Source organism: Halorubrum sodomense (assembly GCF_900111935.1).
Lineage (GTDB): Archaea > Halobacteriota > Halobacteria > Halobacteriales > Haloferacaceae > Halorubrum > Halorubrum sodomense.
The window spans coordinates 164,522-275,981 of sequence record NZ_FOYN01000003.1 but is presented as its reverse complement, the minus strand read 5'-3'; the positions used below and the strand labels follow the sequence as shown (position 1 = coordinate 275,981).

Below are 111,460 nucleotides of genomic sequence, written 5' to 3'. Positions count from 1 at the left end.
GCGGAGCGCGGTCCGGTTTCTCCATACGAACGGTTCGACGCCCGCAGGGAAGTATGGTCGGGGGTCAGCGGGCGCCGCTCGCCGCCCGTCAGGCGTAACCCGCCGCCGCCCGTACGGCGCGTGTGAACACCGACGACGGCGGCCACCACGACGCGGCGGTCGACGCGCTGGCGGTCCGGGAGTACGGGCGCGCGGGGAACCGCTACACCCGCGGCGGGCGACGCGTCCTCGCGGATCCCCGTCCGGACCGCGACCCCTTCGAACCGGACGAGAAGGGGTGGGTCGGCCAGGGGGTTCAGCAACTGCTCGCGGCGGCGGTCGCCTATCGCGTCGCCGGCGCCGAGGAACGCGCGACCCGACGCGCGGCCGAGGGGATCGCCGCAGCGCGCGACTTCGAGACCGTCCTCACCGACCCGGGACAGGGCGCCTGCCTCGCGGAGTTCGTGGCCGACTTCCGGGTCGCGGGCGGGCTCGGCGGCGCCGACGAGGCGTACGACGAAGCGGCCGAGCGGTACGCGGCCGCCGGCGCCGAGGTCGACTCCCCGCAGGCGCTCGCGACGACGCCGCTCTTCGAGGCCGCGGCCGCGACGATCAAGCAGGTCGCGCGGGGGCAGGCGGACGGCGAGATCGCGATCAAATGGGAGGACATCCACGGGGACGACCCGAGCCGCCCGGGCGAGTTCCTCGCGGGCCGCGCTCGGTTCAAGAGACAGCGCTTCGCCGGGCTCGTCGAGCGCGCGGTCGACGACGGTCACCTCGCGGCGCCCCGTGGGACGACCGAGTACGACAACGACAACCACCGGTGTCCGAACTGCGGGTCGAACCACGTGAACTGGGCCGGAACCGGGATCCTCTGCCTGCGGTGTTCGCGGCCGACCGAGCGCGTCTGACGGTCGTCAGAGCCGCCCACGGCGACGCGGCGGACGGTCCACTCCGGGATACCGGTTAGCTCAGCAGGCTCTCGCCGTCGAACTCGGTCTCGACCTCGACGTCCATCAGGTCGAGGACGGTCGGGGTCACGTCGAAGAGGTTCGCGTCGGACAGGTCGAGGTCGGGGTCGGTCGCGTACAGGAGCGAGTTCTCGAACTTGTGCATCCCGTTGCGCGGGCCCTCGGTGAAGACGGCCTCCTTCCCGCCGAAGCCGGACTTGAGGTCGAAGCCGTCCGCGGGGATGACGACCAGGTCGGGCGCGATGTCGTCGTGGTCGCCGTCGAAGACGGTCTCGCCTTTCACGATCCGCTTACACACCTGTCGGCCGTCGGGGCCGGTGAGCGATTCGAGGTCGTCGATGAGTTCCTCGCGCGTCGCCTCGTACTCGGACTCCGGGACGACGCCGTCCGGCTCTCGCCCCTCGAGGTTGAGGTAGAATCGCCCGGGAATGAGCGAGTACGCGCGCGTCTCGTCGTCGATGTCCGTCAGCGAGTCGTGGTCGTCGTCCTCGTAGGAGAGCCACCCCTCGTCGGCGAGGAACTGGTTGCAGTTCGCCTCCCAGTTCAGTTCGGTGAACCCGTGGTCGGAGGCGACGATCAGGGTAGTGTCGTCGTCGAGCGAGTCGCGGATGTCGCCGATGTACCCGTCGAGCTTCCGGTAGAACTCGAGGAACTCCGCGGCGTACTCGCCGTCGTTTACGTAGTCACCGAACAGGAAGTGGTTCACGCGGTCGGTACTCATGAAGACGCCGAAGAAGAGGTCCCAGTCGTCTTCCGCCAGGTAGTGGGAGAAGGCCTCGTACCGGGCGTCGAGGGTCGCGTGGGCGTTCTCGACGAACTCGGTCTTGTCGTCGTCGTGGCCGAGCTTGGCGTTGACATCGATCCGGTAGTCGAAGCCGTCGAGCGTCTCCCGGACCGACTCGTCGCTCGCGGCCGACTCCAGGTCGGGCGAGAGGAAGCCGGAGGCCATCCGCTGGATCCGCGTCGACGGCGGGAACGTAACGGGGACGTTGAGGACGGTCGCGTCGCGGCCGGCGTCGGTGACGCGGTCCCACAGCCGTGTCGCCTTCACGTGGCGCCCGAGCGGGACGTACGTCTCGTAAGAGTCGCGCTCCCGGTCCTGAAACCCGTATACGCCCGTCGCGCCGGGGTTCACGCCGGTCGTGAGGCTCGGCCAGCAGGCGCTCGACTCCGGCGGCACGATGCTCTCCAGTCGCCCCCCGGAGCCCGCCGCCGCGATGTCGGTCAGGTTCTCGAAGACGTCAGGGTGGTCCTCGACGAGGTCGAGCGGTACGCCGTCGATGCCGAGGAAGACGACGCGCCCGTCGTCCTCGCCGCGGAGCCGGTCGAACAGACCCATGTCCGGTGCTTCCGCGGCGCCCGGCATATCCCTTGTGTTCCGCGGGACGGCGGCGACCGCCCCGGTCGGCGCTCCCTCCGGGCGACCGCGATTCAGAAAGCCTATTCGTCTCGGCGGCGACGGCTACGCCGTATGAGCGACGACTTCCCGGCGAGCGTCGACGTCGATTACACCGACGGCGAGGGGGAGACCCCCGACGACTACCCGTCGATCCAGCACAAGATCGAGAAGGCGGTCGAGGTCACCCGCCGCGGCCTCGAACAGTACGACAACCCGGCGGTGATGTGGACCGGCGGGAAAGACTCCACGCTGACGCTGTACTTCATCAACCAGGTCGCCGAGGAGTACGGCTACGAGAAGCCGACCGCGGTGTTCATCGACCACTTCCAGCACTTCGACGACATCACCGACTTCGTCGAGCACTGGGCCGACGAGTGGGAGATCGACCTCGTCTACGCCCGCAACGAGGACGTGGGCGCCTACGTCGACGAGCACGGCCTGGAGCCGGGCGACGACATTCCCGTCGACGCGCTCTCGGAGCACAATCAGCACCACATCCGAGAGATCCTGGAATTCGAGGAGGACTCGTTTCCGTTCCTGCTCGACACGTACGTCGGGAACCACCTGCTGAAGACGGTCGCGCTCAACGACGCCCTCGAGGAACACGACATCGACGGCGTCATCTCCGGCGTCCGCTGGGACGAACAGGAGGCCCGCGCCGACGAGACGTTCTTCTCGCCGCGCCACGACCCCGACCTGTTCCCGCCGCACGACCGCATCCAGCCCATCCTCCAGTTCGCCGAGGCGGACGTGTGGGAGGCCTTCTGGAACTTCGTCGTGCCGGACACCGTCGAGGCGTTCCCCGACGAGGGGTACATCCCGCAGGCCGACGACGACCTCCCCGAGGGCGTCAGTCGGGAGGACGTCCCGATCTCGCCGAAGTACTTCGCCGGGTTCCGCTCGCTCGGCAGCGAGGTCAGTACGGAAAAAACGACCGAGGAGCCCGCGTGGCTCCAGAACCTCGAGGACACGACTGAGCGCGCCGGCCGCGCCCAGGACAAGGAGGACCTGATGGAGCGCCTGCGCGACCTCGGCTACATGTGATCGACGGCGGGAACTAACTCGCCGTCCGCCGTTTCCGCGACCGACCCTTCTGAGCGACTCGTTACCGGTCGTCGTCGGCGTCGACCGAACCGACCGACGCGGTGAAACCCACCTCCCGGAGTCGCTCCGCGAGCGGGAGGCCGATCCCCGACGCCGGCGTCAACACGCCGCCGTCGAACGGGGAGTCGACCTCGTCGCGCGCCAGGCAGACGGCCGACTCGCCGAGCATCCGCGCGGTCGCGCCGTACCCCGGATCGCGGTCGGCGCCGAACTCGGCCTCGACGGTGAACGGGCCGTCGGGACCCGTCCCGCGGCCGCGGAGGCCGATCCGGAAGTGGCCGGCCTCCGCCTCCTCCCGCGTCGGCCCCTCGCCCGGGTCCGGGAAGACGTGGCGGCGGAGCGCCGACCGAATCGGGCCGACGGACATCGCGGCGGTGAACAGGCCGAGGCCGCCGGCGACGAGCCCCGCGGTCGCGGCGCCGACCGGCCCGTCGCCGGTCGGGACCACCTCGCTACACCGGAACTCCCGACCCCACGGGTAGCCGAGGAGCGCGTTGCTCCGGCGCACCACGCGCTCGTTCACCGGGGCCATCGGCGAGGGGGCGCTCCACCCGCCTCGAAGCGCGTCTCGCTGCGGCCACCGCTGTTCGCCGGGGTCGACGCCGCGCCGCTCGCCCCGCGGCGCCAGCGAGTAGGGGTTCCGGAGCGCCTCCCGCGCGAGCGGGTCGGTCGCGGCCGCCGCGAACAGCTCGCCGGCGCTCGCGAGCGTCCCGCCGCTGACGCTCCCGCTGCCGCCGTCGAGGTAGATCCGGACCGTCTCGCAGGGCGCGCCGTGCGTCTCCCCCGCGAACGACTGGACGAGTAGGGTACCGAGGTCGGCCGGGACGGAGTCGAACCCGCAGCTGTGGACGATCCGAGCGCCCACGTCGACCGCGGGCTCGTGGAACCGGTCAATCGACTCGCGCACCCAGTTCACCTCGCCCGTGAGGTCGCAGTAGTCGGTGCCGGTCTCGACGCACGCCTCGACCAGCGGCGTCCCGAGTCGGGTGTACGGGCCGACCGTCGTACACACCACCCGAGCGCCCTCGGCGACGGCTCGCAGGCTCTCGGGGTCGGTCGCGTCGCCGACGACGACCGGAACCTCGTCCCGCGCGTCGCCGCGACGGGCGAGGTCGGCGGCGAGCGCGTCGAGCTGCTCCCGGTCTCGCCCCCCGATCGCCAGCGCGAGCTCGTCCGGGCCGTACCGCTCGGCCAGGTACTCGGCCGCGAACCGTCCCGCCACTCCGGTCGCGCCCCACACCACGACGTCGTGCGTCCGGTCTGCGTCGCTCATTCTCGTCTCCACTACGCGGCGAGGGCGGTAAACGGGCGGGTTCGCTCCGCGAGCGACGGCGCCCAGCCGCGCGGTACCTCTTTACCTCGGGAGCCGTAACCGAACACATGGCCGTTGGCACCAGTTTATCGTTGCGGCTCGCCGACTTCGGCACCCGTTCGCTCGTCACGCACAGCCTCATGGTAGTGGGATTCGTCGGGGCGGTGTACGCGGGGCTGTTCGTCGAGGGGCAGATCGGGACCGTCTCGATGGCGGCGTTCATCAACTTCACCGCCGGACTGTGGATCTCGCAGTCGATCCACTCGCTCGGCAACGCCGCCACCGACGACGAGTATCAGGGCGTCCTCAAGGAGATTCTGAACCGTGTCTAGCGAGCCCGGGATCGACGCGGCGCGATTCGGGCGGATACTCGCGCTCATCGGCTTCGTCACGACCGTCTTCCTGTTCCTCACGGCGCAGCGACTGTCGGGTAACGCCCTGCGTATCGGCGTCGTCGCGATCGGGATGGTCGGGCTGATCACCGCGATCATCGGCTTCCTCGTCGCCGCCGGCAGCGCCGTCGAGGCGTCCTGACGCCGATCGGTCGGTGGGAGCGCCCCGCAGTTGGATACGTCCGGAGCAGGTGGACGTGTCGTCCCGAGCACGTTTCCGTAGAGTGGCGCACGGTCTAGGCGACGTCTTCGGCGAGGCGTTATGTCGATTCACGAAGGAAAACTACTACTGGCGTGACTATCCCCGTGGTTTCGACGCCGAACGTACTCGGCGGGAAACCCAGGGCGGAGGGGACGCGCGTCGGCGTCCACCAGGTAGGGTCGCTGGTCCACGAGCACGGCCGGTCGAGGGCGGCCGTCACCGAGGAGTTCGGCCTGACGGCCGATGAGGTCGACGCCGCTATCGAGTACTACGAGTCGAATCCCGACGAGACAGAAGCGATCGCAGCGGAGGCGAACGCGACTCGCGACCGACTGACAGACGTGAGCCGCGCACCGTAGTGATGCGGCTCCTCTGCGACCAGAACGTCGCACGTCGGTATATCGACGCCCGTATCGAAGCGCCAGACCTTCGAGCAGTCACTGTCCGTGATGCGCTCGATCCTCGTGCGACCGATCCCGACATCGCGGCGTACGCTCGCGAAAACGAATACGTCGTGTTGACCGCAGACGAGGACTTCTTCGAGTTGTCGGAACGGTGTGGCTGTCTGTATTTCCACTAACTCGATCAGCCGCCTGTCGGCGATGTGCTAACTGCTATCCGGCTGATCGATGACGCGCACGACGACCATACCGGGATCGCCGAGGTCGTCCCGGACGGGTGGGCCTGAGCTACTTGTACGATTCGCACACCATCTCGACGCCCTCTTCGAAGGAGATCTCGGGCTCCCAGCCGGTCGCCTCGTGGAACGTCGAGTAGTCGGCCATCGTGTCGTGGACGTAGCCGTCGAACGGGCACTCGATGTAGACGGGGTCGACGTCCGTGCCGAGCGCGTCGTTGATCAGGTCGACCATCTCGTTGAACGAGTACGCCTCCTGGGTGCCGACGTTGTAGACGCCCGTGAGCTCGTGGTCGGCCGCGAGCTCGCAGGCGCGGGCCACGTCCGAGACGTGCGTGAAGTCGCGCGTCTGGGTGCCGTCGCCGAACAGCTCGGGTGCTTCGCCGTTCGCGATCTTGTCCGCGAACTGCGCGACCGTGTTCGCGTACTCGCCCTTGTGCTCCTCGTTGCCGCCGAAGCCCTGATACACCGAAAAGAAGCGGAGGCCGGCCATCGCCATGTCGTGGTGGTTGGCGTAGTACTCGGCGTAGCGCTCGCGCGCGAGCTTCGAGGCCTCGTAGGCGGTGTGGGCCTCCACGTCCATGTCGACGGGGGAGGGCTCGGTACGGCTCCCGTAGATCGAGGAGGTCGAGGCGTACACCACGGTGTCACAGCCCGCTTTCCGGGCGCGCTCGACGGTGTTGACGAACCCCTCGACGTTGACGCGACAGCCGCGCTGGGGGTCGCTCTCGTGCATGTTCCGCGAGGAGAGCGCGGCGAGGTGGAAGACGACGTCGACGTCGACCGGGAAGTCGTCGTCGACGACGGAGGCCTCGACGAACTCGACGTCGTCGTCGAGGTTCTCGGGCGTCCCGAGGTAGGTGTCGTCGACGGCGATCACGTCGTTGTCGCCTGCGAGGCGGTTCGCGAGGTTCGAGCCGATGAACCCGGCCCCGCCCGTGACGAGGACGCGTTTGTCCTGCATATCTCGTTCTCGTCGGGGCGTCGGGATTATCGTGTCGGTTCGGCGTCGGCAGGGGGTCCGAGAGCTATCACCGGCGGAACTCACACTGGACTCGTGAAGCGTATCGAAGTCACCGACGAGGAGTACCGACGGCTCGATCGCGAGAGGGCCGATCGGAGTTTCAGCGAGGCGATCGCAGACGCGCTGGACAGCGGTGGGAGCCTCGCAGGCGTGACCGGGCGGCAGCCACTCGACCCGGAATCGGCTGTTCCGTTTGAGGTCGACACAGAGCGACCCGGCGACGGTCGCTCCGATTCGGAGGAGACCTGACCGAAACCGCAGCGGTCGCGACGGGTGGCCGACTGCTATCCCGAATCGTCTTTGCGGAGGCCGGCAATGAGCAGGTATGTTCGGAACCAGCGGCGTTCGCGGGCCGGTCGGCGAGACGGTGACCGCGGACCTCGCGCTCGACGTGGGGCGCGCGCTCGCGACGGACGGCGCGGCGACGGTCGTGGTGGGGCGCGACGCTCGCGACAGCGGGCGGATGCTCGCTCGGGCGCTCCTCGCCGGGCTCACCGAGTGCGGGGCCGACGTCGTCGACGTCGGCGTCGAGGCGACGCCCACGGTGGCGCGGGCGGTCGTCCGCGAGGGCGCCGACGCCGGCGTCGTCGTCACCGCCTCGCACAACCCGGCGCCCGACAACGGGATCAAGCTCTGGGCGGCCGACGGGCGCGCGTTCGACGAGGAACGCAACGACCGGATTACCGAAATCGTCGAGACGGAGTCGTTCGACTTCGCGGGCCACGACGCGATCGGCACGGTCGAGCGGCGCGACGCGGTCGCGGGCGGCGACGCCCGACGCCTTCACGAGCGTGCGCTCCGCGAGACCGTCCCGCTCCCGGACGACCTCTCGGTCGTCGTCGACCTCGGCAACGGGGTCGGCCGCGTCACCGCCGACGCGCTCCACGCCGCCGGCTGCGACGTCGAGACGCTCAACGGCCAGCGCGACGGCCGGTTCCCCGGCCGCCCGAGCGAGCCGACCGCGGCGAACTGCGAGACCGCCTGCGAGGTCGTGGCGGCGACCGACGCCGACCTGGGACTCGTCCACGACGGCGACGCCGACCGCATGATGGCGATCGACGAGCGCGGGCGGTTCGTCTCCGGCGACGCGCTGCTCGCGCTGTTCGCGCGGCGCGAGGCCGGTCCGGGCGACCGCGTGGCGGTCCCGGTCGACACGAGCCTCCTCGTCGCGGACGCGCTCGCGGCGGTCAACGCAGACGTGACCTACACGCCCGTCGGTGACGCGTTCGTCGCCGCGGAGGCGTCGAAGCCGGGCGTCGCCTTCGGCGGCGAGCCGAGCGGCGCGTGGATCTGGCCCGAGCGGACGCTCTGTCCCGACGGCCCGCTCGCGGCCTGCGTGTTGACCGCGCTCGTTGACGCGGAGGGGTCGCTCGCGGCGCTCGTCGACGACCTCCCCGACTACCCGATCCGGCGCGACTCGGTGCGGACCGAGGCGAAGCGAGCGATCGTCGAGCGCGTCGGCGAGGTCGCGGTCGCGGAGTACGACGACGTCTCGACGCTCGACGGGATCCGCGTGGAGACGGAGGCTGGCTGGTTCCTCGTGCGCGCCAGCGGGACGGAGCCGCTCGTCCGGATCACGGCCGAAGCGCGCGAGGCGGACGACACCGACGCGCTCTTCGAGACCGCGCGAGACCTCGTCGAGCGGGCCGCTGCGGACGCGTCTTAGGCGGGGCGGTCCGACTCGTCGTGGCGTCGTTCCACGCGCTCGGCGACCCAGTCGAGAACCGAAAACAGGACGTCGAGGTGGTGGTCGCCGAGCGGTGACGGTTCGACGCCGTTCGCGTCCGGCGGCGGGTGGAAGTGGTTCCTCGTCGCGTCGGTCTTCGGGTGGCGGTCCCAACGGCACTGGAACCGAGACGGGCTCCGTTCTTCGACGTAATGAAAGTAGTAGTCGCCCGTCACGAACCAGTGGACGTCGATCCGGGCGGCGTCGACGGCGGACGGATACGCGGTCGCGTCCAGCGTGAGCACCAGCGATCGGGGAGCGATCCGATCCGGCTCGAACCGCCAGGACTCGACTAGCGGGTGTGTCTCCGCCCGGGGCCCGATGGTTTCCATCGTCGTCCGGTCGAGCCGACCGCTGTCTGCCGCGGTCTCGGCGTCGTCGTCATCGTCCGACATGTGGCTCGGGACGCCTCAGGCCGACGCGCCGAGATCGGTCTCGTCGCGGCCGCGCGCCTGGGCCCGCGAGACGGCTCGCTGGAGGAGTTCGATGTCGTGCCGCACCGTGCGCCACCGCGACAGCGACTCGAGCCGGTCGTGGACCGCCGCGTGGTCGCCGCCTTCGACCGGCGCGACCGAGACGGCGTCCGGGTCCGGAACGCCGAACGACTCCTGAAGGTCGGCGTCCTCCGCGAGGAGGTCGTCTAAGCGCTCGCGGAGCGCCGCGGCGGTGTGGTCGTCGGCCAGCGTCTCGACGCGCTTCCACTCGAAGTACGACTCGTTGCGGCGGTACTCGGCGGGACGACTCCCGCGCCGGTCGACGATGCCCAGCTCGGCCAGCTGAGTGAGCGCGTTTCGCGCGCCGTCGGGCGAACACGCCGCGCGATCGGCGACCTCGCTCGCCGACGCGGGTTCGGTCACGCCGGTCATCACGTCGTACACCCGCTGAAACGTGGTCCGGTCGTCTTTCCATCGACGCCGGGCCTCGCGGTCTCCGTGCGACGACGAGTCGGCGGCGGTGTCGTTCGACATACCATCTAGTCGCGGTGTAAGAGACATATATCTTTGGTAGCAGAGATATAACAACTATTACTATGTATTCGGCCCCGGCGACCGCACCGACCGCAGCGGCTAAACCCCGCCCCGCCGTCGGCCCGTCCATGTACGGAGTCGTGCTCGCGGCCGGCCGCGGGACCCGGATGCGACCGCTGACGGACCGACGCCCGAAACCGCTCCTCCCGGTCGGAGATCGGTCGCTGCTGGAACGGGTGTTCGACACGGCCCGAGAGGTGGTCGACGAGTTCGTCGTCGTGACCGGATACCGCGGCGAGGAAATCCGCGAGGCGATCGGCGAGACGTACCGCGACCGGCCGGTCCACTTCGTCGAGCAGGCGGAGGCGCTGGGCACCGCCCACGCCGTGGCGCAGGCGGAACCCGTCGTCGACGACGACTTCCTCGTGCTCAACGGCGACGTGGTCGTGGACGCGTCGCTCCCGCGGGCGCTCGCGGAGGTGGGCGGGACGGCCGTCGCCGCCACCGAGGTTCCGGACCCGCGGGCGTACGGCGTGCTCTCGACCGCGGCCGACGGGTCGCTCGCGGGGATCGTCGAGAAGCCCGACGACCCGCCGACGAACCTCGCGAACGTCGGCTGTTACGCGTTCGAGCCGGAGGTGTTCGAGTACATCGACCGCACGCCCGAGAGCGAGCGCGGCGAGTACGAGATCACGACGACGATCGACCTCCTGCTCGGCGACGGCCGGCGGATCGACGTGGCGCGGTACGACGGCACCTGGCTCGACGTGGGCCGACCGTGGGAACTCCTCGAAGCGAACGAGCTGGCGCTCGACGAACTCGACGACGAGCGTGAGCTCGCCGGGACCGTCGAGGAGGACGTTCACCTTCACGGGCCGGTCATCGTCGAGGAGGGAGCGCGGGTCCGCTCGGGCGCCTACGTCGAGGGGCCGGCGCTGATCCGCGAGGGCGCAGACGTGGGGCCGAACGCCTATATTCGCGGCCCGACCGTCGTGGGCCCCGACGCCCACGTCGGCCACTCGGTCGAGGTGAAGAACTCGGTGCTGATGGCCGACGCCTCGGTCGGCCACCTCTCGTACGTCGGCGACTCCGTGCTCGGTCGGGGGGTGAACTTCGGCGCGGGGACGAACGTCGCGAACCTCCGGCACGACGGCGAGAACGTCCGACTGACCGTGAAGGGCGACCGCGTCGACACCGGTCGCCGGAAGCTCGGCGCGATCGTCGGCGACGGCGCGAAGACCGGGATTAACACCTCGCTGAACGCCGGTGTCGTGCTGGGCGCCGACGAGACGACCGGTCCCGGCGAGGCGCTGACGCGCGACCGGCTCTCGGAGTAGCGTGCGGGCGACGCCGGAGTGGGCTCAGTCCCCTCGCCGCGCGTACCGGTCGAAGACGTCGGCGACCGCGTCGGCCGACTCCTTGAGCCGCTCCGTGTACGCCGGTCGATCCCACGTCGGCGGGACGAACTCGAGAGATCGTAGGGCGCCGTCCGACCCGCCCGGGACCGCGTGGGCGAGGTTCGTCGCGGCGTCGAGCGGTCGCGCCGTCCCGCCGTCGGCCGTCCCGTCGGCGGGGACGTACGAGGCCGCGGCGACGTCGATCGACTCGAACGTCTCGTAGGCGTCGAGCCCCTCCGTCCAGAAGTCGCCGAGCCGGCGCCGGCGGCTCGGGTCGGCGACGTTGAGCAGCGCCCACGGGAGGCGGACCTCGATCGCGTCGTTCGACGGCGAGACGTGGACGTCGGCGAGCGAGTCGTAGTCCGGCGACTCGGGGTTGCCGTTCCCGTATCTGAGCCGCCCCGTCTCCACCGACTCGAACGGGACGTACTCGTCCGTCACCGGCACGGTGTAGCCGCGGTTGATCACCAGCCGCAGCGGCGCGAACTCGCCGGGCTCCGGGTCCCGGTAGCGGTCGAGGTCGAGGCCCGCCCCGGCGCCGTACTCGTACGCGAAGGCGTCGTAGCGCGGGTGGACGGTCACCCGGGAGCGGTCCGGGCCGCCGAGGCGGACGACGAAGTCGGCGGGCGCCGCCGCGCCGGCCTCGTACGGGAGCGGCCGCGCGCCGGAGTCGGTCGTCCCGAGCGCGAGGAGGTAGTTGGTCGCGTCCCAGTCCGGCCCACCGTCGAGGTCCGCGAGTTCGAGCCGGACGTTGAGGTACGCCGCATCGCTCGCGACGCGGACCGCCGTCAGTTCGTGCGCCGCGTCCGCACCGTCTCCGAGCCGGAGCGGGTCGCGATCGGGCGTCGCGGCGGTCGCGTCCGCCCACGCCCCCGGGGATCCGTCGAGCGGCACCGCGTCGGCCGGGTCGAAGGCGAGCAGCCCGAACCGCTGTTCCGGGGTCTGGACGTTCGACCAGAACGGGCGGCGGTTCGGGTCCGAGAAGGGGGCGAGGTTCCACGTCCGCTTGAACCACTCGTCGTGCCAGCTGAAGACGACGCCCCCCGCCGTGTCAGCCTCCCGGATGTCCTCGTACATCGCGGCGAGTATCTCGCCCTGCTCGGCCTCGGTGTGTCGCCCCTGATCGCGGCCGTGAACGTCTCGCTGGGCTATCCCGCGGGAGGACGGAACACCGAACTCCGCGACGAGCAGCGGGTGGTCCGTCGCGTCGACGAGGTCGTTCAGGTAGCCCGCGTAGCTGTTCGGCTCGCCGCGGTGGTCGACGTAGTTCACGTACTCGGGGGTCTCGTTCAACAGCGGCGGGTAGTACGGGTAGACGTGGTACGCCGCGAACGTCCCAGCGTCGTACGCGTCGGTCGCGACGACGGCGTCGGGGTCGACGGAGACCGCGTCCTCGTTGACGAACGGCTCGTACGGGTGCTCCAGCGGGTCGGTAGTCACCCAGTTGGTGAACGCCGCCGGGCGCCGGGCGTCGTACTCGCTCGCCTCGTACGCGACGGCGGCGTCGAGGCGGGCGGCGAGCCACGCCTCGAACGGGGGCGCGTCCGGCGCGGCGAGGAACTCCCCGTCGTAGCCGGTCGCGTCGTTCGTCCGGTTCGTCTCTCGGACGACCGCCGGCGGCCACTCGATGCCGACGACGTACCCGAGGACGGCGTCGCTGACGTCCGCGTCGTAGGTGCCGCTCGCGTACCCGGGCTCGGGTTCGATCGTCGTCGCGCCGTGGACGGCGTCGACGACCTGTCGCATCGAGCGGTCGAACTCGGCCGACAGCGAGGACGCGTCGCCGGCTTCCCGGAGCGTCTCCTCGCCGATCCAGTTGCCGTGGAGGACGTAGATCGGCTCGGCGTGCGACCGATTGTACGCCGCGAGCGCCCGGTAAAACGCGGGCGGATGGACGGTGTACACCCGGACGACGTTGACGCGCAACTCGCCCATCATCCCGAGCCAGCGGTCGTACTCCGCGCGGGTGATCGCCGCCTCGCCGGGAAACCGGCCGGGCTTGGCCATCCCGAGGTTCACGCCGCGGACCGAGACGGGAACGAACTCGCCGTCGTCGACCGCGACCTCGAAGCCGTCGTCGCCGACGCGGAACCGGCGGTCCGGCCCCTCGCCCGCGCCGGGACCGTCGCCTCCGGACCCGTCGGCGTCGCCGCGGAGGCCGCAGCCGGCGGTCCCGACCGCTCCCGCCACCCCAACCCGACCCAGAAACCGGCGTCTGCGCACAACGTCGCGTACGGGGGGAGACGGTTAAGCCTATTTCTCGGACGGAGCGACCGTGCGAACCAAACTCACGCTTTTATCAGATGGCCGCCCCTACCGCCGGTAACGGCCTGATTATTCACCATGTCACGCGACACGGTCCGTTCGGACCCCTTCAAGAGCCTGTTACAGCTGACCTCGAGCGACCTCGACACCGACGAGCGGCTCCGTAAGGCGATCGACGTCGGTCGGGAGTACCTCGGCGTCGACAACGGCGTGCTCTCGTACACCGGCGACGGCCGGTACGAGGTGGTCGAGACGAACATCGAAAGCGGCCCGTATGCGCAGGGCGGCGTCGTCGATCTCGACGGGACGTGGTGTCGCCACGTCGTCGAGAGCGGCGAGCCGCTCGGCTTCGCGGAGGCGGCCGACAGCGAGTACCGCGACGACGTCGCCCTGGAGACGACCGGGCTCCACTGCTACGTCGGCGCCGCCGTCGACATCGACGGCGAGATGTACGGGACGCTGTGTTTCTCCGACGCTGAGCCGCGCGACGACCCGATCACGGACGCGGAGCGCGGCCTCGTCTCGATACTCGCGGAGTGGGTGGGCAGCGAGCTGGAGCGGCAGAAACACTACGCCGAGCTTCGCGAGCAGAACGAGCGGCTCGACGAGTTCGCCGGCATCGTGGCTCACGACCTCCGGAACCCCCTGTCGGGGGCGATCGGGTTCACCGAGCTCGCACAGGACCACGTCAGCGGGCAGGTGTCGGAGTTCCTCGACCGCGTCCAGGGCGCGCTCGGCCGCATGGAGTCGATGATCGCCGAGTGCCTGATGCTGGCGAAGGAAGGGACGGACGTGGGCGAGCGCACGCAGGTGGACCTCGAAAGAGTCGTCCGCGACGCGTGGGACACGGTCCGGACCCGGAACGCGACCCTGTCGGTCGAGGTCGAAGCTGGGACGACCGTCCTCGCCGACGAGATGCGGCTCCAACGGCTCTTCGAGAACCTGTTCCGCAACTGCGTCGAACACGGCGGGCCGGACGTCGCGGTGACGGTGACCGGCGACTCGCACGGCTTCGCCGTCAGCGACGACGGGCCGGGACTCCCCGCGGACGTCGAACACGCGCTCACCGCGGCCGACGCGGACAACATCAAATCGTTCGGACTCGGTCTGTTGGTCGTCCAGCGCGTGATCTCGGGGCACGGTTGGGACCTCGCCGTCGACAGCGACGCGGACGGAACCCGCTTCGTCGTGAGCGACGTCAACGCCGCCGAACCGGTCCACGAGGCGCTGGCCGCGGACTGATCGCCCCCGGGCTAATCGGTCGGGTCGGCCGCGTCGGTCGGGTCGGCCGCGTCGGTCGGGTCGGCCGCGTCGGTCGGGTCGGCCGCGTCGGTCGGGTCGACCGCGTCGACCACCCAGACGAACCCCTCGTCCCCGGCGCCGACCGCGGCGTCGCGGGTCCACACGAAGCCGCCGTCGCCCGCGCCGAGCGTCGGGTCGGTCGTCCAGACGAAGCCTCCGTCGCCGACGCCCCGGGAGAAGTCCATCGTCGCGGCGAACCGCACGCTCCCGTCGTCGTCGGCCGCGAGGACGAAGCCGCCGTCGCCCGCGCCGAGCGTCGGGTCGGTCACCCAGACGAATCCCCCGTCACCGTCGCCCGCGGAGAAGTCGGTCGTCCAGACGAACCCCCCGTCGCCAACGCCGACGGCCAGGTCCGCGACCGACGCGAACGCGCCGGGCTGCCCGTCGCTCGCGATGCGGTCGAGCCACCGGAGCCCGTCGGTGCCGGGCTCGTCGACGAGCCGGTCTACCCAGACGAAGCCGCCGTCGCCCGCGTCCTCGCGGTCGTCCGTGGCCACGCCGGCTGCGGCCGCCGGGCCGGCGCCGCCGCCGGCCGCCGCGGCTTCGGTCGCTGCGTCGCCGAACCCCCGCCGCTCCATGACGCCCCACGACTGCTCGCCGCGGAGGAACTCGATCAGGCCGTGCCAGGCGACGACCGTCTTCCACTGGCGGTAGCCGAAGTTCTCTAAGACGCCGTACCAGAGCAGCCTGACGGCGTCCCACGGCGACTCGTAGCGGTTGTAGCTCCACACCTCGCTGAACACGCCGAACCACGAGAGGAACACGCCGGCCCCGACGGTGAGAAGCAGGAACGTCAGGAAGAACTCGACGTTGAGGATGCCGAGGTACCAGCCGATCGGGAGCAACACGTAGCCGAACCCCTCGATGAGTGGCCCGAGCGCCTCCGCCGCGGTGAAGAACGGGAGCACGACCGTCCCGACGCGACCGTAGCGCCGGCGGAAGAAGAGGCCGCGACTCGCGATCACCGTCTCCAACATCCCGCGGTACCAGCGGCGCCGCTGGCGGCCCAGCGACCGCAGCGTCTCCGGTACCTCCGTCCACGCGACGGGCTCGGGGACGAACTCGATCCGGTAGTCGACATCGTTGTCCGAGAGGTGTTCGTGGAGGCGGACGACCACGTCGAAGTCCTCGGTGATCGTGTCGTGGCGGTAGCCGCCGATCTCGCGGACGCGGTCGGTCCGGAACACGCCGAACGCGCCGGAGATGAGGATCAGCCCCTTGAGCCGGGCGAGCCCGAGCCTCCCCGAGTAGAACGCGCGCAGGTACTCCATCACCTGGACCCCCGCGAGGCCGGTCTTCGGGAGGTTGACCTCCTTGACCTGCCCGTCCTGAACGACGCAGTTGTTGGCTACCCGGATGGTCCCGCCGCTGGCGACTGTCCGAGAGGGCTCCTCGAGGAACGGCGCGACGACGTCGAGGAGCGCGTCGCGGTCGATCACGGTGTCGGCGTCGACCGCGCAGAACAGCTCCTTGTCGGTGAGCCAGACGCCGGCGTTGAGCGCGTCGCTTTTGCCGCCGTTCTCCTTGTCGACGACCAGCAGGTTCTCGTGGGTCGCCGAGCGGTACACCCCGCGGATCGGCTCCGAGGGCACGTCGTAGGGGACCTCGGCGTCGACTGGCCGCAGCCCGAACGCGTCTTCGAGCCGCTCGAGGGTGGCGTCCGACGAGCCGTCGTTGACGACGACGATCTCCTGGTCCGGATAGTTGAGTGCCAGCATCGAGCGCACGCTCTCGACGATGTTGGCCGCCTCGTTGTACGCCGGCACGACCATCGCGACGCCCGGGTAGAACGGGCTGTCGAACGCGCGGAACGACGGGTTCCACGCCGACTCGCGGACGTTGTCGCGGAGCTGGAACAGCGCGAGCACGTGGATCAGCAGGTAGCCGACGTTGATCAGCAAGTAGTAGGTGACGATGAACACGCCCGACCCGACGACGAGCGTCGTCCCGACGCTCTCCAGCGTCGTCATCCGCGCACCTCGTCGTACAGCCGCTCGCGGTCCCGGGAAATGTCGCGAGCCAGCCGGTCGAAGCGGGCGTGTTCGGCCGCCCAGTCCCACGCGACACCGAAGGGAGGCCACTCCGTAGCGGGCACCCCCCCGTCACCGGGGCGAACCGGGGCGTCGGCCGTCCGGTCGGTAGCCCGTGGCGGATCGATCGCCGCGGGCGCGGCGTCCGGGCCGCGCTGGGCGACCAGCGTCTCGGCCGCGGCGACCTGCGCGCGTGGGTCCGGGTCAATCGTCCCGGCGGCTTCGAGCGCCCCGAGCGCCGCCGCATCGCCCCACGCGCCGAGGGCCCGATAGGCGTCGGCGCGGACCGCCGGCGCCGGCTCGGCCTGAATCGCGTCGAGGTCGACCGCGTCGCGGAGCCGTCGGTTCCACCCGTACGCGCCCAGCGCCCGCCACGCGGCCGCCCGCACGCTCGGATCCGGGTTCGACAGCGCCGCGACGACCCACGAGAGGTCGGCGCCGCCGACAACGGTGGTGAGGTGGCGGACGACGAGCAGCGCCTGTCGCTGGAGCGCCGGCGGCCACGCCGCGAAGTCGGTTGCCGCCCGCTCGAAGAACGGGTTCGGGTCGCGCTCGGCGACGCGGTACAGCGTGTCGACGCCGAACACCGAGAACGGCTCGGGATCGTCGCGGAGCAGGAGGTCGACGCCGGTCGTCGCGCAGTCGTCCGTTCCGGCCGCGTACAGTACCCGGGCGGCCGCGGCGCGCTCGCGCGGCGTCTCGGTACAGCGCGTCCTGAGTAGGTCGCGGTCGGGGGCGTCGCGCAGCAGCGCGAGCCAGACGAGGGCGTGGCTGCGGTCCCAGTAGCCGCCGTCCGCGACGTGGCGGCGCGACCGCTCGCCGATGCCGAGCGCGCGGCCGAGCCCGGCCAGTTGCTCGGCGTCGCGGCCGTCGAGCTCGCGGAGATACACGTCGAGGACGGATTCGAGCTCGTCGCGCTCGGCCGCCGAGAGGCCGGCGACCCACGCGTCCCACGCGGGCTCGTCGCGCCCGTAGAGCCGGTCGAGCAGCTCGCCGCGGAGCGCGGCGCGCATCGGGTCCCGGCGCCGACGCCGGCGGGCCGCGAGGATCGAGTAACCGACGGTCACGAGCCCCGTCGCAAGCAGCAGCGATCCCAACACGACGACGGCGAACGCGAGCACCTGCGATTGGGGGCCCGTAACCGGGCCGTAAGCCGATGCTACCGTGAGCGGGGCCGCGAGCGGCACGGTCACCTCCCGACCAGTCGGTCGATGCGGGTCAGCAGCTCGTTCGGACTGAACGGCTTCGTGAGGTACTCGTCGGCGCCGGAGTCGAGCCCCGCTAACACGTCCGCCTCCTGACCGCGCGAGGTGAGCATCACGACGGGGACGTCGGGGGCGACGGCGAGGTCGCCCCGCCGGATCGTCCGCAGCACCTGGGTTCCCTTCATCCGCGGCATCATCACGTCGAGGACGACCACGTCGGGGGCCGCGGCGGTCCCGTTCAGCGCCTGCCGGCACTCCTCGCCGTCGTGACACACCGTCAGCTCGTAGCCCGCGTTCGACAGTTTGTACTGGAGGATCGACCGGATCGTCTCGTCGTCGTCCGCGATGACGGCCGATTTCGACACACGGGAGATAGACATCTTACTCTACTTTACTCTTCGCCAACGACCCGGCCTCGCGCGAGCGATTTAACACCCGGGCGGGCGACGGGGACTGTATGACAACCGACTCCGTGACCGCGGTGATCCTCGCCGCGGGCGAGGGCCGGCGGTTGGCGCCGCTGACGAACCGGCGGCCGAAGCCGATGGTCCCCGTGGCGAACCGTCCCCTACTCGAACACGTCGTCGAGGCCGTCACGGAGACGGCGATCGACCGAATCGTTCTCGTCGTCGGCTACGAGCAGGAGCGCATCCGGAACCACTTCGGCGACGGCGACGACTGGGGCGTCACGATCGAGTACGTCGAACAGGCCACCCAGCTCGGCACCGGCCACGCCGTCCTCCAGGCCGAGCCGGTCGTCGACGGCCCGTTCGTCGTGCTCAACGGTGACCGGATCGTGGACTCGTCGATCGTCTCGGGGCTGCGCGACCGGGCGCGCGACGGCGATGCCCCCGCGATGGCGGTCACGTCCGCGGCGACCCCCCGCGAGTACGGGGTCGTCACCCTCGACGGCGACCGCGTGACGGCGATCGACGAGAAGCCGGAGGGCCCGGTCGAGACCAACCAGATCAACGCCGGCGTGTACGCCTTCTCGCCAGCCGTCTTCGACGCGATCCGCGAGACGCACGCGACCGGCGAGCTGACGATCACGGCGACGCTCGACGACCTCGCCGGGAGCGAGCCGCTGTCGGCAGTCCGGTACGACGGGCGCTGGCTCGACGTGTCGAACCTCTGGGACCTGCTGACCGTCAACGCGGGGCTCGTCGACGAGGCCACCGCCCCCCAGACGGCGGGCGCGAGCCTCGGTGAGTCGGTGACCGTCGCCGACGACGTGGCGCTCGCGGGCAACGTCCGCGTCGGGCCGAACGTCACGCTCGGCGGCAGCACCGCGCTCGGAAGCAACGCGACCGTCGAGGCGGGCGCGGTCGTCGAGAACGCCGTGATCTTCCCCGACGCCGTGATCGGCGCGGGCGCCGTGGTCCGGGACGCGATCGTCGCCGGCAACGCGCGGGTCGGCCCCAACGCGACGATCGCCGGCGGGCCGGCGACGGTCGTCGTCGGCGACGCGGTCCACCGCGGCGTCGAGCTCGCCGGCGTGGTCGGGGACAACGCGTCGGTGGGAGCGGGCGCGACGCTCACCGACGGCGCGGTCGTCGGCGACGACGTGACGGCCGACGCGGGGGTCGTGATCGACGGTCGCGTCGAGTCGGGCGCGGTCGTCCGGAGGGGGTAACCATGTGCGGCATCACCGGATACATCGGCGAGGGGATCGCGCTGGACGGCGACGCCGACGGCACGGGGGGCAGCGACGGCGCCGCGGGCGACGGCGGGGTCGCCGGCGTCGGCGACATCGTCCACGAGGGACTTCGCAACTTGGAGTACCGCGGCTACGACTCCGCCGGGGTTGCGCTCGTCGGCGCGTCGAGCGGCCTCACCGTCGCGAAGCGGTCGGGCGAGGTCGATAACCTCACCGTTCCGGACGTGCCGGACGCGGCGCTCGGCGTCGGCCACACGCGCTGGAGCACGCACGGCCCGCCGACCGACGCCAACGCTCACCCGCACACGGACTGCGCCGGCGATGTCGCGGTCGTCCACAACGGGATCGTCGAGAACCACGAGGCGCTCAAGGCCGAGCTGGCCGACCACGAGTTCACGAGCGACACCGACACCGAGGTCATCCCGCACCTGATCGAGGAGGAGCTCGCCGCCGATTCCGAGGCGGACCTGCTCGACGCGGTCCGGGGCGTCGAGGACCGGCTCGAGGGGAGCTACGCGATCTGCGCCGTCCGCGAGGACGACGATCGGATCGTCGTCGCGCGCCGCGGGAGCCCGCTCGTGTTGGGGCGCGACGCGGACGCGACGTTCGTCGCGAGCGACGTGACGGCCTTCCTCGAACACACCCGGGAGGTGACCTACCTGGAGGACGGCGACGTGGCGGCGCTGTCGGCCGACGGCGTCGACATCTACGCCGACGGCGAGCGCGTCGAGCGCGGCGTCGAGACGGTGACGTGGGAGGCCGACGCCGCCGAGAAGGGCGGCTACGAACACTACATGCGAAAGGAGATCCACGAGCAGCCCGAAGCGCTGCGGCAGACCATCGCGGGGCGGCTCGACGTCGACGGGGGGGGCGTCGACCTCGACGTCGCGTTCCCGCCGGGGTTCCTTGCCGACTTAGAGGAGATCCAGATCGTCGCGTGCGGCACCTCCAACTACGCCGGGCGGTACGCCGCGCAGCTGTTCGAGGAGCTCTCGGGGGTGCGCGCGACCGTCGAAATCGCCAGCGAGTACGAGTTCGGCGCGGGCCGGAGTTCCGACCGCACCCTCGTCGTCGCCGTGACCCAGAGCGGCGAGACCGCCGACACGCTCGGGGCGGTCCGTCGGGCGAACGCCGCCGGCGCGCGGACATTCGCAGTGACGAACACCCTCGGTAGCACCGTGACCCGCGAGGTGGACGACACCGCGTTCATCCGTGCCGGCCCCGAGATCGGCGTCGCGGCGACGAAGACGTTCGCCTCGCAGGTGGCGACGCTGACGATGCTCGCGGTGGCGATCGGGCGCGAGCGCGGCGCGCTGGCCGCCGCCGACGCGCGCCCCGTGTTGAAGGGGCTCCGCGACCTCCCCGGCGCGGTCCAGCAGGTGCTCGACAACGAGGACGCGGTTCGCGAGGCCGCGAGCGAGTACGGCGACAGCGAAGCATTCTTTTTCGTCGGCCGGGAGCTCGGCGTCCCGGTGGCGCTGGAGGGCGCGTTGAAGCTCAAGGAGATCTCCTACGACCACGCCGAGGGGTTCGCCGCCGGCGAGCTGAAACACGGGCCGCTGGCCCTCGTAACGCCCGACACGCCCGTGTTGGCCGTCCTGACCGACGGCGCGCGCGCCGACGAGACGATGAACAACGTCACCGAGGCGCAGACGCGCGGCGCGCCCGCCATCGGCTGCGCGTCCGCGGGCGAGGAGTACGGCACGCTCGACGTGTCGCTCCCGGTCCCGGACGTGGGACTCGTCGAGCCGCTGGTCGCGAACGTCTACCTCCAGCTGTTCGCGTACCACGTGGCCAACGACAAGGGACGATCGATCGACAAGCCGCGGAACCTCGCGAAGAGCGTGACGGTAGAGTAACCGCGGCGTTCCCTTCTCCTACCAAGTCAGCCCTTCGTACGTGATCCCCTCGCGGCGCTCGATGATGCGGCGCCCATCGACGACGATCGGGGTCGCCATCGCGTCGAACTCCTCGTCGAGCGCGTCGAACTCGTCCCAGTCGGTGACGACGACCGCCGCGTCGGCGCCGTCGAGCGCCGCGGCGGCCGACTCCGCGTACGTCACGTCGTCGACGTAGTCCGGGGCGTTGTCGGCCGCGACCGGGTCGTAGGCGGTGACCGTCGCCCCCCGTTCTTGGAGGTCGTCGATCACCGGAATCGCGCGGGAGTTCCGCATGTCGTCGGTGCCGGGTTTGAACGCGAGGCCGAGGACGGCGATCTCGGCGCCGTCGATCCCGCGATCACGGTGGTCGTCGAGGTGGTCGGCCAGCAGCTCGACCAGCCGCGCCGGCTGGCGGTCGTTGACCTCGACCGCGGCGTTGAGCACCGCCGGCTCGTAGCCGGTCTCCTCCGCGGCGGCGATAATTGCGCGCGTATCTTTCGGAAAACAAGAGCCTCCCCACCCCACGCCGCTCTGGAGGAACCGCTCGCTGATCCGGTCGTCGAGCCCGATCGCGTCCGCGACCTCGTAGGCGTCGACGCCGAGCTCCTTACAGATGTTTCCGAGGTCGTTGATGAGGCTGACCTTCGCCGCGAGGAAGCCGTTGTTGGCGTACTTGATCATCTCGGCGGTTCGCGTGTCGGTCTCGACGACCGGCGCGTCGGCCGCCTCGACGAGCGGCGCGAACACCGCGCGCATGTCCTCGAGCGCGCGGTCGTCGTCCGCGCCGAGGACGACCTTGTCCGGATTGAGGAAGTCGTGGACGGCCGTCCCCTCGCGGAGGAACTCGGGGTTCATGCCGACGCCGAACGCCTCGCCGGCAGTCTTGCCGCTCTCGCTTTCGAGGATCGGCGTGATCGTGTCCGCCGTCGAGCCGGGCACGACCGTGCTCTTGACGACGACCGTGTGCCAGTCGGGTTTGTCGGCGAGCGTCTCGCCGAGCTGGCTCGCGCCGGCCTCCATGATCGACAGGTCGATGCTGCCGTCGTCGTTCTGCGGCGTGGGGAGACAGAGGAAGGTCACGTCGGTGTCGCGGACGGCCGCGTAGTCGGTGGTCGCTCGGAGGCGGCCGGTGCCGTTCGGCCCGGCATGTTCGGCGATGAGATCTGAGAGGCCCTCTTCGTGAATCGGGGCGTCGCCGGCGTTAATCGCGTCGACGACCGACTCGTCGATGTCGACGTTCACCACGTCGTGGCCCAAATCGGCGAAGCAGGCGGCGACCGTCGTGCCGACGTAGCCGCTGCCGACGATAGAGAGGTCCATTCTACGTAGCGGTTCGACAATCACCGACAAGAATTATTTGGTCGGTATTTCTCGGAATTCTGTGTTCCGTGTCGGAGTTCGGTTCGATGCTGCCGTCCCGCTGCGAGTCTTCTCAGGAGACGGTCTCACACCCAGTAAGTGACAGCCAGTACGCGCCACAGATCTCCGCGAGATCGCTTTAACGGTCGGGTTACTCGTCGTCCGGCTCCTCGTCGCGGCCCTCAGAGAGTCGCTCCCAGATCTCCGTACAGCCCGCGCCGTCCGGGACGTCGGCGAGGTGGGCGTCGTCAGCGGCATCGGAGTTACTCATGATCTGAGTAACCGTATAGGCGCCCACGTAATAACTGTTCCGGCAGCACCAGTACGTACTTACGGAGCGAACGAGGATGACCGCCCATGGCCGATTCCGGCGAGGACCTCTTCTCGTTGCTCGATCTCACCGAGTACGAAGCCGACGCCTTGGAGGAACTGCTGCTGTTGGGGCGAACGACGGCGCCGGATCTCGCCGAGGCGACCGGAATCCCGAAGGCGCGGATTTACGGCGTGCTCGACGCGCTCTCGGAGGCGGGATACGTGAAGGTGATCCCGGGCCGTCCGAAGCGGTACGAGCCCCACGAGCCGGCGGCGATCGCCGAGCGGGCGGTCGAGAACCGGCGACACGCCTACGAGCGGTTCCGTGAGGACGTCGAAGCCGTCGAGGAGGCGTTCGTCGACGAGTACGCGCCGGTCCGCGACCGCGGCGTCGACGAGCTCAGCCCGACGGAGGACCTGTTTCACGTGGTCGACGTGGGCGAGCCGAGCGAGCGCGAGACGCGGCGGCTGTTCCGCGAGGCGGAGGAGGCGGTGTACGTCCTCTCGAAGAGCTTCGGCTACATCGACGCCGTCCGGCCCGCGATCCGAGACGCGGTCGACCGCGGCGTCGACGTCGACGTCCTGTTGTTACACCCCGACACGCTGTCGCCGGAAAACCGCCGGCGACAGGCGGAAATCCGAACGCTGCTTGCCGGGGAATTCCCGTCGGTCTCCGTGCGCGTCAGCGACCGCCTGCTGCCCTGGCGCGGGACGTTCGTCGACCCGAGCCTGTCGTACGAGTCGGGCCAGGGGCTGCTCATGGTCGAACAGGAGGAGGTACCGAACCACCACCGACAGGCCGCAGTCACGGAGAACCCGTCGTTCGTGGCGGGGATGTGGCAGTACTTCGACCTGCTGTGGCGCCACGAGAGCATCCCCGCCGACCCCGATCCCCACCCCGATCAAGATGCGGCCACGGACGGAGACGCCGTCGAGTAACGCGAGCGCGTCGCTCCGGCACGGACCGTTATCACCGCGGCGAACCCAACCGCAAAGCCTTTACTCGTAGTTACTCGATGACCGAGTAACGATGACCGTCCTACTCACCGGTGCCGACGGCTACCTCGGGTGGCCGACCGCGCTGCGGCTGGCCGACCGCCTCGACGAGCGCATCGTCTGTGTCGACGACTTCTCGCGGCGTGACTGGGTCTCCGAGTCGGGGAGCGTTTCGGCAACGCGAATCGAGGACCCAGAAGCGCGGTTCGAGCGGGTCGAGAATCTCAGCCTGGTCGAGGGCGACCTCGCGGACCGCGACTTCGTCCTCCAGCTGTTGGCCACCCACGAGCCCGATACGGTGCTTCACGCGGCCGCCCAGCCCAGCGCGCCCTACTCGTCGATCAACGGCGAGCGCGCGCTGTACACCCAGCGCAACAACGTCTCGATGACGCTGAACCTCCTCCACGGGCTCCACGAGACGGGCCTGTCGGACACCCATTTCATCGAGACGACGACGACCGGTATCTACGGGGCACCGCACTTCCCGATTCCGGAGGGTGGCCTCGAGGTCGACCGGAAGGGCGGCTCAGACGAAGTTCCGTTCCCGGCGATGGGCGGCAGCTGGTACCACCAGACGAAGTCGTTCGACGCCGCGAACATGCGGCTCGCCGAGTCGCAGTTCGACTTCCCGATGAGCGAGGTGCGGACCGCCATCGTCTACGGCACGGAAACCGAGGAGACGCGCGAACACGAAAGCCCGACGCGGTTCGACTTCGACTACTACTTCGGCACCGTCGTCAACCGGTTCTGCGCGCAGGCCGTGGCGGGCTACCCGATCACGGTGTACGGGAAGGGCGAGCAGCGCAAGCCGATGGTGAGCCTCGAAGACGCCGTCGAGAGCCTCGTCCGGTTGGTCGAGCAGGGCCACTCCGGCGACGACGGGATCGACGTGTACAATCAGGTCACCCGGCCGATCGCAATCGTCGAACTGGCCGAGACGATCGCCGAGGTCGGCGCGGAGTTCGACCTCGACGCCGAGGTGAAACACTACGAGAACCCGCGCGAGGAGGACGAGGAACACAAAATGGAGATGGAAAACGAGCGGTTCCTCGAACTCGTGGGCGGCCAGCGTCAGGAACTCGAGTCCGGGATCCGCGACGTGCTCGGCACGCTCGTCGAGGAGCGCGAGCGGATCGCGGCCCACGAGGACCGGTTCCTGCCGGGCGTCCTGACTGATGAGTGAGTCGGGCGTCGACGCGAGTGGGCACGAGGCCGCCGCTCGCGATGACGGCCGGTGCGTCCTCGTCACCGGCGGCTGCGGGTACATCGGGAGCGCGCTCGTCCCGCGGCTGCTCGACGACGCGCGCGTGAGCGAGGTCGTCGTCCTCGACTCGTTGGCGGCGGGCTCGCCCGCGCACCTCGCCGGCTGCGTCGGCGACCGACTCGACTTCCGCCGGGGTGACGTCCGCGACTACGGCGCCGTCGAGAGCGCGACCCGCGGCGTCGACGCCGTGATCCACCTCGCGGCGATCACCGGCGCCGCGTCGACGCACGACCGGCGCGAGGAGACGTTCGCGGTCAACCGCGACGGCACCGAGAACGTGCTCACGGCCGCGGGGAAGTTCGACGTCGACAGCGTCGTCGTCGCCTCCTCGTGTAACAACTACGGCCGCGCGGCGAGCCGCGACATCGACGAGACGACCGAGCAGAACCCCCTGAATCCGTACGCCGAGTCGAAGGTGGCCTGCGAGCGCCTGCTGGACGAGGCGCTCGAGGCGTACGACTTCGAGGGGACGGCGCTGCGGATGAGCACGAACTACGGCTGGTCGCCGGGCGTCCGGTTCAACCTCGTGGTGAACCACTTCGTCTTTCGCGGGCTCACCGACCGCCCGCTGACGGTGTACGGTGACGGGTCCAACTGGCGGCCGTTCATCCACGTGCGCGACGCGGCGCGGGCGTATCTCAACGCTGCGTTGGATCCTGAGGCGTGGCCCCGGCGCGTGTACAACGTCGGCTCGAACGAGGGGAACTACCGGATCGCGGAGATCGCGGAGATCGTCCGCGAGGAGCTTGATCGGGATCTGGACGTGACGTACCTGGAGGACGAACAGCCCGGCCCCTCGTATCACGTGAACTTCGACCGCTTGGCCGAGACGGGCTTCGAGACGGAGTGGACGCTGCGCGAGGGGATCCGCGACATCGCGAGCGAACTGACCGGCACGGAGGCGACCCAAGCATGACCGAGACGACAGACACCGAGATAGACGAAGAGAGCAACGGCAAAGCGATTGAGACGCCGACGATCGCGGTCACGGGCGCGGCCGGCTACATCGGCAGTCGCGTGGTCGTGGAGTTCCAGGAGGCGTATCCCGACTGGGAGCTCATCGCGATCGACAACCAGTACCGCGGGCAGGTGGATTCGATCGGCGACGTCGACATCAAGCACGTCGACATCCGAAACCGCGACCGGCTGGAAGACGCGCTTACGGGCGCGGACGTGGTGTGTCACCTCGCGGCGATAAGCGGCGTCGACGACTGCGACGAGAATCCGGACCTCGCGTACGAGGTGAACGTCACCGGGACGAACAACGTGGCGTGGTTCTGTCGGAAGACGGGTGCCGCGCTCGCGTTCCCGTTCAGCATGGCTGTGTTGGGCGATCCAGAGGAGTTCCCGATCACAGCCGACCAGCCGCGGGATCCGCTCAACTGGTACGGACGGACGAAGCTGCTCGGCGAGCGGTCGATCGAGGCGTTCGCGGACGGCGCGTTCCCGGCGCATCTCTTCCTGAAGTCGAATCTTTACGGTGAGCACGTCGTCGACGGGACGGAGGTGGGGAAGCCGACCGTGATCAACTTCTTCGTGAACCGGGCGCTTGCTGGCGAGACGCTGACGGTGTACGAGCCCGGAACGCAGGCGCGCAACTTCGTCCACGTGAAAGACGTGGCGCGGGCGTACGTGCGGAGCGCAGAGCGGTTGGTGGCGCAGTTGGAGCGGGGAGAGACTGGGACGGAGACGTACGAGATTGCGAGTGACGAGGATATGAGCGTGATGGAGGTTGCAGACTCTGTACGGGAAGTGGCGTCAAAGGAGCGTGGCATCAACGTTGATGTAGAGTTGGTAGAGAATCCGCGGGGTGGTGAGACGATGGTCGAAAAGTTTGAGGTTGATATTTCTACGGCGTCAAATCGATTAAACTGGGTTCCACAGGAGAATATAGATAAGTCAGTTCAGCAATTGCTAATCCACAGCATCAAGTAGTCAAAGTCATTAAGCTCATAAGTTGGATAGTGTTAGAATGAGTAGATCTGTAGTTTCGCCTTTCTAGCGTTGCCTTTCCGGAAACACCGATCGTAGTGAGTGGAATTATATGTTGACGGATTCCAGATAATCACACAACGCCCACTACATCTATCCCAGGTATGAGAATCGGACAAACCTCTATTATTGTTTTCGTATCGAAGTTGCTGAGTTCAGCACTCGGGTTCATCGCGACGTTGTATTTTGCACGTGAACTTGGGGCAGAGGTCATCGGGTACTTTGCAACTACAATTGCTCTTGTTTCCTGGCTCAAACTCACTGGCGATCTCGGCGTCTCTAGCGCGGTCAGAAAACGGATTAGCGAAGGTGAAGATATCTCAGAATACGCCACCGCGGGAACGATTACAATAATCCTGTTTGCTGTGGTGATTTCAGTAGCAGTGCTTCTCCTTGATGGGTTCGTAGAATCATACGTTGGACGCCCAGTTACAGTCTTCGTCGTTCTACTTTTGTGTGCTAAGCTCCTGAATTCATTGATCATATCTCTGCTTGAAGGTAACCAAATGGTTCATATCTCCGGTATTCTTGAGCCATTTCAAGCCGGATCCCGGGCTGCTGTCCAAATTGGACTAGTAATTGTCGGTTTCGAACTGTCAGGCATGTTTATCGGCCAAGCAGCCGGTTGGATATTAGCCAGTATCGTAGGGGTATTGTATATTTCCACTTCACCCACTCTGCCGAACCGCTCCCATTTCGAACGCCTCTATGACTACGCAAAGTACTCTTGGCTTGGGGCACTGGAATCTCGATCCTTTCGTAATGTAGACATATTACTCCTCGGGGTGTTTTCCCCTCCCACGCTGGTTGGAATTTATTCAGTCGTTTGGAGTTTAGCAACATTTCTCACAATCTTTGGTGGTGCTGTTCGATCAGCCTTATTTCCAGAGATTAGCCGATCAGATGCGAAGGGAGATCGGCAGCAAGTTACAGCATACCTTACCGATGGGCTCTCGTTTGGTGGACTACTCATTATTCCAGGTTTCGTCGGTGCCATTGTCCTCGGTGACAGAATCTTACAAGTTTACGGGCAAGAATTTGTACAAGGCGTTTCTGTTTTCGGCTTCTTAGTCCTCGCCTGTCTCCTCCACGGCTATCAACGTCAACTTCTTAGTGGACTGAGTGCCATCGACCGCCCTGACCTCTCGTTCCGGGTCAATCTCGTGTTTATTCTCACTAATACAATGGGTAATCTTATTCTTATCATCTGGATTGGATGGGTCGGTGCGGCAATTGCCAGTGTCATATCAACCGCTCTTGGAGTGGTGTTGGCGTATCGAACACTTCAGAATCAACTCAGTTTCATCACCCCATGGAAAGCAATCGGAGAACAAATTTTCGCAGCCGGTGTTATGGGAATCTGCGTGTATTTGCTCCGACACCTAATCGAGTCATCGACTATTAGCGTGCAAAATATTCTAGTAGTTCTATTTATTATATCAGTGGGAGCCGGGATATACTTCCTCACTCTGTTCACAATATCAACAAATTTCCAACGGGTTATACAGTCGAATCTTCCGCCTCGACTATCCTAAATAGTCCCGCGGTAGACAAATCTTCGTCATTCGTCTCGATATCCCAAGCAGCGAGTTTTCCACTTTTTTTGTCGCCTCATGCTACATTTCGGTACTGCTATGGTCCGTGACATCTCGTTGGGGATAATGGGGTTATCACATTCCCTGTCCATACCTCGATCTCGGTTAGAATCCGAAATGAATTTCTGATGTATCGGAGCAATAACCCGCGCAGTGAACCGATTTCTCCACCACATGCTCCGATCATAATTCTCTGCTATTTCGGAAGCCACGTATGATATTTTACTCAGAATCATATACAACGGAACTGCTCTAACCGGTCCATTTAGTCCCATGGGTTCAGATTGGTGTCTTAGCGTCGTACAAAGTGAAACGGATGATGTGGAAGGAATTTTGTGATTAAGTATTAGTGAAAGAACAAGCTAAACATTCGCTCAACTTGAATATGTTATCCGGTACCCGTGAAATTCTGATACATCACCCAGCTGTTCTTGATAAATCTGCCAATTAACAGTACAAACCGTTGGGCAGATCTGGGTGTATATGTTATAATCAATAGCAGCAGTGTTGTTGCTGAAATACCCAATTTTATTGCCTTCTTTGCTTCTGCCTGAGCGGCACCGTTGTTACCATATCTAATATGCTCAAGTAATAAGCTCGTGTGAATGTCACGTTTCTGTTGTTTTGATAACTGTTGATACAACCGGTCCATATCTCCACCATTGAATCCAGATTGTTGTTGCTCAGTTACCTTCCCAGTCGCGCGTAAGCGGGCAAATTGACCGTAAAGTAGCACTTCCTTAAGAGCCGATCCATAGATACTTGAATCTCTCATTCTGAGCCTGTAAAGTGGCTCATTGATATTCTTAGTAGAATGATTCTCAACAATTCGTAACCAGAGATCGTAATCTTCAGTATATTGAAAATCCTCATCATATCCACCAACACGCTCTACGACACGTCGTCGCATAAGGACAGAACCGTGGATAAACCGATTCCCGGTCAGTAATTGATCGCGAGTTACGGACTCTAATACGTGGCGCCGAGAACGTCGTCCATCAGCGTACTCCAATATTGCGCCCGTACCTAAAAGAGCTGTAGATTTGTTCTCCCTTAGGAACTCAATTTGTCGCTCGAAACGCTTCGGATGTGATCGATCATCTGCGTCTTGACGAGCAATATACTCTCCGTCTGCCTCACGAATACCACGGTTCAAAGCAGACGGGAGTCCAGATTTGTTCCTTTCAACTAATGTGATATCAAGCCGATCTTCTGAAGTAACAATATCAACAGTACCGTCAGTAGATCCATCGTCCACGACCACTACTTCAAAGTCACAAAAGGTCTGGTCTACAAGCCCATCTAAAGCATCCTGTATAACATCTGCTTCATTATACGTGGGAAGGATGACACTAATCTCTGGCATTTTACAATGTGTGGTGTGTCATATTAACCATGAGGTTATAACTCTGAGTGTTCTACCAAGTTCCGGCTACGAATGTCTTTATCCGATTTCGTCAAGAAGTCGCAGAATTGGTACACTCGAGCTGGTGTTCGAGCAATCCCACAAATCGGGTTGGATCTTACTCATAACGTTATTTCAAGAGCGGCCTCCCCGTTCACTTCCGGAGAGTCCGTGTACAACCGAGAGTGGGACGTTCTCGTTGTCTTAGACGCTTGCCGGGTCGACATGTACCAAGAGGTTGTGGGCGAGTGTGATTCGATTTGGTCTGTTGGCGGAGCATCCCCTGAGTGGCTCGCAAATACTTTTAGGTCCAGGGATAATTCAGATACAGCATATATTACAGGGAATCCGTTTTCTCGAGAATATCGTGCTTCAGAGTTTGCGTTGCTCGACGAAGTTTGGCAATACGGATGGGATAATGAGTTAGGAACAGTGCCTGCGGAACCAATTACGGACCGTGGAATTAGTGTTGCCCGGGAACAGGCACATGATCGCATTATTCTTCACTACATGCAACCGCACTATCCGTTTATCGCCGAAGAAGATACCATCGGATATATCGACCGTTCAGCCTTTGGAGGAGTGAACCAAGACACGAACGATGATATCTGGACAAACATTAAACTAGGCGAAATAACGGATATAGAGAAAATTCGGAAAGCATATTGGAACAATTTACGATATGTATTTGATTATGTTGAACTACTACTAGAGAATATTGATGGAACAGTTGCGATCACAGCAGATCACGGAAATGCGCTAGGAGAGTACGGCATCTGGGGCCATCCAGTTGGCACCCCAATTCCGGAGGTCCGTCGAGTCCCGTGGGACGTGTACCACTGTGATGATTCCAATGAATACTCGCCCAAGAAATGGGACACACAACAGTCTACAGATGATGTGGAACAACGCCTTGCTGACCTTGGCTACGTCGGTGAAAAATAAGGTGTATGTTGTTGGTTCTTAATTTATACAAGATCAGTCCAATCGATAACGCAATCCGCTTCAATCCGCGTTGAAGTTGTCTCGCCAAGGACGTTATAAAATTCAGAAGAAGGGATCCCAGTACCTGGCCGCTTCGTTGTTATATTGGATTCCGTTAGTTCAGTGCCCTGTGGAATAGCGGTTTTTGAAACAATACTGTGTCTTGCCCATTCAGCGATCTCCACTTCCGTTTCGGTCGGTGGGACGCGGTCCCCACGTGTCTTAGCTACAACATCGGCGTATTCGACAAGTTCCTCCAACTCATCTGGTTCGATTGACACCTCTTGATCTCCGCCGGGCAAACGGCGATCGATCGTAAAGTGTTTTTCAATAAGATCTGCCCCTTGGGCAAGGGCAATTACTGACGCCTCAATTCCCTGAGTATGGTCTGAAAAGCCGATTGGTGCGTCTAATGCTTCTTTCATTTCCTGTAACGCTCCCAAATTAACGTTCTCTACGGGTGTAGGATATTCAGATACACAATAGAAGAACGCAACACGATCAGTGTACTGACTAATGAACTCTGCCGCGTCTTCAATGGCAGACATGGGATGCATGCCTGTCGAGACAAGAAGCGGTTTCCCGGTTTCTGCCGCAGTTCTAAGGATGTGATAGTTTGTTACTTCGCCGGATCCAATTTTATAAGCCGGCACATCTATTTGCTTGAGGAGCTTTACAGCCTCCGCTGAGAATGGGGTTGACAGAAAATCAATCCCCTTACTTTGGCAATATTGCTGTAACGTTCTATGATCTTCAATGCTCAATTCCTGTTCAGACATTCGCTCGTAGAGGTCTCCCATGTCCAGACTTTCCATTCCCGAAGCCGACATCTCAGCTTCGGGGATGTGAGTCTGGAATTTGATCGCATCCGCACCTGCTGCTGCTGCCTCCTCAATAAATACTTTCGCAAGATCGATCCGTCCGAGGTAGTTCACTCCCGCCTCTGCGATAATATATGGGTCAGTTGAATCAGCAAAAATTCGTTCGATTGAGTTGGAGTCACTCATCCTGTGTCATTTTGACCGTTGAGGCGATGAATAAGTTTCCTTACCAGCCACAGGTCGAAGTGGGTATCAACGTCAACAGACCGCTTCTGGGGCATCGTGTATAAAATGGTTTTTCCAGCTTGAATATCTCCTGTTTTCAGGAACTCTGAGCACTTTGTGATGTATATAGCTCCATTTTCTACATACTCAGGAGATTTATCCTGCCGGCGCTTTCGATCTCCCTGATAATTTTTTCGAATAGCTCCGTTGGAAGTCTCCTCCCACCGATAACTGTGGTCCTCGAAAACAGAGACTAACGAGGTGCCACTAGACTGTTCGAAAGTGGCAATTGCATTTTCAATATCATTCCCTGTTCGGAGTGGTGAAGTCGGCTGAAGCAGGACAACATGCGTCCACTCATCGGCAGACTCATGTTCTAACGCATGTGTTATAACAGGTTCAGTTGGTGCTTCATCAGTCGCAAGTTTGTCCGGACGGAGATATGGGACGGAAGCTCCCCACTCCGCTGCAACGTCAGCGATCTCCTGACTGTCCGTACTGACGACAACATCGTCAATCGTATCTGACTGTTGAGCCGCCTCAATGGAATGTGCTATGAGTGGTTTTCCAGCAACGTCGACAATATTTTTCTTTTTAATCCCTTTTGATCCTCCCCTCGCAGGAATAAGGGCTGCATACGTTCTATCACTCATTCTACAGATCCAACTGTTCTGGTTTCATCGGCTGTTTCATCGTTAAATCGGTTTGGCGAATGATTTGTTTCATCTTTTCGCCTGCGTTTCCGTTTCCATAAAGGGTAGATCGTTCAAACGACCCCGCAGAGAGTTGTTGATTTATTCCGTCTTTAATGTCCTCTGTTTCACATTTAACGTCAAGTACATTGGGTCCGCGCTCGCGCATCTGCTGGCGGTTTCCAATATTCACCGTCGGCTTACCCAAATATGAGCATTCCCTGATCCCAACGCTTGAGTTCCCTACCATACATGCTGAATTGCTCACGAGCGTCAAGTAATCATCTGGGTGCATATTGATATAGAACCGGACGTCGTCTGGTGAGCGCTGATCTCGGTATTCACGAATCGCTTTTGAGACCTGGTTCGTACCAGCATCCATGTTGGGCCAGAACCAAAATGCTTGTACGTTGAGATCATCCACAGCGTTGATTAGTTCCCACGTTCGGTCATATTCGCTCATATACTCTGTTGCGACTGGATGGTACTGGACAACGAGATAATCTTCATCAATGTCGATCTGGGCCCCTACGCCTGCGTAGTCCTCCTGTGGATCGTATTGATCATTCCCGTTTTGATCGATGTCTTCGACAAGGTCGATTGAGGGACAACCAGTGAGGAACACGCGATCACCCTCTTCACCCAGCCCTTTGACAACATCTAGACTTTTTTCTGTAGATACAAAATGGTAGTCTGCCATCTTCGTCGTCGCGTGGCGTACCTTTTCATCAATGGAACCAGTGATTTCGCCACCTTGTGTATGAATAACTGGAATGTTCAAATACGACGCAGCGAGAGTAACAGACATCGTTTCATATCGATCCGCAATGGTAATTACTCCATCCGGGTCAAGTTCATTAAGCACGGAAGTAAATTCGATCATTCCAAGACCCGTTGTTTTTGCAGAAGCAACAGGTGTACCCCCCTCCAACACGTTGTATAGCTCACGTTCTATCTCTAGCCCATCCTCACGCAATAATTCAGATAGAGTACCATATTTTCTGATCATCGATGCGCCGGCAACGATGATGTCTAATTCGGTGTCTGGATCATCATCCAACGCATGAAGAAGCGTACCTGTTCGGGCATAATTTCCTCTGCTAGTCAGACAAATCGCAACTTGAGTTGACATACCGCTGGACAGCACCGTCATCCCTAAATACGCTTCGAACCTCTGTACACATCAGCTCGGTACGACACTAGTGTTCTCTCAGAATGAAACTCATTTTAGCTGATCATCCCGATATTCCACTGACGCGGTTGAAAGAGGCGTCACAGGTTGTCACGTTTAACGAGGAAGCGTACAACAACGTTGATACAAAGGACGTAGTAATGGATTCGGACTATCAGTCCGATGAAATTGCGACAGACGAAGATTTTGATACGCTTCGAGGCTGGCTTACAGGCCAGTTTTTTTACGCTGGGATTGACATCGGTCCGCTTGTTCAAAATACGTTTATTGATCTATTTGGGCACGAACTTCTCAGGCAAACCAAAACAATCAAGAACATTCTCCGAGCAGAGCAGCCATCAGAGGTTGAGGTATTCACCGACCCGGAACCCGTGTATCACTGGTTGCCGCTTGGGTCCGGACAGATCATCCCTGGAATCCCAGAAGCAGTAGCTACTACGGAGAACATACAGCTCGATGTTTATACAAAACAGATCACGAAGCGCCACATCAAAAATAAACTCTTCAGATTAGTAGGTCCAGGTATTCTGCGACCACTTGACTGGGGGTCCGAAATAATTTCACGAACACGAGGTGACGAGATCCCGCATGACTCGGATGTTGTTTTATTTATATTCACAAAAAATAATATTAATGTTGTTGGGCCTGTTGTCGAAGCACTTGACGATTGTGTAGATCTCACCGTAGTCACACATTCACATGGGTTTTTGAACACCGGAAAAAAGATTTCAACAGTTTTGTCAAATTCAGATGTTCCAGTTGTTTCGCTTGAGCAGTATGCCTCGTTCGCGTCGTATAAAAATGAGATAAATACATTGACACAATTAGCGAAAGCCCCCAACTCTGATCAGCCATTCTCTAATCAGAGAGAGCACAAACTTTGTGAGGTCGACCTCACACCTGCGCTTCAATCCCGCGGGTGGTTGTATAGTACTCTTCAATATCCAAGGGTTGTCCGGTATGTCCATATGATGCAAAATATGTTCAGAACAGAGCAACCAGCAATGGTTTTGCTGAAAAATGATGGTCCGCTACCAACACGAGCAGTAGCAACGGTTGCGGCGGATGAGGGAATTCCATCACTATTAATCCAACATGGTGTCGATCTTCCATCTCGGAGGTACGTTCCTGTTTCCGACCAAATTGCGGTTTGGGGTGAACGGTGGCAAAAGGTTATGCAAGCGAAGGGGGTGGAACCCGAAAGAACTGAGGTCACCGGTGCGCCACAGTTCGATCACCTAGCCCGTTATTCCGCAAAGGATCGATCACAGGTGCGTGAGCGACTTTCTATCCCTGTTGATCGTCAAGCGTTTACTGTGTTACTCGCTTCACAACCTTTCGATGATACGATACGTTCGGATCTCATCCAAACGGCTATGGATGCGGTTAATGAGCTGCCAGATGTAGAGCTTATTCTTCGACCGCATCCGAGAGAAGACACTGAACTCCACAAGGAAGCCGCTACAGACATGTCGAACGTTCATGTTTCCGAAAGCGACGATATCCACGATTTGCTGTTTGCGTCGGATGTGCTTCTGGCACTCCGGTCTACAGTAGTACTTGAGGCAAGTTTACTGAGCCGTCCGGTTATTATTCTCGACATCTCCTCTGAAAAGCCCCCAATCAACGAGTTTTCAGAAGAGAATGGTTTCACTGAAGTCACGAATCAAATTGAGGCTCGTCAGTGTATTGAGAAGATGAAAAACGATCCAAATTGTATAAGACGTTATGTTGAGAAACAACCCGGATTTGGGAGAGAATACGCATTAAACGAGGATGGCGGCGCAGCTAATCGTGTTGCCAGACTTGTGGAAACGCTAGTATCCAAATCACGCTAGTAATTCCGGGGCCGGCACCAGATTAACCTGAAGTACTACAGAGTATCGATTCAGTAAATATCAACTATTAAACTATAACATCAGTAAAATTGGTTGGTTTGTTAACTGTCAATTACGACTGATAGCGAAACATTGCGAAGACGTACCCTGTCCCCACAGATATAGTCAATATACACAACACGAAAAATTGTAACAAGTAATTCACTTGGAATGACCTAACCGCTCTGTTGAGACGTTTTGGAGCAGATTCCAGCAAAAGCATCCAGAGGAACCCGCTTTCCTCTTTACCCTCATTTTCAACGAACGACTCCATTGCTCGCTTCGAGTATCCCTGCCAGAACGCCCGATCGACCAGCCACCGGAACTCGGTCCGGTACTCGAACACCTTGTGAGCCACCTCGGCCTCTGGATCGTACCACACCCCTTGCCCGTACTCTTCCCGCATCCGGGCACACAGCTCCGTCTCCCCGCCCTGGAGATTTTTGTCGCCCTTCCGTCCGCCGATGTCGATGTCGAACCCACCCAACTCCTCGAACACGTCCGCTCGAAACGAGATGTTCGAGCCGAAGGTGTTCCGCACCTCACCCGGGCCGTGCGCGAATCCGCGATGAGTTACGCCGACCAGCCAGTAAAACTCCTCGGGGAGAAACGAGGGCTTCCCAGCGATCCACTCGGGTGTCATCTTCCCGCCGGCCGCAATCGCGTCCTCCTCCTCGTAGGCACGGACCAACCGCTCGGCCCACGTCTCGTCTGCTACCGCGTCGTCGTCAATGAACGCCACCACATCGCCGGAGGCCAGCTCCGCGCCGCGGTTCCGGCTGGCCAGCAGTCCCACGTTCTCGTCGTTACACGCGATCACCGTGTCCCCACGGTCGCCGTAGTCCTCAACGACGCGCTCGTACACCTCAGGCGTCCCGTCGACGACAACAACAAGTTCGACGTCGTCGTACGTCTGCGCAAGGACGCTGTCGGCTGCCTCCTGGAAGTGTTCGTACATGTCCAGCGTGTACGTACAGACGACGACCGAGACCTTCACACCGAGACGCTTTCGACCCGTGCGCTTAGGGTTTCCGCCTCGGTCTCAACGCTGTGACTGATTCACAGTCGAATACCTCCACACGCGGGACGGCCGCGGGTATATGACAAGCCTTATGCGCGTTTTGACAGTCCCTTGCGGTAATGAGCGATTCGAACGATCCGCCGGACGAATCGGACTCGTCCCCGTCCGATCTCCTCGCGCGGTGGTACCACGTTCCCGTCCTCCTCGGGGTGTTCGCGTTCATGCTGTGGACGCGGCTGCGCTCGTACGGGAACTTCATCGTGAACGGCGAGGTGTACTTCCGCGGCAACGACGCGTGGTATCACTTCCGCACGACGAGCTACCTCCTCAAAAACTGGCCGAACACCCTCCCGTACGACGTCTGGACCGGCTTCCCGTTCGGAACGAACGCCGGCCAGTTCGGCACCCTCTGGGATTACATCATGGCCGTCGGGGTCTGGATCGCCCGCCCGATCATGGGGAGTACGGAAGAAGTCCTGCTCGTGATGGCGCCGATCACCGGCGCGCTCGTCGCGATTCCGACGTACTTCATCGCGCGGCGGTTCACCGACCGACTTCCCGCGCTCGCCGGTGCGGCGACTCTCGCGCTGTTCTCGGGGACCTTCCTCCGCTACTCGCTCGTCGGCTTTCCCGATCACAGCGCGGCCGAGGTGTTCTTCCAGAGTACCGCCGTCCTCGCGTTCCTCGTCGCGCTCGGCGTGGCGGAACGCGAGAAGCCGGTGTGGGAGCTCGTCGTCGACCGCGACTGGGACGCGCTTCGCCGCCCCGTCGCGTACGCCGCCGCAGCGGGCGTCGCACTCGGACTTTACATGTGGACGTGGCAGCCCGGTGCCCTGATGGTCGGCTTTACCGGCATCTTCCTCGCGATCACGCTCACGAGCGACACCTACCACGGGAAGAGTCCCGAGCCGGTCGCGTTCGCCGGCGCGATCACGATGAGCGTCGCAGGCCTGATGCAGGTGATCCCGCTCGACACCTTCCGGTTCGCCGTGAGCGAGTACTCCTTCCTTCAGATCGTCGCGCCGCTCGGCGTCGCGCTCGGCGCCGTCTTCCTCGCGTGGCTCGCCCGGCAGTGGGAGGCGCGAGACCTCGGCACGGACACCTACCCGGCGGCCGTCGGCGGGCTCATCTTCGCGTCGGTGGGCGTCGTCTGGCTCGCGCTCCCGTCGCTGTGGTCGACGATCGTCAACAGCCTGCTCAACACCGTCGCCTTCTCCGCGAGCGCCGGCGCCCGCACCATCGGCGAGGCGCAACCCCCCCTCCAAGGCGCCTCGTTCTCCAACTTCGTCCTCTCGCAGTACGGGTTCGCCTTCTTCCTCGCGCTCGCCGCGGTCCTTTACATCCTCGCACGTCCCCTCTACCGCTCCGACGACGCCAACCACACCCTCTACGTTCCGGCCGCGCTCGCGGTCGTCGGCTCCGTCTACGCGGTCCCGCAAGCGTACAACGCTATCGGCGGCGTCGTCGGCGTCGACTGGCAGGTGATCGGCCTGCTCATCGCCGCCGCCTTCCTCGTCGGCGCGACGCTGCTCGTCGAGTACGACAGCCAAGAGCTGTACTTCGTCGTGTGGGCGGCGTTCATCGGTAGCGCGGCGTTCACGCAGGTCCGCTTCAACTACTACCTCGCCGTCGTCGTCGCGGTCGGAACGGCGTACTTCCTCCAGGTCGCGCTCGACGCCCTGGATCTCACCTCGCTCGACGCGGTCCGCGACATCGAGGGCTGGCAGGTGCTGACGGTGGTCGCGGTGCTCGCCGTCCTCCTCGTCCCGCTCGTCGGCGTCGCGACCCCGGTCTGGCAGGCGGGCAACTCCAGCCAGCCGGGCAGCGTCGTCCAGTGGGACGAGAGCCTCCAGTGGATGAACGACAACACCCCGGAACCGGGCGAGCTCGAGGGCGCGGACAACCCGATGGAGCTGTACGGTACCTACGAGCGACCGGCCGACGGCGACTTCGAGTATCCGGAGGGCGCCTATGGCGTCATGTCATGGTGGGACTACGGCCACTGGATCACCACGCGCGCCGAGCGCATCCCGAACGCGAACCCGTTCCAGCAGAACGCGGGCGCGGCGGCGGACTACCTCCTCGCACCGAGCGAGGCGGAAGCGGCCGAGGTGCTCGCGAGCCAGAGCACCGAGGGCAACCGGACCCGCTACGTGATGGTCGACTGGCAGATGGCCTCGCCGAACTCCAAGTTCAACGCGCCGGTCACCTTCTACAGCGGCAACGAGACGGTGCGCGACTTCAACGAGCTGCTCTACCAGCGCGTTCAGGGACAGAACGGCCAGCAGGGCGGCCTTCGCCCCGCACTCCAGACGCGGACCCAGCGCTACCACGAGAGCCAGATGATCCGGCTCTACCAACACTACGGGAGCGCGGTCGAGCCGCGGCCGGTCGTGCTGGACTGGGAGTCGCAGACCGCGCAGACGACGTCTGGCGAGCGGGTCCAGATCAAGGTCCTCCCGAGCGAGGGGCAGGTGGTCCGTCGGTTCGATAACCTCTCCGCGGCGCGGTCGTACGTGGAGGCGGACGGATCGGCGCAGGTCGGCGGCGTGATGGGCGTTCCGTCCGAGCGGCTCGACGCGCTCGAGCACTACCGGTTAGTTCACGCCACGCGGGCTCCGGGGCGGTCGCCGTACGCGCAGCAGGCACAGATCCTCGCCCAGCGGTTCGGCGTCGACCTCCGGGCGACGTTCGGCGAGTCGCTGTTCGGGGCGTTCACCGACGACTTCGTCAAGACGTTCGAACGCGTGCCGGGCGCGACCGTCGACGGGTCGGGCGCGGCGCCCGGCCAGGAGGTCAAAGCGACCGTCGAACTCCGGAAGCCGGACGGGCAGACGTTCGAGTACACGCAGTACGCGACCGCCGACGAGAACGGGAACTTCGAGTTCACGCTCCCGTACTCGACGACGGGCTACGACGAGTTCGGGCCGGAGAACGGGTACACGAACACGAGCGTCCGCGCCACCGGGCCGTACAACATCACCACCGCACAGACGACCGGCGACGACCTGTACACCACCGAGCGGTTCGGGCAGGTCGAGGTCACCGAGGCACAGGTCGTCGGCGTCGACGATTCGGCCGCGACGGTCGAACTCGAAGAGCGGATCGTCGACTGTCCGAGCGGCGACCCCGCGTGTCCCGTCGGCGGCGGTAGCAGCGACGGCGGCGACTCGACGAACTCGACCGACGCGGGCTCGCTGACCGGCGTCGACCCCGCCGCGACGACGGCGACGACCGCGACCGCGGCCGACGCGGCCACGGCCTAGCGCCCGCGACCGACGCGGCCACGCGTTACCCGACCCTTCATTACCGCGGCTCTGTTCCTCCAGACCAGATGGCTGACCTCCGCGAGTGGGCGACGCTGTACCTCAAGGGCGTGGCGATGGGCAGCGCCGACGCCGTGCCGGGCGTCTCCGGCGGCACCATCGCGCTGATCGTCGGGATCTACGAGCGGCTGATCGCGGCGGTCACCGCCGTCGACCCCGACCGCGCGCGCCGCGTGCTCGGCGGCGTGAGACCGGGGGGCCGCGCCGACGCGCGGGCCGCGTTCCGCGAGGTCGACGGCGTCTTCCTCCTCGTGTTGGGCACCGGAATCGGTACCGCGGTCGTGACCGTGTTGAGCGCGGTCAACCGCCTGCTCGCGACCCAGCCGGTGGCGACGTACGGCTTCTTCTTCGGGCTGATCGCGGCCAGCGCCGCGGTGCTGCTCGGCGACGTCGACCTCGCGACGCCGCGCCGGAAGGCCGCCGCGGTCGCCGGCTTCGCGCTCGCCTTCCTCGCGTCGGGCGTCGCGGCGACCGCGCTCGGCAGCCCGCTACCGGTCGTCTTCGTCGCCGGGGGGCTCGCCGTCAGCGCGATGGTGCTGCCCGGGATCTCCGGCTCGCTGCTGCTCGTCGTCCTCGGCCAGTACGAGTACATGTCCGGCGTCGTGGCCCGGTTCGTCGACGCCGCCGGCGCGCTCGCGCTCGGGAACGGCACGGACGCGCTCGTCGAGACGCTGCCGCCGGTGGCGACGTTCCTCCTCGGCGGCGTCTGCGGGCTCTTCACGATCGCGCACGCCGTCCGCTACGCGCTGTCGCGGGCGCGGGCCGCCACGCTCGCGTTCCTCGTGAGCCTCGTCGTCGGGGCGCTGCGCGCGCCGCTGGTGGAGGTGTCCGCGCGGCTGGCCGAAAGCGGCGAGTCCTGGCGCGCGGCCGCGCCGCGGTTCGCGCTGGCCGCGCTCGTCGGCGCCGGGCTCGTGGCCGTTCTGAATCGGTACTCCGCGACCATCGAATACTGACTGGAGTACAGTCACGGGAACGCAAGGAGGACTTTAGAACAGTCATACCGAGGTGTCCAAGTCACGGGTCCGACAGATCCTCGGGACCGGTGACGATGTCCGGATCGTTTGCTGCGGCGTCGTGGAGATCTTGACTACGTTCCTCGACATCCCGCATCTCTTCTGGGTGATCGTGATAGTATGCCAGCGCGTGGTAGACCTCCGCGGCAGTGAGGTCGAACCGATCCGCAACCGTCTGTGCGTCGAGCCCGCGCTCTTCCACCAGCGCGTGGACGTGGCGCACGGTGATTCGTCGGTCCCGAATGTGCGGCTCGTCGTGGATCCCCGACTCGTCACCTGCGACGACGGTGTTCATCTGCCTCGACATACCGGCAGCTACCGGCGTATTTGCCTTTAGTCTTTGCCGGTATGTGGAGATTAAGGACGGGTGCGACCGCATGAGTCGGATTTTGCTGGCTCGTAACATGTTCTTCAGCAACGAGGCTACCGAGGTTTGTGGCCCTAAATATCAGTAATAATAGGACTTGTGAGTTCAGCTGTGAGTAAATCCAATAACTGTTAATATATAAACACTAAGACACTACTGGATACTCAATTTTCCAATTCATCCAATCCTGCCTCTAGCACTTCGGTGTATGCCTCCGAGAGTCCCAGATTGTTCGCTTCAGCGTAGTCTTTGATTCGGCCACCAAGCGTGTGTGAAATATCTACGTTCGGGCGCATGACAAAAAGACTTTAAGACTAAAAGTATAATAAATCATCGTCGTGAAGCGTACCAACACGTTCGCAGTACGTCCGCTTTCCGAGGACGGAGAGGGGCTGCTACGGGACCTGTTGGACGCTTCCGCCGCTCTCTGGAACGAAGTCAATTATCAGCGCCTCATGCGGTACAACGACGGAGACAGGTTCAAAGGCAGCGTGTGGGACGCCGATACAGGCCATCTCGAAGGTAAGTACAAAGGCGTTCTCGGCGCGTCCACCGCTCAGCAGGTAATCCGCAAAAACAGCGAGGCGTGGCGCGGGTTTTTCCGACTCAAAGAACAATACCATGATGCTTCCAACACCTCCGTCACGGACCACCCCGAACCACCGGGATTCCGTGGCAACGAGGATGACGGTCGTCAGCTCAAGACCGTCATTCGCAACACGTCGTACACCGTCGAATGGGGCGACCGCTCGCGACTCGAAATACTGATTGGGAGCGAGCTGAAAGACAAATACGACCATACTGGGCGTCTCCGGCTCGAAATTGCCGGCGAGCCGAATTGGCCCGACTACGAGAAACAGGGTCGGTTGGACCTGTGGTACGACGAGACCGACAACACCTTCCGAGCTTCGCAGCCCGTGACTGTTTCCGACGAAACGCGGGTGACTCCACTGGCTGATGAAATGGCCGCTCTGGATATCGGTGCGAACAATCTCGTTGCCTGTACCACGACGACCGGCGAGCAGTATCTGTACGAGGGTCGCGACCTGTTCGCTCGCTTCCGGGAGACGACGCAAGAAATTGCCCGGTTACAGGCCAAACTCGAAGCGGGCCGACACAGCAGCGAGCGCATCCGACGGCTGTATCGCAAGCGCACTCGGCGCCGCGATCACGCCCAAGAAGCGTTGTGTCGCGACGTGATCGAACGGCTGTACGCCGAGGGTGTCGACACGTTGTATATCGGTGACTTGACCGGCGTGCTAGAGACGCACTGGTCTGTTGAGGCAAACGCCAAGACGCACAATTTCTGGGCGTTCAGGAAATTCGTGGACCGACTGGCCTGTACCGCCGAAGAGTACGGGATCTCGGTTGAGGTTCGGTCGGAAGCGTGGACAAGTCAGGAGTGTCCGCAGTGCGGATCGACGGATCGAACCACGCGGCATCAGGAGACGCTGACGTGTGCGTGTGGGTTCGAGGGACACGCGGACCTCGCGGCGTCGAAAACATTTCTTGAGCGGCAGATGGAGCAAGAAGTCAGGCCGATGGCACGGCCCGTGCGATTCGAGTGGGACGACCACGAGTGGTCGGGGACACCACACCCTCACGACAGTCCCAAAGAAGCGCGCACAGACCGGAGTACCGTCGACAGTGACGGAAAAATTGCCTCCGGGGAGACGGCATAGCCAATATCCCACGGGAGGAATCCCACGGCTTCAGTCGTGGGAAGATGTCAAGACGCAGTGTGTACCCCCGACTCGTTCCTCTTCGGCCGTGAGGCCGGGACGTGGCGACTCCAGTATCACGGCCGGCTCGACGACGCGCTCAACCCAGACGACGAGCCGACGGAGTTCTACATTCGCGACGCGGTCGACGCCGTCCTCGCGGGCGAGGACGTCGAAATTCCGGACCGGCCCTCCCGGGGCTGTTCGATCAAATGGCCGGAGGCCTGAGTCGCCCCCGCTGCGATCACCGGTAACACCGGATCGGCGTTCCGCCGGAGACGACTTAACAAGCGTCCGGGCCGAACGGGTAGTATGGGAATGAAAGGCGGCGAGCCGGACCTCCACGAGATCGATCGCTACGACGGCGGCGTCGGCTGGATCGCGTACCCCGACGAGACGATGGAGCGCGCGAGCCACGCGTTCGCGGTCCACAACGACGAGACGGGCGCGGACGACGTGTGGGTGGTCGACCCGGTCGACGCGCCCGGGGTCGACGAGCTCCTCGACGAGCTCGGCGACGTGGCCGGCGTCGTGGTCGGGCTTGACCGCCACGTGCGCGACAGCGGCGAACTCGCCGCGCGCCACGACGCTCCCGTGTACGCCCCCGAGCGGATGACGGGCGTCGCAGAGGAGCTCGGTCCGGACGTCGAAATCGAGCGGTTCGGCTCGCGGCTCGCGGACACCGGCTTCGAGGCGATCCGGATCCGCGACTCCTCGCTGCCGCCGTGGCAGGAGGTCGGGCTCTTCGACGGGGAGACGCTGATCGTCCCCGAGTCGCTCGGCACGGGGTCGTACTTCCGCGGCGACCGCGAGCGGCTCGGCGTCCACCCGATGCTCCGGCTCACGCCGCCGACGGCCCCCCTCTCCGGGCTCGACCCCGAACGCGTCCTCGTGGGCCACGGCGTCGGCGTCCACGAGCGCGCGGCCGTCGCGCTCGAGGACGCGCTCTCCGGCTCGCGGTCGAAGGCCCCCGGCCTGTACGCGAAGACCCTCAAGTCGGCGCTGCCGTTCTGAGCGCGGAGAGCGGCCGGAGGGCGGCCGGAGAGCGGCGCCGGACGCGTCGACCGCATCGTGCGTGACCTTTTGCCAGTGCGTCCCGTACCGACGGCCGACCAGTGATCTACGTCACCCGCGACCTGTTGACGGTGCTCCGCGAGCGCGCGGCGAGCGAGGACCCCGACGAGGTGAACGTCCGGCTCTCGTCGACGCCGGCCGGCGAGTTCGAGACGGACCTCGGGCTCGACCCGGCGACGCCGGTGGTGACCCACTTCACGCTCCCGTCCGTGGGCGGCTCGGTCAGCTCCGTGTTCGGCGTCGACCTCGGCACGCCGGCGGGCGAGGGCGGCGCGCGATTCGTCTCGCATCCGGACGGCTTCCTCGGGATTTCCCGCACCGACGACCTCGCGGGCGTGGTGATCGTCGCGGTGCCGCCGTACGACGCCGACTCGGTCGCCGCCTTCGACCGGTCCGGGGACGGGGTCGAGCTCGCCGTCGTCGACGCGGCCCCGCCGACGGAGTCCGTGCCCGAGTGAGCCGAGAGCAGGGGTTTCAAGCCGTCGGAGGAAATATCCGGTCGCAATGGCAGCACGGCCACCCGGCGGCGGTGATACCGCCGAGCCCGAGGCGATCGAATTCGGCATCGCGGCGCTCGACGCCCGGCTCGACGAGGCGGACGTGTCGTTTCCCGCGACGGCCGCGGAGATACGCGACGCGCTCGGTGACCCGGAGATCCCCTACGACGCGCAGGGGCGCTCGCTCGCGCTCTCGGACGCTCTCGACCGCGTGCCGCAGCGGGAGTTCGAAAACGAGACGGCGTTTCTCAACGCCCTCTATCCGGTGTTCGACGAGGCGCGCCGCGAGGAACGGGGCGTGATCGCGAGCCTCCGGGACGCGTTACCCTTCTGAGCCGGTACCGCGTCGCGGCGTCGGCGGGCGGAACCCCGCTATCGCGACTCGGAGCGGGCCTCGATCTCGTTCGCCTCCTCGTCGGATTCGCCGGCGTCGTACCGCTCGATGACGTCGTTGATCAGGACCACGTCCCCGACGGCGCGGACCCAGCGGTACGGGACGACGACGCCGGTCGAGCCGCCCACCTGTCCGGCGAACAGCTCGCGGTTGAGTTCGGCCAGCGCGAGTCCGGTCACGGCGCGGGCGTCCAGATCGAGCTGGATGTCTTCGACTTCGCCGACGAAGACGCCGTTGCTCGAGTACACCTCGCGACCGACGAGCGACGTGATCTCTTCGGGGGCTGCGTTCATACACGATACGGTCACGAGCGCGCCTATTAAGCGTTCGTTGTCGAACGACGCGCGTCGGACGCCGACGGGGGTCAGCGCGGCGGACGCCGGCGGGGGGTCAACGCGGCGAGGGTCAGCGCGGCGGACGCCGGCGGACCCCGCGACCGACGCCCCCTCCCGCGCGCCGCGGGCCGGGCTATTCCCGCGGCGCGACGACTTCGATCGGGTGCATCGGGGACGCGTCCAGCAGGGCGTCGATCTGCTCGGTACAGGACGTGCCGGGCGCGACGACGGTGCGGTCGGTGTCGCCGAACTGCTCGCGGAGCGGCTCGCCGACGTCCACGCTCAGCTCGTAGTAGTCGGTCTTGTAGCCGAACGAGCCCGCCATCCCGCAACACTCGGTGTCGGAGACGCGAACGTCGTAGCCGAGCCGCTCGAAGACCGCGGTCGCGTACTCGCCGACCTCGACCGTGCGGGCCTGGCAGTGCGGGTGATACGCGATCCGCTTTCCCGACGCGACCGGTCCGGTTCCCTCGCTCGGCGCGCGCAGCGCCGCCGGGTCGCCGCCGCTTTCCAGCAGACCGAACACGTACTCCATCGCGTCGTAGCTCGCGTCGGCGAGCCGCTCGTGAGATCCGTCCGGGAGGAACCGCTCGTACTCGCGTCGGAACGTCGCGAGGTCGCTCGGTTCGATCGCGACCACGTCGCGGCCGGCGTCGACGTGTGGCGCCAGTCCCGCGTAGAGGTCCTCGGCCGCCGATTCGGCGGTCGCGATCATCCCCTGCGAGAGGGGCGGGCGCCCGCTACCGGGGAGGTCCGGAACCCGAACGTGAACGCCGAGCGCCTCCAGGGCGCGCACGGTCGCCTTCCCGCGCTCGACGTCGACGTAGTTCGTGGCGGTGTCGGGGTAGACGACCGCCTCGCGCGTCGCCTCGTCGGCCGGGACCGCGGGCCCGCCTCGGGCGTCGAACCACTCGACGAACGACTCGCGGGCGAACTCGGGGAGGTCGCGGCGGCGGTCGATCCCGGCCACCCGCTCGGCCAGCGCGCGCACCGGCCCGGCGTTCGCGAGGCGGTTGGCGACCGGCGCGGTCCTGTGCCCCCACTTCGCGAGCGTCGCGTAGTTGCCCACGAGCCGCGTGCCGAGGTCGAGGCCGCCGGGCTCCTCGTCGGGGACCAACTCCTCGAACGCCCAGTCGAGCTGGCTCGGGTCGGCCTCGCCGCGGTTGATCCGGTCGCGGACCGCGGTGTTGATCCACGGGATGTCGATGCCGACCGGGCAGGCCGGCACGCAGCGCGAGCAGCCGGTACAGAGGTCGTTGAACTCGGCGGCCGTGTCGAGTCCCTCGATCCCCGCCTCCCAGCCCGTGGCGATGCCGCCGGAGTACGTCTCGCCGCCGAACGCGTGGCCGCCGACGCTCTGGAAGTTCCCGCAGGCGTTCGAGCAGGCCGAACACCGGATGCAGTACAGCGTCTCCCGCAGCGTCTCGTCGTCGCGCATCGCCATGCGCCCGTTGTCGATAAGCACGAGGTGGAAGTCGCGGTCGGCGCCGGGGCCGTCGGGGTCGACGGCGAGGGGCGTCTCGTCGGCCGCGAAGTCCGGCACCGGCGAGTCGACCGGGGGCGTGAGCGTCGAGATGTACGAGGTCACGTCCTGTCCCGTCCCCGAGCGACCGATCAGCTCGACGAACGGGGAGAACTCCTCGACCGTCGGGACGAGCTTCTCGACGCCCGCGACCGCGACGTGGGTGTCGGTCGCGGTCACCGTCTTGCGGGCGTTCCCCTCGCTGGTGACCAGTAACATCGTCCCCGAATCGGCCGCGACGAAGTTCGCGCCGGTCATCCCGAGGTCGGCGCCCTCGATCAGCTCGCCGAGCCGCTCGCGGGCGAACATGGTGAGCTCCTCGGCGGTCTCTGGCGGGTCCTCCGGGTCGAACCGCTCCGCGAACAGCTCCGCGATCCCCTCACGCGACTTGTGGATCGCCGGCGCGACGATGTGGGAGGGCTCCTCGTCGGCCAGCTGGAGCACCCACTCGCCGAGGTCGGTCTCGACGACCTCGACGCCGTCCGCTTCGAGCGCGTCGTTCACCTCGATCTCCTCGGAGGTCATCGACTTCGATTTCACCGCGCGCTCGGCGCCGCGCTCGGCCGCGACCTCGCGGACGTACCGGTTCGCGTCGGCCGCGTCGTCCGCGAGGTAGACGGTCCCGCCGTTCGCCTCGACCGCCTCCGTCACCTCGTCGATGAGCTCCGGGAGCCGCTCGATCGCGTCCTCCTTGATGGCGCGCGCCTCGGCTTTCAGCGCCTCGTAGCCGTCGAGGCGCCCCGTCGACTCGTAGCGCCCCTCGTTGAAGCCGCGGGTGTTCTCTGCGACCGCGTCGCCCTCGGTCGCCAGCAGCTCGCGGATCCGCTCGGCCTTCGTCTCGCGGTCGGGATTGCCCGCCGGTTCGGTCGCCGCCGCCTCCTCGGCGCCGGTCTCGGCGTCGCTACTCATTGGCCGTCCTCCGCGTCGACAGCGGCGTCCGAGCCGTCCGCCGCGTCCTCGTCCCGCAACAGCACCACGTGGACCTCCTTCGGGCCGTGGGCGCCGTGGACCAGCCCGCCCATGTCCGCGGTCGCGCTCGGGCCGGTCGCGAACACCACGTCGACCGACTCGTCTCGCGCCCGCGGGCCGAGCCAGTCGAAGGCGTCGGGCATGTCCGGGACGAGGTCGGCCTCGCGGAGCACGACGACGTGGCGGTCGACGAAGAGGCCCACCGGCTCCGTCCCGTCCGGGTCCGCCTCCAGCGCGACGCTCCCGTACGCGGCGACGCCGAGCGAGGCCGCGGTGACGCCGGTGTGGGCCCCGCGTAAGTCGGCCGTCGTGGGGTCGGTCTCGATCCGGTCCGGAAGGCCGGCCGGCGAGTCCGCGAACGCGTCCGGGCCGGAACGGTTCAGCGGTACCCCGACCGCCGGCTCGCCCGCGGCCGCGTCGATCATGGCCGCGCACTCCGACGGCGGTCCCGCGGAGACCGAGACGCCGAGGTCGTCGAGTCGACGGGTGAACGTCGACGCGTCTGCGAGCGTCATGATCGTTCCTTCGACGGCCGGCATATGGGTGTTGGGGCCGTTCTCGGCGCGCAGAACCGTGGCGGTGTGACGGTTCCGGTTCGGCCCCGCTCGGGCGATCGGATTCCCGCGAGGGGCGAGCGGCAGGAGCTTTTTCATCGCTCGACCGCGAGGGAGTCGCATGGCGACCAACACCCCGAGCCCGGACCCGACGGACGGCGGGGACTTCGACTACACCGGCGGCGAGGTGGAGCGACCGGACCTCGTCGACGCGCTCGACCGCCGCGTCGACGGGGACGTGCGGTTCGACGACTACTCGAAGCGGCTGTACGCGACCGACGCCTCCGCGTACGAGGTGACGCCGATCGGCGTCGTGATCCCGGAGTCGGCCGCGGACGTCGCGGCCGTCCACGAGTACTGCTTCGCCGAGGGGATCCCCGTCCTGCCGCGAGGCGGCGGGACCTCGCTCGCGGGACAGACCGTCAACGAGGCGGTCGTCCTGGATCTGACCGGCGAGATGGACGAGGTGGTGTCGGCCGATCCCGGCACGAAGACGGCCCGCGTCCAGGCCGGCGCGTACGTGGGCGACCTCAACGCCGCAGTCGAGGGCGACGGGCTGAAGTTCGCGCCCGACCCGGCGTGGCGCGACAAGTCCGCGGTCGGCGGCGCGATCGGGAACAACTCCACCGGCTCGCACTCGCTGAAGTACGGGAAGACCGACCACTACGTCGAGGAACTGGAGGTCGTCCTCGCGGACGGCACCGTGGCGACGTTCGGCGAGGTCGCGGTCGAGGATCTGCGTGAGTCGGCGGACCCCGACGCCGACGACCTGCTGCCCCGAATCCACGCCGAGGTCGTCCGAATCCTCGACGAGGAGGCCGACCGGATCGACGAGCGGTTCCCGGAACTGAAGCGGAACGTCTCCGGCTACAACCTCGACCGCCTGCTCGCCGAGCATCGCGGCGAGCACGGCGAGGAAGGCGTCGTCAACCTCGCCCGCCTCATGGCCGGCAGCGAGGGGACGCTCGCGACCGTCACCGAGGCGACCGTCTCGCTCGTCGAGATCCCCGAGACGAAGGCGGTCGCGCTGCTCACCTACGACGACCTGCTCGACGCGATGGAGGACGTGGCGGCGTGCCTCGAGCACGACCCCGCCGCCGTCGAGGTGATGGACGACGTGCTGCTGGGCCTGGCGGCCGACACGCCGGAGTTCGAAGACGTCGTCGGGACGCTCCCCGACGGCACCGACTCCGTCCTCCTCGTCGAGTTCTACGCCGACAGCGACGCCGAGGGGAAACGGAAGGTCGCGGACCTGATCGCGGATCGAGTTGGCGCTGTCGACGAGGAGGCGGACGGGGAGGCGGGCGCCCTCGACGGGGAGGCGGGCGCCGTCGACACCGCGGTCGACCCGAGCGCGGGCGCCGCGGAGACGACGAGCCACCCCCGTCGGGCGGTCCACGCGATGGAGGCGCACGACCCCGAGAAGCGCGACCGGTTCTGGAAGATGCGCAAGGCGGGCCTGCCGATCCTCCTCTCGCGGACCACCGACGAGAAGCACATCTCCTTCATCGAGGACTGCGCCATCCCGCCGGAACACCTCCCCGAGTACACCCGCGAGTTCCAGGAGATCCTCGACGACAACGACACCTTCGCCACCTTCTACGCGCACGCCGGACCAGGCGTCCTCCACGTCCGCCCGCTGATCAACACGAAGGACGTCGACGACGTCGAGGCGATGCTCGACATCGCGGACCGCGTCACCGACGCGGTGGTCCGGCTCGGCGGGTCGGTCTCGGGCGAACACGGCGACGGCCGCGCGCGCACCCAGTGGAACCGCAAGCTGTACGGCGACGACCTCTGGGAGGCGTTCCGCGAGTTGAAGACCGCGTTCGACCCAGACTGGCTGCTCAACCCCGGCAACGTCTGCGGGGAGTTCGACATGCGCGAGAACCTCCGGTTCGACGCCGACTACGAGCACGACGCCGGCTTCGATCCGGCGATGGAGTGGGCCGTCGACAACGGAATGCAGGGGATGGTCGAACTCTGCCATGGCTGCGGCGGCTGTCGAGGACCCCAAGAGACGACCGGGGGCGTGATGTGTCCGACCTACCGCGCCGCCGACGAGGAGATCCAGTCGACGCGCGGCCGGGCGAACGCCCTCCGCGGCGCCATGAGCGGCGAACTCCCCGCCGATCCGACCGACGACGAGTTCGTCACCGAGGTGATGGACCTCTGTGTCGGCTGCAAGGGCTGTAAGGTCGACTGCCCGAGCGGCGTCGACATGGCGAAGCTGAAGGCCGAGGTCGAACACGCCCACCACGAGGAACACGGTGTCGACCTTCGAACGCGACTGCTCGGCCGCTTCGAGTCGCTCGCGCCGCTCGCCTCGAAGTTCGCCCCGCTCTCGAACCTCCCGAACAAACTCCCCGGGAGCGGGCTCATCGCGGAGAAGGCGCTCGGTATCGCGAGGGAGCGAGACCTCCCCGCCTTCCGCTCGGAGACGCTCGTCGACTGGTTCGAGGCGCGCGGCGGCGCGGGCGTCCCGCGCGAGGAGGCCGACCGCGACGTCCTCCTGTTCCCCGACGTGTACACCACCTACACCAACCCCGGCGCGGGGAAGGCCGCCGTGCGCGTGCTGGAGGCCGCGAACTGCCACGTGGAAATTCCGGACGTGGACGGCAGCGGGCGCCCACCGCACTCGAAGGGGATGCTCGACGTCTCACGCGCGACCGCCGAGTCCGCCGTCGAGACGCTCGCGCCGGACGTCCGCGACGGCTGGGACGTGGTGGTCGTCGAGCCCTCTGACGCCGTCATGCTTCAGTCGGACTACCACGACCTGCTCGACGGCGGCGCCAGCGACGTGCCCGACGCCGACGTGGCCGCCGTCTCCGAGAGCGCCTACGGCGTCATGGAGTACGTCGACGCCCGTCGGCTCGACGAGGATATCGACCTCGACGCGCCCACGGAGTCGCTCACCTACCACGGCCACTGCCACCAGAAGGCGACGAAGAAGGACCACCACGCCGTCGGTGTCCTTCGGCGCGCCGGCTACGGCGTCGACCCGCTCGACTCCTCGTGTTGCGGGATGGCCGGCTCGTTCGGATACGAGGCCGAACACTACTCGATGAGCAAGGCCATCGGGGAGACCCTGTTCGAACAGGTCCTGGCCAGCGACGGCGACGAACTCGTCGCGCCCGGCACCTCCTGCCGGACGCAGCTGGAGGAGGGGCCGGGCGAGGTGCCGGAGCCCACGCACCCGATCGAGAAGCTGGCGGCCGCGCTGGCGTAGGGGGCGACCGCGCTGGCGTCGGGGGTGGTTACGGGGCGGCCGCGGACGGCTCGGTCGACGCCGCCGAGCCTCACTCCGCGTTCGACCGAACGTTCGCTCCGACGAGGGCGATCAGGTACGAGAAGGCCGGGAACGTCACCGCGACCACGGCGAGGAACGCCGGTTCGAGCCCGGCGGGGTCGTCGGAGAGCCAGCCGGTGTACTGGAGGACGGCCAGCGTGAGGACCACGAACGCCGTGTTGATCGCGTACTCGGAGAGCGGGGGGGTGGGGAACCGCATACGACCGGCTGGTACCGCCGCTCACTCAACGGTTTCGACCCGATCGCGTTCGCGGTCCCGCCGCCGGGCCAACACGCGTGTGAACCCCTTCCCGGGGCCGCCCTCGATCGGCCACCCGTTCGTCCGCCACCCCGGCGGCTCCGGTGAGAACTCCGGACAGGATCCCGAACACTCACGGGCGGTCGGGAGCGTCCCCTTCGCCGCGCAGTGCGGGACGAGCGCGCCCCCCTCGCGCCGGAGTTCGAAATGCCGGCAGTCGGGGCGCATCGTGTCGTGGTACGAGCGCCACCCCTTCCCGTAGGCGCGCTCGGCGATCTCCAGCCGCAGCGTCTCGGTCTCGGGACTCCGGGCCTCGCCTTCCGCGGGCGCCAGGTCGCTCGGATGCCACGCCACGTCGGCCGCGTCGGCGTCGACGCCCGCGGAGAAGTCGGTCGCGAGGATCCCGGCCTCGACCGGCAGCTCGCGGAGGAGGGCGGGTTCGACGCGCTCACCGGTCGTCTCGGTCGCCAGCCACGCCTCGTCGGCGAGCGCGGTCTCCACGTCGTGGGCGAGCTGGTCGACGAGCCTGTCGGCCGCCGAGCGGTCCAGGTCCGGCTTGTTCTCGACCGCGACGATCCGCTCGACCCAGTCCGGGTACGGTCGCTTCCGGCGGATCTGGATCCGATTCCCGTCGCGGCGCTTCGCTATCAGGTCCCGGCCCGCGGCGCGGTGGACCGCCTGCCGGACGTAGCGCCACGGATAGCCGGGATCGGGCAGCGCGTCGCGGTAGAACGCCCACTCGGCTGGTGCCCCCCGGACGACGTGGAGGAGGTCCGAGTCGAGAGTCCGATCGCCGAACTCGCGGCGCCGCGCGAACGCCGCCGGGTCGACCTCGATCACGACCGTGTCCCAGCGGCGCGCCTCGGTGCCGAGCTGGCGGGCGACGATCGCCGGCCGCGGCCCCTCGCTCGGGTGCCACGCCAGCTCGGCGTACCGGCAGACCAGCAGTTCGTAGCCGAACTCGGCGTCGGGCGTCACTGGTCGAACGGTCGGCGGGTACGGACAAAAGGAAATCGCTCGGGGCGCGGGCGTCGATCGGTCGCGGTGCGCCCCCGCGTCCCGATCAGCGTAATTCAAGGTGGAGCCCCCGACCTCGAGTCGTGCGGGACCGTAGGTCCCGCTGACCATCCGAACGGGCCTGCGGCCCGTGAGGAGAGAGCGACCGAAGGGAGCGAGTAGGTCGGGGAGGAAACCGACATGATACCGTCATTACCACGTTCTACACGTGGCTAACTCTCCTCCAAAAACAGTACTATAATAAATACTTAGCGTAACATCTGAATTACGGATGGAGGTACGTCGCACGGTCCCCGTCAAACTCGACGTGGCCGACGGCGACGCCGCCCTCCTCCACGAAACCATCTCCGAGTTCCTGTGGGCCGCCAACTACGTCGTTGACCACGCCTGGCGAGGTGAGTACAAGACGACGAGCAAAGCCCAACTCCAGCGTGAAACCTACGACGACGTGCGGGCCGAAACGAGGCTCCAAGCGAATCTCGTCCAGAACGCTCGCAACAAGGCCGCCGACGCCGTCCAGAGCGTTGTCGCACGCTGGAAACAGGGTGACTACGCGGGAAAGCCGCGCTTCTCCGCCCCGACGCTCGTCTACGACATGCGATGTGCGACGTTCAACGACGACCACGCGACGCTTTCGACCGTCGAGGGACGTATCACCGCCAGATATGTTCTCCCCGACGAGGATCGCGAGACGCCTCATTCGGAGTATCTGTTCAACGACGACTACGACGTGACGGGCGCAGAACTACACTACCGCGACGGCGAGTTCTACCTTCACGTCCGCACAAAGGCGGACGCGGAGTTCGAGACTGCCGACGACGGCAACGACGGGCACAACACAGTCCTCGGCGTTGACCTCGGCATCGAAAACGTCGCCGTCACCTCCACGGGCACGTTCTGGAACGGGGCAGAGCTGAACCATTGGCGCCGCGAGTTCGAGAAGCGACGCGGGTCGCTTCAACAGCTCGGGACGCGGGCCGCTCACGAGACCATCCAGTCAGTTGGACGCACCGAGACCGGACGCTACGACCACTTCTTACACACTGTCTCGAAAGAACTCGTCGCGGAAGCCCTCGAATACGACTGTGACGTGATCGCGTTCGAGAACCTGACCGGAATTCGTGAGCGGATGGCGAACGCCAAGAAGTTCCACGCGTGGGCGTTCCGACGCCTGTTCGAGTACGTCGAGTATAAAGCCGAGGTGGTCGGCATCTCGGTTGAACAGGTGAGTCCTGCGTACACGAGCCAGCGATGTTCCAAGTGCGGGACGACACTCCGAGAGAACCGCGAGACACAAGCGCGGTTCTGCTGCCAGAAGTGCGGTTACGAAGTGAACGCCGACTACAACGCGGCGAAGAATATCGGTCTGAAGCATCTCCGCTCGGCGCAAACGTCGTCGGGCGGAGGCGCACCCGTAAACGTGCGCTTGAATCGCGGGACGTTGAACGTGAACGGCGATTACGAGCCTGCCAGCGATGGCCAGAACGGGAGTCCACGCGAAAGGCCTACCCTCAACGAAGTCGTTCGAGAGACGCGCCGCGTCTCTCGTGATGACGAGACGGCGGACCCGTCTCGAACCACGAACGGCAGCGCCGTGAGCGAGTAGGGTAGGGTAGTTTACACGTACTTCCCCTCCTCCTCGTCTTTCCGCTCGTCGAGGTAGTCGTGGGCCTCCTCTAAGATGTCTCGCGGCCCGTCCTGGGTGATCGTGTTGAGCGCCTGGTCGTAGTCGCGCCACTGGAGGTCGCGGTGTTCCTTCGAGAGCTCGGCGCTCGCCTCGAACGAGCGGGCGATGAACAGGTGGACCGTCTTGTGGATGGTCTTCCCGTTCGCCTCGAACACGTAGTCGTACTCCCTGCGGAACCCGTCGATCAGCCGGAAATCCTCGATCCCGGCCTCCTCGCCGACTTCTCGTATCGCCGTCTGCTGGAGCTCCTCGTCCCCCTCGACCCCGCCTTTGGGGAACTCCCAGTCCCCCGGTCGGCTCTTCAGGAGCAAGTACTCCCGTTCGCCGCGGGTATCGCGGAAGAGGATGGCTCCGGCACTGGTCGCTTCGACCGTCATTGGCCGCAGGTAAGCGATCACCCCTAAAGAGCGTGTCGGACTTCCGAACAGAGACGAGCGACTCGGCTGCGTCGACCGGTCTCCGAGGGGGATTCGGGGAGCGGGCGGCCACCCCGACGACGGGTAGATGCGTTTTTACCGCTCGGGCGGCCATTGGCGCACGACCCCCAGCCATGACCTTCGTCACGAAACTCGACTTCGCGTCCGGCGACCGCGACGTGCTCGCCGAGACCGTTCAGGAACTCAAGGAGACCCTCGAACGCAAGGGCGCCGAGTGTAAGGGCCCCCACGCGAGCCCCTCGGAGAACGTCACCGTCCCGCTGTACAAGAACCTCGCGCCCGGCGACGAGTTCTCGCCGTGGCGCTACGACGTGTACCGACGTTCGATGGAGATCCACGGCGCCGACGACATCGCGCGCGACGTCGTCGGGCGCGACTTCCCCGACTCGATCCACGTCGAGGTCGAGGTCGACCAGAAGAAGCCGCTCGGGCACCGACGCGACTGACGCGGTCTCCTCCGAAGCGAGGTCGACCGGGTCACGGCTACGGTTTTTTGCGGCACGCGACGCACCGTCCGACCGGGGAGCGGCGTCTCCGTCAGCCGAGCGTCCGAAGGTTCTCCGTCTCGACGCGGTCCGGGATCCGGTCGAGCGCGCGCTCGCACCACGCGTCGTGACCGAGCGTAAGCGCCGTCTCGGGGTTGGCCGCCGCCAGCGCGCCGACGCCCGCCGCGGCCGCGACCTGGGCCGCGTCGTCGGTCCGCTCGGGTACCTCGGCGGTGAGCGGGTACGTCTCCGAGAGGGCGGGCGGGTACGGGCCGAACGGCGGTTTCACGCGCCACACCGCGTCGTAGTCGTGGTCCGATGGCGCCTTCGACTCGGTGAGGAGGAGGCGCTCGGGCGCCGCCAACCGGGCGAGTCGGTCCCGGTGTCGCGCCACTTCGGGCCGACGGGCCGCCTCGTGTGAGGTGTAGAAGAACGTGTCCTTCGACCCGGGGTCGGTGCGCTCCAGTTCGTCGGCGTGGTCGAGCAGCGCGCGGTAGCCGTCGAGCATCGCCGGGTGGCCGCGGGCGCGGCGGTCGACCAGTTCGAGCAGGGTTCCGGACCGGATCGCCTGCTTCACGCGGCGCAGCTCCTCGAAGGTGACGTGGAGGTTGTGCTCCGCGAGCAGCCGCTCCGTCTCGCCGTCGTCGAACCCGCGGAGGTCGGCCGGCGTGTGATCCGTACACACCGGACACGAGCAGGGGAGGTAGTCCAGGGCTTCGAGGTGCTCCGTCCCCGAGACGGTGAGGTAGCGGCCGTCGCGCGCCATCAGCGCGTAGGCGGCCGAGTCGAACAGGTCGCAGCCGGCCGCCACGGCGAGCGCGAGCATCATCGGGTGGCCGGCGCCGAACAGATGGACCGGAACTCCCGGGCCGAGACCGCGCTTGGCCGCGCGCACGGCCTCGACCACCTCGGCGTAGCGGTAGGAGTTCAGGAGGGGGACCATCGCGCCGACGGGGAACACGTCGAGGTCGGTCGCGGCCGCGTGCCGCCCCGCCTCCTCGCGGAGGTCGGCGTACGTCGCACCCTGAACAGGCGCGTTGACGAGCATCTCGCCGGTCTCCGCGGACTCCGCGTCCGCGAGCGCCTGCTTCGTCGTCGCCAGCTCCCGCTCCGCTCGCTCGCGGTCGGCGTCGGGCGGCGTGGGCACGTCGACGGGCGTCGCGACGTCGCTGCCGATCTTCCGCTGGAACTCGATGATCTCTTCGGTCGTCACGTCGATGTCGCCGTACTCGGCCAGCTGGAATGAGCCGGAGTCGGTCATGATCGCGCCGTCGAAGCCGAGGAACTCGTGGAGCCCCCGATCGAGCACCCGGTCGCGGATGCGGTCCGTGCTGCGGATGATGTAGGAGTTGGTAATAAGCATCTCCGCGCCGAACTCCCCGCGGAGCCGCTCGGGCTCTACCGTGAGCACGTTGGGGTTGACCACGGGCAGGAGCGCCGGCGTCTCGACCGTGACGTCGGCGCGCGGGACCTCCAGCCGGCCGATCCGCCCGGCCGCGTCGTGGTCCCGGATCTCGAAGTGATCGCGCATACCCCGACTGCGCGGACGCGAGCGGTAAGGGTTGCGTTCGGCGGCGAGCGCGCCGCCGGCGCGGTCGCCTCGACGGTCGACCTACAGTCCGGTCGGGTGCGGGAGGTACGTCGTCTCGACGCCCCAGTCGGCGGTCAGCGACTCCAGCGCGCGGACGCCGAACGTCTCCGTGGCGTAGTGGCCGGCGAGGAACACCGTGATTCCGGCTTCCCGCGCGTCGTGGTAGACCTGCTGTTTCCCCTCGCCGGTGACCAGCGCGTCCGCGTCGCCCGCGACCGCCTCGTCGAGCCAGTCGACCCCGGAGCCGGTGACGACCGCGACGCGCTCGATCTCGTCGGGACCGAAGTCGAGCACTCGGGTCGGCGACGCTTCGCCGTCGGGCTGGCCCTCGAACCCGTCGAGCGTCTCGCGGATCTCGGCCGCCGACCGCGGCTCGGTCGTCTCGCCGATCGTCCCGACCGTGGCCGGGCCCATCTCGCCGAACGGCTCCCGCTCGCTCAGGCCGATCTCCTCGGCGACACCCGCCGCGTTGCCCAGCTCCTGGTGCCCGTCGAGCGGGAGGTGCGAGACGTACAGCGCGATATCGTGCTCGACGAGCGCGGCGATCCGGTCGTGGGTTCGGCCCGTGACGCGCTCGATGCCGCCCCACGAGAGCCCGTGGTGGACGACGAGGACGTCCGCGTCGGCGTCCGCGGCGGCTTCGATCGTCGCCCGCGCGGCGTCGACCGCGAACGCGACGCGCTCGACCTCGGCGTCGTCCGGCCCCACCTGTAACCCGTTCGCGCTCGCGTCGACGTCGGCGTACGCGGCCGTGTCGAGCCGGTCGTCGAGCCGGTCGACGTACTCGGAGAGCTTCATACCGACCCGTGGACCGGCCGGGGAATAAAGCGCGGCGGTCCGTCGGAAAGGAGGCGGGTCGCAGTCCTGGTGATCTCGAACTTCACAGATGGCCGTTTACAAGTGAACACGGCGGTGGCGCGTGCCTGCGAGCGGCCGGAGCGAAGCGGAGGCCGCGAGTCGCACGCGCGAGGTCGTCGGGCTTCGCCCGACTGCCAGAGGCGCGTCGCGCCTCGCTGTCGCCGGCGCGACGCGCCGGCTGCCAGAGAATCTTCGATTCTCGCTGGACGCGGCGACCGGAGCGAAGCGGAGGGAGCCGCGAGGCTGGGGAGCCGTGAGGCTGCGGTCGCTGTGCGGGGCGGGACTCAAAGGGGCAGTCGCGAGGCGGGCGCAGGCGAAGCAAGGACCGCAGGAGCGAACGGAGTGAGCGACGAGGACCGCAGCGAGCGTGCGCCCGCCTCGCGGCTGGGGCTTTGGAGGCGTTCACCGTGCGGGCAGCGACTTATAAGCGATCGACCGGAACTGCGGAGCCGTTCAACGTCGCTCCGCTATCAGTCTGTTACAAGTAAACGACTTAGTCGTCCAGTTCCTCGACGACGGAGTCGGGGATCGCGTCGGGGCCGCCGGCCGCGGCGTCGGTGATGTCCGCCTCTTCCGGCCCGTCGGCCTGGGACGTGAACTCGGGGTCGAACAGCTGAAGCGCCGTGCGGATCGTCTCCCAGTCGTCCTCGCCGGCGGCGTCCCGAAGCGAGCGCGTCGGCGCCGCGAGCAGCTGGCCGACGAGGGCGTCGGCCATGTCCGCGACCGTCTCGCGCTGCTCGTCGGTCAGCTCGCCCTGGGCCTCCAGCTTCGACATCGCGCGGTCGAGCTCGCGCGCCTTCACGCGGTCCGCGCCGGCGTACATCGCCGAGATGGCGTCGTCGGCGCGCTTGCGCTTGTACGCCTCCAGAACCCGGTCGAGCTCCTCGTCGATGAGAGACTCGACCCTTCGGGCCTCCTCCGCACGGCTCTCCCTCGTCCGGCGGGTGACGTCTTCGAGGTCGTCGATGTCGTAAACGGTGACGCCCTCGCGGGCGCCGGCCGCGGGGTCGACGTCGCGGGGCTGCGCGATGTCGATACAGACGAGCCGGCCGGCGTCGTCGACGTACGAGGGGTGAACGATCAGGTCGGGGCTCCCGGTCGCGGTGACGACGAGGTCGGCGTCCGGGATGACCGCGGGGAGGTCCGCCAGCGACACCGCCTCCGCGGGGGTGTTGACCTCCTCGACGACGAACTCCGCGTGCGGGACGGTGCGGTTCGCGACGACGATCCCCGAGACGGCGGTGTCGTCGAGCGTGCGGGCCGCGAGCGTCCCCATCTCGCCGGCGCCCACGACGACGGCCGTCCCGTCGGTGAGGTCGATCTCGCCGGCCGCCAGTCGGACGGCGGCGGAGCCGAGCGAGACGACGCCCTCGTTGATCTCGGTCTCCGTCCGCGCGCGCTCGCCGACGTGGAGCGCCTTCGTCACGGCGTCCTTGAGGACGGGGCCGATGCCGCCCGCGGACTTCGACTCCTCGTAGGCCTCGCGCAGCTGGCCGATGATCTGGTCCTCGCCGAGCACGAGCGACTCCAGCCCGGAGGCGACGCGCATCAGGTGTTCCAGGCTCTCCTCGTGGTCGAGGCGGCGGACTGCGCCGCCGCGGACGTCCGGCGCGAACGTCGAGAGCGCCGTCGTGCCGTCGACCGTCCGATCGGTGACGACGTACGCCTCCGAGCGGTTACACGTCTGCACCGCGAACGCCTCTTCGACCCCTTCGCGAGCGAGCAGGTCGGAGACGGTCGCGCGGACGCCGTCGCCGCCGGCGGCCTCGATCTCGTCGACGGTCGCGTCGGCGTGGGCGACGCTCACGCCGGCGATCGCACCCGTCTCTCTCATCGGTTGAGTACCTCCTCGATCACGGTGTCGGCCTCTTGCCGTCCGTTGGATCTCCCCTTTTGTAAACCCTTCCAAACCCCCCGCGACCTGACAACGCGCCGGACCGCTTCCCGACGCGTTTCGGGGGCGACGCCCTCGTCTTTCAGCTCCTCGCGGATCTCCCCCGAGAGCGCCGCCATCGCGCCGGCTCCCTCGATCTCGGCCTCGATCCGCTCGCGCAGCGCCTTGGCGAGCGCGGGGCTCGTTCCCCCCGTCGAGAGCGCCACGGTCACCGGATCGTCCTCGATCGTCGCGGGCACCACGACGCTCCCGGGGTCGCGGCCGCCCGAGACGTCGGTCCGGTTGACCAAGATCCCCCGGTCGAGCGCGGCCGCCTCCACGGCGGCGTTGACCGCGGCGTCGTCGGTCGCGGCGACCGCGAGCGCCGGGTCGAACCGATCGATCCAGTCTGTGACGGCGTCCGCGTCCGGGGCGGCGCGGACCAGTTCGACGGCCGGCCCGTCCGCGGCGTCGGCCGCCTCGCGCTCGTCTGCCTCGCGCTCGTCCGCGGGCGAGCGCAGCCGCTCGTCGAACTCGGGGCTGACGACGACGACCTGCGCCGCCTCGTCGAACCCCTTCGCCTTCCGCGAGCCGACGGCGCCGCCGCCGAAGACGACCACCGTCTCGCCCGAGAGGTCGTGGTACAGCGGCGTCACGCTCGGCCCCCGGGCCCCGCAGTTCGGCGGGTCACGCCGTGTTGCTGTCCGCCCGGTCCGCGATGCGGATGCCGGTCTTCTTCAGGATGCGCGTCGAGAACAGCGTGTCCCAGTCGTCGGCGCCGACGTCCCAGTGCTCGTCCATCAGCTCTCGCACCTCCGCGATCCGACGCTCGCTCTCCGCCTCGGTGCGGCCGTGCGTCATCGCGAAGAAGTTGTACTCCCAGACGCCCGCGTGGCGCGGGCGCTCGTAGCAGTGCGTGACGAAGTCCAAGTCAGCGACGGCGGGGCCGACCTCGTCTAAGGCGTCCTCGGGGACGTTCCAGACCGTCATCCCGTTCTCCGTGTAGCCGAGCGCGTAGTGGTTCGGGATGACGCCGACGCGGCGCACCTTCCCCTCCCGCTCGAACCGCTTGATCGTCTCGACCACCCAGTCGACGTCGGCGTCTATGGCGGCCGCCACGTCGGCGTACGGCGTCTCCGTGACCGGGAGGCCGCCCTGGATCTCGACGATGAGGTCGCGCTCGTCGGGGGTGAGCGTCCCGCGGTCGCTCGGGGCGGCTTCGGCGCCGAGATCCGAGAGATCGATGTCGCCGTCGGAGACCGGCCCGTCGACGAGGAACCTCGCGCCGACGTGGAACTCGCGCAGTTTCGGGAGGTTGTACGTCTCCTGACCCGTCGCCGCCTCGATCTCTTCGAGCACCTCCTCGACCCGATCGCTCCCGTCCTTGTCCGGGTCCGGATGGTCCGCGACGCTCACGACGAACCACATGTTGAGATGGGGGTGTTCGCGCTCGTAGTTGTGCGCGACCGCGGTGAACTCGTTGACGATGTCCGCGATCGCCTCGTAGCGGTCCTCGGGCGCGTGCATCGCCACGAGCGACGCCGCCCCGCCGATCTCCTCGGCGTTGACGAGCGCGCCGAACCGCGAGAGGGTTCCCGCCTCGTCGAGCTCGCGGACGCGCTCGCACAGTTCCGTCCCCGTGACGTCGACGCCGCGCTCGCGGAGCGCGGCCGCCGCGGCGTCGAACGGACGCTCCGCGACCGGGAAGCCGCCCTGGAACGCGTTGATGATCGCGCGGTCGAGCGTCGTCAGATCCGCGTCGACCTCCTGCATGGAGCGACCTCGGGCCCGAGCGAGAATAAGCGATTCGGCCTGCGCCGGCGGGCCCGTACCGCGCCGCCTCCGGACGGCGCCCCGTCGTCCCGTCGCAGTCACTCGTCGACGTCGCGGGCGATGTCCGCGAGCGACGACCGCGGCCCGCGGTTCGCGTCGTACACGGTCCGATCGCCCGGGATCCGGAGGCCGTACAGCTCGCCGGACACCACGACGTCGAGGACGACACTGTCACCCGGTTCCCGGTCGTTCGCGTCGAGCCATTCGACCAGCCGGTTCGCGCCCTCGCCGGCGTCGCGCGCGAGTCGCCGGTTGTCGAACGCGCCGCGGAGGAGTCGCCCCCGCGAGTCGGCCGCGACCCGCGCGTGGTACTCCTCGCGGTCGAACGCGATCCGGACGAGATCGCCCGCGCTCACGCCGAGCCCGTCGTCGAGGCGGTCCGCGCCGGACTCGACGCGCCCGTCGAGCGCGTCGTCGTCCGGGAGCCTGACGCAGGGGCGGCGAGTGCCGCCGCTCCGGGCGAGCGAGACGCGGATCGAGGAAACGTCCTCGCCGTCGGAGGGAACGCGAGGCATCGGGCCGTCGCTACTCGTCGGCTTCGGCGTCGCCCTCGCCGAACGCGGCCGCCACGTCGCCGTCGCCGTCGACGACGCTCGCGTTGATCTGCGCGACGTCGTCGTCGATCTCGCGGCCGCGAACGGTGATACGCTTGCGCTCGCCGTCGCGGGACGGCTCGAAGCCGACGCCGCCCTCCAAGAGGAGCTCCTTCAGCCGGGTGCCGGAGACGTCCTCGCGCATCGGGCGCCCGGTCTCGTCGGAGCCGCCGGTGAGTTCGATCGTGTGGTCGGAGAGCCCCACGGCGTCGCCGCCGATCTCGTCGCCGAGTTCGCGACCGAGGAATCGGTTGGCGTCCTGTCCGTCGACCTCTCGCTGGAACGTCTCGCCGGTCTCGGGGTCGGCGACGACGACTTTGAATTCGGCCATGCCCGAACGCAGACTCCCGCGCATAAAAAGCACGTCGAAACCGAGAGCCGCGCCGCGCTCAGGCGTCCGAACCGTCGAGACGCACGATTCGGCGCTCGCCGTCGCCCCACGGCCCCTCGACGAACGCGTCCTCGACCGCGCGGGCGACGGCGTCCGGGTCGTCGGGACCGCCGGCGCCGGCCACGCTCCCGACCGACTCCGGGTCGAACGGCACGTCGAGCGCGTCGTAGACGGACTCGGTAACCGACGCGATCGGGTCGGGATCCGCGGCCGAGGCGACCAGGACGCCCGCGACGAGCGCCGCGTCGGCGCGGACGCGCTGCGCGAGGCCGGCGACCTTCCCGCCGGCAGAGGCATCAGTTCCGCCCGCGACCCGCAGCGAGTGGTCGCCGGGACAGAACGCGGCCGGCGGCTCCCCTCGAACCGCGTCGGCGCCGAGCTCTCGGAGCGCGTCGCGGAGCGTCTCGGTCGCGGTCTCGTACCGCGAGTCGATCGACCCGCGGCCCTCCCCCGTCGGCACCGCGACGCCGAACGAGAGCGTCGACCCGGTGTACGCGACCGCGCGGCCGCCAACGTCGCGCTCGACGGGCGAAAATCCCGCGTCGCGGGCCGCCCGCTTCGCCCGGTCGAACCCGGACTCGCGGGCGTCGCGGCGGCCGAAGGCCACCTGTCGCGGCGGCGCGGTGACGCGGACGGCCGGGACCCCCTCGGCCGCGGAATCGAGCAGGTCCGCCGCGGGTCCGCGGTCCGCCGTCGGGGTCGCGAACTCGCCCCTGTACACGCGCATGGGGAAGGCGACGCCGGGGGGGTACAAATCCCTTGCGGCGCGAGCGACGGACTCGCGTCCGAGGCGGACCCGACATCGAGAGGTCTCGCCGCCGCGTGACACAACAGTTTTGTCCGCCCTGAGAGTGGTACGGGTATCGATGAGCGACCTCGGCGCCCTGCCGGTCCAAGCCTACCTGACCGCCTGCCTACTGGCGGGGGGTATCGGGCTCTGGCTCGGTCGAGTCGCGTGGCGAGAGCGCGACGAGCCCGGGGGGCTCGAGGTCGCGCTCTACCTGCTCTGTGGCGGCGGGGTCTCGCTGCTGTACGCCCTCCGTGTCGTCGCGCCCGGCGAGACCGCGATGCGAGTCGCGCTTAACCTCGCGACCCCCCTCTTGGGAGCGCTCCCCGTCCTCTGGATCCTCTTCGCCTTGGCGTTCACCGGCCACGACCGCTGGCGGACGGAGAACCGGATCGTCGCGCTCGCGACCCCCGCGTTCGCCTGGGTGCTGCTCGCGTGGTCGAGCGGGACTCACGGGCTGGCGCGGCGCTCGATCGCGCCCGTCGTCGACGGCCCGTTCACGCTGCTCGGGTACGGGCTCGGCCCCGTCGGGGGCGCGTTCGTCCTCCTCGCGTACGGGCTGTGTATCGCCGGCGCGCTCCTCGTCGTCGACCTCTACGAGCGGACCGGGAACCGGTACCGGCTCCAGACGTTCGTCGTGCTGCTCGGCACGCTGTTCCCGTTTCTGGCGGGCGTCGCGACGTTCGTCGACGTCGGGAGCTACGCGCACCTCTCGTGGCTGCCGACGGCGTTCGTGATTCACGGCGTGTTCCTGTACGGCACCGTCTTCTGGCTCGGCACGCTCGACGCCGCCGTCGTCGCTCGCGACACCGCCGTCGAAGTGATGCAAGACCCCGTGATCGTCTCCGGCTCGGACGGGCGGATCCGCGATCTCAACCCGGCCGCCGAGGCGATCCTCCCGCCCGAGGCGGTCGGCTTGTCGCTGTCGGAGGCGTTCCCGCGGCTGGAGGACGGCGACGAACATCCGGTCACCGTCGGGGACCGCCAGTTCGACATCCAGGAGGACCCGATAACGGACCCCCGCGGAACCGATCGCGGCCACGTGTTCCTGCTCCGCGACGTGACCGAGCGGGAGCGGCGACAGACGGAGCTCGAACGCCGGGAGGCCGAGCTCGAACGCCAGAACGAGCGGCTCGAGGAGTTCGCCGGCGTCGTCTCGCACGACCTGCGGAACCCGCTCGCCGCCGCGTCCGCGGCCGTCGAACTGGCCCGCCAGCGCGCCGACGACCCGGACGGGGCCTTAGAGCGGGCGGCGAACGCCCATGAGCGGATGGACGACATGATCGAGGGGCTGCTCGCGCTGGCGACGGCGGGCGAGACGGTCGACGACCTCGACCGCGTCTCGCTGGACGCGACGGTCAGGCGCGTCTGGTCACGGCTGGAGACCGCGGACGCGACGCTGACCGTCGAGGGCGACGCGACCGCGCTGGCCGACCGCGACCGCCTCGAACAGCTGGTCTCGAACCTGTTCCGCAACGCGATCGAGCACGCGGGCGAGGACGTCGCCGTCACGGTCTCCGTCGCGGCCCGCGGCGACGGGGTCGCGCTGGCCGTCGAGGACGACGGCCCGGGGATCCCGTCGGAAGCGCGCGAGCGCGTGACGGAGCGCGGCGTGTCGCTCGGCGGCGGCACGGGCCTGGGACTGGCGATCGTCGGGGACATCGCCGAGGCCCACGGCTGGACGCTCTCGGTCGCGGAGTCCGACGCCGGCGGCGCGCGGTTCGTGATCGATGGCGTGGAGGCGGCGGACGGGTGACGGGGACCCCACCGAACGAGGCCGACGGCGACGCTGCCGACGGCGACCCGCCGGAGGCGACGGTCTCGCTGTCCGCCGCCGTCGTCGGGCGATACGAGAAGTTCTCGCGGGTTAACTCCCCGTACTCCGCCCACGACCGCGGCCGCGCGGTCGACCTGTATCCGCGCGACGGCGTGGGGCGTTCTCCGGTCGCCGGAACCGTTCGCGACGTCCGGACCGTCGGCTGTCCGGATCGCCCGTACGCGGCCGACGAGGACCACCTGATCGTCGTCGACCTCGCGGACGGGTGGTGTGCTCGCGCCGACGCTTCTCCCGGCACGGTCGCGCGGATCCTCCACGTCGTCCCGGAGGTGTCGCCGGGCGATCGGGTCGCCGCCGGCGACGCGCTCGGTCCGACGACGCGCTCCGGCTTCTTCGGGCAGTGGGTCGACGACCACGTTCACCTCGGGTTCCGCCCGCCGGACGCGAATCCCCGCCGAGCCAGCGGGTCGCTCCCGGTCGCCGTCGACGTTCCCGTCGAACCGGTCGCGTGGGACGGGACCGGCGCCGTCGTCGAGCGGGGCCCGACGCACGTCGTCCTCGACGGGCCGCGACGCTCGGACCCTGGCCCGCCGTTCGCGGCGCTCGCGAGCGACGAGGGCGTCCCCCTGGACGGCGGGGTGACGCACTACGCGGGCGGTGGAACGTTCGAGGCGGACGAAGGTGCGTCCGCGCCGGAGGGGACGACGCTGTCGCTCTTCGGAACTGAGATCGGAACGGTCCGGACCGACGGCGCCGATGCCCGCGCGCCCGGCGTCGACTGGGGCTCCGTCGACGTCCGCGCGAACGGCGAGCGCGTGACCGGGCTGTCGCTGTTCGCGGCGCGCGGCGACCGGTTCGGCGTCAAGGTGGTCTGTCCGAACCGCACGTTCGAGATCGGCGAGTCGGTGACGCTCGACGTCGTCCCGAGCGACGACCCGATCCGCCTCGGCGTCGGGTGAAAGGGGCGGAAATCGATCGCCGGTTGTCGCGCGTTTCCGGGGGGTACAAGCCCTCCCGGCGTGTCCCACGGAACATGGACCGCACGGAGATCGCGGCGATGGATCCGCTGCCGGACGGGGCGACGGCGTTCGTCGAGCGGAAGCTGGAGGACGATCACGGCTACCTCTCGTGGCTGAACACGTCGGTCGAGGCGATCGAGCGCGGGCGGGTCGTGCTCTCGATCCCCTTCGACGAGAAGCTCACCAACGCCGACGGGCGGACGATCCACGGCGGCGTGGCGGCGACGCTGATCGACACGGCCGGCGGCGTCGCTCAGCGCACGACGTTCGAGGACCCGCTCGACGGCGGCGTCGCGACGGTGAACCTCAACGCGAACTACCTCCGCCCCGCCGACGGCGACCTCCGCGCGGAGGCCGAGGTGGTCAGGGCCGGGGGGTCGATCGGCGTCAGCGAGATGACCGTCACCGCCGGCGGGGGGAGTGAAGATGACGGGGCCGACGGCGACCGCTCGGAGGTCGTCGTCGGTCAGGGGTCGTTCCGGCTGTTCCGCGAGTAGCCCGGGAGGTCGGCCAGGATCGCGTCGAGGGCGGCCTCGTCGTCGCCGACCCCGTCTCGACCGTCCAGTGCCGCCGCCAGCGCCGCGACCGGCTCGCGCTCGACGCGGTCGGCGGCCGCCCGGACGACGACCGACTGCTCGCCCAACGAGACGAACCCGCAGCCGAGCCGCTCGGCCGTCTCGCGGAGGCCGAGGCCGGCGTCCGCGTCGCCGGCGGCGACCGCGCGGACCGGGCTCTCGAACGCCTTCGCGGTGCGCTCGTAGCCGTCGATCCGCTCGGCGAGCGCGCGGCGGTCGGCGTCGCGCTCGCTCGCGAGGTCGTCGAGGGCGGCGTCGAGGCTGCTCCGGAGGCCCGAGACGGTCTGTCGGTTCCGGAAGCGGAGGTCGCCGTCGACGAGGTCGGCGGGCCCCGAAACAGCCTCTGGGTTCCCCTCGGGGACGACGAGCCCCCACTCGCGGGCCCACCCGCCGATGACCTCGGCGTCGACGTCGCGGTCGGTCGGTCCCGCGGTCACCGCCACGTCGGGGACGCCGTCGCGGAGGCGGCGGAGTCCCTCGCGCGAGCCGACGGCGAGGTACCGGGGGTTGTCGAGCCGGTCGAGCAGGCGGTTGAGCGCGGGGTCGTCCTCGCCGACGCCGAGCAGCGTCGGCGGGCGCACGTCGGGCGAGAACAGGTCGACGGAGACCGTCTCGCCAACGTCGAGATACTCGGTGTCCGGGTCGACCGCGACGACGCCGTCCGCCTCGACGAGGCTCGTCGTCGCGCCAGAGCCCTTGTCGACCGGGTAGACGAGCGGGCGGTCGTCGGCCGCCGCCGTCGCGGCCTCGTCGAGGTCGAGCAGGCCGACCGGCATCAGCCGCAGGCGGCCCTCGGCGTACCGCTCTTCGACCCCCATCCGGCCCTCGACGGTCGCCGTCGCGGGCTCGGGCTGGCCGGCCGCCTCGCGGATCGCGGGCGCGACGAACGTCCGGAAGATCGTGAGCGCGGACACCGGGTAGCCGGGGAGGCCGATGTACGCGGACTCGCTCCCCCGGGAGTCGTCCGCCTCGTCGGTACGGTCCAGCCGTCCGACGAGCATCGGCTTGCCGGGCTTGACGGCGACGCCGTGGAGGAGCAGTTCGCCGCGCGCCTCGATCACGCGGTAGATCACGTCGACCGCGCTCGCCGAGGTCGACCCCGAGGAGAGAACGAGGTCGCACTCGTCGGCCGCCCGGCGGAGCAGCCGCTCCATCTCGTCGTAGTCGTCGCCGGCGTGCGGGTACAGCACCGGCTCGCCGCCCGCCTCCTCGACGCCGGCGGCGATCGTCGTCGAGTTCACGTCGTAGATCTCGCCGCGGTCCGGGTCGAGCTCGTCGCCCGGCCGCACGAGTTCGTCGCCGGTGGAAACGATCCCGACGCGCGGGCGCCCCTTCACCGGGACCTCGTCGAGGCCGAGCGCCGACAGCAGGCCGATCTCGCGGGGCGTCAGCCGCGTGCCCGGGCCGAGCGCGCGGGCGCCGGCGGCGATGTCGGTCCCCGCGGTCATCACGTGGTCGCCGGGCGCGACCGACGTGCGGACCGCGATCCGCGAGGCGTCGTCGGTCGCGGCGTCGCCCTCGCCCGACCCGCCGTCGTCGCCCGCGTCGACCTCGTCCGTCCGCTCCACCATCACGACCGCGTCGGCGCCGTCGGGCATCACCGCGCCCGTCGACACCTCCGCGCAGGCGCCCGGGTCGACGGTCACGTCGGGCGCCGCGCCCGCGTGGACCGCGCCGACTAAGTCGAGTTCGGCGGGGTCGGCCTCGTCGGCGCCGAAGGTGTCGCGCGCCCGCACCGCGTAGCCGTCCATCGAGGCGCGGTCGAAGCCGGGGACGTCGACGGCGGCGTCGACGCGATCGGCGAGGACGCGCCCGCGGGCCTCCCGCAGCGGGACCGTCTCCGGCGACGGCGAGAGGTCGAGCGACGCGATCGCCTCGCGGGCGGCCGCCGGCGTCGCGAGGTCGCGGAACTCCTTGCGGTCGCTCACGGCGTCACCTCCCACAGCTCGACGTCGACGGGGTCGCCCGCGTCGAGCCCCTCTCGCGGTTCGGGCACGACGACCCATCCGTCCGCGAGCGCGACGCTGGAGAGGATGCCGGAGCCGCTCGCGCGCGTCGGCGTCGCGGTCGGGAGCGCGTCGTCGTCCGCGTCGCCGTCGCCGGTTTCAGTCGAATTCCCGCCTTCGTCCGATTCCGAGAGGCTCACTCGCGCGAACGTCCGCACGCCGGGCTCGCTCGCGACCTTCCGTGAGAGCGTCGCCCGCCGAGTCGGAAACGGTTCGGCGTCGGTCCCGCCGGCCCGCTTCATCGCGGGACGGAGGAACTGCGCGGCGTTGACGATGCACGCGACCGGGTAGCCGGGCAGCGACACGACCGGGGTCCCCTCCGCGCGCCCGAGACACACGGGGTGGCCGGGCTTCAGGGCGACGCCGTGGACCAGCACCTCGCCGAGCCCGTCGACGACCTCGGGGATCAGGTCTCGCTCGCCCACCGAGGAGCCGCCGGTGGTGACGACCACGTCGGCGTCGAGGTCGGCCGCGACCGCCTCGCGGAGCGCGTCCGGGTCGTCGGTGACGACGTCGCGGTAGCGCGCCTCGCCGCCCCACCGCTCGACCAGCCGCGAGACGGTGAGCCCGTTCGTCTCGATCACCTCGCCCGGGCCGGGGTCGGACTCGACTAGCTCCTCGCCGGTCGGAATGACGGCGACCTCGGGCGGCTCCCTGACGCGGATCCGGTCGAGACCGACCGAGCGCAGGAGGCCCAGATCGGAGGGACGCAGGACGTGGCCGGACTCGTAGAGGCGCTGGCCGTCGGCGACGTCCTCGCCGGCCTCGCCGACGTTCTCGCCGGTCGCGACCGCGTCGAACACCTCCACCTCGTCGCCGACCGCCTCCACCTGTTCGATCATCACGACCGCGTCCGCGCCCTCGGGCACCGCGCTGCCGGTGTGGACGCGCGCGGCCTCGCCGGGGGCGACCGCGTCGGCCTCGGCGGGCTTGGCCGCGAGGACCGCCGGCGAGCGGTCGCCCGCGGCGAAGGTGTCGCTCGCGCGGACCGCGTACCCGTCCATCGCGGCGCGGTCGTACCCCGGCACCGGTGCCGGGGCGTCGATCGGTTCGGCGACGACTCGGCCGTCGGCCGACTCGACGGGGACCGACTCCGTCCGGTCGTGGGGAGAGGCGGCGTCGAGCAGCGTCGCCCTCGCGTCCGCGACCCGGGTCCGCCGCTTGAACCCGGACTCGCGTCTGTCGTGGCTCATGGGAATACATTCGCGGCCGCGGGCAAAAACCCCGTTCTCCGCGGGCGCCGGCACCGGCTCCCCTCCCGGCGGCGGCCGTGCCGCGCCCCGTCAGGCGAACCAGGACAGGAGCCGCCGGGTGCGGTGGATCGACTGGAGGGCAGCGACCTTCGCGGCCGTGAACGCGTCGCGGGTCGTCCGCTCGGTGGCCCGAGCGCCTCGGGCCGCGCCGGTCCGAGCGTAGTACGCCGACCGGCGCCCGGCCGCGCCGACGTAGTGTTTCGCCGCCATCCGGATGGGCGCCCGCCGCCCCTCGACGGTCGTCGTACCGCGGCGGATCGCCGCCAGCACGTCGTCCGCGGTGACCTCGGCCGCCGACTCCCGCCCCTCGACGTCCAGCTCCGTGAACGCCCGGCCGACGTACCGGAGGTGGTGCGCGTCGCTCGCGGCGACGCCGGGGTAGCCCTGTTCGGCCGCGAACCGGCGCGCGCGTCGGTTTCGGTACCCCGTGAACAGCCAGGCGTTGAACACCTCGACGGCGTCGACCTCCGCGACCGCCGCGGCTGGCTTCGGCTCCGGGTCCGCGTCGTCCGCCGGATCGCTCCCCGACGCCGGAGCGTCGCCCGCGGCGGCGTCGCCGTCGTCCGGGCCGGGCGTCGGAATGTTGCGCTGGCGGACGCCGTGGCGCGAGCGCTGGAACGGGTGGGGGACGACGGCGACGCCGCCGCGGTCGCGGATCCAGCGGACCGTCTCGGCGTACGAGCGCCCGCGCGGCGGCATCCGATCGACGCCAATCGCGAGCAGGTGGCCGTGCGCGGTCGACACCTCCACGCCGGGGATCCCGATGAGTCCGTACTCCGAAGCGATCTCCGCGGCGCGTTTCGACTCGCGGATCACGTCGTGGTCGGTGATGACGACGGCGTCGAGCCCGATCTCGGCCGCGTGTTCGAGAATCAGCTCGACCGGCTCGTGGCCGTCGTAGCTGCCCTCGGAGTGGACGTGCGGGTCGATGCTGACGGTGACGCGAGACACGCCCGAACTACGCGGCGGGAGGTATATAAATGGGGGAAGACGGCGGCCGCCGGCGTCCGCGAAGCGGGTCGCTCACCGATCCCGTTTTCACCCCGTGCGCGGTAGCACGGAGGCATGAGTGCCGGTGTCCGTCGGCGGCTGGACGTTCTGATCCTCCTCTGTTCCGCACTGCTCGGCGTCGCGCTGACGTACCTCGCGTTGAGTCCGCGCGTCGGCCTCCGATTTTTCGTCTTCGCGCTCTTCCCGACCGCGCTCGTCGCGGCGTCGGCGCTCGGGTACGCGAACTCCGGATGACGAAGCGGGAGGCCGGCGGCGGTCCGAGGCCGGTGCGACGAGGTCGCAGGCGACGGAGCCCGAGCGCCGGCCGCCTCCGGGAAGCCGCCGTCCCCGTCGAGACGGTCGGCGGTATCGAGCGCGACGCGCCCCCTCAGCCGAACAGTCCCTTGATCCTGTCGACGACCGAGCCCTCCTCGTCGTCCGCCTCGGCCTCCTTCCGCTGCTGTTCGCGCAGTTCGCGGAGCTTCGCGGCCTGGTCGTCGGTGCCCTGGCCGCTGTCGGTCTTCACGTCCCCGCCCTGGAGGCCCTTCAGCTCCGAAACCGCGTCGTTGACCGTGCCGGAGGTCGTCCGCGTCTCGGTCGCGGAGCCCGCCAGCTTCTCGGTGTCAACGTCCGCCTCGTCGACCGCGCTCGTGTTCAGCTCCAGCCGGCGCGTCTCGGAGCGCTCGACGCCGCCCCACGTCAGCTCCGCGTCCTCCAGTTCGCGCTCGATGTCGGCGCGGACCGACTCCTCGGTGACCGCTTCGTCCCCGGTCCCGGTCGCTTCCGCGCCCGACCCGCCGCCGGCGTCCGCCTCGGCGCCAGTTCCGGGAGCGCCCGCGCCGCCCGTCGCGCGTTCGACCCGATGGGCCACGAGCGCGCCGCCCGTGGCGCCGATGACCGCCACGAGCCCGACGCTGTAGACGGCCACGACCTGCGCGCTGTACTCGGGGCCGGAGACGACGTTCCAGCTGTACGGGTACGCCCAGGTGAACGCGCCGGTCCCGGCGAGGGTGACCGCGATCCCGGCGCCCGCGAGGTACAGCATCCGGCGGTCGACCGGCAGGAGGACGACGATGCCGAAAAGCAGCGTCGGGAGACCGACCGCGGCCGCGACGGCGGCGACCTCGCGGACCCCGTACGTCGAGAGCGCGGTCGGGTCGAGCGTCGCGCTGTAGAGGAACACGACGACCCCGATCACCCCGAGCGCGATACCGGTGAAGAACAGCCCGAACCCGGCGTACACGTCGATCGTCCGGTCAGGGTCCCCGACGTATCGCCGGTAGTACTCCATGAGGACGTTCTCGGCGTCCGCTTCGCTCATGTTCGAACGTTTCCGCCGAGTGTAAAGACTGTTACCCCCGACCGCTCCGATCGGGGCCCCGTTCGCCCGAGTCCCGAGCGTCCGTCGGGCTCCGGCGGCTCCCATCGAGATCTGGGGACTCCCATCGACATCCGGCGGCCTCCATCAACATCCGGCGGCCTCCATCAACATCCGGCGACCCCCGACCCGTGCGTTTTTCACCGCGGGCGACGAGGTCCCACGCGAGAGTCCGTGTCGCACGAGTGCCCCCGCTGCGGCGGCGACCTGTCGGAGCTGTCGCTCGGCGGCGCCACCGCCGTCGCCTGCGACGACTGCGGCTACGCCGACGTCGAGGCCGATCACTCCGGCGAGCCGGAGTTCGCCGAGAGCTGGGCGGACGCGCTCGCGCGCTTTCAGGAGGACCGGTAACGCCTACCCCACCCATGCCCACGCTCGACATCACCGACGATCACGCGGACCGGATCGAAGCGCTCCGCGAGGAGCTGGCAGCGGCCCACGCCGGCCCGTACGCCTCCGTCGACCGCGAGGACGCGCTCGCGTACCTGCTCGACCTCGCGGACGCCGTCGACGACGCCGACCGCGTCGCGGAGCCGACGCGCGACGGTGGCGGCGACGAGACGCCCGACGCCGATCCCTTCGACCGCGACCGCGCCCGCGAACTCCTCGCGGCGCGGAACCGGCGGCGCAGCGACCCCGATCCGGAGGACCCGATGGACCTCTCCGACATCGCGACCGCCTTCGACGTCGCGGGACGCAGCGAGATGACGAAGGACGACCTGATCGACGCGATCCTGGACGCGGCCGAACGCCTCGCCGCCGACCCCTTCGCGCGCGTCGATATCGGCCTCGACGCGGCTGAACCCGCCGGTGACGGAGAGAACTCCGCGGAGGAAGACGACGCGGTCGAGGGCGACGCGACCGGAGACGACGCGACCGAAGACGACGCGACCGAAGACGACGCGACCGGAGATGACGCGGTCGAGGGCGACGCGACCGGAGACGACGCGACCGAAGACGACGCGACCGAAGACGACGCGACCGGAGATGACGCGGTCGAGGGCGACGCGACCGGAGACGACGCGACCGAAGACGACGCGGCCGACGACAGCGACGACGGCGGCGCCGGCCAACTGGACGCGATGATGAGCCTCCTCGACACACACGGCGACAAGTGGCGGGAGGCGGACGGCGACGCGCGGTACGAGGTCGACCTCCCTGACGGGAGCGTCGAGACGGCGCGGACGAAAGACGACGTGCGCGCGCTGCTTTTCAAGAACTACTGACGAGGACCACACCGACTCATGGGATTCATCGACGCGGTCCGCGCGTGGCTCTTCGGCGCGGACGACGACGACGCCGACGATCCGGACGGATCGAGCGGTCGAGACGACGCGACCGACGCTGACTCCGACGACGCTGACGGCGGCGACGAGCCTGACGGCCTCGACCCCGAGGCCGCGACCGAAACGCGAACAGCGACCGCCACCGACGACGCGGTCGACGCCCTGCGCGACGTGCGGGAATCGCAGGGGACGAGCGCGGAAGACCCCGCGACAGCCCCAGACGAGGCGGACGGAGGGTCGCCGCGCGCCGACCGCACGAGCCCGTCGGACGACGACGGTACCAACCGTTAGGTGCCCCGAGGCGAACGGGGTGGTATGACAGACGCGGACGAGCCCGGCGACCTCGGCGAGTACCACGACCTCGACGATCTGCCCGAGGATCCGACCGACCGGGAGTACGTGGAGCGAACGATCAGGCTGGCCGAGGAGGCGGTCGAGGCCGGCGACACGCCGTTCGGCGCGCTGCTCGTCGTCGACGGCGAGGTCGTCCGCGAGGCGCGCAACGAGACGATCAGCGAAGGCGACGTGGCGGCGCACCCGGAACTGACGCTCGCGCGGTGGGCCGCGCGCGAGCTCGGCGCCGACGAACTCGCGGACTGTACCATGTACGCCAGCACGGAGCCGTGTCCGATGTGCGCGACCGCGATCCACTACGCGGGGATCGGGCGGGTCGTCTTCGGCGTCGACGGCGAGACGCTCGGCGGACTGTCGGCCGACGTGGTGCCGATCCCCCTCGAAGAGGTGATCCGGCGCGCCGACGGCGAGACGACGGTCGAGGGACCGATCGCCGTCGACGCCGTGATGACCGTCCACGAGTCCTTCTTCGACGACTCGTGACGACGGGATCGGACCCGGGCGACGCGGGAGGACCAGACGACGGCGACGCGGGAGGACCCGACGGCGGTACGCCCGCCGTCCTCTCGATCGGCGCCGCGGCGATAGACGAGTGGTACGCCGTCAGCAACCTCCCCGAGCCCGACGGCGGCGCGTTCGCCCGCGAGGTCACGTCCGCGTTCGGCGGCGTCGGCGCGAACGTCGCGGTCGCGCTCGACCGTCTCGAACGCGATGCGGGGCTCGTCAGCCGCGTCGGCGACGACGAGTACGGGCGGCGCGCGCTGGAGTACCTCGACGAGACCGGCGTCGACGCGAGCCACGTCGCCGTCTGTGACGACTCACACACCCGGTCGCTGATCCTCCGCGATCCGGACGGCGAGCGCGCGATCGTCACGGCGGGCGAGAGCTTCCGCGGACTCCGGCCGGACGACGACGCGCTCGCGGCGATGGGCGACGCCGACGCCGTCTTCCTCACCGCCTACGCCCCGGACCCCGCGGCGCGGCGAGTGCTCGACCGGATCGAGTCGCTTCGGGAGCGTTCTGCCGAGGGGGCCAGCGGGGCGGACGGGGAAACCGCGAGCGAGCCGCCGACGCTCGTCTTCGACCTCTCCGGGCCGGTCGAGGAGCTGGTCGGGCGCGGGACGGAACCGGCGACGGTCCATCGGTTCCTCCACCGCTCCGACCTGTTCGTCGCGGGCGGCGTCGCCGCGCCCGCGTTCTTCGGCTCGGCGGAGGCGGCGGTGGAACGGATCGCGGCCGCGCAGCGCCGAGCGGTCGCGTCCGAACCCGGCTCGGAGTCGCGGTCGCGACGCGGCCAGACGTGGCCCCGCGCCGTCCTCACGCGCGGCGCCGACGGCATGACGGCGATCGCCGGAGGCGAGGTGGCCGAGGTCGACGCGTTCGACGTCGAGACGGTCGACGCGACCGGCGCCGGCGACGCGTTCACCGCGGGGCTGATCGACCGGTGGATCGCGGGACCGTCGGCGGAGGCGGCCGCGGAGTCGCACGGGGACCGCGGCGGCGTCGTCCCCGGCGTCAGGTTCGCGGCCGCGGTCGCCGCGATCAACTGCACGAGCCGGTTCACGCAGCCCGGACTCCCGACGCGGAGCGAGGTCGAGTCGTTCCTCGCGGAGCGGGGACTCGGCCCCGACGGAAGCCGGTAGCGAGCGGTCGGGTGCGGCCCCGACGGAAGCCGGTAGCGAGCGGTCGGGTGGCGGCGGAACGGGCTTAGCGCACGGCGTCGGCCGCCGCGACGAGCCGCGCGACGCGGTCGGCGTCGACCGGGGCCGTCGTCTCACCGTTTTCCTTGAGCGCGGTGCCGACGACGGCGCCGTCCGCGACGCCGAGCAGGTCGGCGACCGTCTCCGGCGTGACGCCGCTGCCGACGAGGACCGGCGTGTCGAGGCCGTGTCGTTCGCGCTCCGCGACGACCGCTTCCAGCGCCTCCGTGTCGACCGCCTCGCCGGTCCCGGCGCCGGAGGCGATGACGGCGTCCGCGAGGCCGCGCTCGGCGGTGTCCGCGAACGACTCCGCGGTGTGCCCCTCGGGCGTCAGCGGCGCGGAGTGTTTCACGTCGGTGTCCGCGAAGACGCCGACGTCGACGCCGAGACGGTCGCGTAAGCGGAGCGTCTGGTGGGCGCGTCCCTGGACGATCCCCTGGTCGGTCACGCGGGCGCCGGTGTGGACGTTCACGCGGACGAAGTCGGCGCCGACCGCGGCAGCGACCGACAGCGCCGCCTCGGCGTCGTTCCGAAGGACGTTGATCCCGAGCGGGAGATCGGTCTCCGCGGCGACCGCGGTCGCGGCGCGGGTCACGGCGGCGACGACGTGCGGCGGGACCTCGTCGGCGTAGAAGGGCGCGTCGCCGAAGTTCTCGATCACGATCCCGTCGACGCCGCCGCGGTCGAGGGCTCTCGCGTCGCTCGCCGCCCGGTCGACCGCCGCGCGCATCGCCTCGCGGCCGTCGTCTGGCGCTCGGGGGGCCCCGGGCAGCGGCGGGAGGTGGACCATGCCCAGGAGCGGCGCGGCCGTGCCGAAGGTGGATTCGAACTCCATCGTCGGGGCGAGGAGGCGCCCGGACATAAGCCTCCCCACAGCGTTTAGTCCGCGCGCCGTCAGGGTCCGGTCGGGATGGGAATCGACGCGACGACCCCCGGAGACGGCGAGGTGACGCTCGTCTTCTCGCTCGGCGCCGCGCGCTCGCTCGCGGACCCGGCCGCGGCGTTCGCCGACGCGCGACGGTGGAGCCGCCACGTCGGCATCGTCGCGAACGAGGCGGACGCGGTCGCGTCGTTCGCCCGCGACCACGGCCTCGACAACGACTACGAGCTCACGAACTGGGACAAGTGGGGAACGCTGGCGGAGATCCGCGAGGAGAGCGCCGCCCCGCGGTGCGTGTTCGTCGGCACCACCCGCGCGGACGAGCGCGTCGCGACCGAGACCGGCTACGAGTACCTGCGGGTCGTCGAGGCCGCCGAGAAGGCCGGCTGGGAGCTCTCGGATCCGGGTGCGGACGGAGGAGGAACGGCCGACGGACGCGGCGACGGACGCTTCGCCCGACTCCGCGGGGCGGTCCGTGACGCCCTCTCGCGGTTCCGGTGACCCTCCGGTCCGCGCCCGCCGACCTCTCCCCTCCGCTCGCCCGCGGAAGGTACAAACCGTTCGTCGCCCAACGTAAGGTATGTCCACACCGCTCGCGGACGAACCGGTCGAACCGGCCGGCGACGACGCGGAGCCGCTCGACGCCGACGAGTGCGCCGACTACGTCGACGAACTCGGCGACGCGTGGGAGGTCGTCGACGACCACCACCTGGAGGCGAGCTACGAGTTCCCCGACTTCGAGACGGCGCTGGCGTTCACGAACGACGTGGGCGAGCTCGCCGAACGGGAGTGGCACCACCCCGACATCGCGCTGTCGTGGGGCGAGGTCGGGATCGAGCTGTGGAGCCACGAGGTCGGGGGCCTGACGCGCGCCGACTTCGTGATGGCGGCGCGGATGGACCGGCTGTACGCCGACGACGAGGAGTGACCCGACGGGGCTCGACCTGACGCATCAACGAACGGATTTAAACCCCTGCCGGCGAAATGACGGGTAATGAGCGAGAACGTCTTCCTGGTCCCGATAGACCCGGAGAACTTCGACCGAACGGTCCGGTCCCCGGTCGATCTCACCGACTACCCGGATCGCCCAGAGCCCCTCGCAGACCTCGACGAGGTCCGCCTGTGGGCCGTCGACGACGACAGCGGCAACGGCTCGACGTTCGAGAAGATGAGCGAGGGCGACCTGCTCCTGTTCTATGCCGACGACGAGTACGTCGGGACCGGCCGCGTCGGCGAGGCGTTCGCGGACGACGACCGCTGGGCGAGCGGCACGTTCTGGACCGCGTTCCCGACTACCCGAGTGTACACCGTCACCGAGTTCAACGCCGTCTCAGCGCCCAAGCGAGCCGTCAACCGGATATTCGACTACTCGTCGTCGTACACGCCCGGGTTCATGCGCGTCGCGGACGGCCGGGTCAACGCGGACCTCTCGTCGATCGAGTCCGCGCTGGAACACTACACGAAGCGGAACGCCTGAGCGCGGGCCGCGCGGGGGTGACTTCTCACGACTCAACGGTACCGGTGAGCGCCGCGTACGCCGACTCGTACGCCGTCGCGACGCGGTCGGGATCGCCTCGGACGTCGCCGGAAAGCGCCGGGAGCGAGACGGTCGCGAGCGGTTCGATCATCTCCGTCACCGCGCCGACGTGTTCCTCGCGGGTCCCCTCGCGAGGGCTCCCGGCGGCGACCGCGCGGGCCTTCGCGTAGCGGTCGCCCGCGTAGATCCGTGCGCGGCCGGGGTCGACGACGGCGACGGCGTCGGGCGCGACCGGTCCGTCTCGAGGGAGGGCCCCGGCCACGTCGGCGTAGGACTCGACGACGACCGGGACCGGGGTCCGCGCGACGCGCTCGGCGAGGCGTTCGATCGCGGGGAGGTGGGCCTCGGCCATCGCCTCGTTGAACTCGGGCACGTCGCGCACCCGGGTCGCGTCCGCGAGCGGGAGGCGCTCGGTGAGGGCGTCGGGGAGCAGCCCCGCGTCTTCGGCCGCGCCGTTGACGACGAAGCGCGTCCCGGACTCCGTCGTCACCCGGTCGCAGAGGGAGGTGCGGTCGGCGTCGCCGAGCATCCCGGTCCGGCCCGGCGTCGGCTTCCAGAGCCGGTGGACGGGGTTGATAGATTCGGGCGTGACGGCCGAGGGCGACGGCGAGGCGTCGTCGACGGTCGCCGGCGCGCGGGTGTTCGCGGCCGCGAGGGTGCGCGCGTCCTTCCCGTAGAGTCGGCCCGCGTCGGTCGCGACCCGGTAGTCGTCGTGGTCGAACCAGTAGTCGTTGCCCGCGCGGGGCTTGACGCCGACCGCGTCGCCGGCTCGCTCCGCGAGGTGCGCGACCAGCCCCGCCGAGAAGGTGGTCTTGCCGGCGTCGACGCGCGCGCCACCGGCGACGAGGTAGACCGGCGGATCGGAGGCGTCCCCGGTCACGCGGACTCGTCGACGTTGGTCGCCTCGCTGTCGTCCGGAGCGGCGTGATCCGCGAGCCCGTAGTACCCCGGGCCGTCCTCGCTCAGCGGCTCGGCGATCACCATGTCCGCCGCGTGGACCATCACCCACGGGACCGCCCAGTCGACGAGCACCGCCTCGGTGTCGGGGTCGACCTCGGCGTCCGGCTCCAGTCCCTGGAGCAGGCGACCGATCTCCGGGATAGTGTACATCTGGTCCGGCTCGAACAGCTCCGCGGGCTCGTAGAAGTCGCACGGGTAGGTGGCGTCGAACGCCGACTTCGGTTCGGGCATGCGCGGAGATACGCGACCGCGTCCGTAAACGCTGCCGATACGGTTCGAATCGATCCGACACCACCCGATCCGATGCGGTGGCGCGTGCCTCCGAGCGGCCGCCGAAGGCGGCTGCGAGGAGCCCGTGCGAGGGAGTCGGCCGGTCGGAGCGAAGCGGAGACCGGCCGACGAGGCTGGGGAGGCGTGAGGCGCGGGGCGGTGCTGTGCGGGGCGGGACTCAGAGGGGCAGTCGCCGGCGGCTTCGCCGCCGGCTGCCCGTGGCGCGTCGCGCCACGCTGCCGCGAGGGCGAAGCACGACGACGGAAGGACCGCAGGGAGGGAGCGAAGCGACCGACCGAGGACCGCAGCGAGTCGCGCGAGTCCTCGCGGCCGGGGCTTTGGAGGTGTTCACCGCCGTCCCATCGATAACCAAGTGTCAACCACTCTGCCCGAACGAACCGGCTACTAACCGGGCAACGTCCTGTGAAAAAACGCGGATCTCGACGCGCGTAACGCGTCCCGAGGGACGCGCTTACTCGAACAGCTCGACGGCCTGCTCGTAGCGGGACGACGGCTCCTCCCAGTCGACGACCTCGAAGAAGTTGTCGACGAACTCGCCGCGAGCCGGCCCGTAGTCGTGGTAGTAGGAGTGCTCCCAGACGTCCAGCGCGAGGATGGGATGACCGCCCCAGACCGCGCCCTGGTCGTGCTTGTCGACCACGACGTTGCGGAGCTGGTTCGAGAACGTGTCGTACACCAGCAGCGCCCAGCCGCTCGCGTTGCCCGCAGCGGCTTCGAACTCGCCCTTCCAGGCCTCGTACGAGCCGAAGTCCTCTGCGATGCGGTCCGCGAGCGCGCCCTCGGGCTCGTCGCCGCCCTCCGGCGACATGTTCTGCCAGAACAGGTCGTGGAGGATGTGCCCCGAGGAGTTGTGGGTCACGTTCCGGATGGCGCCGGCCGACGAAGAGAAGTCGTGGTTCTCACGGTTCTCTTCGAGCGTCTCTTCGGCCGAGTTCCAGCCGTTGACGTACCCCTGATGGTGGGTGTCGTGATGCCATTCGAGCACCTGCTCGGAGATGTGCGGTTCCAGCGCGTCGTAATCGTACGGCAGCGGATCGAGTTCGTAGCTCATGTCTGTATCACCTACCACGAACATGTGTCGGAACGCTGTTAAAGATAATGCGGCACGCGCTACCACGGGTCACCGGACTCGGGTGTTATCCGGCGGCCGCGACCGGTACCGGTAGTGTTGCGGTTCGGGGCGTCAGCACCGACGACGCGCGGCGCCGAGCGGAAATCGACGGACGAAGCGAACCGTAACCACTTCCGGTTTCAAGACGGAGTGAAGCCCGCGCCGCTCTCTGATTCGAATCTCGCACGGTTCTCGCGCGGCGCGAAAGTGCGCCGCGCTCGACACGGTGGGACTGGGATTCGAACCCAGGAAGCCGTGAGGCTACCTGCTTTCAAGGCAGGCGCAATGGGCCGCTCTGCCATCCCACCAACTCGACCGTCTCGACGCCGTCGTCCGGTCCGGGGGCCGGCCGCCCGTCGGCGTTGCGGCCGCGCGACCGTCACCGAAACCGCCGAATTCCGCCGCGACGAGGCGTTGTCGAAGGATCGCTCCCGAGGAGTTTGAAGCTATCGCTCTCGCGGCTTCTCGCCTGACGACCGCGACGAGGTGTCTCAGGGAGCGCGCCGGACGAGGGGTCGCGGTCTACTCGCCGGCGGCCGACCCGTGTCGGCGTCGGACCGACGCCGACAGCGACTCGTCGGGCGAGACCGCCCCTCGCGTCACGCGGACCCAGGCGAGGATCAGGCCGAGCAGCACCGCCGTCGGCAGGACGACCAACAGCAGCTCGACCGCCCCCGCCCCGAGGTCCCGTTCGAGTCGGACGAGCGCCGGAAACCCGCTGCCGGCCTGTCCGGCCACCGACGCGACCCAGAAGTTCGTCGCGAAGTGGATCCCGACGGGGAACGCGAGACTCCCGGTGAGAACGTACGCGACCGCGAAGTACACCGCCGCGGCTATCGCCTGTCCGGCGGCGAACAGCGGAGTCGCGCCCTGCGCGGCGACGACAGCGTGCGCCGGCCCGAACGCGAGCACGCTCGCCGCGCCGGCGGCCCAGACCGCCCGTCCCGGCGACAACCCTCGGGCGGCCAGCCCCTCGCTCGCGTTGAGGACGAACACCCCGCGGAAGAGCAGCTCCTCCCAGAGCCCGACGGCGGCGAACGCGACCGCCGTCGCCGCGACCGCGACGGCGACCGCCGGAGCTCCGCCACCGCTCGCGACGCCGGCCGAGAGCGTCTCGACGACGCGGCCGGTGCCGGTCGCGAGCAGCAGGGCCGTGAACACTCCCTGGGCGACGCATCCGACGACGACCGCCGCGAGGAAGTCGCGCGCCCAGCGGCGGTCGAGCGCGAGGCCGTACCCGCCGACGGGGCGCTCGCCGGGGACGAGCGAGGTCACCAGCGCGTACGCCCCGACGGCGGCGGCGACGAGCAGCGCCACCGGGCCGTTGACCAGCACGCTCGGGACGTCGACTCGTCCGAGGAGGCGGCCGCCGCCGAGCAGCACGCCGAGAACCACGACGAACCCGAGCAGGATCCGCCACGTCGCTCGGAGCCGGTCCCGCTCGCGACCCCACAGCACCCGTCGGAGCGCGTCGGTCGGGGAGAGGGCCATCGTGACAGCCGATTTAGGCGTGTGCGGAAATAAAGTTCGGGGGTCCGACCCCGGACGCGGCCCGGGGTCGTCAGTCCCGGACCAATCGCTGCTCGCCGTCTTCGACGACCACGTCGAGCCCGTGTTCGTGGACGAACGCGGCCGTGTAGTCGGGCACCACGCGCTCCGCGGCGAACCGCGCCCGGAGGTTCGGCACCACGTCGAACAGGTCCTCGCCGGTCTCCAGCGAGGGCGACGGCTCCACGAAGTCGACGGAGCGGTCCGCGTCGCGGCCGCGCTCCGCGAGCGTCGGCAGCGCCGGCGCCGCGAACGCGCCGTCGAAGTCGATCGGTTCGGTGAAGCCCGCGTAGTACGCCCGGCCGTTCGACGAGGGCCCGAGGACGACCTCGGTCGTCCGCAGCTTCATCGCAGCCGAGTCGACGACGGTCCGCGAGAGCAGCGGCGCGGTCGGGGTGACGACCGCGACGGAGTCGGCGCCCTCCTCGCGCAGCAGGTGCGTGACGGTGTTCCCGGCGCGCGCGCCGAACGAGGAGCCGACCTGCCGCTCGAAGCGGACCTCGTCGGTGCCGCCGAGGGTGTCCGCGACGAGCGTTCGAAGCTCCGCCTCCGGGCTCGTCTCGGTCCGGTGCTCCGCGGGGAGGTCGTCCTCGTCGGGGTAGTTGACGAGGAGCTCGCCGCCCGAGCGGTCGACCGCGAGGACGGCGTCGCGGAACCCCGCCTCGTAGAGGTCGGCCGCCTCGGCGGGCGACAGCGGCGTCGACTCTGCGATCGCGGTTCCGACGAGCCCCTCGCGGGGCGGGTTCGCCAGCAGGGCGACGACGGTCATATCGGACCGCGGCGCGGGAGCGCCTTCAAGTCGCCGTTTCGGTCCGAGCGGGGAGCGTCGGGGGAGCGGATCCCTTCGGCCGTGACGCGCGGACCCGGCCGATCAGGAGAAGTCGCGCCGCATCGCGATCTCGAACCACGGGCAGAGGCGGAGCTGCCGGTACAGCGCGGGGTTCTCGTGAAGGTGTTCGTAGTCGGCCCACAGCATGCCGCCTATCTCGTCGTCGTCCGGGTCGAGCGCGGTGTCGTTGAGCGTGACCTTCAGCACCGCGCACACCTCCCACTCGACGCCCTCGTTGGGGTAGTAGCGCTTGTACTCGAACTTGTCCGTCACCCGGAGGTCGTCGTACTGGTCGGGCGAGATGCCGAGCTCCTCCGCCAGTCGCTGTTCGGTAGCCGCCTCCTGCGACTGTCCCTCCACGGGGTGAGAGGCGACCGTACCGTCCCAGTGACCGTCCCACAGGCGCTTGGTCGGCGCGCGCTGGGCCAGCAGGATCCGCCCGTCCCGATCGAAGACGAGGCAGGTGAACGCGCGGTGACGGATCCCGTCGCCGGTGTGCGCGTCGAGTCGGTTCACCGTGCCCTGCGCCGCGTCGTCGGGGTCGACCGCGATGACGTCCTGAAGCGCGTTCTCGTGGTCGGTCTCGCTCGCGCCGCCGGTCTCGCTCGCGTCGTCGCCGGCGGGGTCCCCCGGCGTGGTCGCGTCGTCGGAACTCATGCGCGGTACGTCACAGACCAGGGCTAATAAGGGTTCGATACGGCGTCCGGTCCCCCGCACCCGCCGTCCGCCTCCGCTCTGGTTCGCCCACCGCCCGTACGCTCCGGCAGATCCCTCTCCCGCCGGCGCTTCCGCCCGTCTCCCGCCGGCGCTTCGACCGTTTCCCGCCGGCGCTTCGACGCTCTTAACCGCGTCCCGGCGCTACTAGCCGCGGATGAGTGACCCGGCGCTCGACGTCGTCGAGTTCGTGTTGACGACGCACTTCTACACGCAGGACCGCGACCTCGACGAGAACGACCTGCCCCCCCGCTTTCGGCAGGTGTTCTGGTCGGCCGACGCCGCCGACGACGCCCCCGGCGGCGTGGAGCGACCGCTGAAGGCGACGGACGAGACCACCCGCACCGCCACCGGCGTCGAGCGGCCGTGGGAGGCGGTCTCCGACCTCCTTTTCACCCAACGGACGGAGTTCTCCGGCGAGATCTCGCTGACGCAGCCGGCGATGGGGCTGGAGTGGTACCGCGACCGCGCGGACGACGAGCGCGTCGCCGGGAACCCGACGATCGTCGCCGCGATGGAGGCCGCCGAGGACCTCGACGCGCCGGTGACCCGCGAGGAAGCCAGGGACGACGTGCGGCCGGTCCAGGCCGACCGCGTCTGGATCGACGCGCTGCTCGCGGAGTACTTCGACGAGGACGAGGACGGAGAGATGCTCGACCTCGTCAACGTCCGCGCCCCCGAGGAGATCGAGACGACGCTGGCCGACCTCGTGTTGACCGGCGACCAGGAGGGCGAGATCCAGAAGATCGTCAAGGCGATCGAACACCGCGAGTACCTCGCGGAGATCGGCCTCCGCGAGATCGGCAAGCTGCTGTTCGTCGGCCCGCCGGGCACCGGAAAGACGACCGTCTCGCGCGCGCTCGCCCACGAGCTCGGGCTCCCGTTCGTGGAGGTGAAGCTCTCGATGATCACGAGCCAGTACCTCGGCGAGACGTCGAAGAACGTCGAGAAGAGCTTCGAGGTCGCCAAGCGGCTCTCGCCGTGCATCCTCTTCATCGACGAGTTCGACTCGGTCGCGAAGACCCGCCGCTCAGACGAGCACGCCGCCCTGAAGCGCGCCGTCAACACGCTCCTGAAATCGATCGACGAGGTGTCGCTGGTTCGCGACGAGGTGCTCCTCATCGGCGCGACGAACCATCCGGACCAGCTCGACGCCGCCGCGTGGCGCCGGTTCGACGAGATCGTCAACTTCCCCAAGCCGGACCGCGACATGCGCGCGGACATCCTCCGCGTGGTGACCAAGGAGATGAAGATCGCCGACTTCGACCCCGAGGAGGTGGCCGACCGGACCGGCGGGCTCACCGGTTCCGACCTCCGGATGGTGCTCCGCGAGGCCGTCCTCGGCGCGCTCACCGAAGACCGGATGACGATCACGCAGGCGGACGTGATGTCGGCGGTCGAGGACTTCGAGGAGCGAGATAACCTCAAGAACATGGACATGATCGACGGGGAGGGAGCCGAGGTGCTCGGCGAGACGAGCTCCGGCGAACAGGAGCACACCCGCGACGAGTCCGGCGACGGGGAGGGGTCGCACGACCACGACCACGCCGCGCACGGCGCCTCGCACGACTGAGCCGGGACGACGAGGATCGCGCGGCGACCGAGCGACCCGGACCGACCTTCTCGCGACGGCTCAGCGCCGAACGCCCACGACCGTGTAGCCGAAGCCGCGGTCGACGGTCCGCGGGTCGAGGCCGGCGTCGCCCATCGCGGCCGCGAGGTCCGACGGCGTCCGGAACCGCGAGTCCATCCCGATCGCGTGTTCGCCGGCGACGAGCAGCCGGCCGATCGGGTGGTCGGGGTCGAACTCGCGGACGACGAGCGCGCCGCCGGGGGCGAGCACGCGCGCCGCCTCCGCGAGCGCGGCGTCCTGGTCGGGCAGGTGGTGGAGCGCGTCGACGATCGTCACCGCGTCGACGCTCGCGTCCCGGAACGGGAGCCGTCCCGCGTCGGCCGCGAGTCCCGCGAGCCCGCGGCCGCGACGCGCACGCGAGAGCATCTCGACCGAAGCGTCGACGACCGTGATGTCCGGGCCGGTGAGCGCGGCCGCCGCGCGCCCCGAGCCGCCGCCGACGTCGAGGAGCCGTTCGATCGGCCGCGCGGCGTGGTCGAGGCCGGCCGCCAGCGCCTCGCCGTCCGCCGGCGGCATCGCGAGGTCGTACAGCGGCGCTACCCGGTCGAAGAAGTCCACGTCACCGACTCCGTACATGGGCGAGACGAGCGCCGCGGGGGACAAAGAGCCACCGCCCTATTTACCTTCTCGCCGCCGTACGGCGCCCATGGAGTACGCGCTCGTGTGTCCGCCCGACGAGGGGGAGACCCTCCGCCTCGACTACCGGGCGTTCGCGTACGCCGGGAAGTTTGTCGTCGGCGCGCCGGGGAAGTCGGTGATCCGGACGCCGGACGGGCGCCCGGCCGCGCCCGACTGGGAGCCGGACGAGCCGCTGCCGGACACGGTCGACCCCGATGCGTTCGACGACGACGTGGTCGCGGCCGTCTCCTTCTCGCCCGACCGCACCGACGCCGCCTGCTGTCGGCTGCGGTACGTCACGGTCCACGCCGCGCGGCGCGGCGAGGGGATCGGCCCGCGGCTGATCGGCGAGACCGTCGCCGACCTGGCGGTCGCCGGCTTCGAACGCGTGAAGATCGCCGTGAACAACCCGTTCGCGTACGAGGCGTGCCACAAGTGCGGCTTCGCGTACACCGGTGAACGCACGGGAATCGCCGAACTGGAGCTGGAGCGACCGGCCGCGGCGCCCGCGGAGGTCGACCCCGAGCGGTACCGCGAGGGGCTGTCGGCGTTCCGCGAGACCGACGGGGAACTGACGCCGGCGGAGCGCCGGTTCGTCGCCGAGCGACTGGAGCGCGGGCCCCCCGAACTCGACCGAACCCCGCCCGACGGGCGCTAATTGAGCGTCCAGATGGCGTAGTTGAGCGCGGTCGCGAAGCAGACCCACACGAGGTAGGGGAGCAGTAGCGCCGCCGCGCGGCGGTCGACGCGGTCGAAGGCCCGGATCGTCGCGACGACCAACGGGAGGAGGACGACGAGGACGGCGAGTCCGAGGTCGGGGCGTTCGAGCCCCCAGAACACCGGCGACCACGCGACGTTGACGGCGAGTTGGACGCCGAACAGCGCGAGCGCGGTCCGGACGCGTCCCGCCGTCGCCGCGCCGTCGCGCCCGGCGAGGTAGACGAGCGCGGCCGCGGCGCCGCACAGCGCGTACAGCACCGGCCAGACGACACCGAACGCCCAGCCCGGCGGGTAGAAGGCCGGGAGTTCCAGCGCCGCGAACCAGGCGCTCTGGGTTGTCGTGAAGGGGACGCCGAGCACGCCGATCAGGTTGACCGCGACCGCCGCGGCGGCGATGCGGAGGGCGTCGCGTCGGTCCGGGAGTCGGGAGGTCGCGGTCGTCGCCATGGGCGCTCTCGACCGCGCACGGGCTTAAATCCCGCTCAGATCGCGTCGTAGTCCTCGCGGAACGTCTCCAGCGTGGCCGCGAGCACGCCGATCACGATCGGGCCGACGAAGAGGCCGGTGAACCCGACGGAGTAGATGCCGCCGAACACGCCGAGCAGGATGATGGCCGGGTTCAGGTGGGCCTGCTGGTCGATGACGAGCGGCCGAGCGTAGTTGTCGACCATCGCGATCACCGCGACGCCGTACGCCGCGAGGAAGATCCCGGCCGTCACCTGGTCGACGATCACGAGGTACGCGGCCGCCGGCCCCCACACGAAGAAGGCGCCGATGAGGGGCAACAGCGCCAGCACCGCCATCACGAACGTCCAGAACACCACGTTCGGGATGCCCGCCGCCCAGAGGCCGAGCCCGGCGACCAACGCCTGGAGGAGCGCCACCGAGATGTGGCCGATGACGACGCCCCGGGTCATCACGTGGGTGCGGTCGACGAGGTCGGCGGTGACGTCGGGCGGCAGCGGGCTCGAGTCACGGATCCACTTGACGAACGCCGGGCCGTCGATAAGGGTGTAGTACACCAGGAACAGCGCGAGCGACAGCCCCACGGACGCGCGGATCGCCGTGTTCAACACCCCGCTGAACCCGCCGAACAGCGTCTGGACGAGCAGTTCGCCGACGGTCTGAAGGAGCTCACCGATCTCCGGGTCCTGCCCGGTGAGCGCGGCGATCTCCGCCTCGATCGCCGCGACGTCTATCGCGGTCTCCCCCGCGGCGATGGCGGTGAGGTCCCGGACGAACACCCACGAGATGTACGCGAGCGGTAAGATTACGGCGACGATGGCGGAGAGGATGAGGGTCAGCGCCGACAGCATCTCTCCGAACCGCTCCGAGACCCGCGTCCGGAGCCAGCGGGTGAGCCGCCGGTGGAACGGGTAGAGGACGAACGCGAGGATCGCCGAGGCGATCACGTACTCGACGAACGGGAGGATGACGAAGAGGGTCAACAGCGCGACCGACCCCATGAGGAGGAGCAGGAACGATTGCCCGCGGTTCATGGACCACCGTGTCTCCGACACGATATAAACGTGCCCGGAGGGCGACCGCGCTCAGGCGCTCGCCTCGTCCTCGTCGAGACCGGGCGCGGTCGCGGCGTCGACCTCGTCCGGCTCCTCCGTGTCGCCCCCGACGACCGTCTCCCCGTCGTCGGTCTCGACGTACACGTCGTCCGCGAAGCCGGCCAGCGCGTTCTCGTACTCGGGCTCGTCGAGCCTCGCCGGGGTCGCCGGCGCCTCGACGACGCCGCCGGGCGGCCGGAACTCGCCCAGCGGGTCGTCGATGGTGATCCCGTACTCCGAGAAGAACGACTCGTACCGGCGGTAGTGGGCCTCTAACTCGTCGCCCGGGATCTCCATCATCTCCGTCCAGCCGTGGTTGAAGAAGTCGAAGTTCGCCTGGACGTGGGTGATCTCGCGGGCCTCGGCCTCCGGGAACCCGGCCTCCAAGGCGGCGACGTACGCGTCCATCGTCGCGTCGAAGAAGCTGTCGAGGTGGTCGCGGCGCTCTTCCCGCCGGTCTTCGTCGGCCTTGTTGAGGAAGATGCTCGTGTGGAGGTCGACGAGCTTGTCGTTGGCGACGTCGCCGACGACCGGCGTGGTCAACGCCTTCTTGGCGGCCCAGTGGCGGATGTTCTGCCGGATTTTCATACGTCCGGTTGGGCCGGGACGCTCTTGAATCTGTGGCGTCGCGACCGCGGCGCCCGTCCACACTCCCGTCAGCGACTGGGCGCGCGGCCGTGTGTGCGCCCGGTCCCGCCGCGGAACTGTTATTGCGCCCAGGGGACAAGATTGCGGTAGACATGGAGTCTGACGAGGGCGACGAGGACTGGGCGGCGCAGGTGGAGGCACAGCGGGAGGCGAAGACGAAACGGTTCCGCGAGTCGGCGCGGTCGCCGCTGCCGGTCTCGATGCGGGGCGACGCGTTCCCGGGGCTGGCCTACTTCGACCCGGACCCGGCGTACCGGTTCCGCCTCCCGCTTCACGAGCACGACGAAAAGGAGACCGTGACCGTCGAGACGACCGCCGACGGCGAGCAGACGTACCGCCGCTGGGGCGAGTTCCGCTTCGAGGTCGGCGGGGAGTCGGTGACCCTTCAGGCGTATCGGCCGGCCGACGGCGCCGACCGCTTCTGGGTGCCGTTCCGCGACGCGACCAGCGGCGAGGCCACGTACGGCGCGGGGCGGTACCTCGATCTGGAGCCCGACCGCGACCGCGTCGACGGCGAGTGGGTGGTGGACTTCAACCTCGCGTACAATCCGACGTGCGCGTACAACCACGCGTACGAGTGCCCGCTCGTCCCGACGGAGAACTGGCTCGACGTCGCGATCGAGGCGGGCGAGAAGGATTTCCCCGCGGAACCGGCGGGCGCGGACCAGTAACCGACCTCACCCTACTTCGCTCGCCCCGAGGGGTTCGCTCGTTGAGGGTGGGACTTTGATGCGGTCCTCGCCGTCAGTTGGCGCGACGGGGCGTTTTATGCGCCCCGCCTACCGAACGCCCTTCGGGGTCGGCGAACTCACCATCTTGGGCCGGGCTACTACGGCCCGTACTGCGCGGGACTTGTGCCAGCACAGCACTGATTGGCAGTACGATGGAGTGTAACTTAACGGTTGCTCAGTAGCATGTCGGTTTTCTCTCCGGTCTACTCGCTCCCTTCGGTCGCTCCTTGAGGCCGGAGGCTCCACCTCGAAGTATGCTGAAACGGATCGCGGTACCACCGCGAACGGCGCCTTCGTTCGCGTTTTCGCGGGTCGTGTCGCCCGTTCTCACGCCCCCGGACGCGGATGACAACCCACATTAACCATGAATCCGAACGGCCGGCTATGAGCGATTCGTACGTGATCATCGGTGACGGTATCGCGGGCGCGTCCGCGGCCGAAACGCTCCGCGAGGAAGCGCCCGACGCCGAGATCACGGTTCTCACTGACGAGGGTGAGTCCCTCTACAACCGGATTCTGATCAAGGAGTACGCGAAGGGGAAGCTCCCCGAGGCCCCGATCTCGATCCATCAGGAAGACTGGTACGACGACCACGACGTGGACCTCCGCCTCAACACGGTCGTCGTCGACATCGACGTCGAGAACGACGCGGTTCACACCCACGACGGGGAGACGTTCGAGTACGACTCCCTCCTGCTCGCGATCGGGGGCACGCCTCAGCAGCTCCCGGTCGAGAACGCCGACGCCGACGGGATCCACCACTTCTGGACGTTCCAGGACGCCCGTAACATCAAGGAGAGCGTGGAGGGCGCGGAGACGGGCGTCATCGTCGGCGCCGGCCTGCTCGGGATCGACTTCGCGGCCATCTGCGGCGCGCAGGACGTCGAGGCGAAGTATCTGATGCGCGGCGACAACTGGTGGCGCTACGCGCTCTCCGAGGAGGGCGCGGAGATCATGCACGAGGCGATGCGCGAGCGCGGCGTCGAGCCCGTCTTCGGATCCGGCGTGGACCACTTCGAGGTCGACGACGACGGCCGCGTCGAGGCCGCGGTCGACCCGAACGGCGAGCGCCACGAGTGCGACTTCGCGGGCGTCGCCATCGGGCTGAACTTCAACACCGAGCTCGTCGAGGACACGCCGCTGGCGCTCGACGACGGCATCGTCGTCGACGAGTTCATGCGCACCGACATCGACAACGTGTTCGCCGCGGGCGACATCACCACGTTCAACGACCTCATCCTGGGCGAGCGGGCGAAGAACGGCTCGTGGGGCTCGGCCAAAGAGCAGGGAACGATCGCCGCCCGCAACATGGTCGAATACGGCAGCGAGGCGTTCGAGTGGGTCTCCTCGTACTCGATCACCCACTTCGACTTCCCCTTCCTCTCGTTCGGCCATCCGACGCTCGGCGAGGACTCGGTGGAGGCGACCACCGCCGACGGCGAGTGGCGCCGCGTCGCGCTGAAGGACGGCAAGGTCGTCGGCGGCGTGCTCATCGGCGACCTCTCGCCGCAGTCGGCGTTCAAACAGCTGATGCGCGAGGGTCGCGACGTCAGCGACCAGACGGACGCCCTCATGGAGCCCGGGTTCTCGGTAGACGATCTGGCGGCCCCGACCGAGCAGTAGCCAACCGACCCCCGCCCCGTCTCGACGAACACCGATCGCGGCGACGGATTCGCGGCCAGCGACGTGCCACGGTGCTTTTCACCGTCGACGCGCTATCTCGTTTATATGTCACCCGGATCGCAAGGGCCTCCGGCCGGCTTCTTCGCCTCCTTCGTCGAGGGGTGTTCCGATCCGGTCGTCTCCGTCGACCGGGAGGGGACGGTCGTCTACGCGAACCCCGCCACCGAGGCGGTTCTCGGGTACGATCCGGCCGGCCTTCGCGGCCGCGACCTCGCCTCCCTCGTGGCCTCGGAGGCCGCGGACGGACGCGCCCGATCGGTCCGCGAGCGGTTCGCGCGGGTCGAGGGGCTCGACGACCGCGGGAGCTTCTCCGTTCCGGTCCGACACGCGGCCGGGCACACCGTGACCTTCTCCGTCCGATTCCACGAACACGCGACGGGAGACGAGCGCGGAGGCGACGGAAGCGGCGGCGTCCCCGACGGGGCGACCGGCGACCGCGACGCCGTCTACACGGGGATATTTCGCGACGGCGTCGACGAAGCCGGCGGAGAGACGCTGGAGACGTTCCGCAACCTCGTCGAACACGCCGGCCACGCCATCTACATCACCGACGTCGACGGGACGATCGAGTACGTCAACCCGGCGTTCACCGATCATACTGGCTACGAGTCCGAGGAGGTCCTCGGCGAGACCCCGGCGATACTCAACTCCGGCGAGATGCCGGACGAGTACTTCGACGCGCTGTGGTCAACCCTGCTGGACGGCGAGGTGTGGGAGGAGGAGATAATCGACCGACGGCGAGACGGCGAGCCGTACCGCGCCCACCAGACGATCGCGCCCGTGGTCGGCGACGACGGCGAGGTGTCCCGGTTCGTCGCGATCCAGACGGACGTCACGGCGCGGAAGGCGGCGATGGGCCAGCTGAAACAGTACCGGGACATCGTCGAGCGGCTCGACGACCCCGTCCTCCTCCAGAACCGCGACGGGGAGTTCGAGCTGTTGAACGAGGCCGTAAGCGAGTTCGCTGGCGTCGACCGCGAGGCGCTGTACGGGACCGACGAGTTCGCGTTCATGGACGCGGAGACGGCGGGCGAGGTCGACGAGCGCCGCCAGAGCGTGCTCGACGCCGAGGAGATGGCCGAGTACGAGGTCTCACCGACGTTTCCGGAGACCGATCGGGAGGCGACGTTCAGCACGCAGCGGTACCCCTACTACGACGCCGACGGCGACCTCGCCGGCACCTTCGCCATCTGTCGGAACGTCACCGACCGCAAGGAGCGCGAACGGGAGTTGGAGCGGTACGAGCGCGCGATCAACGGCGCGACGGACCTCATCGCGGCGGTCGACCGCGACGGGCGGCTCCTGTTCGCGAACCCGCAGTACCGCGAGTACCACGGGCTCGAGGACCGCGACGTGACGGACCTGACGCTCGCCGACGTGGTCCCGGCCGACGGCTACGAGGACGTCGAGCGACAGGTGGAGCGCGCGCTCCGGGGCGAGTCGGTGGAGTACCGGACGACGCGGACGCACCCGACCCGCGGCAGGCGGACGTTCGACGTTCGGTACTACCCGCTCGGAGGCCCCGACGACGGCGAGCCCGCCGGGGTCGTCGGCGTGCTTCGGGACGTGACGGACAGCGAGAACCGCGCGCGACAGCTTCGGGTCGTCGACCGGGTCCTCCAGCACAACCTCCGGAACGCGCTGACGGTCGTCCGCGGGCGAGCGGAGCAGATCGCCGCCGGGACCGCAGACCCCGCGGCAGCGGCCGAGTACGTCGTCTCGCGGGCGGACGACCTCTTGGAAACGAGCGAGAAGGCCCACCACATCACCGAGATACTGAGCGACGCGCCGGAGACGGAGCCGGTCGACGTCGGACGTGTGGTCCGAGAGGTAGTCGCCGCGCGGGCCGAGGAATTCCCGGACGCGACGATCGAGGGGTCGGCGCCGGATGACGGGGTCGCGACGGCGTCGGCGACGACGTGGCTCTCGCGGGCGGTAGACGAGCTGATCCGGAACGCGGTCATTCATCACGACCGAGAGCAGCCGACGGTGACGGTGTCCGTCGAACCGCGACCCGAGTCGGTCGAGATACGGATCGCGGACGACGGACCGGGACTGAACCAGATGAACCGAGACGTGCTCGTCGACGGCACGGCGGTCGACGCGCTATACCACGGCAGCGGGCTCGGCCTGTGGCTCGTCTACTGGGTCGTCCAGCAGTCCGGTGGCGACGCCGCGGTCGCGGACGCGGAGCCCCGCGGTACCGTGGTCTCGCTCACTCTCCCCAAGGCCGACGACTGAGCCGCGGGCGGGGCGCTCGCGGACCGGGGAGGGCACTCGGCCGACGCTCGTCGCGAAACGTTTATGATCAATCATGGTATATGGTACCACATGTCACTTAGAGACACCGGGCGACGGGTACGGCTCCGCCGCACCGGTCGGATCCCGTCCGACGCGGGGGTCCGTCACTACGACGAGCTGAGCGACGACGAGCAGGGCGTCGTGCGGGAGTTGGCGGGCGAGCCGTGGACGGCGCCGGAGATCGGTGAGCTCGACGACGGCGACGTGGTGAAGTTCACCGACTACTACCTGATCCGGTCGCGCTGAGGGGGTCGGACGTGGTGACGGCGCTCGGATCTCAGTGAGCGGTTGAGGCGTCGCCCCCGCGGAAGCGAAGTTGTTTTCGCCGGTCGGGGGCAAGCGGGCGCATGGACAGCGGCGGATCCACCGACATGACGCTGGCGTTCGAGTTGGACGCGCTGAAAGCGCTCGCGGACCCCAACGCGGTGTTCAACAACGCCCGGCAGTGGACCGAGTACGTCGGCGTCGTCAGCGAGAAGCCGACGTACGTCGTCACGAACTTCACGCGGAAACACCGCGTGCGTCAGGACTTCTTCTCTGGCCCGCGAGGCGTCGAGGAGAGCTTGGAGAACATCAGCCAACAGTTCGACACGGACCGACACGTCTTCGTGGGCGTCGACGAGGAGGACGAGGCGGTCGCGGACGCGACCGGCTGGGAGTTCCTCCACGTCGAAGACGCCGCGGAGGCCGCGGGGTGGACGCTCGCGACCGGCGAGGCGGCGGCCGAACCGGCCGAGGAGCAGTCCCGCGACGACTGGCCCTAACTCGGCGGCCGCGATCTCGGCTCCCTCGACCGGGAGGTGTTTTGACGGGGCGACCGAACGCGGAGTCATGACCGACCGCGACGACGCCAGCGACGAGGACCGTCACGGCCACGACCACGGGGACCGTCACGGCCACGACCACGGGGACCGTCACGACCACGGCCACGGGGACCGTCACGACCACGACCACGGGGACCATCACGACCACGACGTCGACTCGGTCGGGGTCGCGGTCGTCACCGTCTCCACGTCGCGCAGCGCGGACGAGGACCCGGCCGGCGACTACGTCGCGGCCGCCTTCGAGGACGCGGGGCACGAGGTCGTCGTCCGCGAGCTGATCCCGGACGACTACGACAGCGTTCAGGGGACCGTCGACAGACTCGCTCGCCGGAAAGACACCGACGCGGTGGTGACGGCCGGCGGCACGGGCGTCACGCCGGACGACGTCACGCCGGAGGCGGTACGCGGGCTGTTCGCGAAGCGGCTCCCGGGGTTCGGCGAGCTGTTCCGCCGGCTCTCCCACGAGGAGATCGGCACGCGGACCATCGGCTCGCGCGCGACCGCCGGCGTCGTCTCCGCGACTCCGGTCTTCTGTCTCCCCGGCTCGGAGAACGCGGTCCGGCTCGGGGTCGACGAGGTGATCCTCCCCGAGGTCGGCCACCTCGTCGGACTCGCCGGGCGGGGAGTCGACGAGAAGGGCGAGAAAGCGGAACCCGACGAGGAAACGGGGTCCGGAGGGGAGACTGAACCCGAGGGTGGAGCGGAAGCCGACCCGAAATCGGGCGAGGAGCCGTCCGAGAGCGACGACGCCTGACGCGGGCGCGCCTCAGACGCCGGTGAGGAAGTTCCGGATGAGGTCGTGGCCCGACGCGGTCAACACGCTCTCCGGATGGAACTGGACCGCCTCGATCGGGTGATCTCGGTGCCGGATCCCCATCACGATCGAGTCGCCGTCGTGGTCGGTGGTGGCCGTCACTGCGAACGCGTCCGGCACCTCGGTGGCCGCGAGCGAGTGGTAGCGGCCGGCCCGGAACCCCTGGTCGAGCCCGCGAAACACGCCCTCCCCGTCGTGGTCGACGGGGAACGCCTTGCCGTGGATCGGCTCGGGGGCGTGGCCGACCGTCCCGCCGTACTCGTACACCGCCGCCTCCAGCCCGAGACAGACCCCGAGCGTCGGCACCGTCGGAGAGAGGTCGCGCAGCACCGAGGTCGTCACGCCCACGTCGCGGTCGTTTTTCGGGTGGCCCGGGCCCGGACTGATGATCACCGCGTCCGGTTCCGCTCCCTCGATTTCCGCGAGCGACGCGGTGTTTTTGAACACCTCGACGCCGACCGGCTCGCCGCCGATCGACTGGTCGGAGACGTACTCGACGAGGTTGTAGGTGAACGAGTCGAAGTTGTCGACGACGGCGACCTTCATCGGTCCGCCTCCGAGCCGGTGGCGAGTGGTTCCGCGTCGGTCTCGCCGTCGGTCCGGAGTCCGTCGACCGCGTCGCCTTCCCTCTCTTCCACCGCGTTCCCCTCGCGGATCTCGTCGATCGCAGTCAACACGCCGTCCATCTTCTGTTCGGTCTCCTCGTACTCGGCCGCCGGGTCGGAGTCCGCGACGAGGCCGGCGCCGGCGCGCACGCCCACGACCGACTCGTCGTTCGACTCGTCGAGCGTCGCGGTCCGGATCACGATCGCGAAGTCGGCGTCGCCGGTCCACGCGTAGTAGCCGACGCCGCCGCCGTACGCCTCTCGCGGGGTCGTCTCGAGGTCGTCGATGATCTCCATCGCGCGCACCTTCGGCGCGCCGGTGAGCGTCCCGGCGGGGAACGTCGCGCGGGTCGCGTCGAACGCGTCCGCGTCCGCGGCGAGCGTCCCCGTCACCGTCGACTCGATGTGCTGGACGTGGCTGTACTTCAGCACGTTCATGAACTCCTCGACGCGGACGGAGCCGGGCTCCGAGACGCGCCGCACGTCGTTGCGCGCGAGGTCGACGAGCATCGTGTGCTCGGCGCGCTCCTTCCCGTCCGCCAGCATCTCGCCCGCGAGCCGACGGTCCTCGACCGGGCTGGTCCCGCGCGGACAGGTGCCCGCGATCGGGTTCGAGACGACCCGGTCGCCTTTCACCGACACGAGCGTCTCGGGGCTGGCGCCGACGACGCTCCGCTCGTCGTGACGCAGCACGTACATGTACGGCGAGGGGTTCACGTCCCGGAGCGCCGCGTAGAGGCCGAGCGAGTCGACCTCGCCGCGGAGCTCGCGGCTGCGCGAGACCACGCCCTGATAGATGTCGCCGTCGAGAACGTGGCGCTTGGCCGTTCGAACCGCCTCCTCGTACTCCTCGCGCGGGTCCGCGGATTCCTCGGTTACCTGGATCCCGCCCGGGTCCGGCGGTCCGGCCTCCCGCAGTTCGGTCGCGACGCGCTCGGCCTCCGCGAGCAGGTCGTCGTACACCGCTCCCGGGTCGTCGTCGACGCCGATAACCGGGGTAAAGACGAGTTCGACGCTGTCCTCCTTCTCGTCGAAGACGACGGTCCGGGTCGTGAGCGCGAACTCGGCGTCCGGGAACTCGGTCTCCGGGCGGTCGACGCCGACCTCCTCCAGCCAGAGGTCGTAGACGGCCTCGTACGCGAGGAAGCCGACGAAGCCCCCCGAGAGGATCTGGCGGTCGGTGTCGGGGAACCCGCGCAGGCGCACGTCGGGGAACGCCGCCCGTATGCGGTCGACCGCGTCGCCCGCGTCGGGGCCGAGGTCCCCGGCGGTCGCGTCCCCGCCCGCGTCCCCGCCGACGAACTCGGCCGCGGGCCCGAGTTCGGTCACCTCGGTGCGGTCCGGGTGGACCGAGACGATCGCCTCGGGGTCGTAGCCGACGAACGAGTAGCGGGCGTGCCTGTCGGCCTTCGAGCCGGCCGTGAACGCGCCGTCTGGGTCGCTGGAGGCGACCTTCTCGCCGGACTCCAAGAGGAACCCGTACGGGCCCTCACCGACCAGGGTCGCGTACGCCGCGAGCGGGGACACGTCGGCGTCGATCGAGGCCGACGCCCGGACCACGACCGGCTTCTCCGCGTCGGCCGCGAGGTCGACGAACGCCGCTTTCGAGCGGTCGAGAGAGGGGCCCGCGTCGGTCATACCAGCTCCATCTCCCGCCCCGCGTTCGCGACGAAGCGGGCCACCGCGTTGTGGTCCTTCCGCCCGCCCTCGATCTCGACGCCGGAGGCGACGTCGACCGCGAAGGGGTCCGCGACGCGGACCGCTTCCGCGACCGTGTCGGCCGTGAGCCCGCCGGCCAGCACGACTGGCGTGGTGAGCCGGGCGGCGAGTTCGCCGGTCGCGCGCCAGTCGTGCGTCTCGCCGGTGCCGCCCGCGCCCGCGTCGTCGGTGGAGTCGACGACCAGGGCGTCGACCGCGCCGTCGAACTCCTCGGCCCGGGCCGGATCGTCGGCGTCGACCGTGAGCAGCACCTTGCGCTCCGTCTCCGCGCGGACGTACCGCAGTTCGTCGACGGTCCACTCGCCGTGAAGCTGGATCGCGTCGGGGGCGACCGTCCGGACGAGCTCGACCGCGCGCTCGGCGGAGTCGGGCATCGTCACGAGCGTCGCGGTGACGAACGGGGGGACGTCCGCGAGCAGCTCGGCGGCCGTCGCCGGGTCGACCTCGCGCGGCGAGTCGACCGGCACCTCGGTGATGACGCCGACGCCGTCGGCGCCCGCCTCGACCGCGGCGCGGAGGTCGGCCCCGCGGGTGATCCCGCAGATCTTCACCCGCGCCATCAGTCGTCGTCCTCCGGGGGGACTTCCGCGGCCGATCCCCCGCACAGCGCCGCGAACTTCTCCGCGGCCGCGCCGGAGTCGACCGCCTCGGCCGCCCGCTCGACGCCCGCCGCGAGCGAGTCGGCCTCGCCGGCGACGTAGATCGCGGCGCCCGCGTTCGCCAGGATCAGGTCGCGCTTCGGCCCGGTGACGGACCCGTCGACGATCCCGCGCAGGTCGGCGGCGTTCTCCTCCGGCGTCCCGCCCGCGACCGCCTCGACGGGCGCGCGGTCGAGTCCCAGGTCCTCGGGCGCGATCGTGAACTCCGTCACGTCATCGCCGTCGACCTCGGCGGCGACCGTCTCCGAGTGGATCCCGATCTCGTCCATCCCGGCCCCGTGGACGACGAGGGCGCGCTCGACGGGCATGTGCGCGAGCGACCGCGCGATGACGGGGACGAGGTCGGGGTCGTACACGCCGAGCACCTGCGCGTCGGCGCCCGCGGGGTTGGTGAGCGGCCCGAGGACGTTGAATATCGTCCGGATTCCGAGTTCCTTTCGCGGGCCGATGACGGCCTTCATCGCCGGGTGGAAGACGGGCGCGAGCATGAAACCGATCCCGTCCTCCTCGATCGCCGCCTCGACGGCCGGGGGTTCGGCCTCGACGTCGGCGCCCGCGACCTCCAGCACGTCCGCGCTGCCCGACGAGGAGGAGACCGAGTAGTTGCCGTGCTTGGCGATCGGCACCCCGGCGCCCGCGGCGACGATGGCCGCGGTCGTCGAGACGTTGATCGTGTCGTAGTCGTCGCCGCCGGTGCCGCAGGTGTCGACGAGCGGCTCGCGGTCGGGCTCGATCGTGCGCGCCGCGTCGCGCATCCCCTGCGCGAAGCCCGCGATCTCCGCCTCCGTTTCACCCTTCGTGCGGAGCGCGGCCAGCAGCGCACCGATCTGGGCCTCCGTCGCCTCCTCGAAGACCAGTCGCGCGGCCTCGCGCGCCTCCCCTACGGTCAGATCGTCCCCGTCCGTCACGCGCTCGACCGTGTCGTTGAGATTCATTGTGTCCACCGATGTAGTATTCCGCGTTGTGATGTACAAGTATGTACACTAATTTAACGCTGTCGCCAGCATGGGAGCTGCTGGCACGCGCGCCGGACGGGTGCGCGTCTGCCGCGGCCCTACGCCGCGTCGAGCGCTGTCGACCCGTCGGCCTCGACGACGACGACGGGGACCTCGGCGTCGCCGACGACCGTATCCGTGGTGGAGCCGAAGACGAACCGCCCGACCGTTCCCGTCGTCGGCGCGCCCACGACGACCAGGTCGTAGTACGCCGACTGCTCGACGATGGCGCCAGCCGCGGTGCGGTCCTCGACGAGCCACCGGTCGGCGCGGTCGAACCCGCCGAGTCGGTCCTCGGCCGCGTCGAGGAGTCGCCTGCCGGCCGCGGCGTAATCGGTGTCGTCCGCGTCACCGACGGCGGCGACGGTTCCGGCGGCGTCCTCCGCGGAGTCGGCGTCGGCGAGGGCCGCGTCGGAGGGGACGACGTGAAACAGTTCGAGCCACGCGTCGGTCGCCGCCGCGACCTCCCGCGCGACGTCGACGGTCGCCCCCGAGTGCGGCCCGGGGCCGACGGCGACGAGGACCGAAGAGACCCGGTCGGGGCGGTCCGCGCGGTCGGCGCCCTTCAGCGACACGTCGGCGGCGGCCGAGACGTCGCCGGCGTCGTCGACCGCGGGCCGGATCACGGTGTCACCGACCCCGGGCGGGTCGGCCGGGGCGGCGGAATCGCCGCTCGCGGTCGAGTCGCTCGATCCGCCGCGGGCGCCGCCGTTTCGGGTGCTCCCACCGTCGGCGTCGCTCCCGTTCATACGCGAACGTCTGACGCTCGTCAGATAAATCCCGCTGGTTCCCGGCGCGTTCAGATGTACGTCTGCGCCGTGAGACGCCGCGCCGCCGTGAGACGCCGTGTCAGCGGCTTGCGACCCGTCACTCGCGGAAGAAATCGTCGCGTTCGAACGGCTCGTCTTCGCCCTCGACCGCGAGGACGTCGAGGGCGGTCACCTCGGCGCCGACGCCGAGCAGGCCGGCGAGGCTCGGTTCGGTGCGTCCCTCGTCGCTCGATATCAGCTCCTTGACGTAGAGTCCCCCCTCGCCGCGGATCTCGACGGTCGCGTGGCGCGGGTCGTCGAGTTCGGCGGTCGCCTCGTACACGTCGCGCTCGCGGGTGATGCTCGCGCGGCGGTGGTCGACGCGGTTCGGCGTGTACTGCTCGACGGTGGCGCCCTCCAGCTCCCCGACCGCCTCTGTGAGGGCGTCGGCGTCGACGTCGGCGTCGAAGGTCACCCGCGCCCGGTAGCGCTTGGCGGCGTCGTGTTCCTTCACGCGCTCGACCGTGTCGTAGGTCGCGAGCCGCAGTCCCTCGACCTCGACGGCGCCGTCCGCGAACGCGTTGATGTCGGACTGGAGGCGGTCGGTGTCGACCCGACGCCGGCGGGGCTCCTCGACCTCGATCACGAACGGGCGGCCGGTGCCGAGCATCAGGGCATCGACATCCTCGCGGCCGGCGCCGTGGAACGTCGCCTCCGTCCCGTCCATCACGTCCTCGACGACCGGTGCGGTGTACTCCTCGACGCTGTCGTCGTAGAGGTAGCCGGAGCCGCCGCAGTGGTCGCAGGGGTCGGCGCCCCGCCGCCCGGAGCCCTTACACTCGCGGCAGGGCCACTCGGTCTGGGGGATGTCGCGCTCCAGTTTGCGGTACCGGCCGTAGACGAAGGTAGAGTTGATCTTCGCGTCGACCTCCTCTTCCGCCAGGTCGATCGTGAACTGAACGTCGGGGCGGTCGAAGGAGACCTCGGTGTCGGTGAGTCGCCCGAAGCGCTTCCCGACCTCGCGGTTGAACTCCGATTTGAACGGCTCGCCCGCGTCCTCGTCCAGGCCGACGTCCGCGCGCAACAGCGCCTCGTTCTCCTCGATCAGCGGCGGCGGTCGGGTGCCGACGTTGTACGTGGCGAACTCGATCCCCTCGACCGCCTCGGCGGCGCGCTCGGCCCAGGCGTCGAACTCGGCGCAGCGCCCCTCGCACACCCAGCAGTCCGCGGTGTCGACGGGTTCGTGATCCTCGTCGTCGCGCAGCGCGAGCGACACCCGGAGCGCCGAGCCGCGGTCGGCGTTCGACAGCCCGAAGCTCCGGTCGGCGACGAGCCGGCCGAGGCAGGCGTCGCACACCGGCCCGGTCGCTGCCGCGCGCGCCGCGACGTCGAGTACGTCCATACGCCCTCAAACGCGGCGCGTGGTAACTGTCTTACTACTCGGTCGAGTCGCTCGTCGGACCGCTCGACCGGGCGACGGTCGGAGTACCCGGAACGGGGAACGCCCAGTCGGATCGTTCAATGTCGCCCGGACGGAGGGAGTCGTATGGGAACCCCACTCGACTCGCGAGAGGAACAGGTCGACGAGGTCGTCGACCGACTGTACGAGGAGTACCCCGACTCGACCATCTCGCTCAACTACTCGAACCGCCTGGAGCTGCTCATCGCCGTGATCCTCTCGGCACAGTGTACCGACGAGCGCGTGAACGGGGTGTGCGCCGACCTGTTCGAGACCTACGAGACCCCCGAGGAGTACGCGAACGCGCCCCAAGAGGAGCTCGCGGAGGCGATACACTCCATCACCTACTACAACAACAAGGCGAAGTACATCCGCTCGGCGTGTTCGGACATCGCGGAGAAGCACGGCGGTGAGGTGCCGGACACGATGTCGGAGCTGACGGACCTCGCAGGCGTCGGTCGCAAGACCGCGAACGTCGTCCTCCAGCACGGCCACGACGTGGTCGAAGGGATCGTCGTCGACACCCACGTCCAGCGGATCACGCGGCGGCTCGGGATCACGGAGGAGGAACGCCCCGAGTCGATAGAGCAGGACCTGCTGGAGGTCGTCCCCGAGCGCGACTGGCAGCAGTTCACGCACCTCATGATCGACCACGGCCGCGCGACGTGCACCGCGATCAACCCCGACTGCGCCGACTGCGCGCTCGCGGACGTCTGCCCCTCCGAGAAGGGCGACGCCGACGTCGACCTCGCGAGCGGCGAGGCGTGGTAAACGAGGGGAGCCGATAGCGTTCGGGTCGTGGTATTTAAAATCCCCTCGGACGAGGGGGCCCGGCCGAATTCGTCCCGCCGAGGGGGAACTCGCTTTCCGATTTATACGGGTGTTCGGCGTACTCGTAAGTGAGGAGAGACACTATGTCCACGAAAAACACAAACGAGTTCGGCGGGGAGTTCGGCGGGATCACGCTGCTGGGGAAGGCGCACTCGCTGTCGGCGCTGTTCATCGTCCTGCTCCGGGCGACCATCGGCGGGATGATCCTGTTCGCGGGCCTCGGGAAGGTCTCGGAGTGGCCGTTCGACGCCGCGGGGTACCTCGCGAACGTCGACCCCGCGAGCCCGGTCAGCGGGATCTACGCCGCGATGGCGTCGAACGCGGCGCTGATGGAGTTCGTCAACGTGTTCGTTCCGGCGACGCAGCTGCTCGTCGGCGCGGCGCTCATCACCGGCGCGTTCGTCCGGCTGGCGGCGCTCGGGGGCACGCTCCAGATGACGCTGTTCTACCTCGGCGGGTGGAGCGGCGACCTCCTGGCGCTGTTCGACTCGACGCTCGTCTACGCGGTCGTGTTCCTCACGGTCGCCGCGTTCGGCGCGGGCCGCGTCCTCGGCCTCGACGCCTTCATCGAGCAACTGGAGGTCGGCGGGCAGACGCTCGTCGAGCGGTTCCCGAAGCTCCGCTACGTCCTCGGGTAAACTACCCCACCCTACTTCGCTCACCCCATACGGGGTTCGCTCGTTGAGGGTGGGGCTTTGATGTGGACTCCCGGAAATCAGTCGCCAGCAATAGGCTGGTAACTCTCGCCGTTCACCGTCCCACCATTCACACGCACGTCTACTTGTGCGTCTCCGCTCCCCGACTTGGGCGAGGAACGGAGGCTGTGTCTCTGTTTCCGGGCGTATCGAACCCCGATATTCTTCGCCGCATTGTAGTCCGCGTTGACCTCGTACCCGCACTTCTGGCACTCAAAGTGTTCACCGTGGCGGTTGTCTTCATGCGTGAACCCACAGTCCGTCCGAGAACAACGTTGGGACGTGTGGTTCGGCTCAACTTGCTCCACGGAGACGCCTTGTTCTGGCGCTTTGTACTCGACGTACTCGTACAGGCGTCGAAACGCCCACATGTGGTGCCACTTCGCGTGTGGAAGCCGCTCTCGAATGTCGCTCAAGTCCTCGAACGCGATCACGTCGCAGTCGTGTTCGACGGCTTCCGAAACGATCTCATTGGCTACCGTGTGGATGTACTGCTTCCGCCACGCTTCTTCCCGCTTTCCGAGGCGAAGCAGGGCGTTGTGTACAGCTTGCGTCCCACGCTGTTGCATCTCCTCACGGCGCTTCTCGAACTCGCGGCACCAATGGTCGTAGTCGTCACCTTGAATTGTGCTGAAGGGAGACGGTGTCGGACTCGGAGAATCGGGGTGAGGAGATCGGGCGCGTGAACGCGCGCCGCCGACTCGTTTTCTGCCGGTTCCGCGGTCCGTTTCATCGCCGAGCGACGGTCTGCGGACAGCGAGGCGGGTCCGATGGCGCCCGCGGCGCGTTGTAAGGGACCGGACCGACTGCGCGTCGTAGCCCGTGTCCTCGCGGCGAAACGTCCACCCGTACGGAGGGACTCGCGTCGGCCGAGAGCCGCGAGAGCGTCGCCGTTCAGGCGGGGGCACTCCCGTCGAGATGTTCCAGGAGGAGTGCAGCGACCCGGTCGCGACGTTCGTGCGGCACCCAGTGAGTCGCGTCCGGGAACCGCTCCAGGCGCCCGTCCGAGCAGAACTGGACGCTTTCCTCGGCCATCCGCGGAACCAGGGCCTGGTCGTTCTCGCCCCAGACCACGAGCGTGGGAGCGTCGACCCGTTCTCGGGGCGGATCTCTCCGCCGTCGAAACAGGGCGCGGTACCAGTTGATCATCGAGCCGACGGCGTCCGCACGGCTCCAGGCCCGTCGGTAGCGTTCGAAGTCCGGTTCGTCGAACGTCCCCGGCCGCGAGCCGCCCTCCATCGTGTTCACGAAGAAGGCGAACCGGTTCCGACTGCTCGTCCACTCGGGGAGCAGCGGAAGCTGGAAGAAGAACATGTACCAACTGTTTCGCAGCTGAGTGAGATCGGCGGTGAGCGTCCGTTGGAAGACGGTCGGATGCGGGACGTTGACGATGCCGAGCCGGTCGACGGACTCGGGATGGCGCAGCGCCAGGTCCCAGGCCACGGCCGCTCCCCAGTCGTGCCCCACGACGTGCGCGCTCTCGCGGCCCGTCGTCTCGATGAGATCGACGATATCGGCAGCGAGCGTGTCGATGCTATAGGCGTCGAGCCCGGTGGGTTTCCCGCTCAGGTTGTAGCCGCGCTGGTCCGGGACGACGACGCGGTAGCCGGCCTCAGCCAGCGGGTCCAGGTACTCGCGCCACTCGTACCAGAACTCGGGGAACCCGTGTAGCAGGACGACCGGCTGACCGCCGGGGTCGCCGGCGGTGACGGTGTGGAGTTCGACGCCGTTGACCTCCCGGTACCCCCGTTCGATGCCGGGAACGTCGGGGAGCGGCGCCGACGCCCGTTCCGAGTCGCTCATGGCGTCACCGTCCGCCAGACGGTACCCGGCCGAAGCAGGTCGGTGGGTGCGACTTCCATCCCGACGACGCGGTAGAAGGCCTCGGAGAGACGCGGGTCGGTGTGGGCCTGACGGACCAGCCGCGAGAGGTAGGTATCGAACATCGACGCGCCCGGCGGCGTCGGTCCGTCGGTCGCTTCGAAGGCCGCGTCGGACCCGACGGCCATCTGCCACGCGATGTCGACGACGTCGGTCGCCCGCTCGGCGAACCGTTTGCCGAGGGGGCCGTCGCCGCTCGAGGCGAGCGTTTCGTGGAGCGCCAAGGCCTCCAGGGCGGCGACCGACATACCCTGACCGTAGATCGGGTTGAAGCTCGCGATCGCGTCGCCCAAGACGACGAGGCCGCCGGGGAATCGGTCCAGACTCTCGTAGCGAACTCGCCGGTTCGACGGGAACGGGTACCGTTCGACGCCGTCGGACACCACCTCGTGCGAGGCGAGAATCGTTTCGATGTCCTCGACGGGGAGCTCCCGGGCGTACGGGAGGAACCCCTCGACGGTGGCGGGCGGGTCCGTCTCGTGCATCCCGCCGAGGGTCACAACCCACTCGCCGCCTTCAACGGGGAAGGCAGCGCCCCCGCGGGTCCTGGGTGCCGACTGAGGGACGAACGGCATCCGGCGGTCGCCCTCCGGACGGTTGACCCGAAGGGTGCTGTAGACCATGTCGATCTCGACCTCCTCGACCGGCGGCTCGCCGTAGCCGTTCTCGGCCAGCCAGGCCGGCGTTCGACTGGCCCGACCCGTCGCGTCGACGACGACCGCCGCCTCCAGCGTCTCGAGCCCGTCGTCGCCCCTGACGCGGACACCGTCGATCCGGTCGGCGTCGGCGTCGGTCCGGTAAGCGACGAACTGCGTGTTGTCACGGATCGTCACGCCGTCCAGTTCGGCGAGGTGCCGGCGGACGACCGTCTCCAGGAGGGGCCTGCTCGCGCAGTACATTTCCATCCTCCTCGCCGGCGGAGCCAGATAGCCGCCTTCGTCGTAGTGGCGCAGCTCCTGGCCCACGTCGATGATCAGCGCCCCGGCGTCGACGAGGTCCTCCCCGTATCCCGGAAAGAGGTCACTGATGCTCGAACGGCCGGCCTCCAGAAGCACGTGAACGTGTTTTCCCTGGGGGACGCCGTCTCTGGTCTCGGGAGCCGTCGGCAGGGAGTCGCGTTCGACGACCGTGACTCGCTCGTAGGCGTCGTCGAGAACGCGGGCGGCCAGCAACCCGGCCATGCTCGCTCCCAGGACTACTGCCCGTTCGCCCTTGCTCGACGCTCGCTCTCCGTCGTATCTCCGGGTCTCACCCAGCGTCATGGCTCGGTCGTCGGACGGATCCGTCCCCTGGTACGCGCTCTCACCATGATGACTGCTAACGTGCCTCTAGGATAATAAATTCAACCCAGAGAGGCGACAACCTCGACGGCGGACGGCTCAGTTCCCGTAGTGGACGGCCCGACGCGTCGACGGCACCGTCTCTCGGTGCGAACCGTCCGCTGACCCGCCCGCTGTCGACACCGGCGCTCCGTTTCGGGTTCCAATCGATATAAGACCGCGGGGGCGGAACGGGGGCGTAATGGAACTCGGTTCGCGGGACGCGTTCTCCCGGATGGGGACGCTCGGCATCGAAGAGGAGTTCTACATCGTCGATGCCGACGGCCACCCCACGTCCGGGACGGACGACCTCGTGTACGGCCGCGACCCGCCGGCGGCGGTGCCGGAGGGGTTCGACCACGAGCTGTTCGAGTGCACGATAGAGGCCCAGACCGAGACGATCGAAGACCCGGCGGCGGCGCGCGAGGCGCTCGCGACGGTCCGGGAGGCGCTCGTCGACCACGCCGCCGCGGACGGCTACCGGATCGCGGCGGCGGGCCTCCACCCGACGGCGAAGTGGCGCGAACTCGATCACGTCGAGAAGCCGCGGTACCAGGCGCAGCTGGACCGCATCCGGTACCCGCAACACCGGAACACGACGGCGGGACTCCACGTCCACGTCGGCGTCGACGACGCGGACAAGGCCGTCTGGATCGCGAACCGCCTGCGGTGGCACTGCCCGGTGCTGCTCGCCCTGTCGGCCAACTCCCCGTTCTGGAACGGGTTCGACACCGGGCTCGCCTCGGCCCGCGCGAAGGTGTTCGAGAACCTCCCGAACACGGGTATCCCGTCGGCGTTCGACGACTTCGACGCCTTCCGGCGGTACGAGCGCCGGATGGTCGAGACGGACTCCATCGCGGACCGCGGCGAGCTGTGGTTCGACGTGCGCCCCCACACGGGCCACGGCACCGTGGAGGTGCGCGCGCCCGACGCGCAGCGCGACCCCGAGGTCACGCTCGCCCTGGTCGAGTACGTCCGCGCGCTGGTCGTCGACTACGCGGCGCGGTACGAGGACGGCGAGTCCCCGCCGACGCTGCGCCGCGAACTGTTGGACGAGAACAAGTGGCGCGCGATCCGGCACGGTCACGACGCCGCGTTCGTCGACCGCGACGGCGAGGGGACGACGCCGCTGGGCGAGATCGTCGAGGCGGAGTGCGATCGCCTGGGCATCGACGGCATCCGCGAGGTGTACGAGGCGGAGAGCGGGGCGGCGCGCCAGCGCCGGATCCGGGGGGAGTCGGGCGCCGACGCGCTGCGTTCCGACCTCCTCGTGCGGGCCTGACGCCGGGAGCGGAAACGCGACGCGGACCGCGTCCGCGTGTTTCGTCGGAACGAAAGCAACGAGAAACCCTTTTGCCCGCGTAGCTCCCACTTTTCGCCATGACCACGGACGATTCGCCTTCGGAGCCGGTAGACGACCCGGAGGAGTCACCGACGGAGCGAACCCGCGAGGAGCTTCGGAAGACGAAGGAACGGCTGGGCGAGGGCGCCGACAGAGCCGTAAAGGGGTTCGACGACAACGTCGTCGACCTCCTCGCGTGGGTCCTCGACACGGAGACCCGCGCGCGCATCTACGTCTACCTCCGGGACAACCCGCGGAGCACGAGCGACGAGGTCGCCGACGGCACCGGCCTCTACCCCAGCACCGTCCGCGAGGCGCTCGCGGAACTCCACGACGAGGGCACCGTCGAGCGAGACAAGCGGAAGGCGGAGGGCGCGGGCAACAACCCCTACGAGTACGAGGCGATCGCGCCCAGTGACCTCGTCCGCGGCGTCGTCGGCGACGTTCAGGCGGAGCTGAACGCCGTTTTCAACCTCGACCGGCGCCTCGGCGGCGAGTCGCCCGACGGCGACGCCGAACCCGTCCAGATATCCGTCGGCGGGGAGGGCGACGACCCCGACGCGACCGAGGATGACGACCCAGACGCGGTCGAGGACGACGACTCCGACGAGGGTGACGGCGAGGAGGCCGACGCGGACGGGAGCGAGTCCGCGAACTGAGCGGTCCCGGCCGACCCGATTCCGCGCCGACCGCGGTTCGGGACGTTTTAAGTTCGACCCGCGCAACGGAGAGGCATGAACGTCGCGCTGGGAGGTACGTTCGACCCCGTTCACGACGGTCACCGCAAGCTGTTCGAACGGGCGTTCGAGCTGGGTGACGTCACCGTCGGGCTCACCGCCGACGAACTGGCGCCGGAGACCCGGCACGTCGAGCGGTACGTCCGTCCCTACGACCGGCGCGAGCGCGACCTGGCGGCGGAGTTGGCCCCGCGGGCCGAGGCGCACGGGCGCGAGTACGAGATCCGAGAGCTGACCGAGCCGACCGGCATCGCGGTCGAGCCGGAGTTCGACGCGCTGATCGTCTCGCCCGAGACGAAGGCGGGCGGCGAGCGGATCAACGAGATCCGCGCCGAGCGCGGCCGCGACCCGCTCGACCTGGTGGTCGTCGACCACGTCACGGCCGAGGACGGCGAGCGCATCTCCTCGACGCGGATCGTCGCGGGCGAGATCGACGAACACGGCAACCTCACCCCCGACCGCGAGGGGCGGGGCGCGACGCGACCGGAATGACGGGCGGCGACGCGACCGGAACGACGGGCGACGACGCGACCGGAACGACGGGCGAGGGGAGGACCGAGGGGGACGCGGCCGCCTCCCGACGCGCGACGCTGCGGCGGACGCTCCTCGGCGAGTCGGGCTTCGAGCGGGCCGCGGTCTGGTGTGGGGTCGGGTTCGCGCTGTCGTACGTCGCGTTCGACGCGACGGCGGCGGTCGGCGTCGGCGACGCGGGGACCACCGGGGCCCTCGCCGCGGTAACGGCGGTCGGGGCGGTCGCCTTCGCCGCGGCGGGCGGCGGCGCGCTCCCGGCGATGCTGCTCGCGTACGGTCCGTTCGCCGGGACGCTGCTTCGCGGACTGGGGCCCGAACCGTACGTGCTGCCCTTCGCCGCCGGCGGCCCGGCCGCCGCCGCGTTCACCGCCCCGCTCGCGCTCGCCGGCGCGGTCGCGGTCGCGGTCGGCGCCGCCTCGGCGGTCGTCGGCTCCCTCCTCGACCGGATCGCGGCATCGCGGTAGCGTCGCGCCGCGGGTCGGCTCGGCTCGTCAGCCGTCGAGGGTTCCGTTCAGCACCTTCGCGGCGACGAGTATCGGGTCCCAGACGGGGCTGAACGGCGGGGCGTACGCGAGGTCCAGTCGCTCGATCTCGGGGACGGTCATCTCCGACTCGATCGCGGTCGCGAGCGTGTCGATCCGGATCGCCGCGCGGTCGGTGCCGACGATGCTCCCGCCGAGGAGTCGCCCCGTGTCGCGGTCGGCGACGAGCGTCACGTCCGTCTCGGCCGCGCCGGGGTAGTAGCCCGAGCGGGAGCCCGCGGTCACCGTCTCGCTGACCGGATCGAAACCGGCTTCTTCCGCCTTCCCCCGGTCGAGAACCCCGACGCGGGCGGCCTCCGTGTCAAACGCCTTCACCGCCGCGGTGCCCGCGATGTCACCGACTGGCGTCGGGTCGCCGGCAACCGTCGCGCCGATGGCCCGGCCGGCGCGGTTCGCGGTGAGCCCGAGCGGGGTCCAGTCGGGCTCGCCCGTCACCGCGTGGCGCGCGGTCGCGCAGTCGCCCGCGGCGTACACGTCCGGGAGGCTGGTGCGGCCGCGGTCGTCGACGCGGATCGCGCCACCCGCGCCGAGATCGACGCCGGTGCCGTCGAGGAGGTCGGTGTTCGGCCGGATCCCGACGCCGACGACCGCCATGTCGACCGGGACCGTCTCGGGGTCGCCTTCGTCCCCGATCTCGACCGCCCCGATCCGGTCGTCTCCGACAAGCGCGTCGACCGGCGCGTCGGTGTGGACGCTCACGCCCTCGGCCTCGAGCGCCTCCTCGACGCGGTTCCCGACGGTCTCGCCGAACGGCGACAGGAGGTGACCGGAGCGGTGGAACACGTGGACATCGAGACCGCGCTCCGCGAGCGCCTCCGCGACCTCGACGCCGACGTACCCGCCGCCGACGACGGCGGCCGTCTCGGGCGCCCGCATCGCCGCGTTGCGGTCGACTCGCTCGCGGTCGACCGCGCTCACGTCCGCGCGGTCCGGGTCGTAGGCGTCCGGCTCGGCGACGTACGCGTCGATGGCGGCCGCCGCGTCCATGTCGTGGAGCGTGAACGCGCCGTCGACGCCGCGCACGTCGAACGGGCCGGTGGTCGCGCGCGCGCCGGTGGCGACGAGCAGGTCGTCGTACGCCTGCTCGAACCGGTCGCCGTCGGCCGTCTCGACGGTGACGCGCTTCGCGTCGGGCTCGACGGCGACGACCTCGCGGTCGCGCCGGAGGTCGATCCCCCGCTCGTCCACCTCGCTCGGGGACAGCGACAGGAGGTCCGACATCCGGTCGACGTAGCCGGCGACGAAGTACGGCATCCCGCAGTAGGCGTACGAGATCCACCGGCCCTTCTCGAAGACGACGACCTCGCGGTCGGGCGCCTCGCGTCGGAACTTACTGGCCGCGCTCAACCCCGCCGCGTCGGCGCCGACGACCACGAACGGATCGCTCATGACAGAGCATCGGCGGGCCGCGTGAAAAAGTCACGCCGCGGGTGCGACCCGGACACGCGACCGGCGGGTCCGGCGCGACCGTCGGCGCGGCTCGAAAGCCGACTCCCGTGATCGGCGCTCAGTCGTCGGCGTCGGCGTCCGCCAACCGGGAGAGCGTCTCGCGGGCGTTCTCGACCGCCGTTTCCTTCTTCGCCGGGTACGCCTCGACCTT

The 111,460-nt window shown here is 68.5% G+C and carries 109 protein-coding genes, 1 tRNA gene and 2 pseudogenes (2 of these 112 cut by a window edge); 54 read left to right on the top strand and 58 right to left on the bottom strand.

Translation table 11 applies throughout. From position 1 onward, the window contains the following. On the bottom strand, positions 1 to 25 hold the beginning of the coding sequence (locus BM286_RS10790; protein WP_092921929.1) for a TIGR04206 family protein. The gene continues 572 nt to the left of window position 1, outside the view; 25 of the gene's 597 nt are visible here — the first part of the coding sequence; the start codon lies at positions 23 to 25; its stop codon lies off the left edge, out of view. A 97-nt stretch (positions 26 to 122) separates the two neighbouring features. Between BM286_RS10790 and BM286_RS10785 the strand changes: the two genes are divergently transcribed. Further along, positions 123 to 890, top strand: coding sequence for a hypothetical protein (locus BM286_RS10785; protein WP_092921926.1), 768 nt, complete (start codon positions 123 to 125; stop codon positions 888 to 890). A gap of 55 nt (positions 891 to 945) precedes the next feature. Here BM286_RS10785 and BM286_RS10780 read toward each other — a convergent pair whose 3' ends face one another. After that, positions 946 to 2,289 carry an alkaline phosphatase family protein gene (locus BM286_RS10780; protein ID WP_092921924.1) on the bottom strand — a complete coding sequence of 448 codons (1,344 nt, stop codon included), beginning with the start codon at positions 2,287 to 2,289 and terminating at the stop codon, positions 946 to 948. 132 nt (positions 2,290 to 2,421) lie between these two features. Between BM286_RS10780 and BM286_RS10775 the strand changes: the two genes are divergently transcribed. Then, positions 2,422 to 3,393: a phosphoadenosine phosphosulfate reductase family protein gene (locus BM286_RS10775; RefSeq protein ID WP_092921922.1), complete on the top strand. Its 972-nt coding sequence runs from the start codon at positions 2,422 to 2,424 to the stop codon at positions 3,391 to 3,393. A 61-nt stretch (positions 3,394 to 3,454) separates the two neighbouring features. Here the strand turns inward: BM286_RS10775 and BM286_RS10770 are convergent, their stop codons facing one another. After that, the gene (locus BM286_RS10770; RefSeq protein WP_092921920.1) at positions 3,455 to 4,726 is read right to left on the bottom strand and encodes a saccharopine dehydrogenase family protein; all 1,272 of its coding nucleotides are present in this window, start codon (positions 4,724 to 4,726) and stop codon (positions 3,455 to 3,457) included. A 107-nt stretch (positions 4,727 to 4,833) separates the two neighbouring features. Between BM286_RS10770 and BM286_RS10765 the strand changes: the two genes are divergently transcribed. The 4 genes from BM286_RS10765 to BM286_RS10750 all read left to right on the top strand — a co-directional run bounded on the left by BM286_RS10765 (position 4,834) and on the right by BM286_RS10750 (position 5,939). Continuing rightward, a complete protein-coding gene (locus BM286_RS10765) occupies positions 4,834 to 5,097 on the top strand; it encodes a hypothetical protein (RefSeq protein WP_092921918.1) in 264 nt (87 codons plus the stop codon). Then, positions 5,090 to 5,299, top strand: coding sequence for a hypothetical protein (locus tag BM286_RS10760; RefSeq protein ID WP_092921916.1), 210 nt, complete (start codon positions 5,090 to 5,092; stop codon positions 5,297 to 5,299). Before BM286_RS10765 ends, BM286_RS10760 begins: the two co-directional genes overlap by 8 nt. A 152-nt stretch (positions 5,300 to 5,451) precedes the next feature. After that, on the top strand, positions 5,452 to 5,718 hold the full coding sequence (locus BM286_RS10755; protein WP_092921914.1) for a DUF433 domain-containing protein: 267 nt from the start codon (positions 5,452 to 5,454) through the stop codon (positions 5,716 to 5,718). A gap of 2 nt (positions 5,719 to 5,720) precedes the next feature. Further along, complete coding sequence (locus tag BM286_RS10750) at positions 5,721 to 5,939, top strand: DUF5615 family PIN-like protein (RefSeq protein ID WP_241988348.1); 219 nt, start codon at positions 5,721 to 5,723, stop codon at positions 5,937 to 5,939. A gap of 109 nt (positions 5,940 to 6,048) precedes the next feature. Here the strand turns inward: BM286_RS10750 and BM286_RS10745 are convergent, their stop codons facing one another. Continuing rightward, the gene (locus tag BM286_RS10745; RefSeq protein WP_092921912.1) at positions 6,049 to 6,960 is read right to left on the bottom strand and encodes an NAD-dependent epimerase/dehydratase family protein; all 912 of its coding nucleotides are present in this window, start codon (positions 6,958 to 6,960) and stop codon (positions 6,049 to 6,051) included. A 385-nt stretch (positions 6,961 to 7,345) separates the two neighbouring features. On the opposite strand from BM286_RS10745, the gene glmM reads away from it, so the two are divergent. After that, positions 7,346 to 8,686, top strand: coding sequence for a phosphoglucosamine mutase (glmM, locus tag BM286_RS10735; RefSeq protein ID WP_092921908.1), 1,341 nt, complete (start codon positions 7,346 to 7,348; stop codon positions 8,684 to 8,686). On the opposite strand, the gene BM286_RS10730 is transcribed toward glmM, so the two are convergent. Together BM286_RS10730 and BM286_RS10725 are read right to left on the bottom strand one after the other, a co-directional pair. Further along, positions 8,683 to 9,141, bottom strand: coding sequence for a hypothetical protein (locus BM286_RS10730; RefSeq protein ID WP_092921905.1), 459 nt, complete (start codon positions 9,139 to 9,141; stop codon positions 8,683 to 8,685). The genes glmM and BM286_RS10730 overlap by 4 nt on opposite strands. Before the next feature lie 15 nt (positions 9,142 to 9,156). Continuing rightward, positions 9,157 to 9,714: a DUF7342 family protein gene (locus tag BM286_RS10725; RefSeq protein WP_092921903.1), complete on the bottom strand. Its 558-nt coding sequence runs from the start codon at positions 9,712 to 9,714 to the stop codon at positions 9,157 to 9,159. Positions 9,715 to 9,842: 128 nt separating this feature from the next. On the opposite strand from BM286_RS10725, the gene glmU reads away from it, so the two are divergent. Then, positions 9,843 to 11,051, top strand: a complete 1,209-nt coding sequence (gene glmU / locus BM286_RS10720; RefSeq protein ID WP_092921901.1) for a bifunctional sugar-1-phosphate nucleotidylyltransferase/acetyltransferase — start codon at positions 9,843 to 9,845, stop codon at positions 11,049 to 11,051. A 24-nt stretch (positions 11,052 to 11,075) separates the two neighbouring features. Here the strand turns inward: glmU and BM286_RS10715 are convergent, their stop codons facing one another. Then, the gene (locus BM286_RS10715) at positions 11,076 to 13,301 is read right to left on the bottom strand and encodes a hypothetical protein (protein ID WP_092921899.1); all 2,226 of its coding nucleotides are present in this window, start codon (positions 13,299 to 13,301) and stop codon (positions 11,076 to 11,078) included. Between the two features lie 153 nt (positions 13,302 to 13,454). Here BM286_RS10715 and BM286_RS10710 point away from each other — a divergent pair, with 153 nt between their 5' ends. Continuing rightward, positions 13,455 to 14,618, top strand: a complete 1,164-nt coding sequence (locus BM286_RS10710) for a GAF domain-containing sensor histidine kinase (protein ID WP_174549004.1) — start codon at positions 13,455 to 13,457, stop codon at positions 14,616 to 14,618. 11 nt (positions 14,619 to 14,629) lie between these two features. Here BM286_RS10710 and BM286_RS10705 read toward each other — a convergent pair whose 3' ends face one another. The 3 genes from BM286_RS10705 to BM286_RS10695 all read right to left on the bottom strand — a co-directional run bounded on the left by BM286_RS10705 (position 14,630) and on the right by BM286_RS10695 (position 18,278). Beyond that, a complete protein-coding gene (locus tag BM286_RS10705) occupies positions 14,630 to 16,648 on the bottom strand; it encodes a glycosyltransferase family 2 protein (protein ID WP_245779345.1) in 2,019 nt (672 codons plus the stop codon). Continuing rightward, a complete protein-coding gene (locus BM286_RS10700; RefSeq protein ID WP_092923224.1) occupies positions 16,645 to 17,721 on the bottom strand; it encodes a HEAT repeat domain-containing protein in 1,077 nt (358 codons plus the stop codon). Before BM286_RS10700 ends, BM286_RS10705 begins: the two co-directional genes overlap by 4 nt. Positions 17,722 to 17,897: 176 nt before the next feature. Next, the gene (locus tag BM286_RS10695; protein WP_092921897.1) at positions 17,898 to 18,278 is read right to left on the bottom strand and encodes a response regulator transcription factor; all 381 of its coding nucleotides are present in this window, start codon (positions 18,276 to 18,278) and stop codon (positions 17,898 to 17,900) included. 92 nt (positions 18,279 to 18,370) lie between these two features. Here BM286_RS10695 and BM286_RS10690 point away from each other — a divergent pair, with 92 nt between their 5' ends. After that, positions 18,371 to 19,546, top strand: a complete 1,176-nt coding sequence (locus BM286_RS10690; RefSeq protein ID WP_092921895.1) for a sugar phosphate nucleotidyltransferase — start codon at positions 18,371 to 18,373, stop codon at positions 19,544 to 19,546. 2 nt (positions 19,547 to 19,548) lie between these two features. Next, positions 19,549 to 21,429 carry a glutamine--fructose-6-phosphate transaminase (isomerizing) gene (gene glmS, locus BM286_RS10685; protein ID WP_092921893.1) on the top strand — a complete coding sequence of 627 codons (1,881 nt, stop codon included), beginning with the start codon at positions 19,549 to 19,551 and terminating at the stop codon, positions 21,427 to 21,429. An 18-nt stretch (positions 21,430 to 21,447) separates the two neighbouring features. Here glmS and aglM read toward each other — a convergent pair whose 3' ends face one another. Continuing rightward, positions 21,448 to 22,770: a UDP-glucose 6-dehydrogenase AglM gene (gene aglM / locus BM286_RS10680; protein WP_092921891.1), complete on the bottom strand. Its 1,323-nt coding sequence runs from the start codon at positions 22,768 to 22,770 to the stop codon at positions 21,448 to 21,450. A gap of 396 nt (positions 22,771 to 23,166) precedes the next feature. On the opposite strand from aglM, the gene BM286_RS10675 reads away from it, so the two are divergent. The 5 genes from BM286_RS10675 (at position 23,167) to BM286_RS10655 (ending at position 28,908) form a co-directional block, all read left to right on the top strand. Then, positions 23,167 to 24,060, top strand: a complete 894-nt coding sequence (locus BM286_RS10675) for a TrmB family transcriptional regulator (RefSeq protein WP_092921889.1) — start codon at positions 23,167 to 23,169, stop codon at positions 24,058 to 24,060. Positions 24,061 to 24,151: 91 nt separating this feature from the next. Beyond that, the gene (locus tag BM286_RS10670) at positions 24,152 to 25,300 is read left to right on the top strand and encodes an NAD-dependent epimerase/dehydratase family protein (RefSeq protein ID WP_092921887.1); all 1,149 of its coding nucleotides are present in this window, start codon (positions 24,152 to 24,154) and stop codon (positions 25,298 to 25,300) included. Next, positions 25,293 to 26,297, top strand: a complete 1,005-nt coding sequence (locus BM286_RS10665; protein WP_092921885.1) for an NAD-dependent epimerase/dehydratase family protein — start codon at positions 25,293 to 25,295, stop codon at positions 26,295 to 26,297. The genes BM286_RS10670 and BM286_RS10665 overlap by 8 nt, the downstream gene beginning before the upstream one ends. Further along, positions 26,294 to 27,316: an NAD-dependent epimerase/dehydratase family protein gene (locus BM286_RS10660; protein WP_092921883.1), complete on the top strand. Its 1,023-nt coding sequence runs from the start codon at positions 26,294 to 26,296 to the stop codon at positions 27,314 to 27,316. The genes BM286_RS10665 and BM286_RS10660 overlap by 4 nt, the downstream gene beginning before the upstream one ends. Positions 27,317 to 27,477: 161 nt before the next feature. Next, complete coding sequence (locus tag BM286_RS10655; protein ID WP_092921881.1) at positions 27,478 to 28,908, top strand: oligosaccharide flippase family protein; 1,431 nt, start codon at positions 27,478 to 27,480, stop codon at positions 28,906 to 28,908. 448 nt (positions 28,909 to 29,356) lie between these two features. Here the strand turns inward: BM286_RS10655 and BM286_RS10650 are convergent, their stop codons facing one another. Next, on the bottom strand, positions 29,357 to 30,334 hold the full coding sequence (locus BM286_RS10650) for a glycosyltransferase (protein ID WP_092921879.1): 978 nt from the start codon (positions 30,332 to 30,334) through the stop codon (positions 29,357 to 29,359). Between the two features lie 264 nt (positions 30,335 to 30,598). On the opposite strand from BM286_RS10650, the gene BM286_RS15215 reads away from it, so the two are divergent. Next, on the top strand, positions 30,599 to 31,318 hold the full coding sequence (locus tag BM286_RS15215) for a sulfatase-like hydrolase/transferase (RefSeq protein ID WP_143103868.1): 720 nt from the start codon (positions 30,599 to 30,601) through the stop codon (positions 31,316 to 31,318). A 23-nt stretch (positions 31,319 to 31,341) separates the two neighbouring features. On the opposite strand, the gene BM286_RS10645 is transcribed toward BM286_RS15215, so the two are convergent. From BM286_RS10645 to neuC, 3 genes are read right to left on the bottom strand one after another with little or no spacing between them, the layout of a single operon-like run. Continuing rightward, complete coding sequence (locus BM286_RS10645; RefSeq protein ID WP_092921877.1) at positions 31,342 to 32,364, bottom strand: N-acetylneuraminate synthase family protein; 1,023 nt, start codon at positions 32,362 to 32,364, stop codon at positions 31,342 to 31,344. Continuing rightward, a complete protein-coding gene (locus tag BM286_RS10640; RefSeq protein WP_092921875.1) occupies positions 32,361 to 33,056 on the bottom strand; it encodes an acylneuraminate cytidylyltransferase family protein in 696 nt (231 codons plus the stop codon). Before BM286_RS10640 ends, BM286_RS10645 begins: the two co-directional genes overlap by 4 nt. A 1-nt stretch (position 33,057) precedes the next feature. Next, positions 33,058 to 34,227, bottom strand: coding sequence for a UDP-N-acetylglucosamine 2-epimerase (gene neuC, locus BM286_RS10635; RefSeq protein ID WP_092921873.1), 1,170 nt, complete (start codon positions 34,225 to 34,227; stop codon positions 33,058 to 33,060). Between the two features lie 83 nt (positions 34,228 to 34,310). Between neuC and BM286_RS10630 the strand changes: the two genes are divergently transcribed. Continuing rightward, a complete protein-coding gene (locus tag BM286_RS10630) occupies positions 34,311 to 36,125 on the top strand; it encodes a CDP-glycerol glycerophosphotransferase family protein (RefSeq protein WP_092923221.1) in 1,815 nt (604 codons plus the stop codon). A gap of 112 nt (positions 36,126 to 36,237) precedes the next feature. Here BM286_RS10630 and aglG read toward each other — a convergent pair whose 3' ends face one another. Continuing rightward, positions 36,238 to 37,161: a glucosyl-dolichyl phosphate glucuronosyltransferase gene (aglG, locus tag BM286_RS10625; RefSeq protein WP_092921871.1), complete on the bottom strand. Its 924-nt coding sequence runs from the start codon at positions 37,159 to 37,161 to the stop codon at positions 36,238 to 36,240. Positions 37,162 to 37,304: 143 nt separating this feature from the next. Here aglG and BM286_RS10620 point away from each other — a divergent pair, with 143 nt between their 5' ends. Together BM286_RS10620 and BM286_RS10615 are read left to right on the top strand one after the other, a co-directional pair. Next, positions 37,305 to 40,451: an oligosaccharyl transferase, archaeosortase A system-associated gene (locus tag BM286_RS10620; protein WP_092921869.1), complete on the top strand. Its 3,147-nt coding sequence runs from the start codon at positions 37,305 to 37,307 to the stop codon at positions 40,449 to 40,451. 68 nt (positions 40,452 to 40,519) lie between these two features. Continuing rightward, positions 40,520 to 41,464, top strand: a complete 945-nt coding sequence (locus BM286_RS10615) for a DUF368 domain-containing protein (protein ID WP_092921867.1) — start codon at positions 40,520 to 40,522, stop codon at positions 41,462 to 41,464. A gap of 61 nt (positions 41,465 to 41,525) precedes the next feature. Here BM286_RS10615 and BM286_RS10610 read toward each other — a convergent pair whose 3' ends face one another. Continuing rightward, complete coding sequence (locus tag BM286_RS10610) at positions 41,526 to 41,831, bottom strand: DUF433 domain-containing protein (protein WP_092921865.1); 306 nt, start codon at positions 41,829 to 41,831, stop codon at positions 41,526 to 41,528. A gap of 398 nt (positions 41,832 to 42,229) precedes the next feature. Here BM286_RS10610 and BM286_RS10605 point away from each other — a divergent pair, with 398 nt between their 5' ends. The 5 genes and pseudogenes from BM286_RS10605 to BM286_RS10585 all read left to right on the top strand — a co-directional run bounded on the left by BM286_RS10605 (position 42,230) and on the right by BM286_RS10585 (position 45,517). Then, positions 42,230 to 43,573 (top strand): RNA-guided endonuclease InsQ/TnpB family protein, encoded by a 1,344-nt coding sequence (locus BM286_RS10605; protein ID WP_092921863.1) that lies wholly within the window; start codon positions 42,230 to 42,232, stop codon positions 43,571 to 43,573. A gap of 36 nt (positions 43,574 to 43,609) precedes the next feature. Then, positions 43,610 to 43,840, top strand: a pseudogene (locus tag BM286_RS10600) (thioredoxin family protein); the annotation flags it as partial. Between the two features lie 90 nt (positions 43,841 to 43,930). Next, a complete protein-coding gene (locus BM286_RS10595) occupies positions 43,931 to 44,626 on the top strand; it encodes a hypothetical protein (RefSeq protein ID WP_092923218.1) in 696 nt (231 codons plus the stop codon). Positions 44,627 to 44,727: 101 nt separating this feature from the next. Continuing rightward, positions 44,728 to 45,144 (top strand): MPN domain-containing protein, encoded by a 417-nt coding sequence (locus tag BM286_RS10590; RefSeq protein WP_092921861.1) that lies wholly within the window; start codon positions 44,728 to 44,730, stop codon positions 45,142 to 45,144. 46 nt (positions 45,145 to 45,190) lie between these two features. Continuing rightward, entirely contained in the window at positions 45,191 to 45,517 is a 327-nt protein-coding gene (locus BM286_RS10585; protein WP_092921859.1) for a DUF5789 family protein, read from the top strand. Between the two features lie 38 nt (positions 45,518 to 45,555). On the opposite strand, the gene BM286_RS10580 is transcribed toward BM286_RS10585, so the two are convergent. The 3 genes from BM286_RS10580 to BM286_RS10570 form a co-directional block, all read right to left on the bottom strand. Then, positions 45,556 to 45,870 carry a PRC-barrel domain-containing protein gene (locus BM286_RS10580; RefSeq protein WP_092921857.1) on the bottom strand — a complete coding sequence of 105 codons (315 nt, stop codon included), beginning with the start codon at positions 45,868 to 45,870 and terminating at the stop codon, positions 45,556 to 45,558. Between the two features lie 175 nt (positions 45,871 to 46,045). Next, a complete protein-coding gene (locus tag BM286_RS10575) occupies positions 46,046 to 48,343 on the bottom strand; it encodes an LUD domain-containing protein (protein ID WP_092921855.1) in 2,298 nt (765 codons plus the stop codon). Continuing rightward, entirely contained in the window at positions 48,340 to 48,918 is a 579-nt protein-coding gene (locus tag BM286_RS10570; protein ID WP_092923215.1) for an LUD domain-containing protein, read from the bottom strand. Before BM286_RS10570 ends, BM286_RS10575 begins: the two co-directional genes overlap by 4 nt. A 160-nt stretch (positions 48,919 to 49,078) precedes the next feature. Here BM286_RS10570 and BM286_RS10565 point away from each other — a divergent pair, with 160 nt between their 5' ends. Continuing rightward, entirely contained in the window at positions 49,079 to 52,186 is a 3,108-nt protein-coding gene (locus BM286_RS10565) for an FAD-binding and (Fe-S)-binding domain-containing protein (protein ID WP_092921853.1), read from the top strand. 70 nt (positions 52,187 to 52,256) lie between these two features. Here BM286_RS10565 and BM286_RS10560 read toward each other — a convergent pair whose 3' ends face one another. Both BM286_RS10560 and BM286_RS10555 read right to left on the bottom strand, forming a co-directional pair. Continuing rightward, complete coding sequence (locus tag BM286_RS10560) at positions 52,257 to 52,466, bottom strand: hypothetical protein (protein ID WP_092921851.1); 210 nt, start codon at positions 52,464 to 52,466, stop codon at positions 52,257 to 52,259. Between the two features lie 21 nt (positions 52,467 to 52,487). After that, positions 52,488 to 53,483, bottom strand: coding sequence for a DUF5787 family protein (locus tag BM286_RS10555; protein ID WP_092921849.1), 996 nt, complete (start codon positions 53,481 to 53,483; stop codon positions 52,488 to 52,490). A 310-nt stretch (positions 53,484 to 53,793) separates the two neighbouring features. On the opposite strand from BM286_RS10555, the gene BM286_RS10550 reads away from it, so the two are divergent. Beyond that, positions 53,794 to 55,128 carry an RNA-guided endonuclease InsQ/TnpB family protein gene (locus tag BM286_RS10550; protein WP_092921847.1) on the top strand — a complete coding sequence of 445 codons (1,335 nt, stop codon included), beginning with the start codon at positions 53,794 to 53,796 and terminating at the stop codon, positions 55,126 to 55,128. Positions 55,129 to 55,139: 11 nt separating this feature from the next. On the opposite strand, the gene BM286_RS10545 is transcribed toward BM286_RS10550, so the two are convergent. Continuing rightward, positions 55,140 to 55,586, bottom strand: coding sequence for a bis(5'-nucleosyl)-tetraphosphatase (locus tag BM286_RS10545; RefSeq protein ID WP_092921845.1), 447 nt, complete (start codon positions 55,584 to 55,586; stop codon positions 55,140 to 55,142). Between the two features lie 173 nt (positions 55,587 to 55,759). Between BM286_RS10545 and BM286_RS10540 the strand changes: the two genes are divergently transcribed. Next, positions 55,760 to 56,092 carry an uS10/mL48 family ribosomal protein gene (locus BM286_RS10540; RefSeq protein WP_092921843.1) on the top strand — a complete coding sequence of 111 codons (333 nt, stop codon included), beginning with the start codon at positions 55,760 to 55,762 and terminating at the stop codon, positions 56,090 to 56,092. 91 nt (positions 56,093 to 56,183) lie between these two features. Here the strand turns inward: BM286_RS10540 and tgtA are convergent, their stop codons facing one another. The 8 genes from tgtA to BM286_RS10500 form a co-directional block, all read right to left on the bottom strand. Next, positions 56,184 to 57,662: a tRNA guanosine(15) transglycosylase TgtA gene (tgtA, locus tag BM286_RS10535; protein ID WP_092921841.1), complete on the bottom strand. Its 1,479-nt coding sequence runs from the start codon at positions 57,660 to 57,662 to the stop codon at positions 56,184 to 56,186. Between the two features lie 81 nt (positions 57,663 to 57,743). Further along, on the bottom strand, positions 57,744 to 58,520 hold the full coding sequence (locus BM286_RS10530) for a Nif3-like dinuclear metal center hexameric protein (RefSeq protein WP_092921839.1): 777 nt from the start codon (positions 58,518 to 58,520) through the stop codon (positions 57,744 to 57,746). A gap of 553 nt (positions 58,521 to 59,073) precedes the next feature. Beyond that, positions 59,074 to 60,414 carry a glutamyl-tRNA reductase gene (gene hemA, locus BM286_RS10525; RefSeq protein ID WP_092921837.1) on the bottom strand — a complete coding sequence of 447 codons (1,341 nt, stop codon included), beginning with the start codon at positions 60,412 to 60,414 and terminating at the stop codon, positions 59,074 to 59,076. Next, on the bottom strand, positions 60,411 to 61,109 hold the full coding sequence (locus BM286_RS10520) for a precorrin-2 dehydrogenase/sirohydrochlorin ferrochelatase family protein (protein WP_092921835.1): 699 nt from the start codon (positions 61,107 to 61,109) through the stop codon (positions 60,411 to 60,413). Before BM286_RS10520 ends, hemA begins: the two co-directional genes overlap by 4 nt. 31 nt (positions 61,110 to 61,140) lie before the next feature. Then, positions 61,141 to 62,226 (bottom strand): siroheme decarboxylase subunit beta, encoded by a 1,086-nt coding sequence (gene ahbB / locus BM286_RS10515; protein ID WP_092921833.1) that lies wholly within the window; start codon positions 62,224 to 62,226, stop codon positions 61,141 to 61,143. Positions 62,227 to 62,324: 98 nt separating this feature from the next. Beyond that, positions 62,325 to 62,801 carry a DUF7112 family protein gene (locus BM286_RS10510; RefSeq protein ID WP_092921831.1) on the bottom strand — a complete coding sequence of 159 codons (477 nt, stop codon included), beginning with the start codon at positions 62,799 to 62,801 and terminating at the stop codon, positions 62,325 to 62,327. Positions 62,802 to 62,811: 10 nt separating this feature from the next. Beyond that, entirely contained in the window at positions 62,812 to 63,210 is a 399-nt protein-coding gene (locus BM286_RS10505; RefSeq protein ID WP_092921829.1) for a 30S ribosomal protein S6e, read from the bottom strand. A 58-nt stretch (positions 63,211 to 63,268) separates the two neighbouring features. Continuing rightward, complete coding sequence (locus BM286_RS10500; RefSeq protein WP_092921827.1) at positions 63,269 to 63,997, bottom strand: lipoate--protein ligase family protein; 729 nt, start codon at positions 63,995 to 63,997, stop codon at positions 63,269 to 63,271. Positions 63,998 to 64,136: 139 nt separating this feature from the next. Between BM286_RS10500 and BM286_RS10495 the strand changes: the two genes are divergently transcribed. From BM286_RS10495 to BM286_RS10485, 3 genes are all read left to right on the top strand, one after another. Continuing rightward, complete coding sequence (locus tag BM286_RS10495) at positions 64,137 to 65,813, top strand: sensor histidine kinase (protein ID WP_092921825.1); 1,677 nt, start codon at positions 64,137 to 64,139, stop codon at positions 65,811 to 65,813. Then, positions 65,810 to 66,793, top strand: coding sequence for a hypothetical protein (locus BM286_RS10490; protein ID WP_092921823.1), 984 nt, complete (start codon positions 65,810 to 65,812; stop codon positions 66,791 to 66,793). The genes BM286_RS10495 and BM286_RS10490 overlap by 4 nt, the downstream gene beginning before the upstream one ends. Positions 66,794 to 66,867: 74 nt before the next feature. After that, positions 66,868 to 67,350, top strand: coding sequence for a PaaI family thioesterase (locus BM286_RS10485; protein WP_092921821.1), 483 nt, complete (start codon positions 66,868 to 66,870; stop codon positions 67,348 to 67,350). Here BM286_RS10485 and BM286_RS10480 read toward each other — a convergent pair. The 3 genes from BM286_RS10480 to BM286_RS10470 all read right to left on the bottom strand — a co-directional run bounded on the left by BM286_RS10480 (position 67,320) and on the right by BM286_RS10470 (position 71,638). Further along, positions 67,320 to 69,356 (bottom strand): molybdopterin biosynthesis protein, encoded by a 2,037-nt coding sequence (locus BM286_RS10480; RefSeq protein WP_092921819.1) that lies wholly within the window; start codon positions 69,354 to 69,356, stop codon positions 67,320 to 67,322. The two genes, BM286_RS10485 and BM286_RS10480, sit on opposite strands and share 31 nt — an antisense overlap. Then, positions 69,353 to 70,627, bottom strand: coding sequence for a molybdopterin molybdotransferase MoeA (locus BM286_RS10475; RefSeq protein WP_092921817.1), 1,275 nt, complete (start codon positions 70,625 to 70,627; stop codon positions 69,353 to 69,355). Before BM286_RS10475 ends, BM286_RS10480 begins: the two co-directional genes overlap by 4 nt. A 90-nt stretch (positions 70,628 to 70,717) precedes the next feature. Then, positions 70,718 to 71,638, bottom strand: coding sequence for a CehA/McbA family metallohydrolase (locus BM286_RS10470; RefSeq protein WP_092921815.1), 921 nt, complete (start codon positions 71,636 to 71,638; stop codon positions 70,718 to 70,720). A gap of 114 nt (positions 71,639 to 71,752) precedes the next feature. On the opposite strand from BM286_RS10470, the gene BM286_RS10465 reads away from it, so the two are divergent. Continuing rightward, positions 71,753 to 71,932, top strand: coding sequence for a hypothetical protein (locus tag BM286_RS10465; RefSeq protein ID WP_092921813.1), 180 nt, complete (start codon positions 71,753 to 71,755; stop codon positions 71,930 to 71,932). Positions 71,933 to 72,065: 133 nt separating this feature from the next. On the opposite strand, the gene BM286_RS10460 is transcribed toward BM286_RS10465, so the two are convergent. Continuing rightward, positions 72,066 to 72,998 (bottom strand): DUF7139 domain-containing protein, encoded by a 933-nt coding sequence (locus tag BM286_RS10460; protein WP_092921811.1) that lies wholly within the window; start codon positions 72,996 to 72,998, stop codon positions 72,066 to 72,068. 231 nt (positions 72,999 to 73,229) lie between these two features. Between BM286_RS10460 and BM286_RS15640 the strand changes: the two genes are divergently transcribed. Genes BM286_RS15640 through BM286_RS10440 form a run of 5 tightly spaced genes read left to right on the top strand, consistent with a single transcriptional unit; the run spans position 73,230 to position 76,338 of the window. Further along, complete coding sequence (locus BM286_RS15640) at positions 73,230 to 73,406, top strand: hypothetical protein (RefSeq protein ID WP_167603389.1); 177 nt, start codon at positions 73,230 to 73,232, stop codon at positions 73,404 to 73,406. Between the two features lie 14 nt (positions 73,407 to 73,420). After that, the gene (locus BM286_RS10455; protein ID WP_092921809.1) at positions 73,421 to 74,281 is read left to right on the top strand and encodes a Rho termination factor N-terminal domain-containing protein; all 861 of its coding nucleotides are present in this window, start codon (positions 73,421 to 73,423) and stop codon (positions 74,279 to 74,281) included. Positions 74,282 to 74,299: 18 nt separating this feature from the next. Beyond that, on the top strand, positions 74,300 to 74,632 hold the full coding sequence (locus BM286_RS10450; protein WP_092921807.1) for a hypothetical protein: 333 nt from the start codon (positions 74,300 to 74,302) through the stop codon (positions 74,630 to 74,632). Between the two features lie 24 nt (positions 74,633 to 74,656). After that, the gene (locus BM286_RS10445; RefSeq protein ID WP_092921805.1) at positions 74,657 to 75,178 is read left to right on the top strand and encodes a nucleoside deaminase; all 522 of its coding nucleotides are present in this window, start codon (positions 74,657 to 74,659) and stop codon (positions 75,176 to 75,178) included. Beyond that, positions 75,175 to 76,338, top strand: a complete 1,164-nt coding sequence (locus tag BM286_RS10440; RefSeq protein ID WP_092921803.1) for a carbohydrate kinase family protein — start codon at positions 75,175 to 75,177, stop codon at positions 76,336 to 76,338. Before BM286_RS10445 ends, BM286_RS10440 begins: the two co-directional genes overlap by 4 nt. Before the next feature lie 64 nt (positions 76,339 to 76,402). Here the strand turns inward: BM286_RS10440 and BM286_RS10435 are convergent, their stop codons facing one another. Beyond that, entirely contained in the window at positions 76,403 to 77,230 is an 828-nt protein-coding gene (locus BM286_RS10435; RefSeq protein WP_092921801.1) for a BtpA/SgcQ family protein, read from the bottom strand. A gap of 75 nt (positions 77,231 to 77,305) precedes the next feature. Here BM286_RS10435 and BM286_RS10430 point away from each other — a divergent pair, with 75 nt between their 5' ends. The 3 genes from BM286_RS10430 (at position 77,306) to BM286_RS10420 (ending at position 78,752) form a co-directional block, all read left to right on the top strand. Continuing rightward, complete coding sequence (locus tag BM286_RS10430; protein WP_092921799.1) at positions 77,306 to 77,776, top strand: DUF7124 domain-containing protein; 471 nt, start codon at positions 77,306 to 77,308, stop codon at positions 77,774 to 77,776. A 79-nt stretch (positions 77,777 to 77,855) separates the two neighbouring features. After that, positions 77,856 to 78,203: a 4a-hydroxytetrahydrobiopterin dehydratase gene (locus BM286_RS10425; protein WP_092921797.1), complete on the top strand. Its 348-nt coding sequence runs from the start codon at positions 77,856 to 77,858 to the stop codon at positions 78,201 to 78,203. A 66-nt stretch (positions 78,204 to 78,269) separates the two neighbouring features. Beyond that, complete coding sequence (locus BM286_RS10420; RefSeq protein WP_092921795.1) at positions 78,270 to 78,752, top strand: hypothetical protein; 483 nt, start codon at positions 78,270 to 78,272, stop codon at positions 78,750 to 78,752. A gap of 25 nt (positions 78,753 to 78,777) precedes the next feature. Here BM286_RS10420 and BM286_RS10415 read toward each other — a convergent pair whose 3' ends face one another. From BM286_RS10415 to idi, 7 genes are all read right to left on the bottom strand, one after another. Then, positions 78,778 to 79,692: an ATPase gene (locus BM286_RS10415; RefSeq protein WP_092921793.1), complete on the bottom strand. Its 915-nt coding sequence runs from the start codon at positions 79,690 to 79,692 to the stop codon at positions 78,778 to 78,780. Beyond that, complete coding sequence (locus BM286_RS10410; RefSeq protein WP_092921791.1) at positions 79,689 to 80,003, bottom strand: DUF5827 family protein; 315 nt, start codon at positions 80,001 to 80,003, stop codon at positions 79,689 to 79,691. Before BM286_RS10410 ends, BM286_RS10415 begins: the two co-directional genes overlap by 4 nt. Positions 80,004 to 80,514: 511 nt before the next feature. Further along, positions 80,515 to 81,114, bottom strand: coding sequence for a superoxide dismutase (sod, locus tag BM286_RS10405; protein ID WP_092921789.1), 600 nt, complete (start codon positions 81,112 to 81,114; stop codon positions 80,515 to 80,517). Between the two features lie 284 nt (positions 81,115 to 81,398). After that, a tRNA-Ser gene (locus BM286_RS10400) sits at positions 81,399 to 81,482 on the bottom strand. Between the two features lie 214 nt (positions 81,483 to 81,696). Next, positions 81,697 to 82,665 carry a CPBP family glutamic-type intramembrane protease gene (locus tag BM286_RS10395; RefSeq protein WP_092921787.1) on the bottom strand — a complete coding sequence of 323 codons (969 nt, stop codon included), beginning with the start codon at positions 82,663 to 82,665 and terminating at the stop codon, positions 81,697 to 81,699. A gap of 70 nt (positions 82,666 to 82,735) precedes the next feature. After that, the gene (locus tag BM286_RS10390) at positions 82,736 to 83,491 is read right to left on the bottom strand and encodes a DUF2064 domain-containing protein (protein WP_092921785.1); all 756 of its coding nucleotides are present in this window, start codon (positions 83,489 to 83,491) and stop codon (positions 82,736 to 82,738) included. Between the two features lie 102 nt (positions 83,492 to 83,593). After that, the gene (gene idi, locus BM286_RS10385) at positions 83,594 to 84,208 is read right to left on the bottom strand and encodes an isopentenyl-diphosphate Delta-isomerase (protein ID WP_092921783.1); all 615 of its coding nucleotides are present in this window, start codon (positions 84,206 to 84,208) and stop codon (positions 83,594 to 83,596) included. Positions 84,209 to 84,422: 214 nt separating this feature from the next. Here idi and BM286_RS10380 point away from each other — a divergent pair, with 214 nt between their 5' ends. Continuing rightward, positions 84,423 to 85,838 carry an ATP-binding protein gene (locus BM286_RS10380; protein WP_092921781.1) on the top strand — a complete coding sequence of 472 codons (1,416 nt, stop codon included), beginning with the start codon at positions 84,423 to 84,425 and terminating at the stop codon, positions 85,836 to 85,838. Positions 85,839 to 85,898: 60 nt separating this feature from the next. Here BM286_RS10380 and BM286_RS10375 read toward each other — a convergent pair whose 3' ends face one another. Beyond that, complete coding sequence (locus tag BM286_RS10375) at positions 85,899 to 86,474, bottom strand: class I SAM-dependent methyltransferase (protein WP_092921779.1); 576 nt, start codon at positions 86,472 to 86,474, stop codon at positions 85,899 to 85,901. 70 nt (positions 86,475 to 86,544) lie between these two features. Here BM286_RS10375 and BM286_RS10370 point away from each other — a divergent pair, with 70 nt between their 5' ends. After that, complete coding sequence (locus BM286_RS10370; protein ID WP_092921777.1) at positions 86,545 to 87,174, top strand: GNAT family N-acetyltransferase; 630 nt, start codon at positions 86,545 to 86,547, stop codon at positions 87,172 to 87,174. Here BM286_RS10370 and BM286_RS10365 read toward each other — a convergent pair. From BM286_RS10365 to BM286_RS10355, 3 genes are read right to left on the bottom strand one after another with little or no spacing between them, the layout of a single operon-like run. After that, positions 87,171 to 87,683, bottom strand: a complete 513-nt coding sequence (locus BM286_RS10365) for a TspO/MBR family protein (protein ID WP_092921775.1) — start codon at positions 87,681 to 87,683, stop codon at positions 87,171 to 87,173. The genes BM286_RS10370 and BM286_RS10365 overlap by 4 nt on opposite strands. A 35-nt stretch (positions 87,684 to 87,718) precedes the next feature. After that, the gene (locus BM286_RS10360; RefSeq protein ID WP_092921774.1) at positions 87,719 to 88,735 is read right to left on the bottom strand and encodes an AI-2E family transporter; all 1,017 of its coding nucleotides are present in this window, start codon (positions 88,733 to 88,735) and stop codon (positions 87,719 to 87,721) included. 51 nt (positions 88,736 to 88,786) lie between these two features. Beyond that, positions 88,787 to 89,383, bottom strand: a complete 597-nt coding sequence (locus tag BM286_RS10355; RefSeq protein WP_092921772.1) for a DUF6149 family protein — start codon at positions 89,381 to 89,383, stop codon at positions 88,787 to 88,789. 152 nt (positions 89,384 to 89,535) lie between these two features. Here BM286_RS10355 and BM286_RS10350 point away from each other — a divergent pair, with 152 nt between their 5' ends. The 6 genes from BM286_RS10350 to BM286_RS10325 all read left to right on the top strand — a co-directional run bounded on the left by BM286_RS10350 (position 89,536) and on the right by BM286_RS10325 (position 95,736). Next, on the top strand, positions 89,536 to 90,114 hold the full coding sequence (locus BM286_RS10350) for a DUF1684 domain-containing protein (protein ID WP_092921770.1): 579 nt from the start codon (positions 89,536 to 89,538) through the stop codon (positions 90,112 to 90,114). A gap of 444 nt (positions 90,115 to 90,558) precedes the next feature. Continuing rightward, on the top strand, positions 90,559 to 91,797 hold the full coding sequence (locus BM286_RS10345; protein ID WP_092921767.1) for an NAD(P)/FAD-dependent oxidoreductase: 1,239 nt from the start codon (positions 90,559 to 90,561) through the stop codon (positions 91,795 to 91,797). Positions 91,798 to 91,902: 105 nt separating this feature from the next. Continuing rightward, positions 91,903 to 94,098, top strand: coding sequence for a PAS domain S-box protein (locus BM286_RS10340; protein ID WP_092921765.1), 2,196 nt, complete (start codon positions 91,903 to 91,905; stop codon positions 94,096 to 94,098). Between the two features lie 90 nt (positions 94,099 to 94,188). Continuing rightward, a complete protein-coding gene (locus BM286_RS10335; protein ID WP_092921763.1) occupies positions 94,189 to 94,404 on the top strand; it encodes a hypothetical protein in 216 nt (71 codons plus the stop codon). 101 nt (positions 94,405 to 94,505) lie between these two features. Beyond that, positions 94,506 to 94,922, top strand: coding sequence for a DUF7124 domain-containing protein (locus tag BM286_RS10330; RefSeq protein ID WP_092921761.1), 417 nt, complete (start codon positions 94,506 to 94,508; stop codon positions 94,920 to 94,922). A gap of 67 nt (positions 94,923 to 94,989) precedes the next feature. Continuing rightward, on the top strand, positions 94,990 to 95,736 hold the full coding sequence (locus tag BM286_RS10325; RefSeq protein WP_092921759.1) for a MogA/MoaB family molybdenum cofactor biosynthesis protein: 747 nt from the start codon (positions 94,990 to 94,992) through the stop codon (positions 95,734 to 95,736). 12 nt (positions 95,737 to 95,748) lie between these two features. On the opposite strand, the gene trpG is transcribed toward BM286_RS10325, so the two are convergent. From trpG to BM286_RS10295, 6 genes are all read right to left on the bottom strand, one after another. Continuing rightward, a complete protein-coding gene (gene trpG, locus BM286_RS10320; protein ID WP_092921757.1) occupies positions 95,749 to 96,342 on the bottom strand; it encodes an anthranilate synthase component II in 594 nt (197 codons plus the stop codon). Further along, positions 96,339 to 98,039, bottom strand: coding sequence for an anthranilate synthase component I (gene trpE / locus BM286_RS10315; protein ID WP_092921755.1), 1,701 nt, complete (start codon positions 98,037 to 98,039; stop codon positions 96,339 to 96,341). Before trpE ends, trpG begins: the two co-directional genes overlap by 4 nt. Next, positions 98,036 to 98,680 carry a phosphoribosylanthranilate isomerase gene (locus tag BM286_RS10310; protein WP_092921753.1) on the bottom strand — a complete coding sequence of 215 codons (645 nt, stop codon included), beginning with the start codon at positions 98,678 to 98,680 and terminating at the stop codon, positions 98,036 to 98,038. Before BM286_RS10310 ends, trpE begins: the two co-directional genes overlap by 4 nt. Further along, complete coding sequence (gene trpD, locus BM286_RS10305) at positions 98,680 to 99,714, bottom strand: anthranilate phosphoribosyltransferase (RefSeq protein ID WP_092921751.1); 1,035 nt, start codon at positions 99,712 to 99,714, stop codon at positions 98,680 to 98,682. The genes BM286_RS10310 and trpD overlap by 1 nt, the downstream gene beginning before the upstream one ends. A 119-nt stretch (positions 99,715 to 99,833) precedes the next feature. Next, a complete protein-coding gene (locus tag BM286_RS10300; RefSeq protein ID WP_092921749.1) occupies positions 99,834 to 100,523 on the bottom strand; it encodes a universal stress protein in 690 nt (229 codons plus the stop codon). A 118-nt stretch (positions 100,524 to 100,641) separates the two neighbouring features. Next, entirely contained in the window at positions 100,642 to 101,925 is a 1,284-nt protein-coding gene (locus tag BM286_RS10295; protein WP_092921747.1) for a tRNA pseudouridine(54/55) synthase Pus10, read from the bottom strand. 144 nt (positions 101,926 to 102,069) lie between these two features. On the opposite strand from BM286_RS10295, the gene nth reads away from it, so the two are divergent. Both nth and BM286_RS10285 read left to right on the top strand, forming a co-directional pair. Continuing rightward, positions 102,070 to 102,753, top strand: coding sequence for an endonuclease III (gene nth, locus BM286_RS10290; protein WP_092921745.1), 684 nt, complete (start codon positions 102,070 to 102,072; stop codon positions 102,751 to 102,753). Positions 102,754 to 102,896: 143 nt separating this feature from the next. Continuing rightward, entirely contained in the window at positions 102,897 to 103,451 is a 555-nt protein-coding gene (locus BM286_RS10285) for a DoxX family protein (RefSeq protein WP_092921743.1), read from the top strand. A 77-nt stretch (positions 103,452 to 103,528) separates the two neighbouring features. Here the strand turns inward: BM286_RS10285 and BM286_RS10280 are convergent. The 3 genes and pseudogenes from BM286_RS10280 to BM286_RS10270 form a co-directional block, all read right to left on the bottom strand. Then, positions 103,529 to 104,131: pseudogene (locus tag BM286_RS10280) on the bottom strand (RNA-guided endonuclease InsQ/TnpB family protein); the annotation flags it as partial. Between the two features lie 271 nt (positions 104,132 to 104,402). Next, positions 104,403 to 105,311, bottom strand: coding sequence for an alpha/beta fold hydrolase (locus tag BM286_RS10275; protein ID WP_092921741.1), 909 nt, complete (start codon positions 105,309 to 105,311; stop codon positions 104,403 to 104,405). After that, positions 105,308 to 106,651 (bottom strand): FAD-dependent oxidoreductase, encoded by a 1,344-nt coding sequence (locus BM286_RS10270; RefSeq protein ID WP_092921739.1) that lies wholly within the window; start codon positions 106,649 to 106,651, stop codon positions 105,308 to 105,310. The genes BM286_RS10275 and BM286_RS10270 overlap by 4 nt, the downstream gene beginning before the upstream one ends. A gap of 259 nt (positions 106,652 to 106,910) precedes the next feature. On the opposite strand from BM286_RS10270, the gene BM286_RS10265 reads away from it, so the two are divergent. From BM286_RS10265 to BM286_RS10250, 4 genes are all read left to right on the top strand, one after another. Further along, positions 106,911 to 107,990: a glutamate--cysteine ligase gene (locus BM286_RS10265; RefSeq protein ID WP_092921737.1), complete on the top strand. Its 1,080-nt coding sequence runs from the start codon at positions 106,911 to 106,913 to the stop codon at positions 107,988 to 107,990. Between the two features lie 98 nt (positions 107,991 to 108,088). Continuing rightward, the gene (locus BM286_RS10260) at positions 108,089 to 108,709 is read left to right on the top strand and encodes a winged helix-turn-helix domain-containing protein (protein ID WP_092921735.1); all 621 of its coding nucleotides are present in this window, start codon (positions 108,089 to 108,091) and stop codon (positions 108,707 to 108,709) included. A 75-nt stretch (positions 108,710 to 108,784) separates the two neighbouring features. Further along, on the top strand, positions 108,785 to 109,279 hold the full coding sequence (locus BM286_RS10255; RefSeq protein WP_092921733.1) for a phosphopantetheine adenylyltransferase: 495 nt from the start codon (positions 108,785 to 108,787) through the stop codon (positions 109,277 to 109,279). Then, positions 109,276 to 109,782 carry a hypothetical protein gene (locus BM286_RS10250; protein ID WP_092921731.1) on the top strand — a complete coding sequence of 169 codons (507 nt, stop codon included), beginning with the start codon at positions 109,276 to 109,278 and terminating at the stop codon, positions 109,780 to 109,782. The genes BM286_RS10255 and BM286_RS10250 overlap by 4 nt, the downstream gene beginning before the upstream one ends. A 27-nt stretch (positions 109,783 to 109,809) precedes the next feature. On the opposite strand, the gene BM286_RS10245 is transcribed toward BM286_RS10250, so the two are convergent. Together BM286_RS10245 and BM286_RS10240 are read right to left on the bottom strand one after the other, a co-directional pair. Next, positions 109,810 to 111,249 carry an FAD-dependent oxidoreductase gene (locus BM286_RS10245; RefSeq protein ID WP_092921729.1) on the bottom strand — a complete coding sequence of 480 codons (1,440 nt, stop codon included), beginning with the start codon at positions 111,247 to 111,249 and terminating at the stop codon, positions 109,810 to 109,812. A gap of 118 nt (positions 111,250 to 111,367) precedes the next feature. After that, a protein-coding gene (locus BM286_RS10240; protein ID WP_092921727.1) for an RNA-binding protein crosses the window boundary here: on the bottom strand, positions 111,368 to 111,460 show its final stretch. 354 nt of this gene lie beyond the right edge of the window; 93 of the gene's 447 nt are visible here — the last part of the coding sequence; the start codon falls outside the window, past its right edge; it ends in the stop codon at positions 111,368 to 111,370.

Bases quoted from the DNA above. Each gene is read 5' to 3' on its own strand.
- BM286_RS10780 (WP_092921924.1), bottom strand. From the start codon at position 2,289: ATGGGTCTGTTCGACCGGCTCCGCGGCGAGGACGACGGGCGCGTCGTC.
- BM286_RS10775 (WP_092921922.1), top strand. From the start codon at position 2,422: ATGAGCGACGACTTCCCGGCGAGCGTCGACGTCGATTACACCGACGGC.
- BM286_RS10770 (WP_092921920.1), bottom strand. From the start codon at position 4,726: ATGAGCGACGCAGACCGGACGCACGACGTCGTGGTGTGGGGCGCGACC.
- BM286_RS10765 (WP_092921918.1), top strand. From the start codon at position 4,834: ATGGCCGTTGGCACCAGTTTATCGTTGCGGCTCGCCGACTTCGGCACC.
- BM286_RS10750 (WP_241988348.1), top strand. From the start codon at position 5,721: ATGCGGCTCCTCTGCGACCAGAACGTCGCACGTCGGTATATCGACGCC.
- BM286_RS10745 (WP_092921912.1), bottom strand. From the start codon at position 6,960: ATGCAGGACAAACGCGTCCTCGTCACGGGCGGGGCCGGGTTCATCGGC.
- glmM (WP_092921908.1), top strand. From the start codon at position 7,346: ATGTTCGGAACCAGCGGCGTTCGCGGGCCGGTCGGCGAGACGGTGACC.
- BM286_RS10730 (WP_092921905.1), bottom strand. From the start codon at position 9,141: ATGTCGGACGATGACGACGACGCCGAGACCGCGGCAGACAGCGGTCGG.
- BM286_RS10725 (WP_092921903.1), bottom strand. From the start codon at position 9,714: ATGTCGAACGACACCGCCGCCGACTCGTCGTCGCACGGAGACCGCGAG.
- glmU (WP_092921901.1), top strand. From the start codon at position 9,843: ATGTACGGAGTCGTGCTCGCGGCCGGCCGCGGGACCCGGATGCGACCG.
- BM286_RS10710 (WP_174549004.1), top strand. From the start codon at position 13,455: ATGTCACGCGACACGGTCCGTTCGGACCCCTTCAAGAGCCTGTTACAG.
- BM286_RS10705 (WP_245779345.1), bottom strand. From the start codon at position 16,648: ATGACGACGCTGGAGAGCGTCGGGACGACGCTCGTCGTCGGGTCGGGC.
- BM286_RS10700 (WP_092923224.1), bottom strand. From the start codon at position 17,721: ATGCGCGCCGCGCTCCGCGGCGAGCTGCTCGACCGGCTCTACGGGCGC.
- BM286_RS10690 (WP_092921895.1), top strand. From the start codon at position 18,371: ATGACAACCGACTCCGTGACCGCGGTGATCCTCGCCGCGGGCGAGGGC.
- glmS (WP_092921893.1), top strand. From the start codon at position 19,549: ATGTGCGGCATCACCGGATACATCGGCGAGGGGATCGCGCTGGACGGC.
- aglM (WP_092921891.1), bottom strand. From the start codon at position 22,770: ATGGACCTCTCTATCGTCGGCAGCGGCTACGTCGGCACGACGGTCGCC.
- BM286_RS10675 (WP_092921889.1), top strand. From the start codon at position 23,167: ATGGCCGATTCCGGCGAGGACCTCTTCTCGTTGCTCGATCTCACCGAG.
- BM286_RS10670 (WP_092921887.1), top strand. From the start codon at position 24,152: ATGACCGTCCTACTCACCGGTGCCGACGGCTACCTCGGGTGGCCGACC.
- BM286_RS10665 (WP_092921885.1), top strand. From the start codon at position 25,293: ATGAGTGAGTCGGGCGTCGACGCGAGTGGGCACGAGGCCGCCGCTCGC.
- BM286_RS10660 (WP_092921883.1), top strand. From the start codon at position 26,294: ATGACCGAGACGACAGACACCGAGATAGACGAAGAGAGCAACGGCAAA.
- BM286_RS10655 (WP_092921881.1), top strand. From the start codon at position 27,478: ATGAGAATCGGACAAACCTCTATTATTGTTTTCGTATCGAAGTTGCTG.
- BM286_RS10650 (WP_092921879.1), bottom strand. From the start codon at position 30,334: ATGCCAGAGATTAGTGTCATCCTTCCCACGTATAATGAAGCAGATGTT.
- BM286_RS15215 (WP_143103868.1), top strand. From the start codon at position 30,599: ATGTACCAAGAGGTTGTGGGCGAGTGTGATTCGATTTGGTCTGTTGGC.
- BM286_RS10645 (WP_092921877.1), bottom strand. From the start codon at position 32,364: ATGAGTGACTCCAACTCAATCGAACGAATTTTTGCTGATTCAACTGAC.
- BM286_RS10640 (WP_092921875.1), bottom strand. From the start codon at position 33,056: ATGAGTGATAGAACGTATGCAGCCCTTATTCCTGCGAGGGGAGGATCA.
- neuC (WP_092921873.1), bottom strand. From the start codon at position 34,227: ATGTCAACTCAAGTTGCGATTTGTCTGACTAGCAGAGGAAATTATGCC.
- BM286_RS10630 (WP_092923221.1), top strand. From the start codon at position 34,311: ATGAAACTCATTTTAGCTGATCATCCCGATATTCCACTGACGCGGTTG.
- BM286_RS10620 (WP_092921869.1), top strand. From the start codon at position 37,305: ATGAGCGATTCGAACGATCCGCCGGACGAATCGGACTCGTCCCCGTCC.
- BM286_RS10615 (WP_092921867.1), top strand. From the start codon at position 40,520: ATGGCTGACCTCCGCGAGTGGGCGACGCTGTACCTCAAGGGCGTGGCG.
- BM286_RS10610 (WP_092921865.1), bottom strand. From the start codon at position 41,831: ATGTCGAGGCAGATGAACACCGTCGTCGCAGGTGACGAGTCGGGGATC.
- BM286_RS10595 (WP_092923218.1), top strand. From the start codon at position 43,931: ATGAAAGGCGGCGAGCCGGACCTCCACGAGATCGATCGCTACGACGGC.
- BM286_RS10585 (WP_092921859.1), top strand. From the start codon at position 45,191: ATGGCAGCACGGCCACCCGGCGGCGGTGATACCGCCGAGCCCGAGGCG.
- BM286_RS10580 (WP_092921857.1), bottom strand. From the start codon at position 45,870: ATGAACGCAGCCCCCGAAGAGATCACGTCGCTCGTCGGTCGCGAGGTG.
- BM286_RS10575 (WP_092921855.1), bottom strand. From the start codon at position 48,343: ATGAGTAGCGACGCCGAGACCGGCGCCGAGGAGGCGGCGGCGACCGAA.
- BM286_RS10570 (WP_092923215.1), bottom strand. From the start codon at position 48,918: ATGACGCTCGCAGACGCGTCGACGTTCACCCGTCGACTCGACGACCTC.
- BM286_RS10565 (WP_092921853.1), top strand. From the start codon at position 49,079: ATGGCGACCAACACCCCGAGCCCGGACCCGACGGACGGCGGGGACTTC.
- BM286_RS10560 (WP_092921851.1), bottom strand. From the start codon at position 52,466: ATGCGGTTCCCCACCCCCCCGCTCTCCGAGTACGCGATCAACACGGCG.
- BM286_RS10550 (WP_092921847.1), top strand. From the start codon at position 53,794: ATGGAGGTACGTCGCACGGTCCCCGTCAAACTCGACGTGGCCGACGGC.
- BM286_RS10545 (WP_092921845.1), bottom strand. From the start codon at position 55,586: ATGACGGTCGAAGCGACCAGTGCCGGAGCCATCCTCTTCCGCGATACC.
- BM286_RS10540 (WP_092921843.1), top strand. From the start codon at position 55,760: ATGACCTTCGTCACGAAACTCGACTTCGCGTCCGGCGACCGCGACGTG.
- tgtA (WP_092921841.1), bottom strand. From the start codon at position 57,662: ATGCGCGATCACTTCGAGATCCGGGACCACGACGCGGCCGGGCGGATC.
- BM286_RS10530 (WP_092921839.1), bottom strand. From the start codon at position 58,520: ATGAAGCTCTCCGAGTACGTCGACCGGCTCGACGACCGGCTCGACACG.
- hemA (WP_092921837.1), bottom strand. From the start codon at position 60,414: ATGAGAGAGACGGGTGCGATCGCCGGCGTGAGCGTCGCCCACGCCGAC.
- ahbB (WP_092921833.1), bottom strand. From the start codon at position 62,226: ATGCAGGAGGTCGACGCGGATCTGACGACGCTCGACCGCGCGATCATC.
- BM286_RS10510 (WP_092921831.1), bottom strand. From the start codon at position 62,801: ATGCCTCGCGTTCCCTCCGACGGCGAGGACGTTTCCTCGATCCGCGTC.
- BM286_RS10505 (WP_092921829.1), bottom strand. From the start codon at position 63,210: ATGGCCGAATTCAAAGTCGTCGTCGCCGACCCCGAGACCGGCGAGACG.
- BM286_RS10500 (WP_092921827.1), bottom strand. From the start codon at position 63,997: ATGCGCGTGTACAGGGGCGAGTTCGCGACCCCGACGGCGGACCGCGGA.
- BM286_RS10495 (WP_092921825.1), top strand. From the start codon at position 64,137: ATGAGCGACCTCGGCGCCCTGCCGGTCCAAGCCTACCTGACCGCCTGC.
- BM286_RS10485 (WP_092921821.1), top strand. From the start codon at position 66,868: ATGGACCGCACGGAGATCGCGGCGATGGATCCGCTGCCGGACGGGGCG.
- BM286_RS10475 (WP_092921817.1), bottom strand. From the start codon at position 70,627: ATGAGCCACGACAGACGCGAGTCCGGGTTCAAGCGGCGGACCCGGGTC.
- BM286_RS10465 (WP_092921813.1), top strand. From the start codon at position 71,753: ATGAGTGCCGGTGTCCGTCGGCGGCTGGACGTTCTGATCCTCCTCTGT.
- BM286_RS10460 (WP_092921811.1), bottom strand. From the start codon at position 72,998: ATGAGCGAAGCGGACGCCGAGAACGTCCTCATGGAGTACTACCGGCGA.
- BM286_RS10455 (WP_092921809.1), top strand. From the start codon at position 73,421: ATGCCCACGCTCGACATCACCGACGATCACGCGGACCGGATCGAAGCG.
- BM286_RS10450 (WP_092921807.1), top strand. From the start codon at position 74,300: ATGGGATTCATCGACGCGGTCCGCGCGTGGCTCTTCGGCGCGGACGAC.
- BM286_RS10445 (WP_092921805.1), top strand. From the start codon at position 74,657: ATGACAGACGCGGACGAGCCCGGCGACCTCGGCGAGTACCACGACCTC.
- BM286_RS10435 (WP_092921801.1), bottom strand. From the start codon at position 77,230: ATGGAGTTCGAATCCACCTTCGGCACGGCCGCGCCGCTCCTGGGCATG.
- BM286_RS10430 (WP_092921799.1), top strand. From the start codon at position 77,306: ATGGGAATCGACGCGACGACCCCCGGAGACGGCGAGGTGACGCTCGTC.
- BM286_RS10425 (WP_092921797.1), top strand. From the start codon at position 77,856: ATGTCCACACCGCTCGCGGACGAACCGGTCGAACCGGCCGGCGACGAC.
- BM286_RS10420 (WP_092921795.1), top strand. From the start codon at position 78,270: ATGAGCGAGAACGTCTTCCTGGTCCCGATAGACCCGGAGAACTTCGAC.
- BM286_RS10410 (WP_092921791.1), bottom strand. From the start codon at position 80,003: ATGCCCGAACCGAAGTCGGCGTTCGACGCCACCTACCCGTGCGACTTC.
- sod (WP_092921789.1), bottom strand. From the start codon at position 81,114: ATGAGCTACGAACTCGATCCGCTGCCGTACGATTACGACGCGCTGGAA.
- BM286_RS10395 (WP_092921787.1), bottom strand. From the start codon at position 82,665: ATGGCCCTCTCCCCGACCGACGCGCTCCGACGGGTGCTGTGGGGTCGC.
- BM286_RS10390 (WP_092921785.1), bottom strand. From the start codon at position 83,491: ATGACCGTCGTCGCCCTGCTGGCGAACCCGCCCCGCGAGGGGCTCGTC.
- idi (WP_092921783.1), bottom strand. From the start codon at position 84,208: ATGAGTTCCGACGACGCGACCACGCCGGGGGACCCCGCCGGCGACGAC.
- BM286_RS10380 (WP_092921781.1), top strand. From the start codon at position 84,423: ATGAGTGACCCGGCGCTCGACGTCGTCGAGTTCGTGTTGACGACGCAC.
- BM286_RS10375 (WP_092921779.1), bottom strand. From the start codon at position 86,474: ATGTACGGAGTCGGTGACGTGGACTTCTTCGACCGGGTAGCGCCGCTG.
- BM286_RS10370 (WP_092921777.1), top strand. From the start codon at position 86,545: ATGGAGTACGCGCTCGTGTGTCCGCCCGACGAGGGGGAGACCCTCCGC.
- BM286_RS10365 (WP_092921775.1), bottom strand. From the start codon at position 87,683: ATGGCGACGACCGCGACCTCCCGACTCCCGGACCGACGCGACGCCCTC.
- BM286_RS10360 (WP_092921774.1), bottom strand. From the start codon at position 88,735: ATGAACCGCGGGCAATCGTTCCTGCTCCTCCTCATGGGGTCGGTCGCG.
- BM286_RS10355 (WP_092921772.1), bottom strand. From the start codon at position 89,383: ATGAAAATCCGGCAGAACATCCGCCACTGGGCCGCCAAGAAGGCGTTG.
- BM286_RS10350 (WP_092921770.1), top strand. From the start codon at position 89,536: ATGGAGTCTGACGAGGGCGACGAGGACTGGGCGGCGCAGGTGGAGGCA.
- BM286_RS10345 (WP_092921767.1), top strand. From the start codon at position 90,559: ATGAGCGATTCGTACGTGATCATCGGTGACGGTATCGCGGGCGCGTCC.
- BM286_RS10340 (WP_092921765.1), top strand. From the start codon at position 91,903: ATGTCACCCGGATCGCAAGGGCCTCCGGCCGGCTTCTTCGCCTCCTTC.
- BM286_RS10335 (WP_092921763.1), top strand. From the start codon at position 94,189: ATGTCACTTAGAGACACCGGGCGACGGGTACGGCTCCGCCGCACCGGT.
- BM286_RS10330 (WP_092921761.1), top strand. From the start codon at position 94,506: ATGGACAGCGGCGGATCCACCGACATGACGCTGGCGTTCGAGTTGGAC.
- BM286_RS10325 (WP_092921759.1), top strand. From the start codon at position 94,990: ATGACCGACCGCGACGACGCCAGCGACGAGGACCGTCACGGCCACGAC.
- trpG (WP_092921757.1), bottom strand. From the start codon at position 96,342: ATGAAGGTCGCCGTCGTCGACAACTTCGACTCGTTCACCTACAACCTC.
- trpE (WP_092921755.1), bottom strand. From the start codon at position 98,039: ATGACCGACGCGGGCCCCTCTCTCGACCGCTCGAAAGCGGCGTTCGTC.
- BM286_RS10310 (WP_092921753.1), bottom strand. From the start codon at position 98,680: ATGGCGCGGGTGAAGATCTGCGGGATCACCCGCGGGGCCGACCTCCGC.
- trpD (WP_092921751.1), bottom strand. From the start codon at position 99,714: ATGAATCTCAACGACACGGTCGAGCGCGTGACGGACGGGGACGATCTG.
- BM286_RS10300 (WP_092921749.1), bottom strand. From the start codon at position 100,523: ATGAACGGGAGCGACGCCGACGGTGGGAGCACCCGAAACGGCGGCGCC.
- BM286_RS10295 (WP_092921747.1), bottom strand. From the start codon at position 101,925: ATGGACGTACTCGACGTCGCGGCGCGCGCGGCAGCGACCGGGCCGGTG.
- nth (WP_092921745.1), top strand. From the start codon at position 102,070: ATGGGAACCCCACTCGACTCGCGAGAGGAACAGGTCGACGAGGTCGTC.
- BM286_RS10285 (WP_092921743.1), top strand. From the start codon at position 102,897: ATGTCCACGAAAAACACAAACGAGTTCGGCGGGGAGTTCGGCGGGATC.
- BM286_RS10275 (WP_092921741.1), bottom strand. From the start codon at position 105,311: ATGAGCGACTCGGAACGGGCGTCGGCGCCGCTCCCCGACGTTCCCGGC.
- BM286_RS10270 (WP_092921739.1), bottom strand. From the start codon at position 106,651: ATGACGCTGGGTGAGACCCGGAGATACGACGGAGAGCGAGCGTCGAGC.
- BM286_RS10265 (WP_092921737.1), top strand. From the start codon at position 106,911: ATGGAACTCGGTTCGCGGGACGCGTTCTCCCGGATGGGGACGCTCGGC.
- BM286_RS10260 (WP_092921735.1), top strand. From the start codon at position 108,089: ATGACCACGGACGATTCGCCTTCGGAGCCGGTAGACGACCCGGAGGAG.
- BM286_RS10255 (WP_092921733.1), top strand. From the start codon at position 108,785: ATGAACGTCGCGCTGGGAGGTACGTTCGACCCCGTTCACGACGGTCAC.
- BM286_RS10250 (WP_092921731.1), top strand. From the start codon at position 109,276: ATGACGGGCGGCGACGCGACCGGAACGACGGGCGACGACGCGACCGGA.
- BM286_RS10245 (WP_092921729.1), bottom strand. From the start codon at position 111,249: ATGAGCGATCCGTTCGTGGTCGTCGGCGCCGACGCGGCGGGGTTGAGC.